This window comes from Vreelandella venusta (assembly GCF_007989605.1).
GTDB lineage: Bacteria > Pseudomonadota > Gammaproteobacteria > Pseudomonadales > Halomonadaceae > Vreelandella > Vreelandella venusta.
The window spans coordinates 57,672-173,014 of the sequence record NZ_BJUL01000001.1 but is presented as its reverse complement, the minus strand read 5'-3'; the positions used below and the strand labels follow the sequence as shown (position 1 = coordinate 173,014).

Sequence of the window (115,343 nt, the reverse complement as noted above, 5' to 3'; positions counted from 1 at the left end):
TATTTGCGCGGTCATTCAGGTGTGTTAGGTTGTTCGGTTAGGCCAGCGCCTGGCGACTGACCCTTTATTTGGTGCCAACGTTAGGGAAATTCAACCCTAGCGCCTCAAACTCTAATCATTGCAAAGCAAACACTGTAAAGCCGACTTAATGTCGTTGAACAAGCTCCATCATTAAGCTGGCCAACCGTTGCCGCTGCGCTTTATCTAGCTTTTGCCCAGAACGCTCTAAATCCAGCAACGCCTGGTACTCTTCCTGAGGTGATCGCTTGCGCTGAACCTCTACTAGATGTTCAACCAACCCTGTCAGCTCAGTCTCCCGGGTTCCCTTGGGAATCAATAACTCTCGTGACGCCAGCTCCGCCAAGACTTGCCCTTCTTGGCTCCCCTGAAAGTGCGCCAACACCACTTGCGGGCTGCGATAACGCCCTGCGCGTAACAACTCAATCAAGTTACGGCATAGCAATGATTCTTCACTCTCCGGCAGCCAATCCAGGGAATCTGGCAGCGATGTTACTAAACCAGGCTCATGCAACAGTAGCTGCGCAATACGCGCAACGGTTGAAAGCACTTGCGGGCGACGCGATTGAGAGCGCCCCTGCTGGGCCTTTTTACTAGCTGGCTGCGCGCTGACCAGTTGCTCCTCATGATGTTCAAACGGCATCATGTCGGGCGACTCAATCGGCTCCCAGTGCACGGCCTCCTGCGAAGACGCTTTCTGTGCCTCTTTTTGCGCACTGGCGGTCGCGCGTTTCTCAAGCAGCGTTTTCAGCTGCGATTGCGCCAACCCACTGCGCTTAGCCAACGCTTCCAACAGTAACGATTTGAGCATGCCCTCAGGCACTTTGTTCAATGCCTCAAGCACCTGACTTGCAAACCGCTCTCGCCCTTCCACGGTATTCAAGTCTCGTCCCTGAGCAGCCTGCTCAAAAAGAAACTCAGATAGCGGCATCGCGCAGGTAACGCGATCTTGAAATGCGTCGCTACCTTCACGGCGCACTAGCGTATCTGGGTCATCGCCTTCCGGCAGAAACAAAAAGCGTGCTTCACGACCGTCAATCATCTGCGGCAAGGCTGTTTCCAATGCCCGGCTGGCCGCTTGGCGTCCTGCTCGGTCACCGTCAAAACAAAACACCACACGGCTGACTAAACGAAATAGTCGGCTTAGGTGATCTTCCGTTGTAGCCGTCCCCAAGGTTGCGACGGCGTTGTTGATGCCGTACTGCGCTAGCGCCACAACATCCATGTATCCTTCAACAATGACGAGCTGCTCAAGCTTGCTTGAAGCTTGGCGAGCCTCGTACAGCCCGTACAGCTCACGTCCTTTGTGAAAGACAGGCGTTTCTGGCGAATTTAGATATTTAGGCTGCTCATCGCCCATTACCCGGCCGCCAAACGCGATGGTCCGCCCTCTTAGATCCCGAATGGGAAACATCACTCGGTCACGAAAGCGGTCATACGTCCGCCCTGTGTCTTCACGGTGAATTAGCAAGCCATACTCTACTTGTACAGGCTCACCAATACCTCGCGCACTCAAGTGCTGCTTCAGGGCTTCCCATCCGCCAGGCGCATAACCAATACCATAAGTACTGACAACATCTGGCGATAATCCACGCCCCTGCAGATAACGCTGCGCTCCCTGCCCTTCCTGCATTTTTAGCCGTTCTCGATAAAAACTGGCAGCAAGTTCAAGAAGATTAACGCCCTCTTTGCGCTTTTTTTCGCGCTGCTGGGCGCGCGGATCGTCGGCACCCTCACGAGGAACATCCAGCCCCAAACGGCTAGCCAACTGCTCGACCGCATCAGGAAAGGGTAGTTTGTCGTATTCCATTAGAAAGCGTAGCGCATTACCGTGGGCACCACACCCAAAGCAGTGATAAAACTGTTTATCACTGCTTACCGTAAACGATGGGGTTTTCTCTTGATGGAAAGGACATAGCCCAGAATAGTTACGCCCGGCCTTTTTAAGCTGCACACGCTCACCAACCACCTCGACCACATCAACGCGGCCTAACAGGTCATCGATAAAACGTTGTGGAATTTGGCCTGCCATGAACTGCGGGCATCCTCGCGCAAAGCGCTAATTCACTTGCCTAGGGTCATCGGGCCTGTTGCCAAATCACCGTAGACAGCGATAAATCAAAGCAAAAACAAACGGCCACCTAGTGGCGGCCGCTTGACATCCCTCTTGAGATGACCAGCTAACTGCTCCGGCCCCCTCGGGTACGGATCAATAGAGCCGTTCGAAACGCTTTTGCTCACGCTGGACTTTCTTGGCGTGGCGTTTTACGGCAGCTGCCGCTTTGCGTTTACGCTCAGCAGTCGGCTTCTCATAGTGCTCGCGGCGGCGTACTTCAGAAAGAACACCGGCTTTTTCGCAAGAACGCTTGAAGCGACGCAGGGCGACGTCAAACGGCTCGTTATCACGTACTTTTACAGAAGGCATTAAGCACTCACCTACCTTAAGGAGTCTTGAGTTCGGATAGTACGTACACTTTTAATAACACAGTGTACGACCCAGTTTTTACAGCGCACAGTAGTCTAGTCGTGGTTGGCTATCTTTGCAAATGCTTACGCGCTATAAGCATGAGAATGCTAAACTAGGCGACTGCTTAGCAGCACTGCTTGCTAACCTGCAACTTTTTAACTTACAACGAGTTCTTCAGCCATGCGCGTACTGGGCATTGAAACGTCTTGCGATGAAACGGGCGTCGCGATTTATGATACTTCATATACTGGAGGCCGCGGCCTGCTCGCCGACGCGCTGTATAGTCAAATTGCCATGCATGCCGAGTATGGCGGCGTGGTGCCTGAACTCGCGTCTCGTGACCATACACGTAAACTGTTGCCGCTGATCGAGCAAGTATTGCACGATGCAGAACTGACGCGTCGCGATCTAGACGGCATTGCCTACACGGCTGGCCCGGGGTTAGTCGGCGCACTCATGGTGGGCGCCAGCACGGCGCATGGTATGGCACGCGCGTTGAATATCCCGGTACTGGGCGTACACCACATGGAAGGCCATTTGTTAGCCCCAATGCTGGAAGATGATGCTCCGGATTTCCCTTTCGTAGCCCTGCTGGTCTCTGGCGGACACACCCAGCTCGTCGAAGTACAGGCCTTAGGAAACTACCAATTGCTCGGTGAGTCCGTTGATGATGCCGCAGGTGAGGCCTTCGACAAAGCGGCCAAAATGCTAGGACTCGCCTACCCCGGCGGCCCTCACGTTGCTAAGCTTGCTGAACAGGGCAACCCAAAACGCTTCCGTTTCCCACGGCCGATGACCGACCGCCCAGGCCTAGACTTCAGTTTTTCTGGCTTGAAAACTCACACGCTGACCGCTATTCGCCAATTAGAAGCTGCTGGAGAGCTAGACACCCAGGCCAAGGCTGATGTGGCGAGGGCATTTGAAGAGGCCGTAGTAGACACCCTGGTTATCAAATGTCGCCGCGCACTGGATCAGACCGGATTGAAGCGCTTAGTGGTAGCAGGTGGCGTCAGTGCCAATCATCGCCTGCGGGAGCGCCTCGCGATTGAAACACAGAAACGCAACGCACAATCCTATTACCCTCGCGGGCGCTTCTGCACCGATAATGGCGCGATGATCGCTTATGTGGGCGCCCAACGCCTGGCAGCAGGCGAGCAGGATGATAACGGCATTATGAGGGCTACGCCACGCTGGCCACTGGACACCTTAACGCCTACTTAACACCTCTAGCTCCTACACCGATAGCCCCTGCTAGCCGCGTAGATGCGGCTCTTCTCCGCGGCGCAGGCGGCGAATATTTAACCCATGGCGAGCTAGCACTAAAAGGCTAAAACCACTAACGACCACCACATAGTCAGGTGCTAGCCACGCGCAGGCCAGCGGTGCGACGAATGCACTAACAAGCGACGCTGCCGCTGCCATGCGTAGCCGCCAAGCAAGCAGCATCCAGCATACCGCACTAAGCAGCGCCACGCTGGGCACCAATATCAGCAACACGCCAAACGCACTGGAAACCGATTTACCGCCGCGAAAGCCATGCCATAAGGGGTAGCTGTGGCCCAACAGAACCGCTAACCCCACAGCTCCCTGTAGCCAAACAGGCAGCCCTAACAATTTGGCTGCCAACACTGCAGGCGCCCCTTTTAAGGCATCTAGCAAAAGCGTGGCGACGGCTAGACGCGGCCCGTATAGGCGCAGCACGTTCGAAAATCCTGGGTTACGCGAGCCGCAATATCGCGGATCAGGTACACCTGCCAGCCGGCATACGCTCAGCGCTGCTAACCAGCTTCCGCTTAAGTAGCCCACCACCATCCATATCACTCCGCCCACCATCTTGGCTCCTACCCAGCGTTAGATCTTACCTAGCTGTCGTTTCGCGCTATCCTCAAGTACAATCCCTCGCTTGTTGACGCTAGAGGAATAGCTGTGGATCGCATTTTGATCGAAGCGCTGGCAGTAGATACCGTGATCGGTGTGTACGACTGGGAGCGCACTATTGTTCAGTCTTTGAGCTTGGACTTATCGCTCGCAACGGATATTCGTCCTGCTGCCGCTGCAGATGACTTAAGCCTGACGCTTGATTATGCAGCCATTTGCCAGCGAATTCAGCGCTTTGCTGACGAGCACCACTTTGCTCTCGTCGAGACATTTGCCGAGCGCCTAGCAGAGTGCCTACAGCAGGAGTTTTCCATTATCTGGTTGCGACTTACCGTACGCAAACCAGGGGCTGTTCCACAAGCCGCTAGCGTCGGTCTTGAAATCATCCGCGGCACGCTTCCATGAACTTGGTTACTCTCAGTTTAGGCAGCAATATCGATCCGGACACTCATATCCGCCTATGCCTAGATGCGCTTGAAGACACATTTGGTCCCCTCCAAATATCGCGTATTTTTGAAAGCGAGCCGGTAGGGTTTAGCGATAATCGCAACTTTTACAACCTTGTGGTTGCCTTTGATAGCGATTGGTCGGTGGGCAAGCTTCAGGCGTGGTCTAAGCAACTCGAAATTGCCCATGGCCGCACTCCCGATATGGTTAAGTGTAGTTCTCGAGCGCTGGATATTGACCTACTCACAGTGGGCGGCATTTGCGGCACCGTTGACGGCGTTACCCTGCCCCGAGGGGAAATCACGCACAATGCCTTCGTTCTGCAACCGCTGGCCGAACTGCTACCCGACCAGTACCACCCCATCTATGGCTTATCTTATGCTGCGCTATGGCAACGCTTTGAGCTGGGTAATCAACGCTTATGGGCCATCGACTTTCATTGGCGTGGGCGCTGGATTTCTCAGGCAGACGCTGTGCCAAAGGCGGTGTCCGCTCGCTAAACAAAGCCCATAACCAACCAGCCCTTAGTGCCTATTAATAAAGCGCACTTGCTACGGCCTGTTGGCGGTGCTCACGGAGCGCCTTACCTAAAGCTGCACCGCGATAGCCCGCTTTCAATAGCACTTGAGGGTCAACGCTTTGTGCAGCTTGCCACGCCCGACTCAACGGTTCGACCGTACTCTCTGCTAAGCGCTTAATCAGCTGTAACTGGGCATCAACCTGCGCAGGCTTACGCCAACCATCCAAACGCTCCAGCCAGTGAAGAACACATTCGTCACTTAATGGCTCGGCCAATATGCCCTTACTTAACGCCACATGACGCGCAAGCTGCGTTACGGCATTAGGCAATCGTAACCTTATCGCCAGCACATCACGCTGTGCATCATTCAGTACCGACACCAACAACGCATAACGCCAGTGAGCCAGCGGAAGCGAGCTGTCGATAGCCAGCTGTGCGATCGTCTCAAGGGTCATCGCTTCAAGCGCATTTGCCAGCACAAGGTCATCGGTTAGCTCTGGCCACCACGCCGCCAGCGCCTCGCACTCATTTAAGGCGGTGAAGTAACGGTCAGGGTTTGGTTCACCCAGGGCTTTTTCGGTTTCTATCCACACTCGCTCCGCAGCAAGGTGGCTAAGCTCACCGCTGCGGCTTACATCGCGCATTAGCTCAAGGGTTTCAGGCGCAATAGCAAACCCTAAATGCGCATAACGGGCAAGAAAGCGTGCCGTACGAAGCACCCGTAAGGGATCTTCACTAAATGCCGAGGACACATGGCGTAATAGACGCTGCTCAATATCCCGCTGACCGTTAAAGGGGTCGGTCAACGCGCCATCAAAGCGCTGTGCAATCGCGTTGATGGTTAAATCACGCCTTGAAAGGTCTTCTTCTAGGGTCACATCAGGACTTGCGTGTACTTCAAAGCCGCTATAACCGTGGCCAGACTTTCTTTCAGTGCGTGCTAGCGCATACTCTTCGGCGGTATCAGGATGCAGAAATACCGGAAAATCACGCCCCACGGGCTTAAACCCCCGCTGCTGCATGACTTCTGGCGTAGCACCAACGACGACCCAATCATTATCCACTACCGGCCAGCCTAACAGCGCATCGCGCACTGCCCCACCAACACGATAAACATCGAGCCCTTTGGTTTTCGCATCCACCTGAAACACGGCTATCGCCCTTTTTTCAATGTCTGGTGTTTAATGTCTCGGCTGACGGCTAGGGACGCTGGTGCGTTCACCCGACTCCAGATTGAGAGCGGTTAACGCCCCACCCCACACGCAACCAGTATCCAGCGCTTCAACCTGTATCTTGGCGTTCGGGGTTTGGCCCTCTAATGCCGCCCAGTGTCCGAATAACAGTTGAAGCGCATCTGCTCTTGGGTATTGAAACCAAGGGGCAAATCCGTCAGGCGCACTTTCCAAGCCTTCTTTGGCAGCGAAGTCTAGCCGACCATTAGCGTCAATAAAGCGCATGCGGGTAAATATATTGACGAGACAGCGTAAACGATCAATCCCTTCTAGATCCTCATGGAACCGGTCGGGTTGATTGCCAAATAACTGCGTTAAAAAATCACCGGCCGTTTCACTAAGCAACGCCGTCTGCACTTCTTGGCTAAACGATACCGCTTGCTCAGCGCACCACGTTGGTAATATACCGGCATGGGTCATTAGCGTACTGTTTTGGTAAACTGCCAATGGCTGGCTTTGCAACCAATCCAGCACCTGTTCGCGCTGCGGAGTCGCCAAAATATCGCTTAGAGTGTCGTTTTTTTTCAGTTTGCCGCCGCCACGAGCTACCACCAATAAATGAAAATCGTGGTTACCCAGTACGCATCGAGCGGCGCTGCCTAGCGCCTGCACTTCCTGCAAACAAGCCAGCGAGCCAGGGCCACGGTTGACTAGGTCGCCAACCAGCCAGAGCGCATCGTTCGTTGCATTGAAGTTAAGCTTTTCCAGCAAACTGATAAACTCGGCATGACAGCCATGCAGATCACCAATGGCATAGGTGCTCATCGCTCTCCCCTTCTAGAGAATGGTCAGTGAAGCTGGCGCGGCACCGCCAGCCTAAAAGGTGCAATGGGCACTTCAAAAGCTCGCTGGGTGTAGGTGTTAAGCAGTGTGTAAGCGCCTTCCATAACGCCCACCGGCGTTTGCAGAATGGCTCGACTGGTGTAGCGGAAACGCTGTCCCGGACCAATTAACGGCTGCTGGCCCACCACCCCTTTGCCACGCACCTCTTGGCTATCACCGTTACCTTGGGTAATTTTCCAGTAGCGTGCCATGAGTTGCACGCTATGAGGGCTTTGGTTATGCACCGTCACGGTGTAACTAAACACGAAGCGCGACTCACTATCATCTGACTCAGCGGCACGGTACTCAGGCACGACGCTAACCTCAATGGCTAGGGCACTCACGCGTCGGCACTCCCATTACCACTAAGCGCTTCATCAACAGCCACTTGATTAGCGATAGCTACGTATTCTGCAACCGTCAAGGTTTGAGGGCGCCGGGCAGGGTCAATACCTAGGGCTTCTAATGTTGCTGCGCTTACCCTACCTTTCAGGTTATTACGCAGTGTTTTGCGTCGTTGACCAAACGCCAACTTGACTAATTCAAATAGCAGCGCGGGGTCATCTGCTGTTTGAGGCAAGCTTTCGTGGGGCGTTAGCCTAACAATGGCGGAGTCAACTTTCGGCCTGGGAACAAAGGCTTCCGGCGGTACGACAAACAGCTGATCAACCTGGCAGTAATATTGCGCCATCACCGACAGGCGGCCCCAATCGGTGCTACCTGGCTCAGCAGCCAAACGCTCAACGACCTCTTTTTGAAGCATAAAGTGCATATCGGCAATCGCCTTGCCCATGGTTAAGAGATGCACTATCAATGGCGTCGAGATGTTGTAAGGCAGATTACCGACGACTCGCAACGCAGGGCCATCCCCTTTAAGCGCGGCGAAATCAAACTTTAGCGCGTCACCTTCATGGATAACAAAGTCAGGGTAGTTAAAAAACTGCACCCTTAAGCCCGGAATAAGGTCTCGGTCTAATTCAATGACTTCAAGCTTTCCTGCCGCCTCTAGCAACGGAGCAGTAAGCGCGCCTTGCCCAGGGCCAATTTCGACGAGTCGGTCGCTTTCGCGAGGCCCAATGGCACGGACAATACGCGAAATGATGCCGAGGTCACGCAGAAAGTTTTGACCAAAGCGTTTACGAGCGCGGTGCTGCTGAGGCACTTGAGACATCTAACAGTGTTCCTTGGAGGGTTGATTCATAAAGCATTTAAGCCATTGGCGCGCTGTGCGGAAAGCCGCTTTGCTAGCGCGAGAGCTACGCCTAAGCTATTGGGGTCAGCAATGCCGCGACCGGCTAAACTGAGCGCGGTGCCGTGGTCTACCGATGTACGCACCAGCGGCAGGCCAAGTGTGATATTCGCCGCCTGACCAAAGCCTGCGTATTTTAACACTGCCAGCCCTTGGTCATGATACATCGCCAGTACCGCATCAACACCTGCCAAATGGCGCGGCGTGAAAAGCGTATCAGCTGGCAGCGGGCCTTGAACATCAAGACCTTCAGCGCACAGCGCTTTCAGCGCGGGAATAATAACATCGAGCTCTTCGCGCCCTAAATGGCCATCTTCTCCGGCATGAGGGTTTAGCCCACACACCGCAATGCACGGAGCAGCAATCCCAAACTGGTTTTTCAGATCGGCCGCAAGCAAACGGCTAATGCGGATAATTTTGTCGTAGGTAACCGCATCGGCCACGTCACGCAGCGGTAGGTGGGTAGTGACAAGCGCGACGCGTAGGTCACTGCTGCCCTGCCAATGACTCGTCTGAGCGTGCAGCGCTTGGTCGGTAGCCAACAGCATCACGACTTCATCCACCCCACAGGCATCGCGCAGCCATTCGGTGTGGCCAGTGAAGCTAGGATAGCCGCCTTCGATAATCACCCCTTTATGCAGCGGCGCAGTCACCATGGCCGCTGCATGCCCCTGCTGACAGGCATCTACAGCGATTTGCAATGTCTCTAGCACGTAGCCTGCATTAGCAGGATTGAGCACGCCAGGGAGCGCAGGTTCGCAAAGTGCTGCGGGCCATACAACCAAACGCCCTGGCGAGGAAGTAACCCCGCTTCCTGGAGCGGCTTCTATCACATCAAGATGAAGCCCCAGAAGCGACGCACGCTGTCTCAACAACTGCGTATCGCCAATGGCCACCGTATTATTCAACTGCCCATTGGCGGCCAGCATCAGCGTGATTTCTGGGCCGATGCCCGCGGGCTCTCCGGTCGTTATCAGCAGTGGCGCGCTATTGCTCATTAGATTGGCTCATTAAAGGCGAATATCGACAAAAGCCTGCTCACGCATTTCACGCTGCCATGTCTGCAGCTCTTCGTTAGCACGACGCTGGAAAATGGCCTGACGAACCTGCTCCCGGCGACTTTCCTCTGTCACATCCTGACGACGGCGCTCTAGTACTTCAATCACGTGGTAGCCAAACTGGGAACGAACGGGTTCAGATAGCTGGTTAGCACTCAGCGATCCCAACGCTTCTTCGAAGGCTGGCACCGTTTGTCCTGGACGCACCCAACCAAGCTCGCCGCCATTCAAGGCGCTACCACGGTCGTCGCTAAACTCACGGGCGACGGATGCAAAGTCGGCTCCCTGCTGTAAACGCTGGCGTACCTGCTCAGCGCGGGCACGGGCCTGATTGTCATTGCGCGTTGGCGTTAACTCTACCAACACGTGACGGGCACGAATCTCTTCAATGAACGCTTGCCCCTGCTGCGCTGGTTGCTGACTCAAAAAGCGCTCAACGTCACGATCAGTTACGGTGACACGTTGGCTAATTTGGCGCTGCTGCACTTGGCGCATCAGCATTTCGCGGCGTATTTCTTCACGTACGCCACCCAGGGTCATGCCGTCCGCTTCCACGGCATCGGCAAACTGGTCTAACGTCATGCCGTTAGACTCAGCAATCGAGCGCAGCTGGCGATTAAGCTCCGTGTCATCCACGCTAAGATTAGCTTGGCGAGCCATTTGCAGTTGGATTTCATCCATCACCATGCGCTCTAGCACCTGCTGAGCTAGTTGGCTACGGGGAGGCAAGTTCCCCCCCTGAGCCTGAGCCTGAGCCTGCTGTTCTACTTGGGCAATGCGGTCATCAAGCTCACTGCGCATAATGACGCCATCATTCACGACAGCCACAACACTATCCAGCATTTGCCGCTGGGTTGATTCGAAATTCTGGGCGTAAACCGTTAGCGGCACAAGCGTAGCACTCGTTCCAAGACAGAGCGCCACCATACCGCCCGCAGAAAGCAGTTTTGCCCGCTTTTTCAAGCCATCGGTCAGCAGGGTCATTCTGGTAGTCATAAAGAATCTCTTTCAGTCAGTCGCCATTTAACAAAATCGTTATAGCGGCGTTGGGCGGTAGCCAGGAATGGCCTGTTCAAAGTAGCCGTCAGCCTGTTGACCAACGCCACCAAGGCCACGGAATACAAAGCGTAAAAATAGCCCGCGATCATTAAAGTCATCACCCACAGGGGCGGTGTCGTTATCGTCTACCCACTCACGCCAAACAAGCTGTAAGCCGTAGCAGCAGTCGTTCCACTGAACGCCTGCCAGCCGTTCAAGCGCGCGCTCATTGGTTTGGTCGTATAGATAGCGACCAATCAAATCAATTCTCGGGCTGGCTTTCCAAGCAAGTGACAGATCCCACTCTTCTCGGCTGTAATCTCTAAAGCCGTCATCACCAGGTACAACGCCTGGATCAAAACCTTCGATCTCCCAACGATAACCAAGGTTCACTACGTGGCCAGCGGGATGGCGATAACGCGCATCAACGCTAGAGCGCTCAGTCTGTTCACGCTGGTCGTCGTATAACCATTCATACCCCGCACTCCACCGATTATTAATCTGCCAATCAAGGCGCGTCACCAGCGGAGAGCGATCGCGAGTAGCTTGATAGCGGCTAAGCGGATTCACACTTGGGTCATCTTCTGGATGAGCAGGCAATGTGTCCGGGTCGCCTTCACTATCAATGCGACGCTCGGATAAATAAACGCTTTGCCCAACGCCAAACGTTAACCGATCCCGCCCAGTGGCGTCTTCAATAAAGCGAGATTGTACGCCAAGCGACACGCGATTGAGATCACCTAAACGATCAGCGCCGGAGAAACGATGAGGCGACCATAGTTGATCCCATGAGAACGCTCGCTCACGGCTGTCAAAATCAGGCAGCTGCGTTTGGTTAGTACGTGGAACGTAGGCGTAGTTCAAACGTGGCTCAAGGGTTTGGCGATAGTCTCGTCCGCTCAGTTCTAATTCACGCTCAAACACAAGGCCACTATCTATCGATGTGACCGCCGCACTACGGCTGGGAGACGTGCCTCGGTCAGTGACGCGATCGCCATAATCCAACTCATAAGCGGTATGCCATAATTCAGTACGCGGTTCGATATAGCCCCAGGGTTGCTCAAAACGCCAACCAATCGCTGGCGTGAGGTGCAGCCGCGTGCCGATGGCGGCTTCTCGCTCAGGCACCTGTCGCTCGTCTACATCACGCCAGAAATAGGTCACGTTAGAGTGCCACTGTGTATAGAGACCACCGCCTAACTGCCAGTCAGAGCTCGCTGTCAAACTGGGCAGACGATAAAACGGCTTATCGGAATCACTCAGCGGGTCTTCCAAGCGCTGAAAACCTTGGGCTCGGGCATCTAACTGCCAACGTTCACCGCGGTAATCTACCTGGGCCATCCGCTCCATACTAACGCGATCACTATTGCCAAACTCACCACCGAAATCATCGAAATAGCGACCATCGCTGGCGGCACCATAGCGCAATTGGTAATCACTGCGTGGCGTCAGCGTTCCTGCATGCGTGGCATCAATATACCAGCGATCATTGCCTTCGAAGCGGTTATCACCATTTTCACTGCCGTCATCGCTATTGATATAGCCGCCTTCTACCGTTCCTCGACTCTCTTCAAGTAGATAGCGGTACTCACCATTGAGTAACAGCCCACGATCAGACATCCAGCGCGGTGTAATGGTGGCATCTTGATTTGGTGCGATGTTCCAGTAAAAGGGCTGCGCATAGTCAAATCCCTCGTTAGAAAAGCTAATAGAGGGTGACAGCAATCCTGTGTGACGACGGTCATCAATGGGAAAACGTAGCCAAGGCCAGTAAAAAATCGGCACGTCTTTTACTTCTAACCGTGCGTGCCGTGCAGTACCAAATCCTGCGGCTTGATTCAGCTTTATATCGCTACTCACGAGTTGCCAGCTGTTGGCCCCTGGATCACACGTCGTAAACGAAGCATTGTGTAGACGATATTGTTCTTCACCAGTTTGCTCTAATTGACTAGCTTGGCCGCGTAAATGCTGTTCGTAAAGCACATAGTGGCTGTTGCGTAACGAGGCTCGGTCATCGTTGAGCATTAACGTGGCTTGCTCGCCGCGCACCAGCGCCTGACCATTTCGTATGGCGAGATTGCCTTCTGCATCGACACGTTGGCGGTCGGCGGGTAAATACATCTGCGCTGCCTGTAGCTCTGTGTTTCCACGACGCAGTACAACATCACCGCGCAACAAGGCTTCACCATCGGCGGCGTAATCGGCTTCCAGGGTCTCCACCGACAACGTCTCGGGGTTATCCACCGCAGGCAAGCGGTAGTCAGGCATCACATATCGCCCTCGACACAGCTGATGCGGTGCTTCCTCTTGGCTCCAGGCCTGCCAGTCAAGCGCCTCGGCAGGCAGCGTCTGGCCTTGTGCCACCGCTGAAAATGAGGCGCTAGCGAGCAAACTGCCCATCAGTGTGTGCGCAACCGGTACGGTACGCGAGATTCGCTTGCCCATGTTCGTTATCCTTGGCATCCAGAATCGGTATTATACAGCCCGCATGATGCCCGACCAGCAAGGAGCTTGCATGTCCTCTTCTAGGATTGACGCCCTCACCCAGTGGGCGGCTGAACAAAATGGCCTAAATAGCGCCGCTATCCGCCTTTCCCCAGCGGGCGGTGACGCAAGTTTCCGGCGCTATTTCCGGCTGACACTACCCTGTGGCGGTACCCGCATAGTAATGGATGCCCCCCCTGCCCAGGAAGACTCAACGCCGTTCGTCGCTATCGGAAAGCGCTGGTACGCGGCAAAACTGCCCGTTCCGCATATTCACGCCGTCGATCTCGACGCGGGTTTTTTGCTGCTTGACGACCTTGGGGATACCCCATTACAGGCGCTATTCACTGATGACGCGCGCATTCAGCAAAGTCATTTCGATGCACTATCATTACTGGCCAAGTTACAAAACCACGCCAACCCTGCCGCGCTGCCTCCCTATGATGCGACGCTGTTGGGCCGCGAGCTCGACCTTTTCACAGAGTGGTGCCTAGACAACTGGCTGTCGCTATCAACGCCAGACAGTTGGCATGCGCTGCGTGGTCACCTCATTGAGCAAGCGCTTGATCAACCCGTCGTCAGCGTACATCGCGATTACGATGCAATGAATATCATGGTGCACGACCAGCAGCTTTACATGATTGACTTTCAAGACGCGGTGGCAGGGCCAATCAGTTACGACGTTATTTCCTTACTGCGCGGGCGCTACTGCCGCTTTTCTCAGACGCAGTTTACGCAGTTCGTCGACTCCTTCTATCGTCAAGCGCGTCAAGATGGGCGCCTCTCTGGCCATCTCAGCAATGATGAATTTCTTGCCCAATGCCAAGCGATGGCGGCTCAGCGCTCACTCAAAGTGCTGGGAATTTTTTGCCGCCTAACACTTCGTGATGCCAAGCAAGGCTATTTATCACGCCTGCCGCATTTTTTAGCCCATTTAGAAGACAGCCTAACTGCGCTACCTCAGCACCGCGAGTTTGCCGAATGGGTAAGTGGCACATTGCGCCCTGCCATCGCCCAACGTTTAGCGGAAAGCACACTATGAGAGCGATGATTTTAGCCGCGGGACTTGGCAAACGGATGCGGCCACTTACCGACCACTGCCCAAAACCCCTGCTCCCCGTAGGCGACAAGCCACTTATTGTGCACCACCTCGAACGGCTTAAGCGTGCAGGCATTGAAGAAGTGGTCATCAACGTGAGCTATCGCGCCGAGCAGATAATGGCAGCACTTGGTGATGGAAACGACGACCAACTACGGATTCTTTGGAGCCATGAAGAGATACCTTTAGAAACCGGCGGTGGCATTCACAAGGCACTCCCCCTGCTTGGTGATGCCCCGTTTCTGCTGGTCAATGGGGATGTCTGGTGCGATTACATTCCGTCAGAATCACTGTTACAGGGAAGTGACGTCGCCCATCTTGTGTTAGTAGATAACCCACCCCACCACCCTAACGGTGATTTTTCCCTTATCAACGGGCGCGCTGGAGTGGAAAGTCACCAGCGCCTCACCTTTGCCGGCATTAGCCTGCTGCACCCGGATCTTTTTGCCGACCAGACACCAGGGGCGTTTGCCCTAGCACCGCTACTTAAACAGGCAATGACAGACAAGCGTGTCAGCGGCGAGCACTTTTCAGGCCACTGGGTCGACGTGGGCACGCCAGAGCGCCTAGAGGCTCTTGAACATCACCTTTTAACGCAGCAGATTAGCAAGCGATGAAAAAGTGCGTCTATCGCTATAAATGTTATGCTTCGCAACTACCTATAGGTGCCTAGATGAGGAGAGCGACGTGAAAGCACGGGTAAAATGGACAGATGGTCGCCAATTTGTAGCAGAGTCCGGTAGTGGGCACAGTGTCGTTATCGACGGCCCCCCTGATCATGGCGGCCGCAACACCGGCCCCCGCCCAATGGAAATGCTATTAATGGGCATGGGTAGCTGCACCGCCTTTGATATTTTGAACATTCTCGATAAAGCCCGCGCCGATGTCACCGACTGTATCGCGGAGCTTGACGCTGAACGCGCCGATGAAGTGCCCTCTGTGTTTACCAAAATCCACGTACACTTTGTGGTGACTGGCCACAACCTAAAAGAGAAGCAGGTACAGCGGGCGGTTGAGCTCTCCGCAGAGAAGTACTGCAGCGCATCTATTATGCTGACACAAGGCGGCGTTGAGATTACCCACTCTTTTGAGATTGTCGACGCTTGAGCTACTCGGAGCGCCATCGTCCCTGTTTATTAAAAAAATTAACGCGGCTGGATGCATACCATGCACTTGGCGGGCATAATACGCTCGCTTGTTTTTACCCCTACTGCGTAGCAAACAGCCGCTTTGCAGAAAGCGACTACAGCATCACGGTGACAAGTTACTACCGGTTCCGGCGCTGGCTCGTCGGGGTGTCTTCATCTGCCATAGGGAGGTTCGGACGTGTCAGATAATCTCCGACTCCACGGGTTTAATAACCTGACTAGCTCGTTGAGCTTTAACATTTACGACATCTGTTATGCCAAAACCGAAGAGCAGCGTGCGGCTTACATTGATTATATCGATGAGCTTTACAACGCCGAACGTTTGACGCAGATTCTAAAAGACGTCACCAATATTATTGGCGCTCATGTGCTCAATATTGCTCGTCAAGACTATGAGCCCCATGGGGCCAGCGTTACGATTCTGATTGCTGAACACGAGCTGGATGAAGCAAACCCAGAGCAAACTGAACCAGGCCCTGGACCGCTACCTGAAACAGTCGTGGCGCATCTTGATAAAAGCCACGTGACCGTGCATAGCTATCCTGAGTCGCATCCTGACAACGGCATCAGCACCTTTCGATTGGATATAGATGTGTCTACCTGTGGCCACATCAGCCCATTGAAAGCACTGAACTACCTAATCCACAGTTTTGACTCTGATATTGTCACTATGGATTATCGGGTTCGCGGCTTTACACGCGATGTCGATGGTAAAAAGCTGTTTATTGATCACGACATTACCTCGATCCAGGACTACTTGGCAGAAGATACCAAGCACGCCTATCAGATGATCGATGTGAATGTATATCAAGAGAACATGTTCCATACCAAAATGCTGCTAAAAGACTTCGAACTTGATAACTACCTGTTCGATACATCGCGCCGCGACATTACCTTCGAAGAAGCACGAGACATTGAAAGCCGTCTGCGTAAAGAGATGCTAGAGATTTTCTACTCTCGAAATCTGGACTAACGTCTGCTTTCAGAGTTAACGAAAAGCCGTTTTGCCTTAGTAGCAAAACGGCTTTTTTTATTAACGGATGTCGCTAGTAAACGCTTGGCTCACCTTCCGGACGCGTTTTAAAGCGCCGATGAAGCCATAAGTACTGTTCAGGATACTTGCGAATCGCTTGTTCGATAAATTCATTTACTCGAGTGGCGTCGGCTATTTCATCACCGCTTGGGAAATTATCAAGCGCAGGCAGGCAGGTGATGGTGTATGTCTGGTTATCAGGATTGCGGTGGAACATCAACGGCACCACTGGCGCGCCCGTCATTCTAGCGATTTTTGCAGTCAGCCTGATCGTAGCGGCCTGTTGACCGAAAAGTGGCGCGAACACGCTGGCATCACGGCCAAAATCTTGATCCGGTGAATACCACACAATATGTCCTGACTTTATTCGCCGCACAACACCACGCAAGTCATGCCGATCAATCGCCTGACCAAAAATCCGTGATCGAGCACGGGTCATAAAGCGTTCGAATAACGGATTGTTGTGCTGACGATAGACCACATCGGCAGGGAAAAATAGCGAATGCAGCGCTCCCCCTAAATCCAACGTGGAGAAGTGAATACCCACCACTAGCACGCCCTTGCCTTGCGCTTTAGCCTGTGCGAGATGCTCTTGGCCGTGATAGGCCACTCGGTGCCGTAATCCCTCTGCGTCACGGCACCAACCCGTGGCTGTTTCCACTAAGCCAATACCGTTGGCGATAAACACTTCTCTCACCAAACGACGCTGCTCATCGGCACTTTTTTCAGGGAAACAGAGCGCAATATTTGTCTCAGTGATATGCCGCCGACGTTTTATAAAGCGCCATGCTGCCAAACCAATTATTTTTCCCACCCATAACTTAAGCCGCCAGGGAAACCAGGCAACAAGATGCATCGCGCCTATCGCAAGCCAGGTTGGCCAATAACGAAGGTGTGCAAACGACTGCGGATAAGAGCTTTTAGACATACTGGTAACCGTTTAAGCCAAGGCCCCATGGTAGCGGCGCGGTGCTCTTGGCAGCACTCCCGTTAACAAGGTGTAGCTGATGGTATCGCAATAGCGTGCTACCTCATCAATTGACAACACAGCGCCATCGCTGGCGGCTCCCCACAGCACTACCTCACTACCGATGACTGCTCCCGGCACGTCGGTGACATCTACGGTTAGCATATCCATAGAAACCTTGCCGGCAATCGCACAGCGCTGGCCATTCACTAATACCGGCGTGCCATCGATGGCGTGGCGATCATAACCATCGCCATAACCTGCTGCGACGACGGCAATTTTAGAACGCCGGGATGCACGCCAACGGCCACCATAGCCAACAGACTCCCCCTCCTCTAGTTCACGAAGGGCAATAATTTCAGAACGCAAGCTCATCACCGGGCGCAGTTGCCGGGTGATATCGTTGGCATCTTCCAGCGGGTCGCTGCCATACAGCATAATACCAGGGCGATTCCAGTCGCCGTGGGCGATTGGCCATGCCAGTGTTGCAGGGGAGTTTGCTAAGCATAGGGGCGCATCAAGCGCTTCTGCCAGTGTCTTTAAAGCGGCCATTTGTCGATTAAAGTAGCTGCCCTCACGTGCATCTGCTGTCGCAAAGTGGCTCATCAAATGCAGCGCTGTCACCTGTGGTGCGCTGGCTAACCGCTGCCAAACACCAGGCGCCTCGTCTATAGAAAAACCTAAACGATGCATGCCGGAATCTACTTTCATCCATACCGGAATAGGCTGACGGGGTGAAAAAGCCAATAAGGCCTCCACCTGCCACTCACTGTGAACGCTGATCCAAAAATTGTATTGATCAACCAGCGCCAGCTCGTCAGCGGTAAAGATACCCTCAAGCAGTACAATAGGCTTTTCAATTCCCCCTTCACGCAGGCTAATCGCTTCTTCGATGCAAGCAACAGCAAATGCGGGCACATCAGCTTCTAGCGCACGCGCGCACTCAAGTGCACCATGACCATAAGCATCCGCTTTAATAACGGCTACCGAGCGACTTTGGGGGGCGCAGCGGCTCGCTAGCTGATAGTTATGACGCAGAGCGTCTAAATCAATATGGGCCACCAAGGGGCGCATCACGTTTCTCACTTACACAGTCAATAGTTAACGGTTGGTCAACCAATGGGCGTCAAAAACAACGCACCGAGCAATGAACTCGGTGCGTTATGGTCGTTGTGGCACAATAGCTTACCGCGGCTAGCTCTCGAAAATAGCGTTGAGGGAAAGGCCCTGTTTTTCCAATGAGCGGCGCAGCTTCTTTAGTGCTTCAACTTGAATTTGTCTAACACGTTCGCGAGTTAAGCCAATTTCTGCACCAACCTCTTCCAACGTAGCGGACTCATGGCCTCGCAAACCAAAGCGGCGTACAACCACCTCTCGCTGCTTATCGCTTAGCTCATCCAGCCAATGGTCTACGTGCTCACGCACATCGCCATCCACTAGACATGCTTCCGGCCCTAGCACCTCATCGTCGGTTAACGTGTCGATTAACGGCTTATCGCTTTCGCCACCCATTGGATAATCTACCGAGGAGACCCGCTCATTAAGCCCAAGCATCTTCTTAACCGTTTCTACGGGCTTGTCGAGATGGTCAGCGATCTCTTCTGCTGTTGCTTCATGATCAAGCTTTTGGGTTAGCTCACGCGCTGCACGCAGGTAAATATTGAGCTCTTTAACCACATGGATCGGCAAGCGAATGGTGCGCGTTTGATTCATTAGCGCCCGCTCAATGGTTTGTCGAATCCACCACGTGGCATAGGTAGAAAAACGGAAGCCTCGCTCAGGATCAAACTTTTCCACAGCCCGAATTAGCCCAAGATTACCCTCCTCAATTAGATCAAGCAGCGTAAGCCCGCGATTAAGATAGCGTCTGGCAATTTTAACAACTAGGCGAAGGTTAGACTCGATCATCCTTGACCGCCCAAGCGGGTCACCTTTGCGTGCTAAACGGCCGTAGTAGACCTCTTCTTCCGGCGTTAATAACGGCGAAAAACCAATTTCATTGAGATAGATTTGTGTCGCGTCCAAGCTTTGAGTCGATTGACGCTCATCACGGCCCAACGCTTTTTCAAAGGCGTCTTCCTCCTCAGAGACATCATCGACACTATCCAGCGCCTCTTCCACAGCGTCCAGGTCAACCTCCTGTAGGTCTTTCTCCAGCATACTCATGGTAGTATCCCCCGTTATTTCGCCTAACCGCCATTTAGAAAAGTAAAGGTGGCCGCACTCCCTGTGCACTTACACCATTGTTGTTATATGACGCCCTAACTCTAGCTATTCGGGTTCCCCAAGCACACCAATTAAAAGGTTCGCTTGGCGATGATTAACGGGACGGCAGATAATCCAAGGGATTTTGAGGCTGCCCATCACGACGTACTTCAAAGTGCAGCTTGACACTGTCCGCATCGCTATCGCCCATCGTGGCGATCACTTCTCCCGCTTCAACGACATCATTTTCTTTAACGCTTAAGCTATCATTATGTGCATAAGCACTCAGATACTGATCGTTGTGTTTGAGTAGTATTAAGTTACCGTAACCTCGTACACCGCTACCCGCATAAACAACGATACCAGGGCCTGCCGCTTTGACAGGTTGCCCCTTTTGACCGTCGATATCAATCCCAGCGGTGATAGAGCCACCCTGGCCAAACTCTCCGGTTACCTGGCCTGTCGTTGGCCACTGCCAGTTAATATTATCAACAGGTGTAAAGGTGCGTGAAGAACGATCAACGCTAGCGGTTTGGCTCGGCTGCTCAGCCTGAGCGGTCACTGCTGGTTCTGGTTCTGGCGTGGGTTCCGGTTTGGGCTCTGGTTTAGGCTCAGGCGTTGGTTCCGGCTCAGGCGTGGGCTCTGGCTGAGGCGTCTCCACAGCAGGCGTCGTCTCGGGGGTAACGGCACTTGCGCTATCAGCCACTTGCTGTGCGGCGGCCACCGACGCTTGCTCAGCACGTTCCGCTCGCTCAGCCGCTAAACGCTGGTTGCGCTCAATCGCACTCTCATCGGGCAGTAACCAATCTAGCTGCTGATCGTTACTTGCCACGGAAGTCGCTTGAGGATTCAGCCCTGTTGCAACGGCGCCTGACGCCGGGCGTTCTGGGGCAGGAGAGCCTGCCGACGGGCGACTTGATGCCACCGCTCCTTCACGCAGCGCAATGGTTTGGCCTGGGTAAATTTGGTAAGGGGCGTCAATATTGTTGATTTGCGCCAGCTGACGATAATCCAGATTATGCTGCCATGCGATGCCATAAAGGGTATCGCCTGCTTTAACAGTATATTGAGGTGAGTCTGCTACCGCGCGGCGTGCTTCACTTAAGTCACGCACTTGTGGGGTGTTTTGCTGCTGATTGGCGCAGCCGCTAACAGCTAACGCCAATACTGACATGATGAAAACCTTACGCATGAAAACCCTACTCCTTTTCAACGTCGCGCGCGTTTCCTGTTGATCTATGTCCGGCATAGTGCACTGCGCGACGGTTTAATAACACCACCAATAGTGCGCCAACCACCATTAGTGCAAGAACGCCTACCGTTTGTGCAGATGCACCAGACAATACCGCATAGTCACTAGGCAACAGATAACGATGAGCCAACGGGATCATTTGCCCATCAGGGCCAAGCTGATAACGTACCAGCTCTTTCCACGGCCATAACACGGGTAACGAGCCAACAATAAACCCGAGCAAAAGCTGTAGCGTAGAATCATGATGGCGACGCAGGAGCCACGACAACAGTCGCGAAAATAACGCCAAGCCAACAACACATCCCAAGCCAAAGAGTATGATAATACCGATATCAAAGCTTCGAATAGCCCCTAAAATGGTGCCATAAAGTCCCATGGTAAGCAGCAAGAAGCTACCAGACACGCCTGGTAACAGCATGGCGCTAATCGCGATGCAGCCAGCGACCATCACTACCAGAGCTTCATTACCAAGAAGTAACACCAGCGGCATCATACCTGGCAGCGACTTGGCTAACAGCAGCCCGCCTACCATTGGCAATAAGTACCAAAACTTCCACCCTTTGCCCGCCTTAGCGACAACAAACCCCGACGCAGCCACCAAGCCGAAGAAAAATCCCTCAATCAGCAGCGGGTGCGCATCCATTAGCCAGAGCGCTAGATGAGCCACACTGAAAAGGCTAACCGCAACGCCCAGTAGTAGCGGCACTAAAAAGGCCAAATTTAAATGTTGAGCCAACGCCAGCCAACCACCACGACGCCAAGCGATGAAGGCGCCGGGGCCAAACTGTTTGATGGTATTAATGAGCTCTTCATAAATACCGGTAATAAATGCGATCGTGCCACCTGAAACACCGGGCACCGCATCGGCTGCCCCCATCCCTGCGCCTTTTAAAAACAGCTCTACAAATCGACGCTTCAATCCACCACTCCTTGCAATAGAGGTACAAAGCGTACGGGCTCGAGCCGACGCTTTTCAAAGGCACTACCAATGCGTTTTATTTGGGTGAGCCATTGGCTACCGTCAGGCTCTTCCAACGGAGCAATGAGTACACCATCATGGTTAAGCTGCTCCAATAGGGCTTCTGGCAGCGTTTGAGCACAAGCGGTTAATAAAATCACATCAAAAGGCGCAGCTTCCTGCCACCCCTCACCACCATCAGCCACTGCCAGCGTCGCTGGAGCACCAAGCCGCCACAGCCGCTCTGCAGCGCGTTGATGTAATGCCTGAATACGTTCAACCGAGTACAGCATCGGCACCAGCCGGGACAGTATCAGCGTTTGATACCCCGAACCGGTCCCCACCTCCAGTACACGCGTTGGGTTAGCCCGCAGTACCAGCTCGGTCATGCGCGCAACTGTCAATGGTTGCGACAAGGTCTGGCCAAAGCCGATAGGCAGCGCGGTGTCTTCATACGCACGGTGCGCCAACGCTTCATCAACAAACAAGTGCCGAGGCTCAGCTGCCATAACATCAAGCACCCGTGCATCTTGAATACCCTGCTGCTCAAGTCGCTCTACCATGCGATCTCGAGTCCGCTGAGAGGTCATGCCTCGTCCGCGCAGTTCGTTGGGCGAAAGCTTAGGCAAAAGCATCCAACCAATCCTGCACGTCGCTACGCGCAGGGTGGCGCGTTAAGTCAGTTTGAAGTGGAGTAATAGATACATAGCCCTCTTCGATAGCCGAGAAATCGGTATCTTCACCATCATCAGCGTTAGCCGCCACCGGGGCTATCCAGAAGCGCGTATGGCCACGCGGATCTTTTACGGGAACAGGCTTCTCTGCTGGTCCGCGATAGCCTAAACGAGTCACTCTAACGCCTTTAATTTCTTCCCATGGAACATCTGGCACGTTGACATTCAAGAGGGTGCGGGGTGGCAGCGATAGCTGATCGGCAGCACCGATTAAGCTAGCCGCCACTTTCGCAGCCGTCGCGAAATAACGCTCGCCACACAGCGACATAGCAATGGCGGTCATGCCCAAGTTGCGCCCTTCCATGGCAGCTGCCACAGTGCCTGAATAGAGCACGTCATCGCCAAGATTGCTGCCGTGATTAATCCCCGAAATAACCAAGTCAGGACGCTCATCCCAGACGCCGTTCACGCCCAGATAAACACAATCAGCAGGCGTACCGTCCACGCTATAAAAGCCATTATCCAGCGCGGTTAAAGAGAGTGGACGGGAAAGGGTCAGCGAGTTACTGGCGCCGCTGCGGTCTCGATCAGGAGCAACCACACGTAAATTCGCATGGGCGACTAGCGCATCATGAAGTGCCCGCAAGCCCGGCGCATGGACACCATCGTCATTGGAAAGCAGCAGTCGCCGCATTAACGTCTCCTTCATGGATGCCTAACAAAGATAAGCGCACGTTAGGCGCATTAAGCAAAATCTGGGTGAGCAATTAATTCACTCACCACCGCCGTGGCAAAACTTCCCCGTGGTAAGGCAAATGAGAGTACCACGGCATTAGGCAATATCTCGATACTAGGCGAAATCAACCTTGCTCGCAGCGCCCGATGGGAGCGTTTCACAGCGCTTTTCAGCAATCCCTCGCACAACACGGGATGCCTCGCTAACAGGCGTTTTTCGTAGTCTGCCACCTGATACTCGGCAAGCTCCCCGACTCCCCACAGGGCACCCGTTGGATGAATATCAAGCGCAGCAGCACGACTAACCAGGTCGTCGTCAACGGTATCAACAGTAAACACACTGTGTGTGCCATCCAGCATCAGCATATCGCCCGCCAGCGGCTGGCACCACGTTCCATCTGCCAGACGCTCGCTCAGTAGCTCGTTAAACAAAAAGCTGCGCGCAGTAGAAAGCATCATGCCTTGGCGATCATCTCGCTTGCGCCAGCCTTTCGCTAAAAGAGCCTCTGCACGCTGTAAATTCCGCCCTTCAGGCCCAAAGCGCTGGGGTCCAAAATAGTTAGGCACACCGTGATGACAAAGCGCCTCCCAGCGGTCAACAAAATGCTGACGTTGAAGCGCTTCGCCACTAAGTCGCAACGTAAAGTGATTGGTACGATGGACACCGCGTTTTAGCTTTCGGGGGTGCCTAGCCTGAGCCAACACCTTAATACCCACGGCTGCTAGTGATTCGCTCAAATCACTTGGCGCTTCGCGCCCGGGTAAATGAACACTTAACCACTGTCGCGTCACTGCGACACGATCCTTCATCCCGGAGTAACCCACATATCGAAGTGTGACACCACACAGGCGGCTGACGCTTTTTACTACATCTAACGTGGTTTGATGGCGCTTTTCAAGACGCAACCACAAGTGCTCACCGTGATTTTCAGGCGTAAAGTCCAGCTGCTCGTCAACGATAAAATCTTCTGGCTGAACGCGATAGCATCCTGGGCTAGGGGCTCCGAACTCGGCATCTAAGCTGCGCTGCCAAGCGGGTAAGTTAAGCATTTAATGCCTCTTGATGCTCAACCAACACCACCGCCTCAGCGGCGATACCCTCACCTCGTCCGGTAAACCCAAGCCGTTCGGTCGTTGTGGCTTTAACATTGACCTGCCCAAGGCTAATACCCAAGTCTTCAGCGATGACAGTGCGCATCGCCTCAATATGCGGCGCCATTTTAGGCGCCTGGGCCATTAACGTGGCATCCAAGTTAACCACCGAAAAACCCTCGGCGTGAACCAAATGAACCACGTGGCGCAATAAATGGCGGCTATCTGCGCCAGCCCATGCAGGGTCAGTGTCGGGGAAATGCCGCCCGATATCACCGAGCGCGCAAGCACCCAGCAGTGCGTCACTGATAGCATGCAGCAACACATCGCCATCCGAGTGGGCAACAAAACCATGTTCGAAAGGCAGCTTAACGCCGCCAATCATCAAATGGTCGCCAACGCCAAATCGGTGCACGTCAAATCCGTGGCCAATTCGCATTAACAACTCCTTTCAGATTCAGAGGACTGGGCCACTTGCGACGCCATGATAGCGGCAGCAAGGGCAAGGTCATCAGGATGGGTGATTTTAAGATTATCACGGCGCCCACTAACCAGCTTGGGTGCTTGGCCAAGCGCTTCAACCGCCGAGGCTTCATCCGTGACCATACAGTGATTAGCGACAGCGTATTCCAAAGCACGCCGCAAAAGCGCATAACGAAAAGCTTGAGGTGTTAACGCGTGCCACAGCCGATCCCGAGGCTCTGTCGCGGCGCTTAATTGTTCGGCATTGGCTCGTTTCATGGTGTCAGCAACCGGCATCGCCAAGAGCGCGCCACTTGGGTGCTGCTGAGCAGCGTCATAAAGCGCCCACAAATCAGACGATGTGATGCAGGGGCGCGCGACATCATGCACCATCACCATCGCGTTTTCTGGCGCTTTTATAGCGTGCAGCGCATTTAAAACGCTATCCATTCGCTCCGCACCACCCGCCACTCGCTGCCACTGGGAAAATGGCACCCATTCCGGCTTGAACCAATGATCATCACTATCCAGGCACAGTACAAGATGCGCAGTGGGGAAAGCTTGGTGTAGTCGGCTAAGTGTATGGGCAAGAATGGGCTTTTCACCCAGCGACAGGTACTGCTTAGGCTTATCTGCGCCCATTCGCTTACCTTGCCCTGCGGCGGGCACGATTAGCCACAACGAATGGCTCATTCGTCTGCGCCCTCGCTAGGCAAGCCTGGCTGAGTCACCAGCCCCGCATTGATGCCCACTAGCTCTGCTTCAATGGCAACACCTGGTACCCAAAAAAACTGCTCATCGCTACGCACCATGCCCATGTCGCTACGAGCACGCTCTTCAATAGCATCCAGGCCGGTTTTCAGGTCGGTAACTTCAGCCGCCAACCGAGCATTGCGCTCTCGCATCGGCACATTGGCAGCCTCTTGAACAGCAACGCGCTCTTCTACTAGCTGCAAATCCTTCCAGCCACCATTACCCAGCCAAAGTTGGTATTGGAGAAGTCCCAATACAGCAAGCAGCGCACCCATTAGCCATTTATGCATCACCGCATTCCCTTGTTTAGGCCTGAACGAGGCGCATTATGCCATCATGGGCTATTTCCAGCGAGTCACGCTTTATTTAGCAGGCTTTATGAAACGCTTTTCATTTAAACGGTAATGCGTCGGCCGCCGCCTCACGATAGGCGCTGATATGGGCTCCCTCTTCTTGACAGAATTGGGCGACGCCGGCCGCTAAGCCCGGATGGACAAGATAGTGCAGCGAGCGTACCCGCTGGGGAGCAAAACCGCGCACTAGTTTATGCTCTCCTTGAGTACCGGGGTCAAACAAAGAGAGCCCCTTTTCCAAGCAGAATTCAATGCCTTGGTAGTAGCAGACTTCGAAATGAAGGCAGTCGGCAACCACTTCACTCCCCCAATAGCGGCCGTACAGCGTGCTATCGCCACGAAAATAGAGCGCCGCGGCAACCGGCTGGTCATTTAACAGCGCCTGCACCAACACAAGCGCCTCAGGCATCGCATGACGTAACCGCTCAAAAAAAACATCATTTAAGTAAGGCGGCCGTCCCCGCTCGTGGTATGTGATCGTGTAGCAGCGAAAGAAATGCGCCATCGCTTCTTGGGTAATTGCCTCGCCCTCTAAACGGCGTAGCGTAAAACCTTGCTCGGCGACCAAGCGACGCTCGCGTTTAATCATTTTGCGACGTTTCGACGTAAGGCTGGCTAGGAAACCTTCAAAATCACCAAAGGCGCGATCTCGCCACTGGAACTGAACGCCTTCTCGCGCAATTAACGCTGGAAATTGGCGCTGCCAGGCATCCACTTCGTCATCTTGAGCAAACAGGAGGTGCCAACTCGATAACGCTTGTTCTTCACAGTGCGTTTGCCACGTCGCTGCTAATAATCCGCGAACCTCTTCGGCGTTAGCATCATCGGCAATTAAGGTGCGCGTACCTGGAACCGGGGTAAACGGAATAGCACTTAATGCCTTGGGATAATAATGGCCACCTGCTCGCTCCAGTGCATCCGCCCACCCCCAATCAAACACATACTCACCGTATGAGTGGTGTTTGCGATACATGGGTAACACGCCCACTAAGCGGCTATCTTGCCATACGCAAAGATGGCAAGGCTCCCATCCGGTCGCTTCACAGACAGAGCCACTACTCTCTAATGCATGCAAAAACGCGTGGCGGAGGAAAGGCTGCTCACCACTCACCAGTGCGTCCCATCGGTCGGCATCCACATCATCGATAGCGGATAGCGTAATGCATGACAGTGAGCGCGACAGCATGATGTCTCCCGAAGCCTATCGTTTAAATAGTGAAAGTGTGACCTTACCACCAACCAAGCTATCTGTGCTTTTGTTGATGCTGTCACTTCTATTTGGAGTGAGGTATTCAAGTAGCCACACAAACGGCTATTGTTATTAAGAAACAACTCAAGGAGCTGCCATGAAACGCGATTTAATGCGCCTGTTGGACACTCAGCGTCATGCGTCTGGCCAAGCGCCCTTTCCCTCATTAAGGTTGCGACGAGAGCGTTTAGCCCGCCTTGCACGAATGACGAAGTATCACCAGCGGGACATTATCCAGGCCATTCAAACTGACTTCGGCAGGCGTAGTGAGACAGAAATACGCTTAGCGGAGATTAACGCGGTGCTGCATGCCATTCGCCATACACGGCGACACCTCTGGCACTGGATGCGTCCATACGCTGCCAACATGCCATGGCGTTTATGGCCTGCCCGCGCCCGTATCGCTCCTCAGCCGCTGGGCGTGGTGGGTATTATGTCGCCCTGGAATTACCCCTGGAGCTTAGCGCTGATGCCCGCCATTGACGCTATCGCAGCGGGCAATAGCGTTATAATCAAGCCCAGCGAGTACGCTCCTAATACCAGCGCTCTCCTGGCTAAGCTGGTGCCGCAGTATTTTACCGATGAAGAAGTAGGCGTTGTTGAGGGCGGCCCAGAGATAGCAAAAGCGTTTAGCGCACTGCCTTTTGATCATCTGGTTTTCACTGGATCGACGGCGGTGGGCCGCCAAGTTGCACGTGCCGCTGCCGAGCAGTTAACCCCAGTGACGCTTGAGCTAGGTGGTAAATCACCCGCTATTGTAGCGAGTGACGCTGACCTGGATCGTGCAGCCGCCTCAATTATATTTGGCAAGGGAATGAATGCTGGCCAGACCTGCATTGCACCAGATTATGTACTGGTAGAAAGCCGCCACCTGGAAGCACTTATTCAGGCGCTCAGTCGAGCTATCGAACAGCAGCGCCCCAGCGCTAAAGAGGTCACGGGCTTTGTCAGCCCTCACCATCAGCAGCGCAGTGAGCGGCTGATAGCACAAGCGAGAGATCACGGCTGCCGCATCATCGACACCGGGCAACACGCACCAGCGCTGGTTATTGATCCAACCCAACACCTTGAGCTGATGCAAGAGGAAATTTTTGGCCGTGCGCTACCGCTTATCAGCGTTAAAAACATCGAAGACGCGATTACCTTTGTGAATACCCGGCCTCACCCACTGGCACTTTATGCCTTTACCGACGACAAAACACTTCAGGCAACTTTACGCCATACCACTCGCTCTGGTGCGCTAGTATTTAACGAAACGCTACTTCATCACGCTGTTCCCTCGCTGCCCTTTGGTGGCGTTGGCGAAAGCGGCATGGGGGCTTATCACGGTCGCCATGGTTTTGAACGATTCAGCCATTTACGAGGTGTTTTTTATCAATCAAAGCGGGCCTCTAGCGCACTGGTAAGGCCGCCTTATAAGCGCTGGCTATTGAAATTACTCAGGATTGGCTAAAGCTGATGAACAACAGCCTACCATCGGTTCCGAAGCCCCTTTATCCGCAGACTAAACGGGGCTAGGCAATCGGTTAGCGACGGAGTTTATTCCCCTAGCCGAAGCGAGTGGTGATATTCTTTTAGCCAACGCTTTTTACTTGGTGCAACGAATTTGGGCACCCAACGTGCAAAAAACATTGCCATGGAGGCTATTGATGGCGCATGACCTGCTTGACCGCTTACGCGAACGCTTAGAAGAATTAAACCGCTCAGAACGCAAAGTTGCCAATGTCATCCTGGAGGACCCAGCAGTTGCCACCAGCTTGAGCATTGCCAGCCTTGCCCAAGCGGCTAGCGTCAGCGAGCCTACGGTCAATCGGTTCTGCCGCAACTTCGGCGCCAAGGGCTACCCCGATTTTAAAATCAAACTTGCTCAAAGCCTCGCAGGCGGAACGCCCTATGTGACGCGCGCTGTCGAGCCTGGCGATACCGCAACGCAGTATACCCATAAGATTTTTGGCGCGACGATTGCCGCCCTGGACGAAGCCCAGCGAGAGGTCGATATGGCCGCCGTTGAGCGCATGGTTGATTATCTTACTCAAGCAAAACAGATTCATTTCTTTGGCTTGGGTGCCTCAGGTGCCGTCGCCCAAGATGCCCAACACAAATTCTTCCGCTTTAACTTGCCCGTCATGGCCTATGTAGATGTGCTGATGCAGCGCATGGTGGCCGCCGCCTGTCATACCGGTGACGTAGTGGTGATTATCTCGTACACAGGCCGCACCAGAGAACTGGTCGATATCGCACGCGTTGCTCGCGAATCAGGCGCCGTGGTACTGGGAATCACCGCCCCCAACTCGCCGCTTTCCTTGGAATGCACCTCGACTCTCGAAGTCGCCACCCCCGAGGACACCGACCACTATATGCCCATGACCTCGCGGATGATTCAACTAACGCTGATTGATGCCTTAGCCACCGGGGTTACCCTAAGGCGCGGCGAAGACTTCCTGCCGCACCTTAAGAAAATCAAAGACAGCCTGCGTGACACCCGCTTTCCCATAGAAAAAGCGGCTAAGTAACCAGTCAGACAACTATCGCTGATACGGATACCTTAACTGCTGACGGCAGTGGTAACGGTAATTTCTACTTTTAACTCATCAGCCGGCAGCGGCGCGCATACACAGGTGCGTGCCGGTGCATAGCCTTCTGGTACCCAGGCATCCCACACTTCGTTCATTGCAGCAAAATCATTACCGTCTTTAAGATAGATAGTCGCACTCAGCAGTTGCTCGCGGCTGGAGCCAATTTCTTTTAACAAGGCATCAACCCGCGCCAGCATACTCTCGGTTTGCTCCTTAATTCCTTCGTGGCGCGCTTCAGGACCGCTTACCTGACCACACAAATAAGCCACACCTTGATGAATAACGGCACGGCTCATACGGGCTTTTGTATCATGGCGTTGAATTGTCATGGTTCAATCTCCTGGGTAGGACAAAAAAAGCAGTGTAAACCGCCACCGTCTTATTGCCTATGCCTTCTTAATTACGCCCGCTCCGTAGGCACAGGACGATGCTCGAAGACACGCCGCAAAACAAAGCTGGTGTGGGCTCCGGTGACCCCTTCAATACGGTTGATCACGTGCAGCAGCAGGTGCTGATAATCGTCCATATCGCGAACCAGTATCTTGAGCTGAAAATCTGCCGCTTGGCCGGTGATAATCAAACACTCAATCACATTGGGGATTTTGCGAATATGGCGTTCGAAGTTATCAAACCGTTCAGGCGTATGTTGATCCATTGAAATGTGCAGCAACACCATCAGTTGATAGCCCAACTGACGCGCATCAACATCGGCTCGGTATTGGGTAATTAAGCCATGCTCCTCTAGCGCACGCACCCGGCGCAAGCAAGGTGAAGGGGAAAGGCCGATGCGTTCGGCTAACTCCTGATTACTAATCCGCCCCTCCTGCTGCAGTACATTCAGGATGTGGCGATCAAAACGATCAAGTTCAAGCGGCACCACAGACATAATAAGCAGCTCCTACCAATAAAAAACAACAATGCGATATTTATTGCCAATTATTGGCAATAAAACCACATTTTCGCAATAAACTTTCGCCTTGTTTCCAGTAAACTGTATTGACTGTCACAAGCAGCCCCGACACGGTGTCTTACCCAGACACCTGCTAACGCGGCTTACGCCACAAGCGGCCGCCCAACTAAACTCATCGCCTTCAGGAAACTCACCATGTCTGCTTTTGATCATCGCAAATACCGCCCTGCTCCGCGTGTTCCCGCTTTCAACCGCCAATGGCCTGACCGCGACTTAACGCAAGCGCCAATTTGGCTAAGTGAAGACCTACGCGATGGCAACCAGGCGCTACTAGAGCCGATGACGGTTGAGCAAAAGCAACGCTTTTGGCAGCAGATTATTAAAGTGGGTATTAAAGAAGTAATGGTGGGCTTTCCCTCGGCTAGCCAGCCAGACTACGACTTTGTCCGCTGGCTAATTGAAGAAGACCAAATTCCAGACGATGTCACTATTGCGGTACTCGTTCAGTGCCGTGAACACTTAATCGAGAAAACTTTTGCATCGTTGGAGGGCGTCAAGCGCGCCATTATCCATCTCTATAACTCCACCTCTACCATCCAGCGCGAGCGGGTGTTTGAGATGGATCGAGATGGCATTACCGATATTGCCGTGCAAGGCGCTACCTGGGTGAAGACCTATGCTGCCCAACACCCTGATGCTGACTGGCGTTTCCAATATTCGCCGGAAAGCTTCTCTAGCACTGAAATCGATTTCTCACTGGCCATCTGCGAGGCGGTGATGGATGTTTGGCAGCCGACGCCAGACAACAAGTGCATCCTCAACTTGCCCACTACGGTAGAAGTCGCGGGGCCGCATCACCACGCTGACCAAATTGAATATTTTTGCCAGCACATTAGCCGTCGCGATAGCGTGATTATTTCAGTACACACCCACAACGACCGCGGTGGTGCCGTTGCTTCAGCAGAATTGGCACTATTGGCAGGAGCTGACCGTGTCGAAGGTACGCTACTGGGTAACGGCGAACGCACTGGCAACATGGATATTGTTACCTTGGCAATGAATCTGTATAGCCAGGGCATAGATCCAAAACTGGATCTCTCCAACCCAGACGAAATCGTCCAGGTGGTGCATGAATGCACCGGTATTACTATGCACCCGCGCCATCCCTGGGTTGGCGAGATGGTGTATACCGCGTTTTCTGGCAGCCACCAGGATGCTATTCGTAAATCTCTCAAGCATCAAAAACCCGACGAGCCTTGGCAAGTGGCTTACTTACCCATTGACCCGCACGATATTGGCCGCGACTACCAAGCCGTTATTCGGGTGAATAGTCAATCTGGTAAAGGCGGCATGGCCTTTTTGTTGGAGCGAGACTACGGCATTAATTTACCGCGCTGGATGATGCTGGCACTTGCTCCTTACGTGCAGCAAGAGAGCGAGCGTCGCAACGGTGAGCTTTCTAGCGAAATTATTCGCCAAGTAATGTTTGATAACTTTACTCAGGATGCGCCGCTGGCATTGGCCGATTACCGGCTATCAAAAGGTCAACACGAAGGCATTGAAATAACCCTTTGGCAAGGCGCCGAGACGCTGCGTTTGTCAGGCACTGGCAACGGTGCCATGTCAGCCTTCACTGATGCCTGGAAGCAGCATTCGGGTAGCAATGTAGCCATTATTGACTATAGTGAGCACTCATTGGGTGGCGACAGCGAAGCCAATGCAATTGCCTTTGTGCAGCTGAATATTGATGGCCAGCGACTTTGCGCCGTGGCGGAAGATAGTGACACCGTTAGCGCATCGCTGAAAGCGTTACTGTCGGGCATTAATATGGCACAAGCTACCAAGCAGCATCAGCAGAAAGACGCTGCTATTGAGGCCTAAGCGCTTACTCAGCACACTCGATACATTTCAGCACTAACGGGTCTCCGGTGAGGCGTTTGGCACCCATCCATTCGCCACACTCGATGCACTCGCCAAAGTCTCTTGCTCAATTCGCTGCAAAGCGCCGCCAATAAACTTAAGCATCATTTGGCGGCGCTGCTCTTCTGCCTTTGCCCTTTGCCATGGCTTGACCTCGCAGCGCATCCATCCGTGACAGCCGCCCTACCAACGTCTGATCAAGCACCACCGTCTCTCTTGAAGAGGCGCTTTTAATACTCTCCTCTCGCAAAGAAACCTCTAGCGCTAACAGCTTCTGGCTTATCGCGGCTGTCTCTACGTCAGGGTGACTCACCTGCGTCTCCTAGAGACCTCAACGCAGAATAAGCACCGGTAAATGGGCATTACGCAGCATGGCGGTCGTCGTGCTGCCCACTAACAAGTGACGAATACGCGAATGGCCGTAGGCCCCCATGACCAGCAGGTCAATACCGTGCTCCTGCTTGTAAGCACGCAAGGTTTCTTCCACTTCACCAGCGCGAATTGCGCCTGCAGCGTGGTGGCCTGTAGATTCAAGGAGATCGATTGCCCACTCAAGCTGCGATCGGTTTTCTGCCGTCTCAGCGCCCACAATCACGACATGGCAGGCAGCACCTTCAAAGAGCGGGCTTTTGGCCAGCATCTCAATGCCTTTGCGAGCTGTTTTGCTGCCATCAAACGCCATCATCACGTTTTTCGGCTGTGTAAACTGCTTAGGCACCATCAATAGTGGGCGATGCAGCTCACGCACGACGCGTTCAAGGTTAGAGCCTAGATGGCCACTGGCTTGATGCGCAGTTTCACCACGCTTGCCTAATACTAGTAGGCGCATCTCCTTTTCATTCTCAACCAGAGTCTCTACCAACGTGCCGTTACGCTGAAGGCAGAGTGGATCCGCAATACCGGCTGCCATTGCACGTGCCTTTGCCGCATCGAGCATATAGCCCCCCTGCTCACGGGCAACTTTCGCGCGCTGCTCTTCAATATCCGAAAGCTTTTCAAGCAGATGCTCTCGGGTTCCTAAACCTAAATTACCGGTTAGGTCAGGCTCCGCCACTTGGGAGTGGTTATCCAGGGTATGAATAAAGCTTAATGGCGCATCAAGCGCTTGGGCGGCCCAGACAGCATAATCACAGATACTTTCTGAATATTGAGACCCATCAATAGCGGCGAACACACGATCAGACATAAAAGCGACTCCTTGAGCGGGTGCGTTAAGGTTTTTATTATTCTCATTCTTTTTTACACGAACTTATTGACCAGCGACACCTTAACGCGTTCTTTCTGATCCCCCTATCGTTATAGCCTGGGTGGTACACTTAGCGGCCTATCAACGCGGCCAGTTAAGGAGTCACGATGGGGAATGGTATCGCGAGCATACTGCTGGTAGCACTTGGCGGCGCATTGGGCGGCATAGGACGCTATGCCGTTTCTAATCTGATCGCCCATCTGCTGGGCAAAGCCTTCCCCTGGGGTACCCTGCTGGTGAATGCCAGCGGTGCGTTTATAGCGGGCGGGCTACTTGGTTATTACGGAGTGCCAACCGTACAGCCAGTGTGGCTCTTTGCTGTTGCAGGCTTGCTAGGTGGCTATACCACCGTTTCGTCATTCAGCTTACAAACTATTGAGCTGTGGCAAAGCGGCCAAGCGCTGCGTGCCGCTTTAAATATTGCCGCAACCATAGTGCTCGGCATGGTGATGGCCATGTTCGGTTGGCTGTTAGCTAAGGAGTTGCTGCTATGAGCTGGCAAGCCTACCTAGCCGTCGGAATAGGTAGCGGGCTTGGCAGCGCCCTTCGTTACGGGGTATCTCTCGTATCTTTGGCAGCATTTGGCGGCCACTTCCCTTGGGCCACGCTCCTGGTTAACGTGTTGGGTTCTGGCATTATCGGCTGGATTGCCGCTACCGCCTCACGCTTTCCTAACGGCAAGCTTGCGCACTGGCAGCCGCTGTTAGTGGCCGGCTTTTGTGGCGGTTTTACCACATTTTCACTTTTTAGCCTGGAAACCTTGCACCTTATTCAGCAAGGGCTTTCTGGGCTAGCGCTGCTTTATGTGCTCATCAGCCTACCGCTTTGGTTACTGGCGGCCTGGCTAGGAGAACGCATAGCGCTTGCTCGTTCGTCTAACCGGTAAAGTCAGTCTTAAGTTCAGCTCGTCAATCTTATTGCTAATTAACTTTATGCTCATTGAAATATAGGTATTTTATGCGCGAGCAGTTAGAGCGACAGCAGTCATGGGTTTACCTGGGATTTATCTGCCTAGGGCTTATGATGGGCCTGATAGCTCCCTTACTAGCGTCATCGCTTGAACAGCTGTTATGGCCGCTACTCGGCATACTGCTATACGCCACTTTTACGCAAATACCGCTATTACATATCAAGCAAAGCGTTACCGATAAACACTTTATGGCAGCGCTGCTAATTGGCAACTTTATAATTATCCCTACGTTACTTGGGTTATTAGTGCTAGAAGTTTCTGTATTGGGGCTCCCGCTTTCCCCACCGGTGATAGCGGGTGTCTTGCTAGTACTACTGATGCCCTGCACCGATTGGTTTATTACCTTCACGCACTTAGGCAAAGGCGATGCCGCCCGGGCTGTTGCGGCAACGCCACTGCTGCTGCTCATCCAAATGGCCGCATTGCCCGTTTATCTGTGGTTATTTTTAGGCGGCGAGTGGTTTCAGCTAACTTTTTCTACCGACCTACTCAGCGCGTTTGCTGGACTGATCCTGCTGCCCTTGAGTTTGGCATGGCTAACAGAGCTTGCTGCCAAGCGATCTTCAGCTATCAAACGCTCTGTGGGCTGCCTCATTTATTTACCAGTGCCGCTGCTAGCACTGGTGGTGTTCATCATTGCCGCTTCGCAGGTGAATAGCGTGCTAGGGCTTAGCCATGTGCTGTGGCAAGTTGTGTTTATCTTTATCGGCTTTTTAGTCATCGCTGGGTTGTTGGGTAAAACGTTAGGCAGTCTATTCAAACTACCGCCTGCCAGCGCCCGAACACTTGCCTTTAGTTTTGGCACGCGCAATTCGTTTGTCATGCTACCCATTGCGCTTACCCTGCCCAATGGATGGCAAGCTGCGGTAGTCGTTATTGTTTTTCAATCGTTAGTGGAGTTATTTGGCATGGTAGCGTTGATACGCTGGGTGCCCAGTAAGCTAATTCCGAGCCAGCTATAAAAAACGCCGGCCCCTTAGCATGGTGACCGGCGTTAAAGCGTACGTATTGATTAACGCAATATCAGTATCGGAATTTGGCTACCGCGTAACTACGCTGCTGTGGTTAATGGCCGCCCATTAGCTTCTCAACCGCTTCGGGGTCGTTGTGCACCGCGTAACGATCTACGACAGTGGCACTGGCTTCACTCAAGCCTACCAGTTCCACCTCAGTACCTTCACGACGGAACTTGATCACCACGCGGTCCAGGGCTTGGACAGCAGTAATATCCCAGAAGTGGGCACGGGAAAGGTTGATGGTGACTTTATCGATGCTCTCTTTAAAATCGAAGGCCGCAATAAACCGCTCAGAAGAGGCAAAGAACACTTGGCCAACCACTTGGTATTCACGCTCTTTACCGGGCTCTACTTCTTGCGAGCCGATATACATGATGTTGCCGACCTTATTAGCAAAGAACATGGCGGCAAGCAGTACACCAACAAAAACACCAATCGCTAAATTGTGCGTCCCAACAGTCACCGCTACGGTGGCTAGCATAACGATATTGGTACTCATCGGATGTTTTTTAAGGTCGCGAATCGACTCCCAGCTAAAGGTGCCAATCGATACCATGATCATTACTGCCACTAGCGCAGCCATGGGTATCTGCGAGACCCAATCAGCTAGAAAGACCACCATCAGCAACAGAACGACACCCGCGATAAGCGTTGAGAGCCGAGTCCTGCCACCGGACTTGATGTTGATGACTGACTGACCAATCATTGCACAGCCTGCCATACCGCCCAATAAGCCCGATCCAATATTAGCGATACCCTGGCCTTTACACTCACGGTTTTTATCGCTGGGTGTATCCGTCAAGTCATCAACAATGGTGGCTGTCATCATAGACTCAAGAAGGCCTACCACCGCCAGCATGATGGCGTAGGGAAAGATGATCGTTAGCGTTTCTAAATTAAGTGGCACGCTAGGCCATAAGAACATTGGCAGTGTATCGGGCAGTTCGCCCATATCACCTACCGTGCGTATATCCATGCCGCTTACCATATACACCCCGGTAAGCACCACAATGCATACCAGAGGAGAAGGAACCGACTTTCCAATCGTCGGTAAGTACGGGAAGAGATAGATAATACCCAAGCCTGCTACCGTCATGGCATACACATGCCACGTCACATTCGTTAGCTCAGGCAGTTGCGCCATGAAGATTAATATCGCTAGCGCATTCACAAACCCGGTGACCACCGAACGGGATACAAAACGCATCAGCTCTGCAAGTTTTAAGTAGCCTGCGATAATCTGTAATACCCCAGTCAATAGCGTGGCCGCCAGTAAGTACTCCAGGCCATGTTCGCGCACTAACGTAACCATCAGTAGCGCCATCGCACCGGTAGCTGCTGAAATCATACCTGGGCGGCCACCAGTAAAGGCGATCACTACCGCGATACAAAACGAGGCGTACAGGCCCACTTTGGGGTCAACGCCCGCAATAATCGAAAACGCAATCGCTTCAGGAATTAGCGCTAGGGCAACAACGATGCCTGAGAGCGTGTCGCCTTTGATGTTAGAGAACCACTCTTGCTTACTGAAAAGTGCCATTCAGGGAGTCCATAGTTGAAGGTGAAACACTACGCACTACCGCCACACCGAGGTGAAACGAGAACGCGCAATTAAGCGAATAGGTTGTCAAAACAGTGCTGCATCACAAAGATACGGGGGCAGCATAAACAGCCAATGAACGGCCATAGGATGCACAAGCGCCGACATAACGCGATAGGCGTCACGCGCTTATATAAAGGAGGGAATTACTTAGGGCGGAGTCATCAGCCCAGAAAAGATGCGAGTAAAAGCAGTCATAAGTAATATTCTGTACGGTTGCAATAAGCAAGGTGCGACAAAGCGCCGTATTCTAACAGCACCACAGCCGCATTGCATCTCACGCCGTTTTCGTAGCCCACACTGTAATACGCGCTGACACGCCCCACCTCTACTTAGGCAGGGTGACCTCGCGACTGATTGTGGCGTACCATTGCGCCACCAGAAACGATGACAATGGCCAACGTTTTATGTTGATGCGGCACACATAGTCACGTGCCGAATATGCCCGCCAAAGAGGAGAAATAGATGATGAGTCAGTCAATTGCGGTGATTAAAGGCGACGGTATCGGCCCAGAAATTATGGATGCCACCCTGCGCGTACTTGATGCGCTGGAGTGCGGCCTGAATTATGAGTTTATCGATGCTGGCCTGGCGGCGCTTGAAAAACACGGTACGCTGATTCCTCAAGAATCGCTTGATGCCATCGAGAAGTACGGTATTGCCCTGAAAGGCCCGCTGACCACCCCTATTGGCAAGGGTTTCTCCTCCATCAACGTGCAGCTGCGTCGTCATTTTGACTTGTACGCCAACGTGCGCCCTGCGATTAGCTTCCCCGGCACACGTTCGCGTTACAACGATATCGATATGATTACCGTGCGCGAAAACACCGAAGGGGCCTATCTCTCTGATGGCCAAGAGATGATTGACGATGGCAATACCGGCATTTCAGTCATCAAGGTTACCCGCCAGGGTTCCGAACGCATTGTGCGCTATGCGTTTGAGTTAGCCAAAAATAACGGTCGTAAAAAAGTCACCGCTGTACATAAAGCTAACATCATTAAAACCAGCTCTGGCCTGTTTTTGGATGTCGCTCGGGAAGTCGCCAAAGAGTATCCCGATATCGAATTCCAGGAAATGATTGTAGATAACGCCTGCATGCAGTTGGTGATGAATCCGCACCAGTTCGATGTCGTTGTCACCACCAACCTGTTTGGCGATATTCTTTCTGATCTCTGTGCTGGACTAGTGGGCGGGTTAGGCCTCGCGCCCGGTGCTAACATTGGCGAAAAGGCTGCTATTTTTGAAGCAGTTCATGGTTCAGCACCGGATATTGCCGGACAAAAAATCGCCAACCCTTGCGCCCTGCTGCTAGCAGCCGCCCAAATGCTTGACCACTTAGGCATGAACGAAAAAGGCGATGCTATTCGTCACGGAATTCGCGCGGTGCTGGAAACACGCCGCGATATGGTGACACCCGACATGGGTGGCACCGGCACAACCGATACATTTGCCCAAGCGCTCGTAGAGCATTTAACGGCTTAACTGTTTAGGTGCTTCTCCCGTCACCGCACCGCATCTTACGCGGTGATGGGATCCTTGAGCTTTAAGTCTAACGTTTCTTAGCTTAGGGAAACTCACATTGCCTATCTCCTCACAGCAAGCTGCCGAGCATTTCAGTCATATACGCCCCCGCCTGCTTGCCTTTGCACGCTTGCAGCTTAGGGAGAGTGCTGCCGCTGAAGATGCCGTTCAGGAAACGTTACTCACCGCGTTTGAAAAAACCAATTCATTTGAAGGACGCTCAGAGTTTGAAACCTGGGTATTCGGCATCTTGAAATTTAAGATACTTGACCATCTACGCCAGCAGAAAAAACAGGGTCGCTGGCAGCCGCTAAATGACCCAATCGACGAGGACACGTTAGACCGGCTATTCAAATCAAATGGGCATTGGCAGCCCAGCGCCCGCCCCCACGACTGGGGAGAACCTGAGCATATTTTAGAGAACCAGCGCTTCTGGCAAGTGTTCGATGCCTGTCTAATAGCACTACCCGACAGTATCGCGCGGGTATTTACCTTACGAGAGCTGATGGGGCTATCGACACAGGATATTTGTAAGGAACTCGACATAACAGAAACTAACTGCTGGGTTATCTTACACCGAGCACGGTTAAGGTTAAGGGCGTGTTTGGATAACGGCTGGATTCAGTAGGAGCCAATAAAGATGCTAATGTGCCGTGAAGCAACGCGTTTGATGTCACTTAAGCAAGATAGAACGCTCACTTTCCGCGAACGTACCGCACTACGCCTACATCTCTCGATGTGTAGCGCCTGCCGCGCCTGTGCCCGCCAATTTGACCTGCTTCACAAAATTGGTGAGTACCACCCCGTTGCACCAAAAAACCCGACAGAAAGCGGTGGTCGCTATGAGCCTCGCTAGCGCTTTCCCCACCAAAGCAACAGCACTAGCGAGCCTATTTTTTAGCTCGTTATTGCTCACAACCGCTAGCGGGCAAGAAATACGCTTTACCCCCAATCAAATCATGACCTGGCCTACCCGTAGCTTCGAAGGCGAAACACACTACTCCATTGTTGAGCAATCAGGCCAGCGAGTGCTTGAAGCCAATGCTCAGGGCCAGGCCTCTGCACGCTACCTGGAACGCGATATTGATTTAAATGCAACGCCCTATCTTCACTGGTGCTGGCAAGTAGACTCAATCTATCCGGGCGTTGATGAAACAACGAAAGCGGGCGATGACTATCCTGCAAGGGTTTACGTAGCTCGCAAAACAGGCATTCTTCCCTGGCAAATCGAATCGGTTAATTACGTATGGGCTTCAACCCAGCCCCAGGGTACGTCATGGCCAAATGCCTTTACTGACCGAGCACAGCTGATGGCGCTGCAAAGTGGCAATAGCGCCGTTGGGGAATGGGTGGCAGAAGTACGCGATGTCCGTGCGGACTACCAAGCTCTTTTTGGCAGCGCTCCTAGCCAAGTCAACGGTATCGCCTTAATGAGCGATGGTGACAATACAGGCGGCAACGCCACCGCGTGGTTTACCCAACTAGGCTTTTCTAGCCTTAGCACTCCCCCGATATGCCCCCAATAGCTAGGCGAGGCTAGCATACTATTTATTTGTACAAAACCATTACAAACAGAGTGCCTTTTATTAAGATCTGATCTACTATCATGCTATTCTCAGATGACAACAGACTAGATTTAAGGGACTACCAATGCTCGCATATTTCGCTTCTGACGCCTTACGTAGCGCCCTAGCCCAACATACTGCTTGTATCTATTTTTCATCGGAAGGCATTATCCAAGAGGCTAGTGAGCCGTTTTTAGCCTCTATGGGTTACTCATTGGCTGACATTAAGGGGCAGCATCACCGTATTTTTTGTTTTCCTGAAGAAACGTCTAACCCGCAATATGATAATTTTTGGAAATCACTTGCAGCAGGTGAAAGCCAGCAGGGGCGTTTTCGGCGCATGAACGCACTTGGCGAAGAGGTATGGCTTGAGGCCACCTATCTACCGATCAAGAACCGTCGTGGCAAGGTTGTACAGATTTTTAAAGTAGCCAATGACGTGACCAAAGAGCACCAAAACGCTGCTAGCGAGCGCTTCATTCTTCAAGCCCTAGATAGCTCAATGGCAGTCATTGAATTCACAACTGACGGCTTCATTCTGGATGCCAACCCTAATTTTGAACAAGTAATGGGGTATCCACTGCACAAGCTTCGTGGCGAACATCATCGACTGTTCTGCAATAATGATTTTTACCGAGAACACCCAGATTTCTGGCAGCGCTTAAGCCAAGGAGAGTATAAGCAGGGTAAGTTCTTACGCCTAAACGCCCAAGGAGGCACCGTTTGGCTGGAAGCTACTTATAATCCTATCTTTGATGACAAGGGTAAGGTGGTAAAGATCGTTAAGTTTGCGACCGATATTACTCAAGCAATGCTGGCAACCGAAGCGGCTAAAGCCACTGTCAGCAACGCCCAAGCGTCATCTAGCCAAACCGAGCGAATTGCTCAAAATGGATTAACCCACTTGCAAACGGTACTTGCTGACTCACAGCATGCCGCCCATACGCTCAACGAAGCACAGCAACTAATCACTGCACTAAACCAACAAGCAGAACAGATTAACAAAATCACTGCATCAATCGCGCAAATTGCCAGCCAAACAAACTTACTTTCATTAAATGCCGCGGTAGAAGCAGCAAGAGCAGGTGAACAGGGCCGTGGATTTGCTGTTGTAGCAAATGAGGTACGCCAATTAGCCAAAGGATCAAGCGCAGCGGTGAGCGAAATCGCTCGGGTTCTAAAAGAAAATAATGCACTTGTTGCCCGCACCACCCAGGCAATGCAGCAAGTGGTCAAACAAGGTGAAAGCAGTCAAACGAGTGTTAAAGAAATAGAGTCAATTGTGAGCGAAATTTTGCAAGGTGCGCAGAATGTTTCTCACTCCATCGAACGACTCTCTCTTTAGCATCTGCATAATAAGAAAACTCGCCATAAGCATGGCGAGTTTTCGGTCTTAAAACGCAGTAGCGTTAACTTATTAGCGCAGTTTCGTTTTACGCAGGTACGGCAGAACAGCGTCAAATTCACCGAATTTCTGCTTGGCATCTTCATCAGACACACTCGGCGGAATAATAACGTCCTGACCAACTGTCCAGTCAGCAGGCGTTGCAACGCCATGTTTTGCCGTGGCTTGCAGTGCATCCAGCGCACGCAGGATTTCTGCGAAATTACGGCCAACCGTCATCGGGTAGGTCATCGATAGTTTCAGCTGCTTATCCGGCCCGATAATGAACACCGAGCGTACCGTTGCACTATCAGCGGGAGTGCGGCCATCTGGCAGATAAGCATCTTCTGGCAGCATATCGAACAGCTTGGAAACCTTTAGGCCTTCATCGGCAATAATGGGAAAGCCTACCGTATTGCCACAAACTTTCTCGATATCGCTTGCCCAGCGTTTGTGGTCTTCAACGCCATCCACAGAAACGCCAATGACTTTGGTGCCGCGCTTTTCCCATTCGGGGCTCAGCGTTGCCACTGCGCCGAATTCAGTGGTGCAGACCGGCGTAAAATCTTTGGGGTGAGAAAAGAGGATCGCCCAGCTATCGCCGATCCAGTCGTGAAAGTGAATCGGGCCTTGGCTGGTTTCTGCTTCGAAATCAGGCACTACCGCATTGATACGTAATGACATCGTTCCTCCTTATTAGGGTCAAGTGACCTTAATACCTTATATGACTTTCAACGCCTTCACTATAGAACGTTTCGCGCTATAGCATTGCAACATCGGCTGTGATCAATCCTGCGATGTGATGTCTTTCTCTTCCCGCTTGATGCGCTTTACCCAGCGCTGTTTCGCATAGTGGCGCAAGTTAGCCACGCTGTCAGTTTCATCGACAATATCTTGACCTAATATCGTCTCAATAATGTCTTCCAGAGTGATAAGCCCCACAAAGGTGCCGTGTTCATCATAGACCACCCGCATATGCAAATGATCCTTCAACATTGATGTAAACACCTGCTCGACATTATTTGACACGTCGACACTACCAATGGGGTGCATCAGCTCACGCATGGTTTTAGCATCATCGGCGTGATACATGTCGGCCTTATGCACATAACCAAATGCCTGCTCACCGTTGTCCATCACAGGAAAACGCGTGAATGGCATTTTGCCATACTGCTCGTCAAACTCCTTAACCGTCATGTTAGGCAATACCGTTTCACAGACAGTACGGGGCGTCATCGCTTTATTAACCACTATTTCATGCAAATTCAGCATGTTAATAATGGTGCGCGACTCATCCGCATCCAATACTTGCTCTTCTAACCCTACCCGCGCCAACACTTTTATTTCATCGCGCAAGTCCACATCATGCTCTGACTTTCCTAAGCGGCGCGTAATCTGTTCGGACATCCAGATAAACGGCAGCAACCCAATGATCATTGGGTTCAGTAACCGCGGCAACACCGGTGAGAGACCTCGCCAATAGGTAGCGCCAATCGTTTTGGGTATGATTTCAGAAAGAATTAAAATCAGCATGGTCATGACGGCAGACACGATGGCAATAGAGGCTTCGCCAAACACGACCGCGGCCTGCGCCCCCACCGCCGTCGCACCAACCGTATGCGCGATGGTGTTAAGGGTTAAAATCGCCGCCAACGGCCGATCGATATTGGTTTTTAGCTTCGTCAGCGCGGCATGAAGCTTGGGGTTATCTTCTTTTTGCTTGGCGATATAGCTTGGCGTAATAGACAGCAACGCTGCTTCAAGGATGGAGCACAGAAAAGAGAACGCGATTGAAAAGGTAGCAATCGTGATGAGAAGGAACATGGGAGCTCATAGTGATGGATGATGAGAGGTATATAAGGCCACGCATGCTTGGTGTCAATGCATAAACACATGTTTATTCTCTTACAGCCAGCAAACAACATTTCTCATGAACATTTCTCACCACTGCCATTCGCTTCTTGCCACTGCATCGTGGGCATGCAAACTTTCTGCGTGCACTACTTTTAGTTGGAACCCTGAAATATCAGCCATCTTTCTAAGCGCTCCGTCCAGACGTTTGGCGGCATCTTCGCAGAACATCAGATTTTGGCCATTGGCGAGCGCAAACGCTTGCTCATCAATACGTTTAACAGCTGTCTGTAACGCTGTCCCCAGGGCGTTCTCAATACGTTCAATAAGATCGGTAAGCGGAATGACGTCGTCTCCTACCAACCGTATTGAGCAGTGGGCAACACTGCGCTGACTATGAGGAGTAGCAAGCACCCCTTCCTCGCTACCCAACCATGCCAGTACGGTCTGCTTGGTTAAGGGAATCTCTTCAAAATCTTCGCTAAACGCTTGCTGAATTAGCTGTCTCGCTAATGCCGCTGAGCAGGGGCATGTTGAGGAGTAACCAACGGATACATCTAGCTCTACCTTGAAACCTGACGGTGTGAGCTGGCTGCGCAGCGTAAACGGATAGCTTTGCCACCCTGACAAAGGGCTGATAAGCGCGTCGCGTTTGAGTAATGCGTCTCCACTAAACGATAGATAAGCGTTTTCTGATAATGCTTGGTGACTCTCTAGAAAGGCCGCAAGAACACGATGAATTAACGTAGTGGTTAGCGGTTGATGCTCTAATGCATCTAATGCGGTATACAGCCGAGACATATGGATACCACGAGCATCGGCTGCTTCAAGGCTAACGCCCGCTGATACATTGGCGTTCACTTGGCACCCTGCCAGTTTTACTGGCAAGGCAATGCCCTCCATACCAACCCAGGAAAGCGTACCCGGTAAACGCGCAGGTTGCCGGGCAATATCGGGTAAAGTAAAAGCCGTCATTAAATCGCCTCGTTAGTTGGTGAGTTAGCTGGTGAGTTAGTTGATAAGTTGGTTGGTGAGTTAGCTGTTGGATCAGTTGATAAGGTCGTCGCAGTGCTAGTGGGTGTGAAAAAACGGTAAAGCTGAGCCACAGTGGCGGGCGCGACATTTTGAGTAATGAAGACAAACCGAGAAACACGGTCGTTAACACACTGCATCGGCAGAGGCGTTGGCGGGTGGAAAATGTGCTGGACGCCGTGCAGCGCGAGTGGCTCATCACGATCGGTAAGGTGCACAATCGCTTTGATACGTAGCATCTTCTCACCCATCAGCGACATCAATAGATCCAGCCAATTTTCTAAAGCATCTGGAGTAATTAGCGCCTCAACGCAAAAACAAAACGCATTGATATTCTCGCCATGACGAGTCAGCGTTGGCTGGCTAGAAGGCGGTACAGCATCAGCGCTACTGCCGCCCTGCTGCTTCTCCTCGTGCTTAACGTCTTCAACATGGATAACGCTATAACGTGCTGATTTAAGCCACTGCTCTACCTGGTATCGTTGAGAATCCCGACGAAAAAGCCCTGCACCTACCAATAGCTCGGGCGAAAGATTACCGTTCACCACCTGCCACTGCTCTGCGGCGGGGTTGATGGACGCGAGCTGGTTAGCCAGTGGTGTTAGACGAACTTCGTCGACTAAGTCAGTTTTGGTGATAAGTAATCGGTCAGCTATCGCTATCTGGCGCTGTGACTCGCGATGCGCCTGCAACGTTGCCTCGCCGTTCGCGGCATCAACACAGCACACTACGCTATCTAATTGAAAACGATGGGCAAGCCAGTGATCGGTCATTAGCAGCTGTAAAATAGGGGCGGGATCAGCCAGTCCTGTGGTTTCAATAACAACACGGGAAGGTGCTGGCTTTCCCTCTGCCAACAGCGAGTCGATAGCCTGCTTTAACGTGCGGCTTAAGTCTCCCCTCAATGTGCAGCACAAACAGCCGCTGCTCATCTCCACCACCGCTTGCTCATCACTCTGGGTAATCAGCTGATGATCAAGTCCAATATCACCAAACTCATTAATTACGATCAGCGTGTTTTGCATTGACGCTTGGCGTACCCAGCGATTGAGCAACGTTGTCTTACCGCTCCCTAAAAAGCCGGTCAGTACGTTAACCGGCGTCAGTGTTGAGAACTGCATCACTCCCCCCGAGCCTTACGGAAATGGTGCTCTTTACGCTCCTGACGCTCTTTCGCTTCAATGCTTAGCTTCGCCGTTGGCCTAAAAAGTAGTCGTTGAAGACCAATTGGCTCACCGGTTTCCTCGCAAAAACCGTAGTCCCCACTTTCAATACGTTTAAGAGCCGCATCAATATTAGTGATCAACCTGCTTTCGCGATCAGCTTGGCGAAGCGCCAACCGCAGTTCCTCCTCAAAAGAAGCTTGGTCAGCCTCGTCACTATCTCGCTCATGGGAGGCGATAGCCATTTTCACTTCGTTTAAATGTGCTTCAAGCTCGGCTCGCTCGTTTAAAAGCCGTTGGCGAAAAAATGCAAGCTGCGCGGCATTCATATACTCGTCTTCTGATGAAGCCAGCAGCAAAGCCTCCTCAGCTTTTTTTACATCTGGGAATTCAGCACCACTGTCTGTTCTGGCAGTTACTAACTGAGTGATATCGGGTTGCAATGTATGGCCTCCTATTGATAAAAACGTTATAACATAACAAATATAGCTCCGCGACCTAACCTTTCTCAATGCGATGCACTGCTACAGCGTAATAGGAGACCTAAATGCCAACCCCACCCTTTCATCAAGCAGCATCTTGGGTGTTACCGCAACACGCCGCACTGGATACCGACATCAGCGTACTGCCACGTATATTTGAAGAGCAGATTAACATCGCTATTCTGCAGCGCTCTCTGCCCGCCGATGTAGCGCTTAGCGCAAACGCACAGAGCCAGACATCGCGAGATTGGCAGTATGCATGGCTTGGCAGCCCGACAGATGACTTCAAAAATGACTTACGGCGCAAGCTCCCAGAGCCCTCAGCGGGAGAGGCGCTGGTTAACGATGTCGCAACCGTTGCTGAAGCCATCGCGTTCCTGTTTGATACCGATACCGTGGGCATTCGCCTACGCTTATTAACAGCAGCGATGTGCCCACGTTTTCACTGCGACAACTTGCCGGTACGTTTAGTGACCACCTACGTCGGCCCAGGTAGTGAATGGTTACCTGAAAATGCGATTAATCGCGCGGGGCTAGGTGCGCCAACGCCTGATCGCCCAGACATTATCAACGACCCAGCCGCCATTCAGCGTTTGCAGCCCGGTGATATCGCGTTACTAAAAGGCAGCGGTTGGGAAGGCTGCGAAAAGCATGGCTTAGTGCACCGCAGTCCCTCTTTGGAGGCAGGTCAAAAGCGGCTACTGCTAACGATAGACCCCGCTTGATCATCAATTCCCTGTCACTAATTCGTCACTCCCCCCTGATAAAGTTGACTGAATTAAATTGCTTACGGGAATGGTCATGCATAACAAACTACTGCTTGCAGGTGTGATAAGCATCTCGATGTTAACGTCTACGGCGCATGCTGAGTCATTAGGCAATCTAGCCTTTTCTGAAACAACGCCCTATACCTCAGCCATGACCCTAAAAGATGATTTCACCATTGTCGGTGATGTCGATTTAATGGCGATGGATGCCATTAATAGCAATGGTTATGCCAACGCCATTATCGAAATACCCACAGGCACATCTGCCAAATGGGAAGTTAGCAAAGAAGACCCGAACGCGGTTTATTGGGAATATAAAGACGGCGAGCCGCGCGTTGTAAATTACCTGGGTTATCCCGGCAATTATGGCGCTATCCCTGGTACTGCCCTGCCTAAAGAACTAGGCGGTGACGGCGACCCACTCGATGTCATCGTCTTAGGCCAAGCGTTACCGCGTGGTGAAGTCGTAGATGTACGTGTTATTGGCGTTTTAAAAATGTTAGATGACGGTGAGCAAGACGACAAACTGGTGGCGGTACTTACCCAGGATTCTCCGTTTGCCCATATTGAAAGCATGCAGCAACTCGATAGTGAGTTTCCTGGTGTTAGCCAGATTGTTGATATCTGGTTCGCGAATTACAAAGGCCTTGATGGTGGTATGGAAGGTCTTGGGTTTGAAGACGCCGAGTCTGCATTAGCCGTACTAGAAGCAGCTGCCGAGAATTTTTCGGCCACGCAATAATCTGATTGAATCAAACCGTCGTATTTTAAACTGCTTGAACATCACTGCTCGATTGATAGCGCAGTGATGTTCTATGTCTTTCCCATGCTTAACGTTATCAAGCGTTTTCCATTGTGGTTACTGGCCCAACACTAAAACGCCCCCAGTAAGGAGGCGTATTGCTGATATTGCGCTCTTTCATTTACCGTTTAAGCAAATACGTCGGTCCACTCACTGCGCTTAGCCAACAAGCCTTTAGCTAGCGCTTGGGCACCTTCCAGGCTATGGCTGGCAGCCCAGCCGCACTGCATTTCATTACAGGCAGGTACTTCCGTGGCCGTCAGTACATCGTTGAGCGTTTGCTCGATAATGCTTAGCACGCCGTTATAATCGTCGTGGTTAATCATCGCGATATAAAAACCGGTTTGGCAACCCATCGGGCTGATATCAACCACCTTATCGGTGTGGTTACGCGACATTTCAGCCATCAGATGCTCAAGGGAGTGCAGTGCAGGCATCTCCATGTGCTCTTTGTTGGGCTGACAAATACGCAGATCATACTTGTGAATACGGTCGCCATTTTGGCCTTCTTTAATATCGGCCAAACGCACGTAAGGTGCTTTAACCTTGGTATGATCCAGGTTAAAGCTTTCGACGTTCATTTTCTTTTCGGTCATGTTGGCTCCGCCATCTAGGTACAACGCTTACTCATGCTACACCGTTACCGCTTTTACACCTTGGGAGCGTCGAAGTTCCACGGTTCGTCGGTATAAACACACACATTGGCGTCTTCAATATCGCCGTCGGGAGACTCAACGTGCTTAGCAAAAAAGTCTTGTATCTCTTTGCGCTGACAATGAGCTTCAAACTCTTCTCGGCTGGCCCAAATTTCATGAAACACAATCGGGTAGCTGGTGCCCTGGGCAAACGGATTGTCGATTTGCCGAGTCACAGTGTAGTGAATACACGCATCTTCGCGATGGGTGTTCGGCTCTAAAGACTGCAGTGCTTTAAATACCGCTTCTTCTTTGCCAGCTTTGGGCTTAAAGCTGGCGATACAGTATATTTTTTCCGACATGCTGACTTCCTAACCGGTTAAAAGGCCATCATTATGCGGCTTGTCGATGTGGGTTAACAACCTAACGACTCATCCGTTCAGCCAACACTTCCAAATCAGGCACTGTCATATCCGGCTCGCCTCCCCAGGGGTCGAAGGGCGCATCAGAGTGGCGGCGCACCCAGGCACTATGTAAACCTGCATGCGTTGCTCCAATCACATCAAAAGGATTGCTGGAAATCAGCCAGGTATGCTCTGGGCGTGCTTCTAAGCGTGTTCGTAAGTAAGCGTATACCGCAGGATCAGGTTTAAAGCGCTTAACGTCATCAACACTTACCACCGTATCCATGTGGTTTTCCACACCTGCGCGGGCCAGTAGCTTAGTGACGGCTTCTTGAGTGCCGTTAGAAAATGCCACGCAGCGAATTCCGGCATCGCGAAGTTGATCTAGGGCAGGCAGCACATCTGGGAATGCAGGCAACTCCGCATAAACCGCCATTAAGTGGTCATGGTCGTTATCAGAAAGACCGCTTTGCATCGCACGATCAGTGAACACTAATGCCTCCCGGATACACTCCGAAAACGGCACGTAGGCCCCCATCAAACCATGGCGAAAGCTGTATTCAAGCTGTTTTTCCCGCCAGCGCTTAGCAAAATCCCCAGCTTTGGCGGCATCACTTAGGCGGTGTTCTAGCTCAACCGTTACCCCTTGGGTATCAATGAGCGTTCCGTATACATCAAAAGCAAGTACCGTTTGCATGATAACTCCTAGCCTGATGGACCGGATAAGGGTGGGAGATAATTGATCTCCTGCATTTAGCATAGCCGCCCTGCTCAAAAACAAAAACGCCGCTGCGATATAGGCAGCGGCGTTTGGACAGCTTTAAGCGCTATTAAATCGTAAAGGCCGCTTCTTGCTCACCAGTTTTAAGATCACCGGAACGTACAAGCTCATCAGTCACGCGATCAATGGCACGCTTGGCGCGACCAATCATTTCGTCAACTTCACCACGGTTAATAGTCAGTGGCGGCGCAAAGCCCAGAATATCACCTTGTGGCATCGCACGAGCGATCAGGTTTTCTTCCATTGCCGCTGCGGCAACACGCGGGCCAACTTTCAACGCCGGGTCGAAATGCAGGCGCTGTTTGGCGTCTGGTGAGAACTCTAGAGCGGCCATTAGACCAACGCCGCGCACGTCGCCAAGTAACGGGTGGCCCTCAAAAGTGGCCTTCAGCTGCTGCTGGAAGTAGCCGCCAGTTTCAGCAGCGTTACCAACTAGATTTTCGCGCTCGATAATATCCAAGTTGGCAAGGCCAGCGGCACAGCCTAGTGCATGACCTGAATAGGTCCAGCCATGGCCGATGGGACCAAACTCACCTGTCCCCTGCTCAAGCACTTTCCATACTTTGTCGCCAACAATCACGCCAGAAAGCGGCTGGTAAGCACTGGTAAGCCCTTTCGCGATGGTAACCAAATCAGGCTTCATGTTGTAATGGTGGCTACCGAAGTCTGAGCCGGTACGGCCAAAGCCACACACGACCTCGTCAGCTATCAATAACACGTCATACTTGTTCAGCACTGCTTGAATCGCATCCCAATAGCCTTCTGGCGGCGGTACGATACCACCGGTACCCAGCACTGGCTCACCGATAAATGCTGCGACGGTGTCAGGGCCTTCTTCCAGAATCATTGCCTCTAGTTTCTCGGCACAGTAGGCAGAAAACTCAAGCTCTGTCATACCGTGCTGCTCTGCCGCGCGCAGATAGTAGTGCGGTGCTTCAGTGTGGCGAATGGTTTCGATTGGCAGGTCAAAATGGTCGTGGAATGCTTTAAGACCGGTTAGCGAACCAGAGGCGATACCAGAACCGTGGTAACCACGCATACGCGAGATCACTTTTTTCTTCTGCGGACGCCCCAGCACGTTGTTGTAGTAACGCACAATTTTGAGCTGTGTTTCATTCGCATCAGAGCCTGACATGCCGTAATACACCTTGGACATGTTCATGCCTGCGATTTTCAGTACACGCTCAGAAAGTTCAATCTGCGGCTCGTTCGAGTGGCCTACATAAGTGTGGTAATAAGAAAGTTCTAGCGCTTGCTTATAAATTGCTTCAGCTACTTCGGTGCGGCCATAACCGATATTGACGCAGTAAAGGCCCGCAAAGCCGTCGATAAACTCACGGCCATCTTTATCTACGATATTAATACCTTTACCACCCGTGATAACGCGACCGGGCAAATCGCCGTGTGCAAAGTCGCGCAGGTGGGTAGAAGCGTGAAAAGTGACTTTACGGTCGCGTTCGATCAGATCCTGATGCAAGCTCATAACGTTCTCTCTATACAGTCCCTCCCCACCGTGTGGGGAGGATGCTTAAATTAATAAAGCCGATTGATATCAACTTCCTGACACTGAACCTAATGCCCCAAGGCAGTAGTACTTCGTTTCTAAATACTCATCGATACCGGTAGCGCCGCCTTCACGTCCAAGGCCGGACTGTTTGACGCCACCAAAAGGTACCGGTGGACCTGTCATTTTCACCGAGTTGACGCTAACCATACCGTACTCCAACGCCCGCATTAGCTTCCAGATGCGGCGAATATCATGGGTGTAGATATAAGCCGCTAAGCCGTATTCGGTGTCATTGGCCATTTCAATAACTTCGTCATCGGTACTATAAGCGGTAATGCCGGCCACCGGGGCAAAGTTCTCTTCACGCCAGACTTTCATTTGTGCGGTTACGTTGGTCAACAGCACTGGCATAAAGAAGTTATCGCCCGGTGCTTGGCTCTGGTCACCAGCAATCATCGTGGCACCTTTGGAAATCGCATCATCAACAATCGACGCTGCTTTTTCGACCGCCTGGCGATGAATCAGCGGGCCCAAGTCAACTTCCCCATGCAAACCGTTACCCACGGTAAGTGCCGCCATGCGCTCGGTAAATTGCTCAACAAACGCATCATGGATAGATTCGTGAACCAAGATGCGGTTAGCGGCTAGGCAATCTTGCCCGGCCGTTTGAAACTTGGCCGAGACTGCAGCATAAGCTGCCTCTTTGGGATCCATATCCGGACCAACGATAAACGGCGCGTTGCCACCTAATTCCAGCGATAGCCGTTTAACCGTATTTGCGCTTTGCTCAATCAACAAGCGGCCAACACGGGTGGAGCCAGTGAAAGAGAGCGCGCGGATACGCGGCTCGCTGCACAAAATGTTAGAAACTTCTGCAGGATCCCCCAGTACGACGTTAAAAATACCTTCTGGAATACCTGCGCGCTCGGCAAGCTCCGCCAGTGCCAGCGCAGAAAACGGCGTTTCATTGGCAGGCTTGATGATCACCGGACATCCAGCGGCCAACGCCGCTGCGGCCTTGCGGGTAATCATAGCCAGCGGAAAGTTCCACGGCGTAATCATCGCCGCAATGCCTACCGGCTCTTTAATGGTGCCCAGCGATGCATTGGGAATATGGCTGGGAATGGTTTCACCGTAGGTGCGTTTGCCCTCTTCAGCGAACCAACGCACGAAACTGGCACCGTACTCTACTTCGCCACGGGCATCCGGCAGCGGCTTGCCCTGCTCCAGCGTCATGATGGTGGCTAGGTCTTCACGATTGGCTTGAATCAAATCGTACCATGCCAACAAACGCTCGCAGCGCTCGTCGGCGCGTAGAGCACGCCACTGCACAAAAGCAGTTTCAGCAGCATCTACGGCAGCGGTAATTTGCTCAGCTTCCAGCAAGGGGATGTGGCCAATGGCTTCATTGGTCGCTGGGTCAAACACCGTTTCTTCTCGGCCGCCATCACCGTGGGTCCATTTACCGTTTACGTAGGCGTACTGCCGGAACAGACGCGGATCTTCCAAGCGCTTAGTGAGCGTGGTCGATAATGTGGTCATGGGCACCTCCCCAGGTTGCAGCCAGTTACGGTGAAGCCAATCTCAGGCGACAAACCGTTGCACAGAAAAATGTTGCTAAAAAATCGCTCTACAGCCCAACGTCTCGATGGGCTGTTTCAGTGTGTCTAGCGTAAGGGAGATACCGCACGAAGTGTTTTTGAAAGCGCCGGATAATTCCGGCGCTTTTTTTGTGAAAGCTTGCTTTATAGTGATTTTTTTTGGCAGCGCCTCTATTTAATCTGCTGCATTTAACCTGCTGCGGGGTTAATCAAAGCCTCCTCAGTAAACACCACTAGCCCTAACTCCGGCCGATAGCCATGGATCTCAGTGACATCCAATGCTTGCAGAAAGGCTAAAATTTCTTCGCTGATGACCTGCCCTGGCACTAATACCGGAAATCCTGGCGGATAAGGGATGACAAAACTTGCCGATACAACATCGCGTCCAGCACGCATTTGCGACTGCAACTTGCCATTATCGAAGCGTAAGTACTCAGTATTCTCTTCGTCGTAACTCAGAAAGTAAGCACAACGAATATCACCCTGGGGCGTATCGGGATTCGGCCGGAAGGCGTCGTGAAAACGACTGAAGTCAGGTAGTGGCGGCAAATCATGATTCAGAGAATGCACCTGATTTTCGATGATTTTTCGCTCAGGGCGGCTACTGTCTTCCAAGCGATATTCGAACTCTTTAGCCAACTTGATCAGCACATCCAGCAAGTAGGCAATAGAGCCCCGTGTTGTGCCGATATTGGTCATAAACAGGACGGTGTTGCGGGAAGTCTTGTTGATCTGAATCCCGTACTTATTCATCAGGTATTCATTTTTAAAGGTATCGCCATCAACGCCCGTATTACCAATGGCAATCGTGACCCGGGTAGGGTCAACCACAAACTCGTCTCGTGCCCAGGCTTCCTCCATTTTATTCCACCCCGTCACCGGGTCGTAATAGGACTCTACCCCCGACTCACGGTAGGCTTCGGGCACCATATCGCTATTTTTTAATACACGGAAATATTTCTGCAGTAATGGGTGGGTGTAGAGCTGCTCGCGCAGCGAAAGCGCCGTCTCAACCTGGGCATGTACCAGTTCGAAACCTTCCATTTCTGCCTGCATTCTTCCCACATCCAGCGATGCCACAATCTGATAATTGGGCGAGGTAGAAGTGTGGGTCATATAGGCTTCGTGGAAAGAAGCCTCCACTTTCTGGCGAAAATCTTGATCCCACACGTGAATCATTGAGCCTTGGCGTAACGAGGTCAGTGTTTTGTGGGTTGAATGGGTGGCATAGGCGCGAATGCGTACCTCGTCTGGATCGGGCATCAGTCGCTGGTCCAGCCATGTAGCGTCATCTTCCGGATCAAGCTTATCAAACTCGGCTTTCCAAGCCGCATACTCCTCCCGATAGCTATCACTGCGGTAACGATCTCGCAACGTGCGTGCCGCATTCATAGCGGTGCGTGGCCGATACGTCGGGTTAAAACCAGCGAAGGCAAACCATGCTTCATCCCAAAGAAAAACCAGATCTGGTTTAATCGCTAAACACTCTTCCATCACCCGGCGCACGTTATAGACGATGCCATCGAAGGTGCAATTGGTCAGCAACAACATCTTAACTTTATGCAACTGCCCGGAACGCTTGTAGGACAGCAGCGTTTTCTTGATTTCATGCAGCGGCACCGCGCCATACATGGAATAATCGTCAAGCGGATAGGAGTCTAAATAACTGACATGTGCACCGGCTAACACCATGCCGTAATGATGCGACTTGTGACAGTCACGATCAATCAACACAATGTCTCGCGGCTTAATCAGCGCCTGCACCACAATCTTATTGGCAGTGGACGTACCATTAGTCACAAAGAAGCTACGACGAGCTCCAAAGGCGCGGGCTGCGTACTCTTGTGCCTTTTTGATTGGCCCAAACGGTTGCAACAGCGAGTCTAATCCCCCCGATGTTGCGGATGTTTCTGCCAGAAAAATATTAATGCCGTAGAAGTCGATCATGTGCCCTGCCCAGTGAGATCGAGTCACTGACTTGCCCCTGGAAATGGGCATGGCATGAAACACCCCAGTGGGTTTTCTACTGTATTCACGCAGAGCATCAAAGAACGGTGTGCGATAGCGATTATCAATGGCGCGTAGAATCGTATGATGCTGTTCTATGTAATCCGTTTCACGGTAGAAAATACGATTAAAGTGCTTAATATCGCGACTTGCCGTGGCTTCAACATCACCGCTCGTCACCAGGAATTGATCAATTTCTGGGCGCAACTCATGAATCATCGAACTCAGTAGGATACTGCGATCAGCTTCGCTATGGTGCTCCAGCTCATTTTCTGAGAGACCTTCCAGATAATTACGCAAAGCACTGAGGTTATACTTTGACTTATATGGGAATTCATAGCGAATCAGACAGGCTTGTATATTTGGATTAACCAGTATGGCAATCAACGCATCTTCAAAGCTTTTTACCGTTACAACATCGTAAACAAAGCGATCTTCAGGACGGCGCATATTGTGAAATGCTTCACGCACCACGTCTTCTTCTTGGTTAGAAAGATTGTCTACGATCAGCAGTTCAAAGTAAGGTTGCGCCGAACTATTGGAAGCCGGGTGCCCGCGGCGAAGTTGATTAAGGGCGTCCAGTGCTTCCATGTCTTCAGCGCCCGCATCCGTCTCAGAGAGATCCACATGCCGTCGACGATAAGACTCACTGATCAATGCCCTCACCAAACGCTTAACGACTTTATCCAACAGCGCATATTCAGCGCGATTAAATAGCGTCCAAAGATGGCGAAAATCCTCTTTAGATGGAAATGCGTGGTAGTCCTCAATAATCTCTAAGCGCGTTAGCTTGATGTCGATAGCTTTAATCAAGTTTTTGGCGCGATCTTCTTCTTTAAGGCGCGTCAGAATACCTAAATCACGTTTAAGTTCATTCCAGGTATCAGCACGAAGTTGGGAGATTTTGTGATAAAAACCCAGGGCGGTGTAGGAAGTTTCGGTTGAATTATTCTCTTGCATAACGACACCCATCCTTTTTAGGTATTTATCTGGCAACGACACTTGCCTCAGCAACAGTACTCATCAGCCATACAGTCCGCGGGAGCCATAACGCACGGTAATCTGCTCCTCTGGAAACTCATCAAAGTTCAAATTTAATACCCTGCCGGGCCAACGGAACTGGGTAAGTTTTTCCTTGGTGCGATATACCGCGGTATACACTGTCCCCAGGCCACGCCGATAGTCATGGCGAAACAAAGGGGGAGCGGAGAAAGCCGAAATTAGCCGCTCTGCAGTGGTAGCGTCATCGTCCACCAGAATTGAGAGCTGACGCTCACGAATCAAGGTTTCAGAGGCCAGCGCATGGGCATACCATTCGATTTTCTTTTGATGATTGGTAGCCACTGGCACTCGCCGAATGCTGGCACGGCTATCCGGCGCAATCATCGCCGTAACATAACGCCCTGAGGCGTCTGCCACGGTGATATTGTAGGCCATATGGGTAGGCACTCGGGCAAGTACCGCGGCGGCTTCGGGCACGGTATCGCAGAATTCGAGGATGTAACGAAGAATAATCGGTGCACCAAAGCCATCCCCCACCACCTTGCGCCCACCGAAGGCTAGCGAAACAGCAAGCCCGGAATCGTTCATTCCGTCCAGCACGCCCCAAAGGCAATCAGACATGGCAATAACACGACGCTGATTCCAGCGGGTGTAGAGAATAGTGCCCTCACATAGCTCCGGCGGATAATCATAGTTGCGTGCCAGCAACGTTGACGTCGGCCTTGTTAATACCGCCTGCGAGCAACCAGTAATATACGGCGGCGGACGATACAAACTCAGTAGCCGTGACGAGAGATCCCCGCCACCGGCGACTTCACACAACGTCCGATAAGTCACTAGCAGCTCAGGCATGTGCTTGCGTAAGGCGTTATGACACTCCAGATAAGAGGGACGCTCACGCTCACCTTCAGCCAGGTACCAGGGCTCATAGGCAGGCCAGTGATAATGGAACAACGATTGCCATTTTGGCCCCGCCACCTCTTCATGCACGGTGCGAAACGTCAAGGCTTTGTCCAGCTCCACACCAGGCGCCCGGCCTGCAGCAAAGTTGCTGTCCATGATTAAAGAATTTTGAAGTTGCCACCGCCGATAGCGTGGCTGACGGCAACTTCCTCCACCACTGGATCTTGCAAGGCTTGTCCGGTGTACTGGCGACGAATGCCATCTATCCAAGCCTTGGCACGCTCATTAAGCTGGAAGTCATCATCCATTAACCGCCCTCGGGTGATCAAAATACCCAGGTCGGCTCCTTCATAACGGAAGTCTCCTGCACCACTAATGCGCAGAAAAAAGGCTTCATGCTCGCTCTCTGCCGCGTGGGGGTGATAGCTGTAATGATCATAAGCAATCTCGCCTTGAGCATTCATACGCCATACACCGGTAGTAGGCGCCTCCGTTAATAGGTCAACGCTTTCATCGGTATGCTTGATAACCAGCTGGCTCCAGCTGTCGACACTTTCAGGATGCGCCCAGCGCTCATTGATATCATTGATGTCCAGATCAAAATCGGCATCCGAAAACTCAAGCAGGTGAAACAGAAACAGTGGAATATCAGAATGCGCAAAAGCCGCCACGTTCGTCAGTGAGCTTGCGCCTGTCACACGGGGGTTAAGCTCACCCAGATACACTTCATTGGTATCCATATCAATCAGGAAATCGAGCTCAAAATAGCCTCGATAGCCCTCTTCACGCAGTGCTTCACCAAACTTAAAGGTGTACTCACGCGCTAAATCACGCACTTCCTGACTAAAGGCGCCAGCGAACATTTCGTTGCCACACCAACCGCCCTTATAAGGAGTCAATGATTTGAAGCCTACCAGCTCTGTCATCAACGGGCCGACAACCGTACCGCAACGCGTGGCACAAGCTTCTATCGCTGAGCCGCGACAGTTGATGCGCTTCATGATCTTGACTTCGGGTTCGGCCTCGATCTCTTCGGCATGTTTGTAATAGTCTTCTTCACTGGCAATAAAGAAGGTGGTGTGACCAGAATCGCCAAACGCGGTCTGCACCACTAAATCGTTACCAAGCGACTCGCTGACCTTTAGAAGCTCCTGATAACTGCCTACTCTGGCCAACACGTTGGGCACGCTGGGCACACCCGCTTTATTACCAATACGTACCGTCTCAATTTTATTATCCATCCGCTTGCGCAGTTCAGCAGGGGGGAAGGCAACCCGCAGGCCCAGCTGCTCACAAACGTCTTCGGTGTGTTCATCGAACATTAAAAATGATGCCACCCCAGCGCTTTCACCATTGGCGCGTGATTGAATGAAATCAATAACTTCTTTGTGCTCAAGCAGATAGTTATTAATATCCTCAATGCTCTCGAAGTCGCGGGGAAACTTCTGCTTAGGCACAAAGACATTACGCTGTTTGCCTTCAAAGCAGTCAATATAGTTAATATGGCGGAAGCTACCTACCCAATCACCGATACCCAGAAGATTGAAGTTCGTCGCAGAAATAAAGTAAACCGGCTCTTTATTGTTTAAAAAATATCTACGGACATCTGCAATGGACGTTATTTTATTCATTGTTTTCGCTCCTTGTATGACACGTACTGAAGGCCGTGTTGAACTAGTGCTGCCTAGGAGTTTCGCTAAATATCGCGATAATCGCCTAAATTAATCATCCAACTGGCGCGAAATCCATTCTTCTCGTGATGATTGGGTAAGCCAAATAGACTCCTAAAAAATGTCTTGGTCAGTACGTACAGGTTTAGCAAGTGGTCCTAAGGTGTCAAGGAAAGGAGAGGATCCGTTTTCGCTACGGTACAGCGAAAAATCGACTTCACGGTCACGGAAACTTTTCAGTGGCTGCCCCAAACCGCGCAACCCTGTTTCGCGCTCGCGGCGGACACGGTTGAGGTCAATTTCGATGGGGATGACTTCTTCACCAATACCCGCTTGATGGATCACATCGCCAGAGGGGCCAACAACGATAGAACGGCCATTCCCCAACGCGCCAGCGCCATTGATATCGAAGAAGTAACACTGGTTGATCGCCGCATTAGTGCGGGCAATTGACAGCTCAATATCTCGGTCAATGGTATCGGTCATCGTGGGGTGAAGAATGACTTCGGCCCCCATTGAAGCCAGGGTACGAGTCGTCTCGGGAAACCACATGTCATAACAGATAGAAACGCCAAAGCGACCTATGGTTGGCACATCGAAGACCACGAATTCACTGCCACTTTCTACGCCAGCTTCGTAAGGCCGGAACGGAAACATCTTACGATAACGCGTTACAACTTGGCCCAGAGGGTTAATCACTACCAAGGTATTGTAAGTATGCTCGCCGACTTGCTCGAACATTGATCCCGGAATTAACCAAATGCGGTGTTGCGCCGCCAATTGGCAAAAAAATGCTTCGGTATCGCTGGGCAACGCCTGGGCGTGGAGCGGTGAGGCTCCCATTGGCATTAATTCGCTGAACAGCACCATTTGAACCTGAGGAAAACGATTCATTAGCGCATCGATCCGATGGCGCATAGCCTCGGTATTGTCGCCATGGTGCAGGGCATGCATTTGAACACCGGCAATGGTGAAATATGACATTAGTTTCTCTCTGCGTTAGGCGATCTGACTGTTTCTGCTTAGCCAATTCATTGATGGATGGCTTTCACTAAGCGAATGGTGAGTGGCATTAAATTTCATGTTAAGCCAACGAAACGCTGAAATAGCGTTGATCATGCACTGGGAAAAGATTGTTAAATTCGATTTATGCAGATCGATTTACACAAACCAGCATTACAAGAAGTCATTTGATCCAATGCTTGGTTCGGTCCGCTTGACCGACTTGGTCACGATATAGGTAAAGTAACGCTCTATTCCTACGTCCGAGACCAACCAACTATCGATCAAGCGTTGATAACTGTCGATGGAAAATACTTCAAACTTCACCAAATAATCCACACCGCCACCTACCGCCACGCACTCTGTGGCGTCTGGCGTTTGCATGACTAATGCTTCAAAGCGAGAAAAGCTTTCGGCATTGTGCTGTTTAAGCTCAATCTGCACCCATACGGCGTTGCGCGGCACTAATACATCAGCATTAATGCGCGCGCTATATCCTTCGATAACGCCCGCATTTTCCAGACGTTTAACTCGCTCCCAGCAGGGACTCACCGAGAGGTTGATGGCTTCTGCCAGCTTCGACTTAGTGATTCGTCCATCCCGAGAGAGAATATCGAGAATTTTTAAATCATAACGGTCCAATTTCATCATGCGAGTTGTCACGCCTCCAGGCGTTCAACAACATCGGCAATCACCGCCAGGGTGTCCCCCATATTGATTAACGATGGCGCACGACGAGCCATTAAGATGCCGTCACGTTCCGCTTTGTAAGCCACAGGAGCGGTACCGCTGCGGGTCATATCGTAAACATAGGCAATGGTTTGGCCTTTTTTCACTTCATCACCTAACGCCACTAACAGCTCTAACACCCCAGAATGCTGGCTTTGCACGTAGCAGCTGGCATCAGGCATATCGAGATACATTTGCCCACCTTCGGGCATTTCCACTGTGCCTTGCACCAAACCGTAATGGATCAAAAAATTGCGTACACCACGCTCAGCAATCGCAATGCTTTGCGGCGTGGACGTGCCACCGCCGCCAAGTTCAGTGGCCACAAATACTTTGCCCTGGCGCTCACAGGCCGTATCGAACAGCTTTTCTGCATCTAGCTCAAACATCACCATCGCGTAGGGAGCACCGAACGCCTTAGCGCCTTCCAACGCTGCCTGCTGTTGAGACTTATCGTCTAAAACATGAGAAGCACCGAACGGCAAAATATCCAGCGTACGGCCACCAGAGTGCAAGTCGAGCACTACATCGCTAAGAGGAACCAGCACGCGAGTAAAGTAATCAGCGATTTGCGACGTTACGGTGCCGTTTGGGTCCCCTGGAAAACTACGATTCAAGTTGCCTTTATCCATCGGCGAGGTGCGCTTTCCGGCCATGACTGCAGGCGTGTTCATACACGGTACAATAATGACTCGCCCAATTACCTCTTCCGCTTTCAACGTGGAAGAGAGCTTCAACAGCGACGTTATGCCTTCGTATTCATCACCATGATTTCCGCCCGTTAATAGCGCAGTGGGGCCTTCGCCATTTTTAACCACGGTAATAGGTATCATTACCGCGCCCCAGGCAGACTCATCGGTGGAAATCGGCAGCTTTAAAAAGCCGTGCTGTACGCCATCGGCGTCGAAATCAACGGTGGCGGAAATAGGACTAGGCCGCAGTTGGTTCGGTTGAAGCGTCATTTTATATCCCTTGTATTGTATAGACAGCTACTTAACAAACAGCTGGCGCGGAAAATTAGCCAGGGTTTCACAACCATCTTCAGTAATCAGAATGCTTTCGGTAATTTCCAGCCCCCAGTCTTCTACCCATAGACCAGGCATGAAGTGAAACGTCATCCCGGGCTGAAGAATAGTTTCGTCTGAGGGGCGTAAGCTCATCGTGCGTTCGCCCCAATCCGGCGGGTACGAGATGCCAATCGGATAACCACAGCGAGCGCCACCACGGTCAAAACCGTACTTATCCATCGCCGCACCCAGTGCCATGGCAATATCCGCCGTACGATTGCCCGGCTTAGCCACAGCCAAGCCACCCTCAATGCCTTCCAGCAAAGCGGATTCAGCACGAATAAAGTCGGTTGGCGGCGTACCTAAAAATACGGTGCGCGACATCGGCGCGTGGTAACGCTTGAAGACACCAGCAATTTCAAAAAACGTGCCTTCACCTTTGCGAAATGGCGTGTCGTCCCAGGTAAGGTGCGGCGCAGCAGCGTCTTTACCGGTTGGCAACATCGGCACAATAGCGGGGTAATCGCCGCCAAATACCTTACCATTCTCGTCGACAAATCCCTCGATGCCGACGCGGTAAATTTCCGACACCAGCTTACTCTTTGGCAGCCCGGGCTCAATAACCTCCAAAATACGCGTGTGCATCCCCTCAACAATTTTTGCTGCCACACGCATATAAGCGATTTCTTGCGGCGACTTAATCGCCCGGCACCAATTCACGAGTGCGTTGGCATCCATAAAGCGCGCATGGGGAAGCTCACGCAAAAGGCTTTGGTAGGCTTTAGCAGAGAAGTAGTAGTTATCCATCTCCATGCCCACCACACCGGTATGCCAGCCGCGGTCAGGCATGATCGATTGGGCAAGATACTCCATTGGATGCATATCCGGATTTTGAACATAGTAATCCGGATAGTAGGTAATATTATCGGGGTCTATCCAGCAGGTGCGCAGCGCGCCGTTGGCATCCATACGGCGGCCAAACCATACAGGTTCGCCTTCAAGGCCCACCAATACGCATTGATGAACATAAAATGACCAGCCGTCGTAGCCGGTCAACCACGCCATGTTGGAAGGATCACTGACGATCAGAACGTCAATACCACGGCCCGCCATCTCTGCGCGCACTTTCCAAAGCCGATTAGCGTACTCTTCACGTGTGAAGGGCAGGGAAACCTCAGTCATCGGGCAACTCGCCATCAAAGATCACTAAGAACCAGCGCTATCTATTGTAAGTTAGCTGCGCTGGGCCACAGGATCGACCTGGCCACCCCCGCAGTAGGCCTGCCAATGTCGTCTTAGGGCGATACTAGCACCGACCCTTGGTTGCTGGTCAAAGCCTTTATGACAAAAATTGTGGTAAGCCGTGGTAGCGTAACCATAGTTAACATGCAGTCAGGAGGAAAAATGAAACTAGTCATCCATATTGATGATTCAGCCCAGTGGCAAGCCGCACTTGAGAAAGCGTTTCCCCAAGCCACTGTATTGACAAGTAACGCACCTGAAGATGAGCGCAAAAACGCCGACTACCTTGCCGTTTGGAAAGCCCCAGAGCATTTACTGCAGGAACAAAGCCAACTCAAAGGCATTATTAATCTGGGAGCGGGTGTTGATTACTTACTGAAAACACCCGGCCTTCCAAGCGATGTTCCTATCGTGAAATTACGTGATGCTGGCATGGGCGAACTCATGGCAGATTACGTGCTATATGGCGTACTGCACTTCTACCGCAGCATGGACCGCTACGCCACTCAACAGCAGAGCGCTACTTGGCAGCCCCAAGCCGTGCCTGACAAAACACAGTGGCCAGTTGGCATATTAGGCCTTGGCGCAATCGGCAGTTACGTAGCCACTCACTTGTCGCAAGCAGGATTTCCGGTACTTGGCTGGAGCCGCTCAGCTAAACAGATTAGCGGCGTACGCTGCCTGCATGGTGACGAGGGTCTTGATGAGCTACTGGGCCAAGCGCAGAGCTTAGTCACCATTTTGCCAGATACTCCTGCTACTGAAGGTATTCTTAACGCCGAGCAGCTAGCGAAACTGCCCGAAGGCGCCAGTGTTATTAATCCCGGTCGCGGCAGCCTAATTGATGAGCAGGCGTTGCTCGATGCGCTCGGTGAAGCCAATAAGCCAGGACATCTGCGTGGTGCCCTGCTAGACGTTTTCTGTGAAGAGCCTTTGCCTACCAACCACCCCCTTTGGCAACATCCAAACGTCGTAGTAACGCCCCATATGGCAGCGCCTACACCACTCAATGACGCCATTGATCAAGTTATTGCGTATATTAAGGCATTTGAAGCGGGTGAAACGTTAGCAACAATTAGCCCAGCATCAGGCTACTGACGCTTAGCCATACGCACGCTATACTGCGCTGGGAACCAAGCGCCCGCTAAAGGCTCTTAGGAAAACACACGAGAAGGAGGAAGGGCCTTTGCGTTATGTTACAAAGAGCATCAGACACCCTAAGTCTGTGAGCACAGTGTTGGGCGCTTGTCTGTTTTCCCTGTGTGGGTTAGCAGCAGCAAATACTACTCAAGATGAGCAAACTCTGCAGGCTCCACACCCCTTCCAGGCCCAATACCGTTTAGAAATACGCGGCTGGCCCGGTGCAACCATCACCCATACGCTCAGCAATGAGGGGCTTCACTGGTTAAGCAATATGCATTTTGCTGTCGCGATTGCCCGAGGTGAGGAGCGTAGTCGCTTTTCGATAGACGATACCTCGACTCGCTCTTTGCTCTATAACAGCAGTTATTCGTTACTGGGTGTCGGCGACAGTTACCAGCTCAACGAAAGTGATATTAGCTCGCTTGATCGCCAGGCCGCGCTATTTGATCTTTCCCGACGAGCGGGTCATGAAGGCTGCATGGTAAGCACTCCCTGTGATATCGAGTTTGTTGATCATCGTGGACGTGATGAACACTTTCAGTACTATGTCGATCAGCAGAATATCAACGGGCCCAGCACCATTACCGTTCCCGCCGGTGAGTTCGAAGCCACCCGCGTCACGCTGATTGATAAAGAAAAACCCGACCGATATTTACACATTAATTTTCATCCAGATTGGCCAGGTCTGATCCTCTCGGCAGAATATCGAAAAGAGGGGCGTCGTCAGACTTACCTCGCCATGACTCAATTCAACCCCGCGGGGGGTAACGCACCTTAAATGCTTTCTGGATTACTGATTGTTTTATTGCCTCTCTTGTTAGGCTACTTAGTACGTGTTCGTGCTGCCCGTTTACTGAATCTCATCAACCGAGCCGTTAATGGCTCGGTTTATTTGATTCTATTATTTATGGGGATAAGTCTTGCAGGCCTTGAAAACCTGGGTAGCCAACTTTCAAGGTTAGGCGGCAACGCGCTGCTGCTGTTTAGCATTACGACGGTGTTCAACCTAGCTGCTCTATGGTGGTTATCGCGCCAAGTGGCGTTGAAAGCCGGTAATTCACCGGTAGTCAAGAACGCTCCTACTAGCAAGCTGGCTGCTATGCAGGGGTCACTCATGTTGGTAGGTGTGGTGGCCGCTGGCGTGGCATTTGGTTTGCTAATTGGCCCGATGATTGGTGAAACGCTGTTTACCGCCGCCGACTGGCTTGCCGAATGGGTGCTATACGCACTATTGGTACTGATTGGCTGCCAACTACGCAATTCTGGCATGCCACTTAAACAAATATTGTTGAATCGCCTGGGACTTGCCATCGCGGTTACCCTTGCGCTGAGTTCGCTGCTGGCTGGCTTATTAGCCGCCCCGCTTCTCTCGCTTAGCTGGAATGAAGGCTTAGCCATGGCATCTGGCTTTGGCTGGTATTCGCTTTCGGCTATTTTGATTGGCGATCAACTTGGCCCATTAATGGGCGGCGTGGCGTTTTTCAACGATCTAACGCGCGAACTGCTGGCATTTATTCTGATTCCGCTCGTTATCCACCGCCACACCGCGCTAGCCATTGGCTATGGCGGCGCAACGTCGATGGACTTTACCTTGCCGGTGATCCAGCAGCACGGCGGTGTGGCCTGTGTCCCGATTGCCGTGGTCAGCGGCTTTATCCTGTCACTACTCTCTCCTCCACTGATTCTGTTTTTTCTTTCGCTATCAGGTTAGCGATTGCAGGCAATCATTGGGTAGGATAAGCAGCGTTATAAAAATACAACTGCTTCACTGCCCAGGATGCCTACCCACTATGCTAAACGGAATTTGGTTAAGCTTTTTCATTGCTGCGTTTGCAGCCTCTTTGTGGCAGTGGTTAGTCGGTGGCGATAGCGAGATTTTTGCTCGCTTAGTGCAGTCGCTGTTCGATATGGCAAGCGTCAGCGTAGATATTATTTTAGTGCTGCTAGGCACGATGACGCTTTGGTTAGGCTTTCTTTCAATTGCCGAAAAGGCCGGCATGATTCGCTTACTAGGCCGCGTGCTTGACCCACTGTTTTCCCGCCTAATGCCAGAAGTGCCCCGGGGCCACCCTGCCATGGGGCTAATTAGCATGAACTTTGCGGCTAATATTCTAGGCTTAGATAACGCTGCGACACCGATTGGCATTAAAGCCATGCAATCGCTGCAAAGTCTCAACCCGAGCCGCGATACCGCCAGCAACGCACAAATCCTGTTTTTAGTACTCAATACCTCATCACTGACGCTGCTACCTGTCACGATCTTCATTTATCGTGCTCAGCAAGGCGCGGCCGAGCCAACCTTGGTCTTTCTGCCGATTCTGCTGGCTACCAGCGCCTCCAGCCTGGCAGGGCTACTTGCGGTTGCACTTGTGCAACGCTTAAAGCTCTGGCAACCCGTGGTGCTGGCCTATTTGGTCGCCGCAGCGCTTGCCTTGGGATTATTAATTACTACGCTGGCGGGCATGTCGGCCCAGGCATTGGCGGCTGCTTCAACACTGGTGGGTAACCTCACGTTATTCACTATTGTCATGATGTTTTTAGTGGTCGGCGCACTGCGTGGTGTCAGGGTGTATGACGCCTTTATTGAAGGAGCAAAAGAAGGTGTCAGTTTTACCGTCACCCTGCTGCCGTATCTTATTGCCATGCTGGTGGCGGTTGGCGTACTGCGTGCCAGCGGCGTTCTGGACGCAGGGCTCAGTGGCATTCGCTGGTTAGTGGAAGGGATTGGTTGGGACACTCGCTTTGTAGATGCGCTGCCTACCGCCTTTGTAAAACCGCTTTCTGGTAGCGGCTCGCGGGCCATGATGATTGAGACAATGAACAACTTTGGCGTCGATAGCTTTCCTGGCCTGCTGGCCGCCACCCTGCAAGGCAGCACCGAGACGACCTTCTACGTGCTAGCGGTCTATTTTGGCGCGGTCGGCGTTACCCGTATTCGCCATGGTCTGGGCTGTGCACTCATCGCTGACGCTGCGGGCATTATTACTGCCATCACTGTCTGCTATTGGTTCTTTGGCTAACGCCGCTTGGCAACTCGGTTAGCCAACAAACTGGTTATTCATAACAACATTCGTCACAACGCTCTTAACGACACTCTTTACAACACTTGTAACAACAATAGATCAGGTAATTTGTTTCATGCATGCTCAACACACGGCATTACATAACGAGCTTCACGCGCGGCCTCCCATCTATTTTGAAGGGCCTGCTTGTCTTCATCACTACGCTTTTACGCTTGAAGGCGATGACGTTACGACGTTGCTTAATCGCCTAGCAGAGCTGACAGAGGTCACTGTCACGCCCGACCAGGTGCAGCAAATAGTCAGTTGCCAGGGTTGCTTAGTAAAGTGGGAGCGGCACACCGAGTTTTTTACGCTGACCATTAAGCACGACAACAACAGCAACCCTCGCATTTGGCCAACACCACCTACTTTTTTAGCCCGTTTGCTCGCGGATGTTGCCGATAAAATAATCAGCGCCAGCGTATTACGCGTGGAAACGGCTAATCGATGGGCAGGTAGCGTGGAGGCCTATGGATTAGATCAGCCAGCGGGTTCACAGGTAGGCGGCGGAGATGCCACGGTTTGGAGCGACTTCAACCTGGATGATCAGCAAAGAAACCGATTGCTAATGGTTAACGATAATCTGGATAGCTATCGACTAGGCAGGATGGCAAGACGCTTATTTGATATTGAGACTTACCGCATAATGGCAATGCTGGCGCTACCGGAAGCCAAAGCACTCAGCCGTGAGCTACAACACTATGAAACGGAGCTGTCTGCGCTCTCTCACCAACACGCCGAACAGCACACCTCTCCAGCCGAACCGCTGCTCAACGCCTTAACACTGCTCTCGGCAAAACTCGAACGCTGCGGTGTACAAACACGCCAACGCTTTAGCGCGACCGATGCCTATGCCAGCATCGTGTTGGCACGCATCAATGAGCTGCGCGAGGAGCGTATCGGTAATTATCCTCGGCTGGGCATGTTTATTTTGCGGCGGTTTGAACCGGCCGTGCGCTACTGCGATGCCATGAATCGCCGCGTAGAAACGCTGGCCACCAGCGCCACACGCTTAAACGACTTGTTGCGTACCCGCACCCAGGTCGAAATCGAGAGGCAAAACTACAAAATTTTGCAGAGCTTAGATGCCCGCGCAAGCAGCCAGCTCAAAATCCAAAAGGCCGTTGAAGGCCTCTCGATCATCGTCATCAGCTACTACATTTTCAGCTTAATGAAACTAGGGCTGGAAAGCTTAAGAGCGCTAGGTGTCGATATCGAACCCAACCTTGCCGCTTCCGTCATAGCGCCACTGAGTACGCTGATTATCGCGATCCTAACCTGGCGGATTTGGAAGGTTAAAAAGCACTAGAGGGCAAGATACTAGCTGCACTCACCTCGTAATGAGCCGCTAAGCGCCCTGCGCAGCGCAGAGCCGCTCATCCCACGACCTAGCAGCACTGTGAGCTTTGCAACGGCGGCTTCTAACGTGATGTCGCCTCCCGCAATCACACCGGCTTGGTTCAGCGCCGCGCCGGTGGCATAAGCTCCCTGTACGACTTCCCCTTGGGCGCACTGAGTCACGTTAAGCAGTGCGACCCCTCGTTCATTTGCCGCCGTTAACGCCGTTAACAGCTGGCCTTCAAAACTAGGCGGGTTGCCCACGCCGTAGCTATGCAGAATCAAGCCTTTTAAGCGCTCATCGGCCAGCAGCTCCTTGGCGCGGCGCAGCGACATACCAGGATAGAGAGGCAATATTGCGACTGCATCATCATCCATCTCAATGGGGGCAAAGTCAGGCCGCCCACTCAGCAATGCAGAGGGCTGTGGGTAAGATATGGCAATGCCCAGCTCGGCAAGCCAGGGAAAATTAGGAGAGTCAAAGGCATCTAACCCCTGAGTGCGTACCTTGCGAGCGCGATTACCGCGCAGCAGTCGATCATGAAAGGCCAGACTTACCTCACAAGGTGTTGCAGGGTGAGCCACCAGTTGCAGTGCACTGACAAGATTATTCAGTGCATCGCTACGGGGCTCCCCCAAAGGAATTTGGGCGCCGGTGAAAATCACCGGCTTGTCTAGCGCGCCAAGCATAAACGACAGCGCAGCGGCGCTATACGCCATGGTGTCGGTTCCGTGTAGCACTACAAACCCATCGTATGTTTGCCAGTGGCTTGCTAACAGTGCCACTAAACGGTTCCAGGCATCGGGCATTAGCTCAGCGCTATCAATCAGCGGCTGCATTTCCAGTACATCAAACGCTGGCAACCTGTCGTCGGCCAGCGCCATGCATGCGCTTAAACGTTCGGCCAGCCCCGCGCAAGGCACATACCCATGTGGTGATGGCTGCATACCGATGGTACCGCCGGTGTAGAGCATGAGTACGCGGGACATAGTCTCTCCTTATCGAATAGCGTTAGTACATGTGCAGGCTTACTTAGCAGGCGCGCTTGCCAAGCGCTGCTTTAACGCCTCAGCCTCTTTAGGCTCTAGCTCCCACGCCTTCGGGTCCAGCTCAAGATCCGGATGTTGACTGGCATCGAAGATCGGCCGCTTGATACCTTGGCGACGCTGGTTATCGTAATCATTAAGGATGCGCAGGCCGCACTTGAACAACAGAATCAGCGCCACTAAGTTGACCACGGCCAATAGCCCCATAGTGACATCGGCAAAGCCGAACACAGTGCCAAGATCTGTGGTCGCGCCCCAGCACACCAGCAATACAATGGCGACCCGGAAAGCGTTAAACAGATTCTGGTTGTCGCGGCTAAAGAAGTTGAGGCTGTTCTCACCCAGGTAGTAGTTGTACAAAATAGTACTGAACGCAAACAGCAGCAGCGCGAGGCTAACAAAGGTGCGCCCCCATTCGCCTACATGGTCGGCTAGCGCCGCCTGGGTAAGAGCGATACCTTCAACGCCAGCGCCTGCCGCTGGGTCATATACACCGCTGAGTAGAATCAAAAATGCCGTGGCAGAGCAGATAATCACGGTATCGATAAACACCGAAAATGCCTGCACAATGCCTTGGTTGGCCGGGTGCGGCACGTAAGCAACTGCCGCTACATTAGGCGCACTGCCCAGACCCGCTTCGTTAGAAAACAGGCCACGCTTCAACCCCATCATAATGGCCGCACCAATACCGCCACCAATTAGCGGTTCAAGGCCGAAAGCACTTTTTATGATTAGCGTAATAACACCGGGAATTTCATTAATGTTCATGGCGATGACCAGCAGCGCAATGGCGATATAGCTGACCGCCATAAAAGGCACCAGAAACTCTGAGATGCGCGCAATACGTTTGATGCCACCAAAAATAATCAGCCCGACCAGCATCGCCAGGGCAATGCCACTGTAAAGCACCGGTACACCGAAGGCGTCGCCAAATGAAGTCGCTACCGCATAAGACTGCAGCGCGGTAAAGGCAAAACCAAAGGTTAGCAGCAATAGCACCGAGTAAAACGCTGCCAGCCAGCGCCACTGCTTGCCTAGCCCTTTAACAATGTAATACGCCGGGCCACCGCGATAAGTGCCATCACCTTCCGCTTCTTTGTAGGTTTGCGCCAAAGTACATTCTAAAAAGCTAGTCGCCATTCCCATCAGGCCCACCAGCCACATCCAGAAAATAGCCCCCGGGCCACCTAGCGTGATCGCGACCGCTACACCGGCAATATTACCGCCGCCGACGCGCCCCGCCACGGACAGGACAAGTGCCTGAAACGAACTTAAGTGGCCGTGTTTATTACGCTTAAAAGCCTGACCCGACCCCAAAATACGAAACATTTGGCCGAAATAACGAAACTGCACAAAGCGAGAAGCAACGGTAAAACCGATACCAACGCCTACCAGCAGCACTAGCAGTATCTTTCCCCAGAGGAGCTCATTGAGCATATCAAGCATGTGATGTTCTCCGCGTTCTTGTATTAGCGTTATGTTGGAATTCGCGTCGTTTTAGGTCGCGCTTCTTAAAACCGCGCCGCGGAGAACGTTTTACCAAGCATGGGGAAGAATTAAATTTGGCGCAGCGGTGCAGTTGTGTGCACTGACTGCACCAACCACTGCACCAGAGTGCATCAGTGAACTTATTAAATTTTCTCGGCAATACGGTGGGCTAATTTATGCATAAAGGGGCCGCAGATAAACGCGATAATCCCAGCGGCTGGCCAAGCAAGCAGCCAAGCGTGCATCCAGATGCCCACAAAATCAGCACGCGTTCCAATATTCACGTACGTCACCCAAGCGGACATAATCAGCGATAGCGTAAACGACATGAGAATAGCGAAGATAATTCTGTGTTTCATGGCAGTACCTAAGGGTGATGTTTGAGTGCAAACAGACTAACAAACACCTATAACGGTAATATATGCCAATATATGAGAATCAATTTTACAGAATTGCAAAATGCAAAAACCCTCTCTTGATGACCTAAATATCTTTATCGTGGCCGCTAACCAACGCAGCCTCACGGCTACGGCAGCAACGTTAAAGATGACCATTGCCACTGTGTCGCGGCGCATAAGCGCACTAGAAGCCACACTCGGCGTAGAGTTGCTCTATCGTTCAACCAAGGGGTTAACGTTGACGCCTCAGGGTGAGTCCTACTTCCGCGAATGTGAGGAGTTAGTACTCGCACTGGATCAGCGAATTTCAGACCTAGATCAAACACTGCATAGCCTGAGTGGGCCATTGAAGGTTATGGCGCCCGTCAATCTGGGCAGCGGGCCACTAGATGCGTTTTGGCGTCACTTTATTGACCGCTACCCTGAGATTGCGCTGACAATCGAACTCGATAACAATGTGGTGGATATTCGCGACCATCAGGCGGATATTGCGCTTCGCTCTGGACCACAAAAAGACTCGACGCTGATTCAAAAACACCTGGGCTATATAGAGCCGATTTTGGTGGCTTCATCATCGATGAAGCATCCTCTTCCGAGCACCATTAAAGAACTACAGGCATGTCCCAGCGTGGCGGCAAAGATGTTTAGCGACTGGCAGTTGTTCCATCAAGACGGCAGCCAGTGCGCTTGCCACAAGAGCCATTTTCATATCAGTAACGATATGAATATTGTGCTGAACCTCACAATATCGGGAGCAGGCGTCTCCTTGATGCCCGCCAGTATGGTGGCGAACAGCTTACAAGCGGGCGAGCTAATACGAGTGCTTCCTGAGTGGCGGGGACGCCACCGTGAGATCTTCTTAGTATGGCCTTACCGGCGTAGCCTTTCAGCAAGGGCCAAGCTGTTTCGCCACGAGTTAATCGAATTCCTCAGCCACCAATCTTGGTTCCACTCTGCTGATTAGACCGTCTGTTCGGGCAAAATAGCGACCTGCTCTGCTGGCGCCGTAACACCAGCAAAACAGTTAACTAGCAGCGCGTTTGGGGAATGTTTAAACCCCTGCTTTCGCCGCTCGTGCCGCATGAAGCTTCTTATAGCTTTCGATCAAGCGCTGGTGGCGCTCCAGACCTTCTAACTGCATGTTAGTCGGCGTTAAGCCATGGAAGCGTACTTCGCCACTCACCGACCCCACAACAGCCGCCATGGTCGCTTCACCAAACATGCGCTGGAAATTGGGTAGGTAATCGTCGAGCTCTAGCTCATCATCCAGGGTAATCTCTAACACCGCGTTTACCGCCTGATAGAACAGGCCGCGCTCAACGGTATTATCATTGTACTGCAGGAACATCTGCACGCAGTCCAGTGCCTCTTCATGGCGTTGCAGCGCAAGGTAAACCAGCAGCTTCAGCTCTAGGATCGTTAGCTGCCCCCACACCGTGTTCTCATCAAACTCGATACCGATCAGCGTGATGATATCGGCGTGGTCATCCATCTGGCTCTCTTCCAGCCGCTCAACCAGATCGGTAAGCTGAGCGTCATCCAAGCGATGCAGATTGAGAATATCTTCGCGGTAATCCAACGCTTTATTAGTGTTATCCCAGATTAAGTCTTCAATGGGATACACCTCTGAGTAACCCGGCACCAGAATGCGACAGACGGGTGCGCCCAGGTCTTCGTGGACCGCCATATACACTTCCGCGCCCAGCTCCTCAAAAATGCCAAACAGCGTCGCGGCCTCTTCCTCATTACTGCCAGAGAAATCCCATTCGCTGAATTCAAAATCGGGCTTGGCACTAAAGAAGCGCCAGGAAACGACGCCCACCGAATCGATAAAGTGCTCAACGAAGTTGTTGGGTTCAGATACGGTTTGCGAGTTAAACGTCGGCAGCGGCAGATCATTCAAGCCCTCAAAGCTACGGCCCTGGAGCAACTCGGTCAGGCTACGCTCCAGCGCCACTTCAAAGCTCGGGTGCGCACCAAACGAAGCAAATACACCGCCGGTACGCGGGTTCATTAAGGTAACGCACATCACCGGGAACTGCCCGCCCATAGAGGCATCTTTGACCAACACCGGAAACCCTTGGGCTTCCAGGGCGTTAATACCTTCTACGATACTTGGATACTTGGCTAACACGTCCTGCGGTACATCCGGCAGAGCTAATTCTTGCTCGAGGATCTCACGCTTCACCGCCCGCTCGAAAATTTCCGACAGGCACTGCACCTGGGCTTCTACCAAGGTATTACCCGCGCTCATGCCGTTACTCAGGAACAGGTTTTCGATCAGATTGGAGGGAAAGTAGACCGTTTCACCGTCGGACTGACGCACAAACGGAAGCGATACAATCCCCCTATCTTCGCGACCAGAATTGGTATCGATCAGATGTGAGCCACACAGCTCGCCTTCAGGGTTGTAAATATCGCGACAATGGTCGTCGAGAATTTCGGCGGGAAGTTCATCGTTTGGCCCCGGCTGAAACCACTTCTCATTGGGGTAGTGAACAAAATCGCTGTTGGCAATCTCTTCACCAAAGTACTGATCGTTATAGAAGAAGTTACAGCTTAAGCGCTCAATAAATTCGCCCAGCGCCGAGCATAGTGCGCTCTCTTTGGTAGCTCCTTTGCCGTTGGTAAAACACATTGGCGAAGCCGCATCGCGAATATGCAACGACCAAACATGGGGCACGATATTGCGCCAGGAGGCGATCTCGATCTTCATGCCCAGGTCAGCCAGCATCGCGCTCATATTGGCAATGGTTTGCTCTAACGGCAGATCTTTACCTGGAATATAAGTAGCACTGCCCTCCGGCGCTCCCATCAGCAGTGCCTGGGCGTCTTCATCGATGTTTTCTACCGTTTCGATCTGGAAATCAGGGCCGGTTTGAACCACCTTCTTAACCGTGCAGCGATCGATGGAGCGCAGAATACCTTGGCGATCTTTTTCAGAAATATCTTCCGGCAACTCGACCTGGATTTTGAAAATCTGCTTATAGCGGTCTTCTGGGTCGACGATATTGTTCTGTGACAGGCGAATATTTTCGGTAGGAATATCGCGGGCGTTGCAGTAAACCTTTACAAAGTAGGCCGCACACATGGCAGACGACGCCAGGAAGTAGTCAAACGGCCCCGGTGCCGAGCCGTCGCCTTTGTAGCGAATCGGCTGGTCGGAGATAACCGTAAAATCGTCGAACTTGGCCTCTAAGCGGAGGTTGTCGAGATAGTTAACTTTGATTTCCATGAGCGGGCATCCGGATAGATAAATGTGCTGAAGGTCTTGGGGCCATAGGCTGATGGCGGCCATTATCCAGTTTTTTACCCGCTTCGTCTTGGGCAGTCTGCCGAATCACTCATTCAACGCCGATTAAGAACACTAACGCGTCAAACAACATATCGAGACTCTCTTCAGTCGACGGCCGAACTACTGTGCTTGCATCATACGCTCCGCCTCAGCTTCGCTGACCCCGAGCATTAGTAAAATTTGACGTTGCGTGGCTAACAACACCTGCTTACGTTCCATCTCCTCCGGCAAGCTTTTGGCAATCGCGACAGCCCCTACCAGAGAGGCCAATATGACCCTGGATTTATCAGCAATTAACTTGCGGTCATTGGCAAGGGGGAGTTGTTTCAGCTTACTCAACGCTATCAGCCGTGTTTCAAGCATCTTTTTCATGCTCATATATGACGCTTCAAACATAGTGCGAATTTCTGCTTTTTCACTACCTATTTCATTGAACAGTACCGCTTCAGGCCCGGGCCTATGCTTAGCTTCCAGCTCTTGAAGATTGCAGTAGTTCGCAACTAATTCGGTTAAGTGCTGCAACGAAAGCGGGCCTTTTACCAGCCTAGCCGCCCGACTGTTATCAAGGGTCAAGCGAATAGACTCATGGTACAGGGCCTCTTTCGACGCAAAATGCGCATAAAAGGCACCATGCGTCATCTTAGCGAGTTTCATGATCTGGCCAATCGACACCTTATGAAAGCCATTACGGCTAAATAGCTCCGTCGCCGAAGCCAAAATGCGCTCTTTGGTTTTCGATTTATGGCTCTTGGGATAAGGCATACCTACCTCGTCATACGTCAGCTAGGGTTTGTACGAAAAGTCGGCGAGCGAAGACTAGACAAGGCAAAAATCAACGAGAAAGCGGAATTTACGCGGTGTAAATGAGCATTTCGAGGTGATTTTTAACGCAGTATTGTCAAGCACAGGCAGTTTTCGAACAAAGCTTAAATATTATCTTGATCATATATTGGCCGTTGCTAGGGTGACCCTATCAATAACTCAGGAGTCACTATGCACTCAACTATCGTGATTACCGGCATGGGTATGGTCAGCCCACTGGGCAACAGCGTCAATACAACTTGGCAGCGTCTGATTAATGGACAGTCAGGCATCAGCACCATTGACCGCTTTGACACAAGCAGTATCCCGATCAAAATTGCCGGGGTGGTGCCGAGCATTGACCAAGACCCCAGCGGCGGTATTGACCTGAATGAGATAGCCGACCCCAAAGAGCAGCGCAAAATGGACTTGTTCAGCCTCTACGCATTGGCGGCAGCCAAAGAGGCGCTGTCACAGGCCAACTGGTTCCCCGTTGAGCAAGCCCAACAACGCCGAACGGCCACCATTATTGGCTCTGGCATTGGCGGCTTCCCGACCATTACACAAGCTCACAGAACCCTTGTTGAGCGCGGCTATCGCAAACTTTCCCCCTTCACGGTGCCCGCCTTTCTGGCCAATTTGGCTGCTGGTAACCTGTCCATCCGTTATGGCTTTCAAGGCCCTCTTGGTTGCCCGGTGACGGCTTGCGCGGCTGGCCTACAGGCGATTGGTGATGGTATGCGCATAATACGCAGCGGAGAAGCCGATGTTGCCCTCGTCGGCGGCGCAGAGGCGTGTATTGACCCGCTATCACTTGCCAGCTTTAACGCCCTAAAGGCCCTTTCCACAGAAGCAGACAACCCTGAACACGCGTCCAGACCCTTTGATAAAGCCCGTAACGGTTTTGTGATGGGAGAAGGCGCTGGCGTTATGGTGATCGAAACACTTGAGCATGCGATCGCGCGGGGCGCAACGCCGTTAGCGATCATTAGCGGCTACGGCACCAGCGCAGACGCCTACCACCTGACGGCAGGCCCAAAGGATGGGGCCGGCGCAGCAGCCGCGATTCAAGCGGCGCTGGGCATGGCGAACCTTTCTACTGATGCTATTGATCATATCAATGCCCACGCCACATCGACGCCCGTTGGCGACCGAGCTGAAGTTGCCTCATTGCGTAACGTATTCGGTGAGCGTTTGCCTGCCATCCCTATTTCGGCAACGAAAGCCGCCACCGGGCATCTATTAGGCGCAGCAGGGGGCATTGAGAGTATTTTTTCTGTATTGGCAGTCAATAACCAGCAGCTTCCGCCCACCATCAATCTTGAGCACTGCGATGATGATATGCAGGATTTAACCTTCGTCACGGCACCCCATCAAAATCACGCCACTAAGCATGTATTGTGCAACGGGTTCGGTTTCGGTGGCGTCAATGCAGCGCTAATTATCAGCACTGTCTAGACGGTTTTAAGAGCCATCATTAGTACCGAGCGAAGCTGTATATTTTAGCTTTCGCTGGAGTGGGAGCGGCGCTGCGGGTGTCCATCACTTGGCCTCGCAAGATGCTAATTAAAATCGCACCTGATTGACGCAACGGCGCTGTTAGGTAGCTATTGCACTATGCAGAGCGAAGCGTCACATTAGCCGCACCGACGCTTACTGAGAACGCTGAAACCGCTCCCATGCATGATAATTTTGTGGCCAACCTACGCTTGCTGTGCAGCTACTACCCGTCTATTGCGGACGTTTGCCGCCGCTTATCCATTAACCGTGCTCAATTCAACCGCTACCTCAGCGGTCGCTATTACCCAAGCCATGCCGCGCTGCAGCGTATTTGCCACTTTTTTGGGGTAACGCCAGAAGATATTGCGCTGCCTCACCACGACTTCCGTGCGCTGGTGCAAACCGGCCAGCTTAATGCGGATACTTCACCGAATACCCTGCCCTGGCCTAATGCGTTGATTCAGCGGGGAAGCGAAGGTATGGAGCGTTATCTAGGTCGCTACTTCGAGCTTTACCACTCAATGTCGCGCCCTGGGCATTTGATGCGCACATTGGTGTGCCTAGAAGCCAGAGAAGGAGGTGTGGTGTACCAGCGCACCGAGCGTATGCAAGTCGCTCTGGGAAGGCGACCCTGTCATAACCGGTACGTAGGAACCGCCGTTAAACTTGCAGACCGGCTATTTTTGGTTGACCACGAGACCCTCAATGGCCATGAAATCACTCAAACTATTCTGTTTCCCAGCTTCCAAAGCCAAGTCACACGCTTAACTGGATTGAAAATGGGGGTGGCTGATAACAGTGAGCGCATGCCCTGTTGTGTGCGAGTGGTTTATCAGCGCTTAGATGAACAGATAAGTTTGCGGTCTGCGTTGGCTCAGTGCGGCCTGCTGTCACCGGACGACCCATCGCTAGATGAGTCACTACTGGCAGCCGTGCGCAATGACGTGGCTAGTGGAGAGCACCATTTTCGTGCACGTCACTAGCGGCTTGCTTCGCAAAGCGACGCTGATGGCACCAGCACATGGGCAAATAGAATCGACTCAAAGTGCTCCATGGGTGCGACTGACTTAAGCGTTTTGGCGCGCAATATAGCACCTTCCCATCCCGACAATATAAAACTAGCAAGGGCTTCAGGAACCATCGCCTTATCAATATCATTTTGATTTTGCGCTTCTTCCAGGCAGACGGCTAAACGCTTTTCCCAGCGCTGAAACACCAAGTTAAGTGCATCCCGGAAGGTGTCGCTCTGCCCCGAAAGCTCCTGACCCAGGTTACCAATCAAGCAGCCAGTGGTGTGGTCACAGTCCAACATATGCTCACGCCCTGTGGCAAAGTAACGCCGTATGCGCTCTAACGGCGGTAATGCAACGTCATCAAACAGTATTGCTAGGCGTTCATCATACTGATTGGCAAAGCGCTCGATTACCGCCAGCCCAAAATCTTCCTTGCTGGAAAAGTAGTGGTAAAACGATCCTTTAGGCACACCACAGGTTTTTAAAACGGCATTAATACCCGTCGCATTGTAGCCCTGCTGGGCAATCAGCTCGGCACCGGTTTCAATTAACTTATCGCGAGTGGCGGTGTTTTTCATGACGTCACATTAACCAGTGAATTTAGTGCTTTGCAAAATAATAATGACAGGTATTGTAGGCCCGTCAGCAGTTAAACCGCACGATGCAGTGATGCTTAACGGGTTGCACACTATTTGCACATTACTTACCTAATCATTGCTTGCGTATCGGTGATGCTAGCATCATACGCCATTTTCTCTGGAATTTTCGCCCTTAGCCAACGGATGCCGCGCGGTAATGACCTCCCCTCACTTTCACGCCCCCTCTCAACAAGGCCGTATCGGTTTCGGCGCATTGGCAGCGCTATTGGTTTTCGTTGGCGGCTTAACCTTAGCTTGGTGGATTATCAGCCAGCCGCCTCGTGTTGAGCGCCGCCCGCCACCACCCGCAGCGCCCCCATTAGTGGATGTCATGACGGCTGAAGAGCGCCTGCAAGCGCCGATGCTTAACGGTTTTGGTCGAGTTGAAGCAGAAAAATCCACCATGTTAGCCAGTCGGGTGGCTGGTCAGCTAGAGCGCTTTGGCGAAGGCGTTCTTCCAGGTCAGGTCGTCGAACAAGGAGCGCCAGTTGCTTATATCGATCAGGCCGATTTACGTCTGATTCTAGAAGATGCCGAAGCGCAGTTGGCCAACGCGCAGGCACAGTTAGCACTAGAACAAGCGGAGCAACAGCGCGCCCGAAGTGAGTATGAATCGTTTGGCCGCCAACTCAGTGCTGAACGCCGTGCATTGGTGCTCCGTGAACCACAGCTACGCCAAGCTCAAGCGCAATTAACGCAAGCACGCGTGGTGCGAGACCAAGCGGCGCTTAATCTTGAGCGTGCCACGTTAGCTGCCCCTTGGCGAGCGATGGTGCAAGATCGTTTGGTTGGTGCAGGGACCCTGTTAAGCCAGGGTACTGAAGTACTCAGCTTGGTCGGCGTCGAACAGTTTTGGGTTCGCGCTTCGTTGCCGGGGGACATGTTGGGTTGGCTAACGCCAGGCAGTCGCGTCACGCTTACCAGCCAAGGCTGGCCGGAAGGCGCAAGCAGAGAAGGTAAGTTAATTTCTATTCTGCCAAACCTGGAAGAGAACGGCTTACAGGCGCAGCTTTTGATCGCCGTTAATGACCCGCTGTCGCTTGAGCAAGATGGCCCTGCGCTGCGTCTTGGCGATGTGCTTCGTGTTGCCTTTCATAGCACAACCCAGGAGCCGCTCATCGCCCTGCCCTCTGCCGCACTGCGTCCCGGCGAGCAGGTGTGGTGGGTAGACGATGAAGATCGCCTACGCAGCACCCATGTCACCCTAGCCTACCGCGGGCAGGAAACGGCGCTGGTACGCAGCGGTTTAGCCCCCGGACAACGGGTGGTTATTGCCGGTTTGGCGCAACCCCGCGAAGGCCAACAAGTCCGCATTCGCCAGCGTGGAGATACCCCAGCTAGCGATGAGGAAAGCCCATGATTCGCCGTGGCCCACTCGCCTGGATGGTCGACCATGGCGTTGCCCCTAACCTGATGATGGTGCTGTTTATCGTCGGCGGTTTAATGGCATCCTTGGCCATCAAGAAAGAGGTTTTCCCGGAATTTGAAACGGAAATCATCCAAGTTAGCATCAGCTATCCCGGTGCCACACCGGAAGATGTTGAGCAAAGTTTGCTGCTCCCGGTTGAAGCTGCCATTGCCGACGTAGAAGGCATCGATGAATTAACCGCCAGCGCTGGCGAAGGTAGCGGCGTGGTTAGCGCCACGCTGATCGATGGCGTTGACGTGATGCGAGCCTATCAGGATATCCAGCAAGCCGTGAATGCCATCACCACCTTGCCTAACGCTGCGGATCCACCACGTTTTACCCTCTCTGGCCGCTCTCGTAGCGTGGTGAGCCTACAAGTGTATGGCTCGGTTGGCTTAGCTGCACTCCATGACGCCGCGGAGGATGTCCGCGCAGAACTGCAGGCCACTAGCGGTATTTCCCGAGCAGAACTCTCCGGCAACCGGGAACGTGAAATCCAGGTGCTGTTGGATGAAGAAGCTATTGAGCGCTTTGGCTTAGACCATCAACAGCTTGCTAGCCGTATTGCTGAAGAAGCGCTCGACCTCGCCAGTGGCCAGCTCACTACCGCCGAAGGCGAGTGGTTGATTCGCTACCAGGGACGCCGCAACAGTGCGGATGAGTTTGCCGCACTGCCCATTCTCACCACCGCCCAAGGTTCACCCGTTGTGTTAGGCGATATTGCTCGCGTAAGCGAAGGATTTGCTGAGACCGACCGCGAGGAGTTCTACAACGGCGAACAGGGCTTATCGGTGGATATCTATCAGATTGGCGATCAAACGCCGACGAGTATCTCAAAAGCCGTATACGGAGAGCTGGAGCGGCTGCGCGAAAATCTGCCCAACGGAATACGCCTGGATGTTTCCAGAGATAGCTCAGAAATCTATGAAGACCGCCTAAATCTGCTGCTAAAGAACGCCTGGATGGGCTTGGCACTGGTGCTAATTCTTATGGCACTGTTTCTTGAGGCACGACTGGCCTTCTGGGTAACGCTAGGTATTCCGACGGCATTTTTGGGTGCGATGCTATTTCTGCCCTGGATTGGCGTCTCACTCAATATGATGTCAATGTTCGCCTTTATTATCGCCCTTGGTATCGTCGTGGACGATGCCATTATGGTCGGTGAAAATATTTACAGCTACCGGGAACAGGGCTATTCATTACGCGATGCCGCGGTGAAAGGTGCTCAAGAAATCGCTACCCCGCTAACCTTTGCGATTCTGTCTAATATTGTTGCGTTCCTGCCACTCCTGTTTTTACCCGGCTTTTTAGGGCTTATTTTTGCTACCGTGCCTGTGGTTGTTATCACGGTATTTCTTATTTCCCTGGTGGAAGCTCTATTTATACTGCCTGCCCACCTCGCCCACGCCAGCAAACCTCGCAAAACACCGGCCTGGCAGCGCCCTATAGAAGCCATTCGGCTACGTATGCAAAAGGGCTTACACCACTTTACTTACCAGCAGTTTGAACCATTTTTACAGCGGGCGCTTACCCAACGCTTGCTAACGGTATCCCTAGGCGTCGCTTTACTATGCGTTGCGCTTGCCTGGGCAATGAGCGGTAGGCTTGGCTTTTCACTTATGCCCAGGGTGGAATCGGACCAAGTTCAGGCCAGCGTTACCCTGCCGATTGGCAGCAACATAAGCGTTAGCCGCGAGCTAAGCCAACAATTGCTCAATGCCGCCGAGCAACTTAGCGAGCGCGAGGCAACCCTCAGCTTTAGCAGTACCCGCAGCAGCCTGGATGGTGAGAGCCTGCAAGTGCGCCTGGATATCGCCAGAGAAAGTTTAGATGCTTGGCCTCCATCTCGAATTGCTCAGGAGTGGCGTGACTTAACCGGCGACTTAGTCGGCGCGCAATCAGTGCGCTTTGAGTCCGACTTCGGAGGCCCCGGTAGCGGCGCAGCGCTAAGCCTGCGTTTATCCCACCCAAATACCCAAGTGTTGGAAGCGGCTGCTGCGCAGTTGGCTGAACAACTGGCTGAATATGGGTTAACCGATATCGACAGCGGATTGGGAGACGGCAAACCGCAGCTCGAAATGCGCCTATCTGCCGAAGGACGCGCGTTAGGGCTAACAGGCAGCGACCTAGCCCAGGCGCTACGCGGCCCGCTTCAGGGTGCTACTGCCGTAGAGCAGTTTATTGGCCGTCGAGAAGTCAGCGTTGAGGTACGCCTGCCAGAGCAAGATCGCGATAGCCTTAATGAGCTTTATCGGCTGCCGATCCGGACCCCCGACGGCCTGAGCGTTCCGCTGTCACGCGTGGCAGACATTACGTTAAGCCAAGCTTCCAGCAGTCTTCAGCGTATCGATGGTCGGCGAATCATTACAGTGACCGCAGACTCGGAAGGCGACCAAGCAATTAACCAGGTGCTCGCCACGCTACAAGAGGATGTTTTCCCCACGCTTAGCAATACCTGGGCAGGGCTTGAAGTCAGCATGGGCGGTCGGCAACAAGATACTGCTGACAATTTAGCCACGTTACGCAACGCCATGTGGTTAATGCTGGCCGCGCTATATGCATTGTTGGCGATTCCTTTCCGTAGTTACTTTCAGCCACTGCTGGTACTAGCCGCTATTCCGTTTGGTATTGTCGGGGCCGTCGCGGGCCATATGCTAATGGGGTTCGGATTATCGATTATTAGCCTACTCGGTATGCTGGCTCTTTCAGGCGTGGTAATTAACGATGCCCTGGTACTGATTGATTATGCTAACCGTAAGCGTCGTGAGGGCATGGATGCTCGTGAAGCGATTGTCGCCGCGGCGACCCGCCGTCTACGGCCAATTATGATGACCACGCTCACCACGTTTTTAGGCTTGGCACCCATGATTCTAGAAACCTCTCGCCAAGCGCGCTTTATGATACCCATGGCTATTTCGCTAGGGTTTGGCATGCTATTCGCCACGGTTATCTTGTTACTGGTAGTGCCCTGCCTCTATTTGGGTTTAGAAAACCTGCGCGAACGACTCAGCAAACCACCCCAACCAAGCCATGAGGGCGCCAGCTAATGAAATTGTTCGCTTCGCTACGCCAGTGGCGCCCTTCTCGGCTGGGTCTAAAGCTTTTTGTGGCGATTTTAAGCGTCAACGTAGCCATTGCAGCGAGCGTTTTTTTAGCAGTCACTTACAGCATTGATCGCGGCTTTTTAGAATATCTCAATCAAGCCCAAGAACGGCGCGCTAGGCTGCTGGCGGATGGGCTAATTACTCGCTGGGAAACCCAGCGCAGCTGGAAGTGGTTGGAGCAATCACCGGAACGTTGGCCCTATATTGTGCGCTTTGAGCTGGGCCAGGAGCACCGTGACCGCCCTTCCCCCTTGGGCGAAGCTCAGGACTTCGCTTTACGCAATAGCGACGGCCACTTCGTCGTTCCACCTGCTGAGCGCGCACGCGGCTCAAACGGTTGGCGGTGGCTCACCCTGTATAGCAACGTGGCCTCAAGCGGAAACAATGAGGCGATTGGCGAACTGGGGTTTCGTCCTCCACAAGACATGATGGAGCGCATGGAAAGTCGCTTTCTGGAGCGCCAGCAGCGCAACCTGGGGCTTATTGTTGTTTCTCTTGGGTTGGCATCGCTGTTACTGGCAGGAGGGCTTTCCTGGTGGCTAGGCCGACGCACCCGAGCTTTGGCAGGCGCAACGCTGCGCTTAACCGAAGGTGATTATCACACTCGGTTACCAGAACGCGGCAAAGATGAACTTTCCAGTTTGGCACGCGATTTCAACGTATTGGCGGCCACCCTAGAAGCTAGCCGTGACGCCAGAGCAAGATGGGTATCAGACACAGCGCACGAGCTACGTACCCCCTTGGCAGTGCTGCGTGGTGAAATCGAAGCGATGCAGGATGGGATTCGTCCGCTAAACCAGGAAAATCTTAGCTCACTTGCTCAGGAAGTGGCTCAACTGGAACGGTTGGTCACTGACTTAAGGCTGCTTTCGCAAAGTGATGCAGGCGCATTAGATATTCAGCTAGCGCCAATGAACCTTAGCGAAAGCTTGAAAGGCCGTTTATCCGATGCCGACCGCTGGCTAGAAGAGAGTGGCTTGGCACTGTCCAGCCAGCTTACCCCCGATATCATGATACAAGGGGATGCCCAACGCCTACGCCAGCTCTGGAATAACCTGCTGGATAACAGCTGCGCCTATACACAACCACCAGGAGAGCTACGGGTTTCATTAACCTGCGAGACTAACCATGCTGTGATTACTTGGGAAGACAGTTCCCCAGGCGTGCCTGAAAACGAGCTTTCACGCTTAACTGAACGCCTATACCGCGTGGAAGGCTCACGTAATCGCGCAAGTGGCGGCAGCGGGCTGGGGCTTTCCATTGCTAGCGCGTTAGTTAACGCCCATGGCGGAACACTGTCGCCTGGCACGTCTGAGCTAGGCGGCCTGAAATGGACGCTGCGCTTTCCGCTATTTATTGCCTGTTAATCTAAGCGAGCTGACTATGTCTGAGAATAGTTTCCCCCAAGACGCCTCACTGCTCATTGTTGAGGACGAACCTAAAATTGCCCGCCTAATGGCGGACTATCTGGAAAACAATAATTTTGCCCCGACAGTCATTGCCAACGGCAACGACGTTATGCCCTGGCTAACCCAGCACGACCCTGCATTAGTGCTGCTAGATGTCATGCTTCCTGGTAAAGATGGACTAACGCTGTGTCGAGAAATCCGTCAAAACTGGCCTAACTTACCCATTATTATGGTGACCGCGAAAGTCGAGGAAGTTGATCGTTTACTGGGCTTGGAGCTAGGAGCAGACGACTATATTTGTAAACCCTTTAGCCCCCGCGAAGTGGTTGCCCGCGTAAAAGCCGTATTACGCCGTAGCCAAGCCGCGACGCAAGACGATGACGCCTCTATCACCACTCCACAAGCGCCGGTGACACTCGATGAAGAGGGCTGGCAAGCACTTGCCAATGGGCACGACCTTGGCCTCACTGCCGTAGAATTCCAACTATTGCGCGTTATGATGCAGTCCCCGGGACGTATCTTCAGTCGCGAGCAGCTAATGGATCACATGTATAGGGACAACCGCATTGTCTCGGAGCGCACTGTGGACAGCCACATTAAGAAGCTACGCAAAAAAATCCATGAAGCACTGCCCGAGCTAGAGATTATTCGCTCCGTTTACGGGGTTGGATATAAATATCAGCCAGAGGGGTAGTCGTCGCTCTTCGTTAGTTGCAGCTATTCCAGAAGTCGTTTAGCGAGCTTTAAACCCACGGATGCGTCCTTGATCCTGTTTTAGGTCGCTGCGTGTCCTGGTGTTCCCCATAGTGATGACGTTGGTAATGACTATGAGGAACGGTGCGATGAAAATACTGCTGGGTTTGATGTTATTGATGCTTTGTATGACGGATCAAGCATCTGCGCAGTCGGCGGTGGGCTTTGATCAAACTATCTTATACGCAGACAGTGATCGCCCTTTAGAAACCAGTGTTTGGTACCCATCCCACACGACTTCTCCAACTGAAAAGGTGGCTGACACTCCCGCGTTTTTGGGTACGGATGCCATACGGGGCGGCACCCCGTTAGCGGGCACCTTTCCGCTGGTTGTGGTCTCACATGGTTATCGTGGCAACTGGCGTAATCAAAACTGGTTAGCCACCAAGCTGGCGCAAGAGGGGTTTATCGTTGCGTCACTTGATCACCCTGGCACCACGAGTTTTGATCATTCCCCGCTAGCTGCCGCTCAATGGTGGCAACGACCTCACGACCTGTCTCGCTTATTGGACTGGCTGTTAAAAGAGTCTTACCTGCTGCCATATATCGATACGCATAACATTTCAGCCATCGGCCATTCATTGGGCGGCTGGACGGTAATGTTGTTAGCAGGCGCGCAGTTTGATCGTGGCCAATTAACATCAGCATGCTCAACCCAAGCGAACCCGCGAGTCTGTGACCTCATGCCGGAATTGGGTTTAAATACACCCCAAGCAGGCGAACCTACGGGCAGCCTGAAAGATGATCGAATCAAGCGTGTTGTCTCTTTAGATCTGGGGTTGGCACACAGCTTTTCTCGTCAGAGTTTGCAATCCCTCACGACGCCGACACTCATCATGGCTGCCGGCGTCGATATAGGTGACACACCGCAAGAGGAGGAGTCGGGCTTTCTGGCGCAGTACATTCCAGCGAGTCAGCAAACGTATATTGTTTATCCCTATGCGACCCATTTCAGCTTTATGCAACGATGCAAACCGGGGGCGATTGAGTTAATCGAAGAGCAAACGCCGGGCGATGGCGTTATCTGCCTAGACGGTGATGGCCACTCACGGCAGGAACTTCACCAGATCATCTACCAAGATATTCTAGCCTTCATCGGCGCCCATTAGGTCGTATCTTTACCCGCCGCTTCGCGCCGAAACGCGCTGGGCGTTTGACCGGTGACTCTGGAAAATTCCCGATTAAAATTAGATTTGGTCTGAAAACCCGAGTCTAGGTAGATCTGGGTGATGCTGCTATCGGTGGTGGTTAATAATATTTTTGCTCGCTCAATGCGGTATTCGTTAACCACTTGGGAGACATTACGCCCATAAACCTGATTAATCGCAGCGGATATCTGCCGCGCGGGTATACAAGCTTTACGTGCGAGCCGATCCAAGTTCAGATCAGGATCGAGAAATACTTCTTGGGTAGAGAGTAACACGTCTATCTTGTTCACTATGTTGCTGACATTCAGGTTTGTGGCATTCAGGTTTGCTGCATTCAGCCCCTCTTCCCCATCGTCATTGAGTTGGTTGTGAGATTTATCTTTTGGGACTGCTGCAGGTGCTTCTTTATCGTCTTGAGAGGGTGTTTCGTTAATCCTCGGCGCGATGCTCAAGCTCACCATAATCACTGCAATAGCGAGTATCGGCAGTAATACGGCATGGCCGATAGTGAGAATCGTCAGTGCATGAGCACCCGCAAAAAACTCAAAATCAACGACTAGAGCGCCATCAATACACGCCGACATCAAAAGCATCACACCCGCCATGCGTTCTGCTTTTAACGCCTTGTCGATATCGGAAAAGCGTACTTGCTCGGGAGGGAGCGACGTTTTAAACGAGGCATGAATTAGCGCGATACCGTATCCCACATAAAGCAGCGTCAACGCAGGATCTAGAGGCGGACGCCAGAATGGGTACGTCAGGGAGCCTAAGGTCACCAATACGGGGGGTATTACATGCCAGATTGGCAGCCTATAGCGTTGGTGTGCACTGGAAAAGCAGTACCAAGCGGTAACGGGAATACAGGACGCCAAGATAGGCTGGAATAAGCGCAACAGCGGCCAATCAAATGTCCAACGTAGGCCAACCACCGTCGTTGTTAACGCACATAGGGCGATAAAAACAAACGCCGATGGCGTGGATTCTTCACGGCGCATAAACAATAACACCGCCAATATAGACAACAGCAGGGCCACCACAAAAGGCAATGGAATAGCGATCATTTCCGTTCCGTTGGGTTTATTGATCTTTGCTTAACGCTCGTCATTTTGTCCTACATCCCTTTCCTGGACGTCCTCGAACCTGATCGAGGACGCAGACACGCTAACTAAGACGTACTTTTTACGCATCAACAGCCGCTGGATAGGAGAAAAGTATGCACTGGTATTTTGATGCTTGGCAGCGTTACGCACAATTTTCAGGAAGGGCATCACGAGCAGCTTTTTGGATGTTCTTCCTAGTGAACAGCCTTGTATCGATGGCGTTTGCTTTAGCGGAAACCTTCTATCAATCGACATGGAAAATAGAAGCGATTTACAGCCTAGCGATTTTTCTGCCCTTGTTGTCTTTAACCGTGCGAAGACTGCACGACACTCAGCGTTCTGCTTGGTGGTTGTCAGTGATCTTGATTCCCGTCATCGGCATGGTGATGTTGCTCATCTTACTAACTTTACCGAGCGAGCCACCTCTCACCGATATGGATTCCCCACAGCATGGTAATACGCTTTAAGTTGGAGAAGACAATGAAAGATGTTGATAACCAGCCCCATTTATTTACCCTCTTGTGCACACTGCTAGTCTTTTTAACATTGCCAGCTTACAGCCATGCTACTAATAGCCCAGGCTCGACGGTGCAAGATGAGCAAGTGATGCCAGGTGACATAAAAGGCGTGGTGATCATTGAATCACCAAAAACAGGCGCTTTATTACAGCTGCGAGGTATTGCCGGAAGAGGCATGCTCATTAGCAGAGAAACGCCTACCCAACAGCAGGATGAAGCCCACTGTGTATCTGTACCGATGCGTTTCGCCGCGGGTGACTTTGGCGGTTCTAGCATCGGAATTCGCTCAGTAGAGCCGATTCAGCTAGTGATTTATGACGACGAAGTCATGCAAAAACTCACCGCAGGAGACGAAGTTGTCAGTGAAGACTACGACATCACAGGTCAAAATGAAGCCAGGCTGGGTGATGTCAAAATCATATCTGGCTTAACACTCAGCTACGGCTTCGTGCTCAACCCAGGCGAATGGTCTTGGCTGTCAGTGTTCGGACAGGCTCAAAATGAAGTGAGCTGTGAGCGTCTCAATATCAATGGTACAGACCCCATTGATAGCGCACTGGGTAACAACAGGATTGCTTATGAAAGTGCTAGTAGTAGAAGACAATGTTAATTTAGCTAACTCTATTGCAGCCACTCTACTTGAGGCTGCCTTTAGCATTGATGTCGCCGACGATGGAAGAAAAGCACTCCATATTCTTGAGCAAGGTGGGTACGATCTGTTGGTGTTGGATCTCGGTCTACCTGAACTGGACGGCATCTCCCTACTGCGCAAGCTACGTCATCAGCAGAATACAATTCCTGTCTTGATCATCTCAGCACGAGACAGTCTTGATCAGCGCATACATGGCCTAGAAGTAGGTGCAGACGACTACTTATGTAAGCCTTTTTCACTGGAAGAGGTCGCAGCGCGGGCGCGGGCACTGGTACGACGCGCCAAACACTTTGGTGGAGAAACACTACAATGTGGGCGCTTAGAGTTTCTTCCCGATGCCATGGAGCTGCGCCTAGATGGAAAACCTTTGCTATTGCACCGCCGAGAGTTAGAAGTTATGGAATACCTGCTGATAAACCAAAATCGCCTCGTTAATAAGGATCAAATTATCGACCGCCTATCTACCTCCGATGAGTCGGTTAGCTACGCTGCAGTAGAAACTTACATCTCTCGGATTCGTAAAAAAATTGGCTACGATTTCGGCTTAAAAACGGTACGCGGCCTGGGCTATTACCTGGAAGCTAAAGACTGCAAACCCAAAGACGTGAAAGCTCCTGGCGATGAGTAAACGCCAATCAATCCGCAGCCGGCTGCTTTTATGGATTGGACTGCCTTTCACTGCCCTTGCGATCTTGGCATTGATCTCTAGTCATCTGCTGTTATCTCGGCAAATTAATGCCACCTTTGATGACCTGCTACTTAACGCAGCCCAGCGGCTGGAGCGCCGAATTTACACGGTGGATGGTGAACTGCGCATCAATATGCACTACTTCAGCATTAGTACACTTGGCAGTAGAGGCGATGGGAAAATATTTTATCGCATTAAAGAGTCTGAAGGAGGCATGATCGCAGGCTTTAGCGGTTTATCAGATCCGCCCAAAACATCTCAAGAACCCATTTTTTATGACGTAGACTATGCAGGTAATGCATTACGCGCCGTGGCGCTTACACTGCCCTTTTACCGAGGCGATGAATCGGTAGACATTGAAATAGTGGTAGCCGAATCAAAAGAAGCGCGCCACACGCTCACTAATGACTTTATGGTAACGCTTTCAGGGTTAATGGCCGTAACAGGACTGCTGGCAATTTCCATTGCCCTATTCGCCATTCATCTAGGTCTAGCGCCTCTGAGTATGGCAAGCCAAGCGTTACGACAACGTTCGCCCAATGACTTACACCCCTTGGATGATGCCGCTCCCAAAGAAATTTTGCCACTCATCCAGAGCATTAACCATTTGATGCAGCGAATGCGGCGCAGCATTGAAAGCACCCAACAGCTCAATGCCGATGTTTCGCATCAGCTTAGAACACCCATTTCAGAGATTCGCGCGTTAACCGAGGTATCGCTTAAAACCCCCCTTCCCTCACCGGCGCAGACTAATCTAAAAGAGATTCAACGCATCACCGAACATGCCAGCCACACCGTGAAGCAACTGCTGAAATATGCCAAAACACGCAGCGAGTTGGTTGATATATCTCATTTGGAGAATGTCGATTTAGTAGCGATTTGTCAGGAAGCCTGCGCTCAAACGGCCCCTACTATCTATAAGCAAGGCCAAGAGCTCGCATTTGAAAAACATCAAGCAATACCTAATGTCATTGGCGACCCTATTTTGTTGCGCTGGTTAGTCACCAATTTAATTGAGAATGCCAGCTTGCATGCAGGTGGAGAGCATGTTTACCAGGGCGTCATCACCGTTGCCCTAACAGCTGACGTAGGCCAAGTAATATTAACGGTGAGCGATGAAGGCACTGGCGTAGATGAAGCACAAATCTACAAATTGACAGAGCGCTTTTTCCGCCACAACAAACACTCCCCTGGTAGCGGGCTGGGGCTGGCTATTGTAGAGCAGATTGCGATTACTCATTCGGCACAACTGTCTCTAGGCAACCGACCACAGGGCGGTTTTACAGTCTCTGTAGCATTCCCTTCATAGCAGAGGCATTGGCAACTCGCACCCTACATTGTGGGTGCGAGGTAGCAGTTCAACGTCGGACAGTTGGTTGCAGCATGTCAAATCAATGCTGAATAGCTGCTTGGCGTGCTTTGAGACGCCTCATAAGCGGTTGGCTGAACAGCGAGATTAGCAACAGTGCAAAAATTGCTAACGTGACTGGGCGCTCAAAAACGTAGGTAATATCACCACCGCTGATTTGATAGGAGTGAAGTAATGATTTTTCAGCTAGCGAGCCCAGTAACATGCCAATCACGGCGGCGGGTACAGAGTAGCCATAGTGACGGAATATCCAACCGATCACCGCAAATACCAACACCGTCGCAGGCCCTGTCATATTGCCGGTTAGCCCGAAAGATCCCATTATCGCAAGCACCAATACAGAAGGGATCAAGTAGCGCATGGGCACTTTGACAATATTGGCCAATAGCGGAATAAACAATAAGCCAATAATTACCAATAAAAATACTTGGGCAAAGTTAGCGAAGATGATCGCGTAAACCACATCGGTTTGTTGGCGAATAAATTGCGGGCCGCCAGTGATATTATGCATAGCAAACGCCGCTAACATTACCGCTGTAGCGCCACCACCGGGAATCCCAAGTGCCAGCAGTGTTGCCATCGAGCCCCCTTCGGAGCTGCTGTTAGCCGCCTCAGACGCCACGACCCCTTTCGGATTGCCCTTCCCAAAGGAATCGGGGTTCTGATCACGGCGCTTAGTTTCTATGTAAGAGAGCAGATTAGACACGGATGAGCCCACACCAGGCACAGCTCCTACTAACACCCCGATCAAACCACCTCGAATCATCACAACGGGATAACGCATCGCCATCCTACAACCTTCGAAGATCTCACTTACCTTAACCTTACGAGCATCGGCAGATTCAACGATGAAGCCTTTATTTGCTAGCTTAAATAGCTCTGAGGCGGCAAACATTCCCATCATGGCAGGTATAACAGGAACGCCGTCCAAAAGGTAAGTCTGTCCCATCGTCCCACGTGCTAAACCAATTTCGCTAAACCCAATCGTCCCCACTAGCAGCCCGACAAATCCTGCAATCAAGCCTTTAAGCACCTGTTCGCCTTTTAAGCTCGCAATCAGCGTCATTCCCCAGAGAATCACCACAAACATCTCTGCTGGCCCCAATCTCAGCACTAGGTAGGAAAGCGGCTGTATCATAAAAAACAACACAATGTAGCCCATCAGTGCACCGACTACCGATGATGCTAACGCAACCCCCAGCGCCTGATTATGCTGCCCTTTACGTGCCATCGGATAACCATCAAACGCAGTGGCAATCGCCGAAGACGTACCGGGTATATTCATCAAAATTGCTGGTATACCAGCACCAAATGAGCCACCGGTAAAAATAGCGGTGAGAAACAACATGGCTTGGATGAAGTCCATATACATGGTCATCGGCAGAAAAATGGCCATCGCCATTGATATCTGCAGGCCTGGTGTTGCACCAAAAATAAGTCCCAGTACGATACCCGGCACTACCACCAGCCAAGGGCCAAAACTAGAAAAAAGCAGATCCAAACTCTGCCCTACTGCGCCAAAATCAATCATGGTATCTCCTCAGTTTGGAAGCAGCAGTAGCGTCATCGGATACGGCAGCATCTGCGAGAAAAAGAACGCGACACTCAGCCCAAAAGCAACACTATAGCCACCGACCAACAGCCAGTTGCGCTCACCCTTAAGGATCAGAAAAAACGCCAGAAATGCTACGGTGGCAATATCAAAGCCTATCGTTTCAAGCGACAATACATAGCCGGCGAAGAGGCCCACAACAGGTAATGTTTTATGCAGTGGTTCTTCTTCAGAGGAGCGAAACAGCGAGCCGTGTTTGATACGCAGGATCAATTCAAGTGCAATAATCCCTAGCACGATAACGGCAAGTGGCAATATAAGCAGCAGGTTTTGCGGTTTGGCAGATACGCTTATGGCGTCTAATAAATACCATAGTGTAAAGCCAGCCAACCCCATGAGAACGATAAAGTCCCCATAGTCACGTTTACATTCAGACATGGTAAAACCCCATACTGGCCCCTCATTAATGTGAGGGGCCAGCCATCATGGAAGGATTAGTTCGGAGAAGTTGTTCGAAAAACTTATTTATGAAAAATCTGGTCGTGAAAGTTAGTTAAGCAGGTGCGCATACTTTTCAAACACCTGATAGTTTTCACTCATCAGCTCGTTGGAGCGCTCTGGGCCTACCCAAACGCCGCCCATTTCATTGCGCTCAAGCTGCTCTTGAACATCTTTGCGAGCAAGCGCACTTTGAATGGCAGAGGAGAGCTTCTCAAAACGCTCAGGATGCTGCCGCTCCATTTCACTGGTCACTGCAAACCCACGCATTGAGCCCTGAAGAATGGGTACCTCAAGGTTCATCGGCGCCAGCGCTTCATTGATAGGCAGCGCATCCCACTGCTCAATGCGCTCATCATTGACAATCGCCAACGGGGTTAAAAACTCACGAATACCCTCGCTGCCTTGGGCACTAATCGAGACGAAATCCACTTGCCCACCTGCTACCGCTGAACGAGCTTCGCCACCGCTGTTATAGGTCACCAAGTTGAGGTTATCTTGGGGAATACCTGCTTCATCAAGTAGCAAGCGCACCATTAAGTGACCAGCAGAGCCTTGAACCACTGCACCGCGTACTTGCCCCTCTTCTTCGCGGATCGCTTCTAGCAGGCTGGGCAGGTCTTCATAGCCACTGTCTTTATTTGCAGCAATCAGGTCTAAATCGAACCACTGGAAATTGATATAAGAAAAATCATCGACACTAAACTCTGCACCACCGGTCAAGATTGAATTTGTCAGGTAAGGTGCAAACGTTGAAGCGTAAACCGTATAACCGTCATCGGGGACGTTCAATACATAATTAGAGGCTACTTGAGTGCCTGCACCAGGACGGTTGGTCACTTGGATAGGGACGCCAACTTCTTCTGCAATATAGCCAGACATGAGGCGTGCAAGGCGATCGGCGCTACCACCGGTACCGAACCCCACAACCATATTAAGCGGACGTTCAGGATAACTATCGGCCATAGCGGGCGACACCACGGCCAGCGAAGCAATAGCGGCAGTGGCTCCTACCAACAAGGATTTAATCTTAAGCATAGCGAGGCTCTCTTTTTTATAAGTTTGTGTGGTTTTTGACACAGGTCCTACTCTGTCAGCCTAAAACGCTACCCCACGAAACTGTCACCAACCTTGCATGACACAAAAATACAACCAAAGTCTAATTATCACTCAATATCAGACAACTCAAAAACACAATGCCCGCATTTATCGCTGTTACACACAACAGAAAGCTTGTGACACTTGAGCCGTAGCAAACGAATGGCATCTGCACATAAGGCCTTGGTTGTTGCACACTTTATGCAAACGGCTTGCACTTGGCACGACGATACTGACACCGTCAATCAAACAATCGTTAACTAAAAAGAGAGATGTTATGAACATGTCACTTCGCCAATTATTTGCTCCTGCACTGCTTGCCGTGGCCCTTATGCCTTTAGCCTTCAGCGCCAATGCCAGCCACCATAGCAATGCAGCTATTGACCGAGAAGCAATGCAAGAACGCATGGAAGAGTACCGCCAAGAAGCTTATCAACGCGCCGGTTTAAGCGAAGAGCAGCAAACGGCGTTAAACGCAGCACACGCTGAACACCGTGATGCCATGCTGTCGCTACGCGAAGAGCACCAAGCTCAAGTGGCCGAGATCCTAACCGAAGACGAGCAACAAGCGCTGCGCGATGCTATGCGCGAGATGCATGACGAGCGCCGCCAAAGTGACGGCGCTCACGGCAAGCGTGATCATGAGCGTCGTGGACACCACAGTGAATCTACAGCGGAAAGCACACCAGAGTAATCGTTTATAAAACGTTAAACCTCACTCTAACGCCCGGCCTAGCCGGGCATTTTTGTTTTTACACGGCTGAAAAGCGCTTTATCCGCAGGTCTTAAAGCTCCCCGTCGACTTGAAGTGAGTACTTAAACCGCGTATTTTATTTGAACGTTCATTCAAAAATAATGCTGTTTTTAATTCTTGTCTTAACAACAGGAGTCCGCCTCCATGGCGAAAGACAACCCCAACCTCCCCTCACGCGACCGCCTCAACCCCGTGGTTTTCCACGGAAGCGTGGCGGGAATTCTGCTTTTCTTGATTCTTACCATGCTGTTTACCGAACAGGCCGGCGCTTTCTTCGATGCTGGGCTTGCCTGGGTAAGTAAAACATTCGGCTGGTACTACATGCTGGCGATTGTGGCTTATCTGGTATTTGTGGTGATGATTGGCATGTCGCGCTTTGGCAGCATTCGCCTAGGCCCGGATCACTCACGGCCTGAGTTTTCGTTGCTATCGTGGTCAGCCATGCTGTTTGCTGCAGGTATCGGTATCGATCTGCTGTTTTTCAGCGTTGCTGAACCGGTCGCCCACTATCTGGCACCACCTGATCTAGCGCCTGAAAGCCAAGAGGCCATGCGTCAGGCCGTCGTTCAAACCTATCTGCACTGGGGGCTTTCCGGCTGGGGGCTGTACGTGTTGATGGGTATGGCGCTGGCCTACTTTAGTTACCGCCATCGTTTGCCACTGGCGATCCGTAGCGCTCTCTATCCAATTTTAGGCAAGCGTATTCATGGGCCAATCGGTAACGCCGTAGACATTACCGCGGTTGTCTCCACTGTATTCGGTATCGCCACTAGTCTGGGTATTGGGGTGATGCAGCTCAATTACGGCCTCACCTATATGTTTGGCGTGCCTGAAACCCTCACCGTGCAGGTAATTCTGATCGTTCTGGTCGTGGTGTTGGCAACCATTTCCGTGGTGACTGGCGTCGAGAAAGGCATTCGCCGTCTTTCTGAGTTCAACATGCTGCTCGCGCTAGGGCTAATGCTATTTGTACTCTTTTCAGGCGACACCCTGGTCCTATTAGATAAAGTGGTCAATAACGCCGGTGACTACCTTTCTGGATTTGTGGGTGCCAGCTTTGACACCTACGCGTTTGCCGATGAAGGTGCCCAAGAGTGGAAAATGTGGTGGACGATCTTCTTCTGGGGCTGGTGGATTGCCTGGACACCATTTGTCGGCCTGTTCTTGGCACGTATTTCACGTGGCCGTACCATCCGCGAATTTGTCGCTGGAGCGTTGTTTATTCCGCTGGCCTTTATGATGGTATGGATGTCGGTGTTCGGTAACAGCGGCATTGAGTTGGTGGCCAATCAAGGTGTAGTCGAACTGGGTGAACAGGCACTTAACACGCCACAAACGACCCTTTATACACTGCTTGAGTACTACCCTTACGCAGGTCTTACTGCCGCCATCGTAACAGTACTAGGCATTGTATTCTTTATTACCTCTGCCGACTCCGGTGCACTGGTACTGGCCAACTTTACGTCTATTTTGAGTGACGTTAACCACGATGCGCCGATCCGTCTGCGTATTTTCTGGTCGGCAGTAATTGGCTTGATCACCATTGCCCTGTTAATGGCTGGCGGCTTAAACGCTCTGCAAAGTGCGGTGGTAATTACTGCCCTGCCTTTTTCCTTGGTGATTTTTGCGGTCATGGTGGGAATGTATAAAGCCCTGAAGCTGGAGGGCAGCAAGGCCGATGCACGCCGCATGATTGCCGGTGGAGCGCCCGGCGGCGACTGGCGTGAGCGTTTGGACCGTGCGCTGGATACCTCTAACCGTGCAGGTGCCGCGGCAACCATTCAGCACTCTATTCGCCCAGCGATGACGCAATTTGCCCAAGAACTGGAAAGCCGTGGCCAAACCGCCAACGTTACCGAAGAGCATCTTGATGGCGAGTCACTTCCCAACCTGACACTGCAGGTTGACCTGGGCGATGCCACTAGCTTTGTCTACCAAGTATGTCCGCACCGTATGCGTACACCCAGCTTTATCCCTGCGGATGATGACTTCTATGTGCGCTTAGACGTGTACTTAGCTGAAGGCGGTCAAGATAAAGACCTGAACGGCTATACCCGTGGTCAAGTGATTGGTGATCTCGTGGCAGAGTACGAACGCCATCTACACTTCCTTACTCTGGCAGGTCAACAGATGGGCCATGTGCAAGCAATGCCAGGCACCATCGGTGAACCGCCGGAAGACTCGCAGATATAAGCAAACATCTGCCCTTAGCTTAAAAAAATCCCAGCCAAGCGGCTGGGATTTTTGTGCGCGAACGACACGACGACGAACGGCTTGTTGTGCAAATTTCATCGCAGGCGTAGCGTAATGGCTTGTTTTCGCTATTTTTAGGAGGCTCCCCCATGTCCCGCGCCAAACGTTCTTCGGGTTACGTTGTGCCACTGCCCGGTAGCGCGCTGGTCAGCGCTTGGCGTCAAGGGTATACACTGGCCAGATTGAAGCGCGATGTGATGGCGGGGCTGACGATTGGTGTGGTAGCCGTCCCACTTTCTATGGCGTTAGCGATTGCTACCGGCGTGCCGCCCCAACATGGGCTTTACACCGCGATTGTCGCCGGCGCGGTGATTGCCTTAACCGGTGGTTCACGATTTAACATCTCCGGCCCCACCGCCGCCTTTGTGGTGATTCTGTTTCCCATCGTGGCCAACCATGGCCTGGGCGGACTGCTGATCGCCACACTGATGGCCGGTGCCATTCTAGTGGCGCTGGGGCTTTCTCGGTTAGGCAGCCTAATTCAGTACGTGCCCTACCCGGTCATTCTTGGCTTTACCGCAGGTATTGGGGTAGTCATTGCCCTCCTCCAGTTACCTGACTTTCTGGGCCTCGCGGACGTAGCGCTAGGCGATAGCACCCTGAATAACCTCATGCTCATTGGGCGAGCGCTGCCCAGCCTTTCACCGGCCGAGCTCAGCGTGGGAGTGGTGACCTTGGCAACGCTGCTGATCTGGCCCCGCCTGAAGACGCCCATTCCTGCCCCGCTGATAGGCTTGGCAGTGGGCACTCTGGCCGCCGCTTTATTGACGATGAGTGGCGTTGAAATCGACACGATCGCCTCACGGTTTAGTTGGGAGTTTCAAGGTGAAAGCGGTAGCGGCATTCCCCCATTCCCTCCAAGCGTTGCGGCACCGTGGCACTTTCCTGGCGCGGATGGCACACCACTCGAGGTCGATTTCGCGCTGATTCAGGCGCTGCTTGGCCCAGCACTGGCCATCGCCCTACTGGCCGCCATCGAGTCGCTACTGTGCGCCGTGGTGGCGGATGGCCTGACCCGCACCCGCCACGACCCTAACGCCGAACTGATTGGCCAGGGCCTGGGCAATATGGTGGTGCCCTTCTTCGGCGGCATTACCGCCACAGCTGCGCTTGCCCGCACGGCGACCAATATCAAAAGCGGAGCGTTTTCACCGCTGGCGGCGGTCGTTCACTCCCTGGTGGTACTGCTTGCCGTGGTGGCGCTGGCGGGTGTGTTGGGGTTCGTGCCCATGGCGGCGCTAGCCGCCCTGCTGCTGATCATCGCCTGGAATATGAGCGAGGCGCGCCACTTCGTGCATACGCTGAAAAGTGCCCCCGCCAGCGATGTGTGGGTGCTGGTTATCTGCTTTGGGCTAACGGTGCTTTTTGACATGGTGATTGCAGTAGCTGTCGGTATTGGCTTGGCCGCCGCGTTGTTTATTCGCCGCATGGCACAGTTGACCCATACTCAACGCTTAGACACACCCGACAAAGAGGCGCGCTTCCCGCCGGAAGTCGCCCTTTACAAAATTCACGGCCCACTATTTTTCGGTGCCGCAGAAAAGGCGATTGCCACGCTACGCGTGATTGATCACAGCGTGCGAATTATCGTTCTGGATATGCGTGAAGTTCCCAGTCTGGATACCACGGCCATGGTGGCGTTAGATACGCTGCGTCGTGAGCTAAGCGAACAAGGCGTGGGAGTGATGTTCGTTGGACTGCAGCCGCGCCTGGCACTCAAAATTAAACGCGCGGGCATTAAGCGTGAAGTGAGAAAGTTAGCGGTCGTGAGCAATCTTGCCCATGCCGAGCGTATGGTACAACGCTGGCTGGAAAAGCAAGGTACAGTAAGTATTGGATAGACGGCAGAGAATAAAAGGGGGAGCTATCGTCTCCCCCTCGCGGTCACTCAACTCGCCATATCCAGCACAATACGACCTTCGATCTTGCCGTCGATCATACGTTGGAAGACGTTGTTGATATTGTCTAGCGTGTCGGTCGCCACAGTCGCTTTGACTTTGCCTTCAGCAGCGAAATCCAACGCTTCCTGCAGGTCGCTGCGGGTTCCGACGATCGAACCGCGAATGGTAATACCGTTAAGCACTGTGCTAAAGATTGGCAGCGGGAAGTCACCCGGTGGCAAGCCATTGAGCACCAGTGTGCCACCACGGCGTAACATGTTTTGCGCTTGATCAAACGCCTTTGGCGATACCGCTGTGACCAATGCCCCGTGGGCACCACCAATGGCTTTTTTCAGATACGCTGCTGGGTCGGTTTTCATCGCATTAACCGTCACCGTGGCACCTAGCCGTTCGGCCAAAGCGAGCTTTCCGTCGTCAACATCAACAGCAGCGACGTTTAGCCCCATCGCTTTCGCATACTGCACCGCCATATGTCCCAGGCCGCCGACGCCTGAAATAACCACCCACTGACCTGGGCGAGTATCGGTCATTTTCAAGCCTTTATAAACCGTTACTCCGGCACACAGAACCGGGGCTATTTCGATGAAATCAACGGCGTCCGGCAGACGCCCCACATAGCCTGCATCCGCCAAGGTGTAGTCGGCAAACCCACCGTTGACCGAGTAACCGGTATTTTGCTGGGATTCACACAGGGTTTCCCAGCCGCCTAAACAGTGTTCACAGTAACCACAGGCTGAGTACAGCCAGGGCACGCCGATACGATCGCCCTCTTTGACATGAGTAACGCCGTCACCCACCGCCACAATATGCCCAACACCTTCGTGCCCAGGAATGAACGGTGGCGAGGGTTTCACCGGCCAATCTCCGTGTGCTGCATGTAGATCGGTGTGGCAAACGCCAGAGGCCGCCACCTTCATCAGCACCTCTCCCCGCTTGGGACGAGGCACGTTTACTTCTTCTATCGCTAGTGGCTGACCGAACTCACGTACGACTGCCGCTCGCATTGTGTTATCCATGATGCAACTCCTGATGGTTGTCGATGTGGCAACTTGTGATTGCTCTTATCGTTACAGTAAGCGTCAGAGGAGTAGCAAAACGCCCGGCAATAGCCGGGCGGTATCACTTCAGAATAGCCTATTAGAAGAAACCTAGCGGGTTAATATCGTAACTCACTAGCAGGTTCTTAGTTTGCTGATAGTGCTCAAGCGCCACTTTATGGGTTTCGCGACCTACGCCTGATTTCTTATAACCACCAAACGCAGCATGGGCAGGGTACTGGTGGTAGCAGTTGGTCCAAACGCGACCTGCTTGAATGCCACGTCCCATACGGAAGGCGACGTTGATGTCACGGCTCCAGACACCGGCCCCCAGGCCGAACTCGGTATCGTTGGCAATGGCGAGCGCTTCTTCTTCATCTTTGAAAGTGGTCACAGCGACCACAGGACCAAAGATCTCTTCCTGGAAGACGCGCATCTTGTTGTTGCCTTTGAGCAGTGTCGGCTGGATGTAGTAGCCGCTATTGATGCTGTCATCCAGGCTCTCTTTATCGCCACCGGCAAGGAACTCGGCGCCTTCGTCGCGGGCGATGTCCATGTACGACATAATCTTATCGAACTGCTCTTGGGAGGCTTGTGCACCAACTTGAACGTCGGTATCTAGCGGGTTGCCACGCTTGATGGTTTTAGTTCTTTCGACCACCTTGGCCATAAACTCGTCGTACATGCTCTCTTGAATCAGTGCACGAGAAGGACAGGTACATACTTCGCCTTGGTTGAAGAATGCCAGCACTAAGCCTTCAACAGCTTTATCAATAAACGTCGGCTCGGCGTTCATGATGTCTGCAAAATAGATATTGGGCGATTTACCCCCCAGCTCCACTGTCGAAGGGATAATATTTTCTGCGGCACATTTAAGAATGTGCGAACCAACCGGTGTTGAACCGGTAAAGGCAATTTTGGCAATCCGCTTGCTGGTGGCGAGAGCTTGACCAGCTTCGGCGCCAAATCCATTAACGACGTTAAGTACACCAGGGGGTAGCAGGTCGCCAATCACCTCCATCACTTTCAATATCGAGGCAGGAGTTTGCTCAGCTGGCTTCAGTACGACGCAGTTACCCGCGGCAAGAGCAGGGCCCAGTTTCCAAGCGGCCATTAGAATCGGGAAGTTCCAGGGAATAATTTGACCAACAACGCCTAGCGGCTCATGGAAGTGGTAAGCAACGGTGTTAGCATCGATATCCGCAGCCGTACCCTCCTGCGAACGCAAGCAGCCAGCAAAGTAACGGAAGTGGTCAACAGCAAGCGGAATATCCGCATTCAAGGTTTCACGAACGGCTTTTCCGTTATCCCACGTTTCTGCGACCGCTAACATTTCAAGGTTTTGCTCGAGGCGGTCGGCAATCTTAAGTAGGATATTACTGCGCTCTTGAACGGAGGTTTTGCCCCAGGCAGGCGCGGCTTTGTGGGCTGCATCCAGCGCTTTCTCAATATCTTCAGCGCCAGAGCGGGGAATCTCGCAGAATACTTGACCGTTAACAGGACTGATATTATCAAAGTACTGGCCGTTGACCGGGGGAACAAACTCACCGCCGATATAGTTGCCAAAACGTTTTTCAAAGGACACAACGGAACCAGCATCACCCGGGTTGGCGTAGATCATGGTAAAGCTCCTGAGTATTATGATTATAAAATAAGGTGCCTACCCAGTGTTGGCCACACGCGCCATTTACGATATAGCCCGATGGCAGGACGCACCCTCATCCCTTGGTAGGAGACGCCATGTACTCGTTGCTAGTGGCAGACGACCATCCGCTGTTTCGCGATGCACTTCACGCGGTAATTAGCGCTGGTTTAACAGATACTCAACTGTTGGAGTCGGACAGTTTGGCGGCGGCTATTCACACAATCGGCATCCATGATGAACTTGATTTGCTATTACTCGATTTAAGCCTGCCCGATGCCGATGGACTAGAAGGTCTGACAATACTTCGAGAAAGATTTCCATGGCTGCCTGTCGCCATTGTCTCGGCACACCAGGAGCGCCAGTTGGTGTTAGACGCCATTACCCAAGGTGCCGTGGGCTATATTCCGAAATCAACTCCCCGAGAACAGCTGTTAGCAGCACTCAACCAAATTCTTCAGGGGCAACTTTATCTGCCTGCAGATATTATGCGCCAGCCGCCCCCGCGCATGGAGCCATCGACGTTGGCACCTTCGTCGGAGGTATCCCGTGAACGGCTAATACGCTTAACCGACAAGCAGTTAGATGTGTTGGGTTGCATGGCGCAGGGGATGTCCAATAAGCAAATCGCACGAGAGCTGTTTATCGCTGAAACCACAGTGAAAACACATGTTTCAGCTATTTTACGCAAGCTCGGTGCAACAAGCAGAGTGCACGCCATCGTCATCGCAGGTGAAGAGGAACTAGGCGCTTATCTTGCCAAACGAACTTCCTCCACCTAGCCGCCGACTTCCCGTTAAGCAGAAGTCTCTAAGAGCGTCCCCAGTAGCATCTTTAAGCGAAGAGGCTTTAGCGGTTTTAACAAACAGTGCATACCTGCTTCCCGGGTGGCTCGTTTCAAAGTTGCCTCATGGTTGGCAGTGATGACTACGGTGGCTAACCCTGGATAGCGTCGACGCAGTCTTGCAGCCAAGTCGATCCCATTTTCGCGGTGATCCCCCAGATGGTAATCCACTAACAGCACAGCCGGGCACTCACCGTCACTCGCTGCTTCCAGCGCGCTCACCGTAGCGGCTGCCCTCACCCGACACCCCCAACTGCCCAGCAACGCCTGCATTCCTTCTACAATCGCGGGATCATCATCGATCACCCAAATGACACAGCCTTGTAGCGGATCGTGCTGCCAACGATCAGATCCAGGCAATGCTTTTGGCGCATAAGCAACGGGCGATGCCCCCTCGCTTGGGGCTGTATTAGGTTCTGACGCAGAGAAAGGGACCAGCACAGAAAACAGCGAGCCACGCCCAAGTTGTGAAGTAAGCGATACAGGGTGCTCTAACATAGTACTGATGCGATCTACGATCGCTAGCCCCAACCCAAGCCCCCGGCTGTGGCTACTTTGAGACTGGCTGGCGCGGCGAAATTCTAGAAAAATCGCCTGACGCTGTGGCTCTGGTATCCCCGGCCCAGTATCGCCCACCATAATTTCAAGACCATTGGCGCGTCGCCGACAGCCAAGCAGTAAGTGTCCATGTTCGGTGTAGCGCACGGCATTGCTGAGAAAGTTGCGCACAACACGTGCCAGTAGCGCCAAATCTGATTCGACCATCACACTCGACGGCACATAGTGAAGCGTCAGCCCACGCACGGCGGCTACTTGCCGATACTCTTCTGCCAAGGCATCTAACAGCGTACTTACCGCAAACGGTGCTTTATCCGCGTGGAGCACACCGGCATCCAAACGGGAAATATCTACCAATGTACCTAAAAGCCCTTCAACATCCTTTAACGAACGCCCTATGTGCCCTACTAAAGCCTGGGAGGCCTCGGGTAGCGCGTGGGTTTCTAAGGCGCTGGCGAATAAACGGGCGGCGTTTAACGGCTGAAGCAGGTCATGACTGACCGCCGCTAAAAATTTCGTTTTAGAAAGATTGGCCGCCTCCGCTTCGGCATTCGCCGCCAACAGCCGCGCATTTACTTGGCTAAGTTCATCTAGTGTGCGGTGAAGTGCATCGGTGCGTTCGCGCACTTGCTCGGCTAGCAGCACCGAACGCTCAAACGCGGCATAGGGAGCGCTATTGGGGCTTGCGCCGGACTCCACACGCTCCATTAGGGCTTGGCAAACCTTACGCAAACGACGGTTTTCTTCGCTTAGCGTGGCATTATCCGCCGTAGAATCACTATCTGCCGCTAGTTGGAAGAGCGCCAAAAGCCACCCCCGTAAAGGTTTGGTTTACGTGCATGCCATGATGATGTTCGCCGTAGGTATTAAACCCCACCACTCGTGCCTGACGAAGCAGCGCTGACGCCTGATCCAGCTGTTGCAAAGACTCAAGCGCCATACGCCTTAAGAAACAATCACAGCCTATAATCGAAGGTGTTGCTCCCAGGCGTTGTTGCACGCGCTGTAGCATCCCCTCTAGATCTAAGAGTAACGGCGCAGGCCGCATCGCAGTGAGCACAATGCCCGCTTCTACTGCGCAGTAAAACGTTAGGCTAGCATCTTCATTGACGCGTTGTATTGAGCGAATATAGTGCTGTCCACCGATATAAACTGCCAGTGGGTGCTGGGCAAAAATGGAGGGTGATAGCGCATCAACAGGACAGCCGACTAATGCTGCATAAACGTCAGCAGCAGGTAACCCATTAAGCTCTAGCACTCGGCGCTGCTCTCGGTCAGCCTCTGTTACCACTAACTTATGGGCTAGCGGTTCAAGGTGATGGGTAGAAAACACCTCAAATGGTAGCCGCGTGTTAAGCATTACCACGACGGCGGCGCGAGTATGAAAATGCCCATTGGCATACACATGCGTATGGGTAAGGTGGTTATCATCACCGGCCGAGCCGCCAAAGCTGGGAATACGGCCAAGAGCCGCATCTAAGGTTGCTAATACCTGTTCTTCACGGCTGGATAAACCATCTAGCAATGTGAGCGCAAAGCTATGCTCATTCACCGGTGCAACCGCCTGCTGTCGACAACGCTCCAGTAAGGTATCCACGAGCGGTTGTGCGCGGCTGAGGTCGAAGTTATCAAGGTCGTCTACCAGTGCAGTTTCAACCGCAAACACGCGACGATCAAAACCGATCGCTACCACAGAGCCCCGATCATAGCCCTGTGGTGTAATCTCGCCCGCCGTCGTGCAGCCACTCATTGACACCTTATCAAACACACCGCTAAGGGCCGTTGCTAGTTCCTCTAACGGATACTCAGCACTGCAAAAAAACAGCACAAAACCTAAGTGTTCATGACCAAGCTGTTGAGCCAATTCATCGGCGGCTTGAAAGGGATTAAGTTGGTTGCTGGCTGCGGCCTGAATGCCGCTATTCTTCGGTGCTATCGTCACGACGCCATTTCTCCAACGCTGCATGAGTTCGCGAAGCGGTTTGTCTCAATAGATTCATGGTGTCAGTAAAGTCTTGCGGTGAGGACGTGCTGTTACTGGCGATTATCTCAAGCCGTTTAGCCTCAGCGGCCAAACGCTCGGCTCCAACACCGAGCGATTCGCCGCGCAGCTGATGTGCTAAGCGTGCCACTTGCTTGGCTTGCTCCGCTGTCAGCAACGCCGTGTTGCTTAGATAAGCCGCCAACTGCGCAGAGTAATCACTCACTTGCTGATGATAAAGCATGATGAGCTGATCGACACTTTCAGCTCCCAGTGACTCCACCAGGGACTCTAGCGTTGTACGATTAAGTAGTGGCTGTAACTCTTGCTGCTCCTGATCTAAAGGCAATGTCGACAAAGTACATGGGCGCGAAACCGCAAACAGCTGTAGCGACAGCACATGACTAAGGGAAATTAAGGATAGCGGTTTAGTAATGTAATCGTTCATTCCCGCTGCTAGGCAGCGTTGACGAACATCTTCCACGCCGCCGGCCGTCATGGCCACAATCGGCACGTTGGCCAACCAACCGCCTTGAGAGCGAAGCTGTTTGGTCACGGTGATGCCATCGATATCCGGTAGCTGAATATCCATAAAGATGAGGTGCACCTGCTGAGCCTGCACCATGTCTAGAGCATCTTGGCCATTTTCGGCACAGACGACATCGCATCCAAGGCGCGACAGTAGCCCAGTGGCAACCTTACGATTGATGGCATTGTCTTCCACAAGTAGTAAGGATGTGCCAGCAAAATCCTGCGTTGGTTCGGGCGGCAATGAAGCGGTAACGGGGCTAGCTTCTACAAGGGGCAACTCGCACCAAAATGTGCTGCCCTGTCCAGGGGTGCTACGAACCCCTAACCGCCCTTGCATAGCCTCGCTTAAGCGTTTACAAATCGCCAGCCCTAGCCCAGTACCGCCAAACCGACGAGCAACTGACTCATCCGCTTGTTGAAATGGCTCAAACAGGGATGCCTGTTGCTCCTCACTCAAGCCACAACCGGTATCACAAACTTCAAATAACAGGCTATTTACCGTGGAATAAATACGTATATTGACTTTACCATGGTCAGTAAACTTAATAGCGTTTGTGATGAGGTTAAGCAAAATCTGACGCAATCGGCTGGCATCGATCATTACCCATGCCGGGACGAGAGGATCAACATACAACGTTAACTGCAGGCCTTTTTCCTTAGCGCGAGGCTCGAAAAGCGATATAACGCTGTCGACTAGTGGTTTAAGGGCGGTGGGTGAAGTGTCAAGCGTTAGGTGCCCCGCTTCAATCTTTGAAAAATCAAGAATTTCATTGATCATCGCTAGCAACTGGTTAGCGCTGTCATGAATCGTACGAGCATAGTCTTCTACTTGCGCAAGGCTAGATGGTTCACGCAGCAACTCGCTCATACCAATGACGCCGTTGAGCGGCGTGCGAATTTCATGGCTAACCATCGCTAAAAAGTCAGATTTAGCGTGATTTGCGGCCTGTGCCTGCGTGGCAGTGATTTCTAGTTGGTGGCTAAGTTGCTCTTGCTCACGGCGAGCGGAGGCACTTTCTCGCATCTCTCGCACGAGAAACACAATGACCAGCAAGACAGCGAGACTCATTCCCACCAACAGTGATATTAAAAGCTTATATAAAATATTTAATAACACGCGCTCTTCAGTAGCAGACTCCGCTAGATAACCATTAATAGCGATAACAAATCGCTCTGTAAATCGAGTGAGCACCAACAGCCCTTCCTCTAGCTCAGCAATCGGTAACTGAGGTAAAGAGGCATGAGGTTCAAACATAGGATCTAGCGTATCTAGCTGCTGCTGAATTTGAGCTAATAACGCTTTTGCTACACTGATATTGTCTAACAGCTGGCTCACTTCGCCCTCCTGCAACAGCGTCATGCGGCTGTAGAGTAACTCGAAGTGCAGGTTCAAAGTGTCCTGATCAGAAGGTGAAATCGGGCCACGGGTGACCGCAAGCAAGTGGTTGAATAGCTGAATCGCATCGCGATCAAGCTTATATACCACCCAGGCCGTATCTTCTCTCAAACTTTGGGTCAAATTATCCTGACGCCAAGCCGCTAAGGCTGCCACTACCAGCGCGGCCGCGAACAGCAGGACGGTAATCATAGCAACCACTTTAAAGCGTCGCGGATAACGCAGCAGGCGGGGAGCTCGAGAAACAGGCCGACTAACGGACATTTATCTGCATAACTTGCCAAACAGCTCTAAAACGCATTTTTTCACTTAAAAGAGCCTCATCTTGGCTGAAAGGATAAAGCACCCACAACGGGCCGTACTCACGGATGGGAATGCTTTGCCCGTCCCGCTCTAATGCTAGGATCACATCATACTTATAAAAATCACTAATCGGTATTTCCGCTTCGAAGCCGTTTAAAGCGGAGACATAAACGCTATTTCCAGGACCATTTCCAGAGCCATTTCCAGAGCTGTTTCTAGAACTATTTCTAGAGCTGCCCCCAAGGCGGTTGTCAGCATTTGGTAGCCCAACATGCTCTAATAATGTGCGCATCAGCGGTCCGCTATAAGTACTACTACCTTCGGTCCACGGCGTGCCTGTTTCAAAGGAGTGCTGCGGCAACGCTTGCAACATAGCACGATCAAAGCGTGCGCCTTGGGTGGTATTGAAATGTGTTATATCACCGTTGATTGTGAGTATAACGGGCCCTTCAGGCATCTCTAGGGGAGCCTCTGTATGCACAAGCCCCATCGCAGGAATGCTAAGCGCCAGCATAATCCCTCCCAGTAAAAATGCTTTCACAACGCTTACCTCACGACACAATATTTTGAAAGTAGGACCATTTCTGTCAACTATCAAGACAGGCAGGACCCTAGATAAAAAAGAGATAGCGCAAAGGTTACGCTATCTCTTTTACATAGTCAGGTTAAGTATGTTTTTACTTAACAACACGTTTGAGGCTCAGCATTCTAAGGCTTTCAGAGCGTTAGGTCTCAAGCTTCTCGACTGGTTCAAAACGCACCAACTCTTCATAAGCATGCCATGTTGCGTGGCCTAAAACGGGCAAAATGAGTGCCAAGCCAATGTAAAAAGTAAGTACGCCAATTAAAACGCAGCCCGTTAAAATAGCAGCCCACAACAGCATAGGACGGAAGTTTTTGGCAACACAGCGTACGCTAGCTTCGATACCCTCCATAAAAGTAAGGTCCTGATCCATGAGCGTTGGGATAGCCACTGAACTAATGGCAAAGGCACCAAAAGCGAGAATACCGCCCGCCACTGAACCTACTGCAATCATGCCCAAGCCTTCTGGCGTGGTAAGGAGTGATGTGTAAAGAGTCGCTGGACTCGGCACCTCAAAGCCAAAGAATAACGCGAACAGCAGCGTTGCAAGACGAATCCAGGCGAGGAAGAAAATCATCATCATCACGCCCATCATCGCCAACTGGCCTGCATGAGGACGCCAACTGCCGAAGGCATCACCAAGGTTCGGAACCCTTCCCCGTTCAAGAGCAAGACTAATGCCGTAAGAGCCTACCGCCACCAGTGGTCCAACAAACATAAACCCGGCGATCATAGGTAATAACCAGTACCAATAGCCCAGTGTTATTGCGCCTGCTGTAATGGCTATGCTTAATCCCACCCAAAACATGCCGTAGGTTAAACTGATAGCAGTTGCACGACGGAAGTCCTCGAACCCCGCGGCAAGCCATGCACGCGGCCGATCCATCCCCACCTTATTAATAGTGATTTTCACGTTAGGCATATCTGCTCGGCCGTGCGTTTTTGTTGTAGCTGCATTCATAGCCTGACTCCTTAGTTTTGCCCCAATGCAGCGGTGGCCTTTAAACCCACTCAGGTTGAGATCGAACTTACCCAACACCCTGAAAAGTCGCCACATGCATGAGTTCGTTAACCATGGGTTAATGGCTTAACGTACCTTTAATGTAGCTGAGCAATGGCAAGGTAGAGCTGTCTCACGGCATTACGTACAAAAAATCCTGCTTTCATGCTATTAACGCCAATTTATTCGATGCGTTAGTCAGCGTTAATATAACCCCACAAACAAAAACTCCAGGCCAAATGGCCTGGAGTTCTCTTACTAGTCAACGAGTATCGACATCAGCGCACGATCATCACCGAAATCTTGGCATGGTGAACCACGTGTTCCGCATTGGGGCCCAGAACGTAGTCGACAAATTTACGTTTGGTGTGAGATGCCATGACAATCAGGTCGGCATCTAGCTTTTTACCTACCTTAATGATGGCCTCCCATGGCGAGCCGTCAGCAATCACACTCTGAGTCTTAATCTCCTCAGGCACATTTTCCTTAATAAACTTATGCTGCGCCTCTTTCAACGCAGCATGTGCTTTTTCAGCAAAGTTCTTTGGAAAATAGGCTCCTACCATGGGCATCGTGAACTCAGGGAGCACTGTTACCACATGCAGTGAAGCCCCAAAAGTCTGACACAGCGCAATGGCCGTAGGCAGAGCCTTTGACCAAGAGGCCTCCTCGTTCAGATCCACCGGCAATACGATTTTGCTGTACATGGCATCCTCCTTTATGCAGCAGCCGTGGCTGACGTATTGTTACGACGACGACGCTGCATAACTACGATCAAACCAAACACCAGGAACGCCGGAATCCACATCAATTCCTTAATCCAACGATCCACAGGTGCCAGCACCTCGATGATTTCCTGGTCGAAATCCAAGCCAAGATCGGCCGCGGTGCTACCGAAGGCTACCATGTCGATGACCGCCCGCTCGTCTTCGATCAGTAGCTCAAGCCCTAGGTTCTCCAAGCGCTCTTCCCCTGTCTCCCCTTCAGGCACGGGCAGAACCATATAGGTAGTAAGCGGGTCACCAAAGTCATCTTCACCACGGATCTGCAGTCGTAGCGTGCTCTCCTCATCCACATCACCCAATGTCTGGACGAACTGTGACGGCGGCACCGACTCATAGGGGTCATGGATCATATCCATCCAGAACCCCGGGCGGAACAGCGTAAAGGCGACCAGCAGCATTAGAATGGATTCGTACCAGCGGTTACGCACGATCATGAAGCCCTGCGAGCCAGCAGCAAAGATCAGCATCGCTATCGTCGATATGATGAAGATCACGATACCCTGCAGGAAGCTCACGTCGATCAGCAGCAGGTCGGTGTTAAAGATGAACAGGAACGGTAGCGCCGCGGTCCGCAAGCTATAATAGAAAGCCTGAAAACCGGTTCGTATCGGGTCTCCTCCCGATACAGCTGCTGCCGCGAAAGAGGCAAGCCCCACCGGTGGTGTCACATCGGCCATAATGCCGAAATAGAACACGAACAGGTGAACGGCAATCAGCGGTACCAACAGACCGTTCTGTTCACCGAGTTGCACGATCACCGGGGCAAGTAGCGCCGACACCACGATGTAGTTGGCGGTAGTGGGCAGACCCATGCCGAGGATCAAGCTGAGCACCGCAGTGAGCAGCAGGATCAGCATCAGGTTCCCCATAGAGAGGATTTCCACCACATCGGCCAGCACCAAGCCCACGCCGGTCTGGGAAACCGCACCAACGATAATGCCAGCTGTCGCGGTGGCGATGCCGATGCCGATCATGTTGCGGGCACCCGTCACTAAGCCACTCCACAGATCCAGGACACCCGCACGGATATCCTCGCCCATGTCACTCTGCCCGCGGAAGATTGCCGTAATGGGACGCTGAGTCAGAATGATGAAGACCATGAGCACCGTGGCCCAGAATGCCGACAGTCCCGGAGACAAGCGCTCTACCATCAGGCACCACACCAGCACGATCACCGGCAGAATGAACTGCAGCCCAACCATCACCGTTGGCCGGGTCTGGGGCAGCTTGAAGATCGGTTCATTCGGATCGTCAAGCTCGAGCTCCGGATAGCCTGAAGCCACCTTGAGCAGTGCGATGTAGATCACCACCAGGGCTACACTTACCACCCAAGGCGTGGCGGAGCCCAAAACAGGCTTTAACCACCCCAGGCCGTAGTAGACCACCAGCGCCGTTACCATCATCAATAATAAACCGCCCAAGAAGCCGATCACCTTGCGCACCAGTGGCTTAGGAGGATTGCTGGTTGGCAGGCCCTGCAGGTTAGCCTTCATGGCCTCAAGATGGACGATGTAAATCAAGGCGATGTAGGAAATTAGCGCAGGTAAGAATGCATGCTTGATGACTTCCACATAGGAGATGCCGACATACTCGACCATCAGGAAGGCCGCAGCGCCCATCACGGGCGGCATAATCTGACCGTTGACAGAGGAGGCTACTTCAACAGCACCCGCCTTTTCGGAGGAAAAACCGACGCGCTTCATCATCGGTACGGTGAAGGTACCTGTAGTTACCACGTTGGCAATTGAGGAGCCCGAGATCAGGCCAGTCATGCCCGATGCCACTACCGCAGCCTTGGCCGGCCCCCCCTTGTAGTGACCCAACAGCGAGAACGCCACTTTGATGAAATAATTGCCAGCACCCGCCTTATCGAGTAAGGCTCCGAACAGCACGAATAGGAATACGAAACTAGTAGAAACCCCAAGGGCGATACCGAATACCCCCTGGGTAGTCAGCCACTGGTGGTTGACCAGACCGAAGAGACTTACCCCCCGGTGTGAAAGAATGCCTGGCATGTAGGGCCCGGCAAGAGAATAAATAATGAAGATCGAGGCAATGATCATCAGTGGTGGGCCAAGCGCTCGACGCGTTGCTTCAAGCAGCAACAGAAGCCCCGTCACCCCAATGATCACATCTTGCAGAATCGGCGCCCCCGGTCGTTGTGACAACTGTTCATAAAACATGAACATATAGGCACCACAGAATGCCGCTGCCGCGGCTAGCACCCAATCCTGAATGGGTATGCGGTCGCGTGGTGAGCGTTTTAGTGCCGGATAGGCCATATAGGCTAAAAACAGCGCGAATGCCAAGTGTATGGAACGAGCCTCAGTGGCATTGAAGACACCAAAGCCGACCACGAAAGGCAGTGGGGAGGCGACCCACAGTTGAAACAGCGACCATGCCGCGGCGATGCTAACCAATAGTTTTCCCGGCATGCCCGCAGGCTTGCGAGCCCCAGTATCACTCGAAGCCACCATATCCTCGAGGTCAACCGCGGATTCCGCGCTCCTGTTCTTGTCCTCAGTCATAAGCTAACCCTGCCTGGTATGTAGTGACGAAAGATTCCATTGGCATTACGCCATACAGCATCTCAAACAGAATACGCGGCCACTCGACGTGGCCGCGTAATCACTCATTGAGGCGAAATCACCTCAGGTTGGCCAAGTTACTCGATCCAGCCCTGCTCTCGGTAGTAACGAGCGGCACCTTCATGCAGTGGTGCTGATAGACCAGAGGTCACCATGTCTTGGGGATCGAGGTTCTCGAAGGCCGGGTGCAGACGCTTAAAGCGATCGAAGTTATCGAATACCGCTTTAACGGTCTGGTAGATGATGTCGTCGTCGGTCTCTGCGGTAGTCACGAAGGTCGCTGCGACACCGAAGGTTTCGACGTCTTCGTCGTTACCTTTGTACAATCCACCTGGAATGACCGACATGGAATAGTACGGGAACTCATCAACAATGCCCTGAACTGTCTCATCGTTGAGAGGCACCAGACGCGAATCGACGGTGGTAGTCGCTTCCTGGATGGCTCCATTGGGGTGCCCCACGACATAGGCCATCGCGTCGATGTTGTTGTCAGCAAGCGCGGCAGCCATTTCGGCGGCATCGAGTTGAGACGCTAACGAGAAAGAATCTTCAGTCCAGCCTTTGGCACCCATCACCACTTCCATGGTGTTGCGCTGCCCAGAGCCTGGGTTGCCGATATTGACGCGCTTACCTTCCAAGTCATCAAGGGAATTAATGTTGGCATCAGCACGAGCCAGGATAGTCAGCGGCTCACCGTGAACGCGGAACACCGCGCGCAGGTCTTCATAGGCCTCACCTTCAAAGTTCCCAGTACCGTTATAAGCTTGGTACTGAACATCCGACTGAGCGACACCCATGTCCAATTCGCCGGACTTGATACCGTTGATGTTGGCCACGGAGCCACCAGTAGAAGGTGCATTACATTTGATGTCAGCGTCTTCCAGACGGTTCACCAATCGACAGATCGACTGACCGACTACGTAGTACACACCTGTTTGGCCACCGGTACCGATAGTGATGAAGCGTTCTTGCGCAACCGCCGGAGATGCAAACGTAGCGGCCGCAATCAGCGCGCCTGAGAAGGCGGCAGTGGAAAATACATGGCGTTTCATGGACACACCTCTTTATCTTGATGTTGTGAGCGTTATACGCTTTAACCCCACCTGCTGAACGATTCCCTCAGGTGTTTTTCTGCCAAAACGTTTTCAAGACAATCTGTTATCAACGTCGACTAGTACAGCCAACACTTACTACTTTAGCGAAAAAAAACATACTTGGCGAAATACGCAGTAAGTCATTACTGCTATAACGCCCATACACATCCTAGTGCTTGCAATTAAGTCCTGCTGTTTAACAGATAAACTTAATGCTTAGAGACAATGTACTGTAGATGACATTGCCTACCACAAGCAGCTCAGACAACAAATTCAGATTACCGATGAATTACGTTTAGTTACCGTTAACAGCCATGCCGTATTCGCATAGCGTATAGCGGATTAAGCATCTTATGACGAACTACGCCAGCCATGGGATTGCTAGATGTTGTAACCAAGTACTGATGGCAACCACAGCGCAATACTTGGAAAAATAGCCACAAGAGCGAGTGCACACCCCATCGCCACAACAAACAGCAACGCCCACCCCAAAGTCTCTTCCAAACGGATTTTGGCAACCTCTGTGGTTACCATTAAATTCACCGCAACCGGCGGGGTAAATTGACCAATAGCAATGTTCATCGCTAGCAGAATGCCGAACCAAACGGGGTTCCATTCAAAGTGCTGCATGACGGGGATAAGCACTGGCATCATGATGAGATAGATAGAAATAGCATCAAGCAGCATGCCTGCGACTAATACCGCCAGCATGACCAGCACCAGCAGCAAAACACCGTTGTCTGTTAAGCCAATAATCCACTCTGCCAAATGGCGGAAAGTCCCCAGCATTGTTCCGGCCCAAGCAAAAATACCCGCTAGAGCGATAATCAGCATCACCACTCCAGAAATAATCGCGGCCTCTCCTAACAATTCCCATAGGTCACGTAACGAAAGCTCTTTCGTCAAAAACAGTCCCACGATGGTGCCATAGGCAACTGCTACGACGGCAGCTTCTGTCGGCGTAAATAGACCTGAGCGCAGCCCCCCTAAAATGAGCACTGGAGCAAATAAAGCGGGCAATGCTTGCCTAAACGTCGTACGCACGGTCAAGGTTTCAGCGCCTGCTACCGGTGTTCCTTCCCAGCCGTAACGCTTAGCAACGATCATCGCAGGCAGCAGCAGCGCTAGCCCTGCCAAAATGCCGGGAAAAAGCCCTGCGGCAAATAACGCGCGCAGATCAACACCGGGCACCACAATCGAGTAAAGAATTAGCGCCACGGAAGGAGGGATTAGGATAGCGGTGGAGGCTGATGCTGCAATAAGCGTTGCGGAAAATGGCTTTGGGTAGCCCGCCTTCGTCATGCTCGGCAGCATTACCATAGCCACTGCCGCCGCATCCGCCGGGCCCGAACCGCTCATACCGCCCATAATCATACACACCAGCACCGCGACCAACGCTAGGCCGCCATGACGAGGCCCAATAAGAGCCTGAGCAAAGCGTACCAAGCGTAACGCCACACCTGAGCGCTCAAAAATCAGTCCCGTCAGTATGAATAGCGGTATCGCGATTAAAGGATATTTAGCAATGCTGTTATAGGTATTGGTGCCCAGCGTCGCTAACATATCTGGCGAAAGCCCAGCCACAATTCCCACCGAGCCAGCCAAGGCGAGCGAAAATGCCACGGGCACACCTGCTATCAAAAATCCAGCAAAGGCAAGAATCATCCAAATATCAGGCGTCATTATTCAGCCCTCCATTTAATCGATCTCGGGTTTGCTGAACAAGACGCCACACCATGGCAAAGGACAATATCGGCAGCCATACTAAGTACCACCACTGGGGCAACCCTAACCCCGGCGATAGCGATTCCCATTGGTACTCTTGCCAAGCTAGCTTTCCACCATACCACGTAATCAAGCCCAGAACGGTTACCCCGCATAGCGCTTGAAATAGAATAAGGGCACTGCGCCAGCGCCCAGGTAGCGCCCGCTCCAAAAAACCAATACGAATATGACGGTTTCGCCTAAGCGCCACCGATGCCCCTGCAAAGGTAAGCACCACTAGTAAGAATACGGAAAATTCTTCGGTAAACGAGAATGAGCCACCTGTCAGGTAACGTGTGACCACATTTCCCAAACTAATCAACGAAATAATAATAAGTGACAGCGCACCCAGCCAACGTTCAGGGCGTGCATCGGGAAAGCCTTTCATGGCAGCCTCACAACAGAAAAAGCTACCGGCCCTGTAGGCCGGTAGTTAAAACACCAAAGGATTCATTAACGTGCGTCGATAGCCGACCGAGCCGCGTTAACCACATCTTCACCAATGCGCGGTGCCCATTTTTCGTAAACGGACTGGGTGGCTTCAACAAAGGCTTGGTACTGTTCATCGGTTAACTCCGTAACCGTCACACCACGCTCTTGAATAGCCGCCAGGCGCTCGCTTTCCTCCTCGCGCGTCATGGCGATTTCCCACTCCCCAGCCTCAATTGCCGTTTCACGCAACAGCGTTTGCTGCTCTTCATCAAGCGACTGCCATACCTGCTGGTTAACTGCAAAAACCAGCGGGTCATTCATGTAGTTCCAGAGCGTTAAGTGCTCCTGGCCCACCTGATCAATACGCGCAACATCAAAGACTGAAAGCG

The 115,343-nt window shown here is 52.2% G+C and carries 108 protein-coding genes (1 of these 108 only partly in view); 41 read left to right on the top strand and 67 right to left on the bottom strand.

All coding sequences use genetic code 11. From position 1 onward, the window contains the following. Positions 1–145: 145 nt before the first annotated feature. Entirely contained in the window at positions 146–2,050 is a 1,905-nt protein-coding gene (gene dnaG / locus HVE01_RS00830; RefSeq protein ID WP_146941860.1) for a DNA primase, read from the bottom strand. Between the two features lie 177 nt (positions 2,051–2,227). After that, a complete protein-coding gene (gene rpsU, locus HVE01_RS00825) occupies positions 2,228–2,443 on the bottom strand; it encodes a 30S ribosomal protein S21 (protein ID WP_008956349.1) in 216 nt (71 codons plus the stop codon). 222 nt (positions 2,444–2,665) lie between these two features. Here rpsU and tsaD point away from each other — a divergent pair, with 222 nt between their 5' ends. Further along, positions 2,666–3,706 (top strand): tRNA (adenosine(37)-N6)-threonylcarbamoyltransferase complex transferase subunit TsaD, encoded by a 1,041-nt coding sequence (gene tsaD / locus HVE01_RS00820; RefSeq protein WP_146941858.1) that lies wholly within the window; start codon positions 2,666–2,668, stop codon positions 3,704–3,706. A 30-nt stretch (positions 3,707–3,736) separates the two neighbouring features. On the opposite strand, the gene plsY is transcribed toward tsaD, so the two are convergent. After that, the gene (gene plsY / locus HVE01_RS00815; RefSeq protein ID WP_146942135.1) at positions 3,737–4,306 is read right to left on the bottom strand and encodes a glycerol-3-phosphate 1-O-acyltransferase PlsY; all 570 of its coding nucleotides are present in this window, start codon (positions 4,304–4,306) and stop codon (positions 3,737–3,739) included. Between the two features lie 105 nt (positions 4,307–4,411). On the opposite strand from plsY, the gene folB reads away from it, so the two are divergent. Together folB and folK are read left to right on the top strand one after the other, a co-directional pair. Continuing rightward, the gene (gene folB / locus HVE01_RS00810; protein ID WP_125750842.1) at positions 4,412–4,768 is read left to right on the top strand and encodes a dihydroneopterin aldolase; all 357 of its coding nucleotides are present in this window, start codon (positions 4,412–4,414) and stop codon (positions 4,766–4,768) included. Beyond that, positions 4,765–5,310: a 2-amino-4-hydroxy-6-hydroxymethyldihydropteridine diphosphokinase gene (folK, locus tag HVE01_RS00805; RefSeq protein ID WP_146941856.1), complete on the top strand. Its 546-nt coding sequence runs from the start codon at positions 4,765–4,767 to the stop codon at positions 5,308–5,310. Before folB ends, folK begins: the two co-directional genes overlap by 4 nt. 34 nt (positions 5,311–5,344) lie before the next feature. Here folK and HVE01_RS00800 read toward each other — a convergent pair whose 3' ends face one another. Genes HVE01_RS00800 through HVE01_RS00770 form a run of 7 tightly spaced genes read right to left on the bottom strand, consistent with a single transcriptional unit; the run spans position 5,345 to position 13,174 of the window. Beyond that, entirely contained in the window at positions 5,345–6,481 is a 1,137-nt protein-coding gene (locus HVE01_RS00800) for a tRNA nucleotidyltransferase/poly(A) polymerase-related protein (protein ID WP_146941854.1), read from the bottom strand. 30 nt (positions 6,482–6,511) lie between these two features. Then, a complete protein-coding gene (locus tag HVE01_RS00795; protein WP_146941852.1) occupies positions 6,512–7,327 on the bottom strand; it encodes a symmetrical bis(5'-nucleosyl)-tetraphosphatase in 816 nt (271 codons plus the stop codon). A 23-nt stretch (positions 7,328–7,350) separates the two neighbouring features. Beyond that, positions 7,351–7,728 (bottom strand): Co2+/Mg2+ efflux protein ApaG, encoded by a 378-nt coding sequence (gene apaG, locus HVE01_RS00790; protein ID WP_125750855.1) that lies wholly within the window; start codon positions 7,726–7,728, stop codon positions 7,351–7,353. Continuing rightward, on the bottom strand, positions 7,725–8,555 hold the full coding sequence (gene rsmA, locus HVE01_RS00785) for a 16S rRNA (adenine(1518)-N(6)/adenine(1519)-N(6))-dimethyltransferase RsmA (RefSeq protein WP_146941850.1): 831 nt from the start codon (positions 8,553–8,555) through the stop codon (positions 7,725–7,727). The genes apaG and rsmA overlap by 4 nt, the downstream gene beginning before the upstream one ends. Before the next feature lie 26 nt (positions 8,556–8,581). Then, positions 8,582–9,631 carry a 4-hydroxythreonine-4-phosphate dehydrogenase PdxA gene (gene pdxA, locus HVE01_RS00780; RefSeq protein ID WP_146941848.1) on the bottom strand — a complete coding sequence of 350 codons (1,050 nt, stop codon included), beginning with the start codon at positions 9,629–9,631 and terminating at the stop codon, positions 8,582–8,584. Positions 9,632–9,643: 12 nt separating this feature from the next. Then, positions 9,644–10,687 carry a peptidylprolyl isomerase gene (locus tag HVE01_RS00775; protein ID WP_146941846.1) on the bottom strand — a complete coding sequence of 348 codons (1,044 nt, stop codon included), beginning with the start codon at positions 10,685–10,687 and terminating at the stop codon, positions 9,644–9,646. A gap of 39 nt (positions 10,688–10,726) precedes the next feature. Beyond that, the gene (locus HVE01_RS00770) at positions 10,727–13,174 is read right to left on the bottom strand and encodes an LPS-assembly protein LptD (protein WP_146941844.1); all 2,448 of its coding nucleotides are present in this window, start codon (positions 13,172–13,174) and stop codon (positions 10,727–10,729) included. 70 nt (positions 13,175–13,244) lie between these two features. Here HVE01_RS00770 and HVE01_RS00765 point away from each other — a divergent pair, with 70 nt between their 5' ends. The 4 genes from HVE01_RS00765 to speD all read left to right on the top strand — a co-directional run bounded on the left by HVE01_RS00765 (position 13,245) and on the right by speD (position 16,433). After that, positions 13,245–14,255, top strand: coding sequence for an aminoglycoside phosphotransferase family protein (locus HVE01_RS00765; RefSeq protein WP_146941842.1), 1,011 nt, complete (start codon positions 13,245–13,247; stop codon positions 14,253–14,255). Continuing rightward, positions 14,252–14,929, top strand: a complete 678-nt coding sequence (gene murU / locus HVE01_RS00760; RefSeq protein ID WP_146941840.1) for an N-acetylmuramate alpha-1-phosphate uridylyltransferase MurU — start codon at positions 14,252–14,254, stop codon at positions 14,927–14,929. Before HVE01_RS00765 ends, murU begins: the two co-directional genes overlap by 4 nt. A 70-nt stretch (positions 14,930–14,999) precedes the next feature. Next, positions 15,000–15,419 carry an OsmC family protein gene (locus tag HVE01_RS00755; RefSeq protein ID WP_146941838.1) on the top strand — a complete coding sequence of 140 codons (420 nt, stop codon included), beginning with the start codon at positions 15,000–15,002 and terminating at the stop codon, positions 15,417–15,419. 219 nt (positions 15,420–15,638) lie between these two features. Next, the gene (gene speD / locus HVE01_RS00750) at positions 15,639–16,433 is read left to right on the top strand and encodes an adenosylmethionine decarboxylase (protein WP_125750880.1); all 795 of its coding nucleotides are present in this window, start codon (positions 15,639–15,641) and stop codon (positions 16,431–16,433) included. Between the two features lie 73 nt (positions 16,434–16,506). On the opposite strand, the gene lpxL is transcribed toward speD, so the two are convergent. The 12 genes from lpxL to HVE01_RS00690 form a co-directional block, all read right to left on the bottom strand. Next, complete coding sequence (lpxL, locus tag HVE01_RS00745; RefSeq protein ID WP_146941836.1) at positions 16,507–17,421, bottom strand: LpxL/LpxP family Kdo(2)-lipid IV(A) lauroyl/palmitoleoyl acyltransferase; 915 nt, start codon at positions 17,419–17,421, stop codon at positions 16,507–16,509. Between the two features lie 12 nt (positions 17,422–17,433). Beyond that, a complete protein-coding gene (alr, locus tag HVE01_RS00740; RefSeq protein WP_146941834.1) occupies positions 17,434–18,534 on the bottom strand; it encodes an alanine racemase in 1,101 nt (366 codons plus the stop codon). Between the two features lie 120 nt (positions 18,535–18,654). Then, positions 18,655–19,626: an RNA polymerase sigma factor RpoS gene (gene rpoS / locus HVE01_RS00735; protein WP_125750889.1), complete on the bottom strand. Its 972-nt coding sequence runs from the start codon at positions 19,624–19,626 to the stop codon at positions 18,655–18,657. Between the two features lie 154 nt (positions 19,627–19,780). Next, on the bottom strand, positions 19,781–20,857 hold the full coding sequence (locus HVE01_RS00730; RefSeq protein ID WP_125750892.1) for a peptidoglycan DD-metalloendopeptidase family protein: 1,077 nt from the start codon (positions 20,855–20,857) through the stop codon (positions 19,781–19,783). Positions 20,858–20,864: 7 nt separating this feature from the next. Beyond that, positions 20,865–21,836 (bottom strand): DUF368 domain-containing protein, encoded by a 972-nt coding sequence (locus HVE01_RS00725; RefSeq protein WP_125750895.1) that lies wholly within the window; start codon positions 21,834–21,836, stop codon positions 20,865–20,867. Beyond that, positions 21,833–22,510 carry a protein-L-isoaspartate(D-aspartate) O-methyltransferase gene (locus HVE01_RS00720; RefSeq protein ID WP_125750898.1) on the bottom strand — a complete coding sequence of 226 codons (678 nt, stop codon included), beginning with the start codon at positions 22,508–22,510 and terminating at the stop codon, positions 21,833–21,835. The genes HVE01_RS00725 and HVE01_RS00720 overlap by 4 nt, the downstream gene beginning before the upstream one ends. Next, the gene (gene surE, locus HVE01_RS00715) at positions 22,497–23,243 is read right to left on the bottom strand and encodes a 5'/3'-nucleotidase SurE (protein ID WP_125750901.1); all 747 of its coding nucleotides are present in this window, start codon (positions 23,241–23,243) and stop codon (positions 22,497–22,499) included. Before surE ends, HVE01_RS00720 begins: the two co-directional genes overlap by 14 nt. 50 nt (positions 23,244–23,293) lie before the next feature. Next, the gene (truD, locus tag HVE01_RS00710; protein WP_146941832.1) at positions 23,294–24,334 is read right to left on the bottom strand and encodes a tRNA pseudouridine(13) synthase TruD; all 1,041 of its coding nucleotides are present in this window, start codon (positions 24,332–24,334) and stop codon (positions 23,294–23,296) included. Beyond that, positions 24,327–24,815, bottom strand: coding sequence for a 2-C-methyl-D-erythritol 2,4-cyclodiphosphate synthase (ispF, locus tag HVE01_RS00705; protein WP_146941830.1), 489 nt, complete (start codon positions 24,813–24,815; stop codon positions 24,327–24,329). Before ispF ends, truD begins: the two co-directional genes overlap by 8 nt. Beyond that, on the bottom strand, positions 24,815–25,531 hold the full coding sequence (gene ispD / locus HVE01_RS00700; RefSeq protein ID WP_146941828.1) for a 2-C-methyl-D-erythritol 4-phosphate cytidylyltransferase: 717 nt from the start codon (positions 25,529–25,531) through the stop codon (positions 24,815–24,817). The genes ispF and ispD overlap by 1 nt, the downstream gene beginning before the upstream one ends. Then, entirely contained in the window at positions 25,528–25,881 is a 354-nt protein-coding gene (ftsB, locus tag HVE01_RS00695; protein ID WP_125750913.1) for a cell division protein FtsB, read from the bottom strand. Before ftsB ends, ispD begins: the two co-directional genes overlap by 4 nt. 100 nt (positions 25,882–25,981) lie before the next feature. Then, positions 25,982–27,130 (bottom strand): GNAT family N-acetyltransferase, encoded by a 1,149-nt coding sequence (locus tag HVE01_RS00690; RefSeq protein ID WP_146941826.1) that lies wholly within the window; start codon positions 27,128–27,130, stop codon positions 25,982–25,984. Positions 27,131–27,290: 160 nt separating this feature from the next. Here HVE01_RS00690 and HVE01_RS00685 point away from each other — a divergent pair, with 160 nt between their 5' ends. Next, positions 27,291–28,646, top strand: coding sequence for an aldehyde dehydrogenase family protein (locus HVE01_RS00685; RefSeq protein WP_146941824.1), 1,356 nt, complete (start codon positions 27,291–27,293; stop codon positions 28,644–28,646). 196 nt (positions 28,647–28,842) lie between these two features. Next, the gene (locus tag HVE01_RS00680) at positions 28,843–29,706 is read left to right on the top strand and encodes a MurR/RpiR family transcriptional regulator (RefSeq protein WP_125753758.1); all 864 of its coding nucleotides are present in this window, start codon (positions 28,843–28,845) and stop codon (positions 29,704–29,706) included. 32 nt (positions 29,707–29,738) lie between these two features. Here the strand turns inward: HVE01_RS00680 and HVE01_RS00675 are convergent, their stop codons facing one another. Then, the gene (locus tag HVE01_RS00675; protein ID WP_038477690.1) at positions 29,739–30,098 is read right to left on the bottom strand and encodes a RidA family protein; all 360 of its coding nucleotides are present in this window, start codon (positions 30,096–30,098) and stop codon (positions 29,739–29,741) included. A 71-nt stretch (positions 30,099–30,169) separates the two neighbouring features. Further along, positions 30,170–30,655 carry an Lrp/AsnC family transcriptional regulator gene (locus tag HVE01_RS00670; protein WP_125750923.1) on the bottom strand — a complete coding sequence of 162 codons (486 nt, stop codon included), beginning with the start codon at positions 30,653–30,655 and terminating at the stop codon, positions 30,170–30,172. Between the two features lie 219 nt (positions 30,656–30,874). Between HVE01_RS00670 and HVE01_RS00665 the strand changes: the two genes are divergently transcribed. Next, a complete protein-coding gene (locus HVE01_RS00665; RefSeq protein ID WP_125750926.1) occupies positions 30,875–32,560 on the top strand; it encodes a 2-isopropylmalate synthase in 1,686 nt (561 codons plus the stop codon). A gap of 136 nt (positions 32,561–32,696) precedes the next feature. Here the strand turns inward: HVE01_RS00665 and HVE01_RS19990 are convergent, their stop codons facing one another. Together HVE01_RS19990 and HVE01_RS00655 are read right to left on the bottom strand one after the other, a co-directional pair. Beyond that, a complete protein-coding gene (locus tag HVE01_RS19990) occupies positions 32,697–32,912 on the bottom strand; it encodes a hypothetical protein (RefSeq protein WP_244973748.1) in 216 nt (71 codons plus the stop codon). An 18-nt stretch (positions 32,913–32,930) separates the two neighbouring features. Continuing rightward, positions 32,931–33,785: a universal stress protein gene (locus HVE01_RS00655; RefSeq protein ID WP_146941823.1), complete on the bottom strand. Its 855-nt coding sequence runs from the start codon at positions 33,783–33,785 to the stop codon at positions 32,931–32,933. A gap of 167 nt (positions 33,786–33,952) precedes the next feature. Between HVE01_RS00655 and crcB (HVE01_RS00650) the strand changes: the two genes are divergently transcribed. The 3 genes from crcB (HVE01_RS00650) to HVE01_RS00640 all read left to right on the top strand — a co-directional run bounded on the left by crcB (HVE01_RS00650) (position 33,953) and on the right by HVE01_RS00640 (position 35,777). Then, on the top strand, positions 33,953–34,339 hold the full coding sequence (crcB, locus tag HVE01_RS00650; protein ID WP_146941821.1) for a fluoride efflux transporter CrcB: 387 nt from the start codon (positions 33,953–33,955) through the stop codon (positions 34,337–34,339). Beyond that, a complete protein-coding gene (gene crcB / locus HVE01_RS00645; protein ID WP_125750936.1) occupies positions 34,336–34,731 on the top strand; it encodes a fluoride efflux transporter CrcB in 396 nt (131 codons plus the stop codon). The genes crcB (HVE01_RS00650) and crcB (HVE01_RS00645) overlap by 4 nt, the downstream gene beginning before the upstream one ends. 71 nt (positions 34,732–34,802) lie before the next feature. Next, on the top strand, positions 34,803–35,777 hold the full coding sequence (locus HVE01_RS00640; protein WP_146941819.1) for an arsenic resistance protein: 975 nt from the start codon (positions 34,803–34,805) through the stop codon (positions 35,775–35,777). 103 nt (positions 35,778–35,880) lie between these two features. Here the strand turns inward: HVE01_RS00640 and HVE01_RS00635 are convergent, their stop codons facing one another. After that, positions 35,881–37,371 carry a SulP family inorganic anion transporter gene (locus HVE01_RS00635; RefSeq protein ID WP_125750943.1) on the bottom strand — a complete coding sequence of 497 codons (1,491 nt, stop codon included), beginning with the start codon at positions 37,369–37,371 and terminating at the stop codon, positions 35,881–35,883. A 528-nt stretch (positions 37,372–37,899) separates the two neighbouring features. Here HVE01_RS00635 and HVE01_RS00630 point away from each other — a divergent pair. The 5 genes from HVE01_RS00630 to HVE01_RS00610 all read left to right on the top strand — a co-directional run bounded on the left by HVE01_RS00630 (position 37,900) and on the right by HVE01_RS00610 (position 41,862). Beyond that, entirely contained in the window at positions 37,900–38,913 is a 1,014-nt protein-coding gene (locus tag HVE01_RS00630) for an isocitrate dehydrogenase (protein WP_146941817.1), read from the top strand. A gap of 97 nt (positions 38,914–39,010) precedes the next feature. Further along, positions 39,011–39,580, top strand: a complete 570-nt coding sequence (locus HVE01_RS00625; RefSeq protein ID WP_125750949.1) for a sigma-70 family RNA polymerase sigma factor — start codon at positions 39,011–39,013, stop codon at positions 39,578–39,580. A gap of 12 nt (positions 39,581–39,592) precedes the next feature. After that, positions 39,593–39,808, top strand: a complete 216-nt coding sequence (locus HVE01_RS00620) for a zf-HC2 domain-containing protein (protein ID WP_146941816.1) — start codon at positions 39,593–39,595, stop codon at positions 39,806–39,808. Continuing rightward, positions 39,795–40,478, top strand: coding sequence for a DUF3047 domain-containing protein (locus tag HVE01_RS00615; RefSeq protein WP_146941814.1), 684 nt, complete (start codon positions 39,795–39,797; stop codon positions 40,476–40,478). Before HVE01_RS00620 ends, HVE01_RS00615 begins: the two co-directional genes overlap by 14 nt. Before the next feature lie 124 nt (positions 40,479–40,602). Further along, on the top strand, positions 40,603–41,862 hold the full coding sequence (locus HVE01_RS00610; protein WP_125750957.1) for a methyl-accepting chemotaxis protein: 1,260 nt from the start codon (positions 40,603–40,605) through the stop codon (positions 41,860–41,862). A gap of 72 nt (positions 41,863–41,934) precedes the next feature. Here HVE01_RS00610 and HVE01_RS00605 read toward each other — a convergent pair whose 3' ends face one another. The 5 genes from HVE01_RS00605 to dksA all read right to left on the bottom strand — a co-directional run bounded on the left by HVE01_RS00605 (position 41,935) and on the right by dksA (position 46,390). Beyond that, a complete protein-coding gene (locus HVE01_RS00605; RefSeq protein WP_038477728.1) occupies positions 41,935–42,585 on the bottom strand; it encodes a peroxiredoxin in 651 nt (216 codons plus the stop codon). A 102-nt stretch (positions 42,586–42,687) separates the two neighbouring features. Next, positions 42,688–43,725 (bottom strand): CNNM domain-containing protein, encoded by a 1,038-nt coding sequence (locus HVE01_RS00600; protein ID WP_146941812.1) that lies wholly within the window; start codon positions 43,723–43,725, stop codon positions 42,688–42,690. 117 nt (positions 43,726–43,842) lie between these two features. Continuing rightward, positions 43,843–44,727 (bottom strand): GTP cyclohydrolase FolE2, encoded by an 885-nt coding sequence (folE2, locus tag HVE01_RS00595; RefSeq protein WP_146941810.1) that lies wholly within the window; start codon positions 44,725–44,727, stop codon positions 43,843–43,845. Beyond that, the gene (locus HVE01_RS00590; RefSeq protein WP_244973749.1) at positions 44,727–45,905 is read right to left on the bottom strand and encodes a CobW family GTP-binding protein; all 1,179 of its coding nucleotides are present in this window, start codon (positions 45,903–45,905) and stop codon (positions 44,727–44,729) included. Before HVE01_RS00590 ends, folE2 begins: the two co-directional genes overlap by 1 nt. Next, entirely contained in the window at positions 45,905–46,390 is a 486-nt protein-coding gene (gene dksA / locus HVE01_RS00585) for an RNA polymerase-binding protein DksA (RefSeq protein ID WP_186808790.1), read from the bottom strand. Before dksA ends, HVE01_RS00590 begins: the two co-directional genes overlap by 1 nt. Positions 46,391–46,494: 104 nt before the next feature. Here dksA and HVE01_RS00580 point away from each other — a divergent pair, with 104 nt between their 5' ends. Next, positions 46,495–47,154, top strand: a complete 660-nt coding sequence (locus tag HVE01_RS00580) for a DUF1826 domain-containing protein (RefSeq protein ID WP_125750971.1) — start codon at positions 46,495–46,497, stop codon at positions 47,152–47,154. Positions 47,155–47,230: 76 nt separating this feature from the next. Further along, positions 47,231–47,938: an inorganic diphosphatase gene (locus HVE01_RS00575; protein WP_125750974.1), complete on the top strand. Its 708-nt coding sequence runs from the start codon at positions 47,231–47,233 to the stop codon at positions 47,936–47,938. A 188-nt stretch (positions 47,939–48,126) separates the two neighbouring features. Here the strand turns inward: HVE01_RS00575 and HVE01_RS00570 are convergent, their stop codons facing one another. The 12 genes from HVE01_RS00570 to doeA all read right to left on the bottom strand — a co-directional run bounded on the left by HVE01_RS00570 (position 48,127) and on the right by doeA (position 62,428). Beyond that, the gene (locus HVE01_RS00570; protein WP_146941808.1) at positions 48,127–48,594 is read right to left on the bottom strand and encodes an S-ribosylhomocysteine lyase; all 468 of its coding nucleotides are present in this window, start codon (positions 48,592–48,594) and stop codon (positions 48,127–48,129) included. A gap of 53 nt (positions 48,595–48,647) precedes the next feature. After that, positions 48,648–48,995 carry a putative quinol monooxygenase gene (locus HVE01_RS00565; protein ID WP_009721375.1) on the bottom strand — a complete coding sequence of 116 codons (348 nt, stop codon included), beginning with the start codon at positions 48,993–48,995 and terminating at the stop codon, positions 48,648–48,650. 61 nt (positions 48,996–49,056) lie between these two features. Then, on the bottom strand, positions 49,057–49,734 hold the full coding sequence (locus tag HVE01_RS00560; protein WP_125750980.1) for a haloacid dehalogenase type II: 678 nt from the start codon (positions 49,732–49,734) through the stop codon (positions 49,057–49,059). Positions 49,735–49,867: 133 nt separating this feature from the next. Further along, complete coding sequence (locus tag HVE01_RS00555; RefSeq protein WP_125750983.1) at positions 49,868–51,301, bottom strand: aspartate aminotransferase family protein; 1,434 nt, start codon at positions 51,299–51,301, stop codon at positions 49,868–49,870. Between the two features lie 69 nt (positions 51,302–51,370). Then, positions 51,371–52,867, bottom strand: a complete 1,497-nt coding sequence (locus HVE01_RS00550; protein ID WP_125750986.1) for an NAD-dependent succinate-semialdehyde dehydrogenase — start codon at positions 52,865–52,867, stop codon at positions 51,371–51,373. 248 nt (positions 52,868–53,115) lie between these two features. Continuing rightward, positions 53,116–55,893 carry an aminotransferase class I/II-fold pyridoxal phosphate-dependent enzyme gene (locus HVE01_RS00545; RefSeq protein WP_146941806.1) on the bottom strand — a complete coding sequence of 926 codons (2,778 nt, stop codon included), beginning with the start codon at positions 55,891–55,893 and terminating at the stop codon, positions 53,116–53,118. Positions 55,894–55,956: 63 nt separating this feature from the next. Beyond that, positions 55,957–56,940, bottom strand: coding sequence for a C45 family autoproteolytic acyltransferase/hydrolase (locus HVE01_RS00540; RefSeq protein ID WP_240645101.1), 984 nt, complete (start codon positions 56,938–56,940; stop codon positions 55,957–55,959). A gap of 56 nt (positions 56,941–56,996) precedes the next feature. After that, the gene (locus HVE01_RS00535) at positions 56,997–58,469 is read right to left on the bottom strand and encodes a biotin carboxylase (RefSeq protein WP_125750992.1); all 1,473 of its coding nucleotides are present in this window, start codon (positions 58,467–58,469) and stop codon (positions 56,997–56,999) included. 153 nt (positions 58,470–58,622) lie between these two features. Beyond that, positions 58,623–59,492, bottom strand: coding sequence for a carbon-nitrogen hydrolase family protein (locus HVE01_RS00530; RefSeq protein WP_125750995.1), 870 nt, complete (start codon positions 59,490–59,492; stop codon positions 58,623–58,625). 192 nt (positions 59,493–59,684) lie between these two features. Further along, positions 59,685–60,161, bottom strand: coding sequence for an Lrp/AsnC family transcriptional regulator (locus HVE01_RS00525; protein WP_125750998.1), 477 nt, complete (start codon positions 60,159–60,161; stop codon positions 59,685–59,687). An 8-nt stretch (positions 60,162–60,169) separates the two neighbouring features. After that, positions 60,170–61,201 carry a N(2)-acetyl-L-2,4-diaminobutanoate deacetylase DoeB gene (doeB, locus tag HVE01_RS00520; RefSeq protein WP_146941804.1) on the bottom strand — a complete coding sequence of 344 codons (1,032 nt, stop codon included), beginning with the start codon at positions 61,199–61,201 and terminating at the stop codon, positions 60,170–60,172. A gap of 27 nt (positions 61,202–61,228) precedes the next feature. Then, a complete protein-coding gene (gene doeA / locus HVE01_RS00515; RefSeq protein WP_125751004.1) occupies positions 61,229–62,428 on the bottom strand; it encodes an ectoine hydrolase DoeA in 1,200 nt (399 codons plus the stop codon). A 222-nt stretch (positions 62,429–62,650) separates the two neighbouring features. Here doeA and HVE01_RS00510 point away from each other — a divergent pair, with 222 nt between their 5' ends. From HVE01_RS00510 to HVE01_RS00490, 5 genes are all read left to right on the top strand, one after another. After that, on the top strand, positions 62,651–63,586 hold the full coding sequence (locus HVE01_RS00510; protein ID WP_146941802.1) for a 2-hydroxyacid dehydrogenase: 936 nt from the start codon (positions 62,651–62,653) through the stop codon (positions 63,584–63,586). Positions 63,587–63,722: 136 nt separating this feature from the next. After that, entirely contained in the window at positions 63,723–64,409 is a 687-nt protein-coding gene (locus HVE01_RS00505; RefSeq protein ID WP_417863355.1) for a hypothetical protein, read from the top strand. Continuing rightward, positions 64,410–65,342, top strand: a complete 933-nt coding sequence (locus tag HVE01_RS00500) for a LysO family transporter (RefSeq protein WP_146941800.1) — start codon at positions 64,410–64,412, stop codon at positions 65,340–65,342. Between the two features lie 79 nt (positions 65,343–65,421). Then, entirely contained in the window at positions 65,422–66,651 is a 1,230-nt protein-coding gene (locus HVE01_RS00495; protein WP_146941798.1) for a nucleoside recognition domain-containing protein, read from the top strand. A gap of 118 nt (positions 66,652–66,769) precedes the next feature. Continuing rightward, positions 66,770–68,002, top strand: coding sequence for a DUF3422 domain-containing protein (locus HVE01_RS00490; RefSeq protein ID WP_146941796.1), 1,233 nt, complete (start codon positions 66,770–66,772; stop codon positions 68,000–68,002). 11 nt (positions 68,003–68,013) lie between these two features. On the opposite strand, the gene HVE01_RS00485 is transcribed toward HVE01_RS00490, so the two are convergent. The 3 genes from HVE01_RS00485 to HVE01_RS00475 all read right to left on the bottom strand — a co-directional run bounded on the left by HVE01_RS00485 (position 68,014) and on the right by HVE01_RS00475 (position 70,925). Next, positions 68,014–69,021 (bottom strand): asparaginase domain-containing protein, encoded by a 1,008-nt coding sequence (locus HVE01_RS00485; protein ID WP_146941794.1) that lies wholly within the window; start codon positions 69,019–69,021, stop codon positions 68,014–68,016. Positions 69,022–69,060: 39 nt separating this feature from the next. After that, a complete protein-coding gene (locus HVE01_RS00480) occupies positions 69,061–70,524 on the bottom strand; it encodes an alanine/glycine:cation symporter family protein (protein ID WP_125751027.1) in 1,464 nt (487 codons plus the stop codon). Between the two features lie 185 nt (positions 70,525–70,709). Further along, on the bottom strand, positions 70,710–70,925 hold the full coding sequence (locus HVE01_RS00475) for a DUF2798 domain-containing protein (RefSeq protein ID WP_125751030.1): 216 nt from the start codon (positions 70,923–70,925) through the stop codon (positions 70,710–70,712). 100 nt (positions 70,926–71,025) lie between these two features. Here HVE01_RS00475 and HVE01_RS00470 point away from each other — a divergent pair, with 100 nt between their 5' ends. Continuing rightward, a complete protein-coding gene (locus HVE01_RS00470) occupies positions 71,026–71,928 on the top strand; it encodes a LysR family transcriptional regulator (RefSeq protein ID WP_146941792.1) in 903 nt (300 codons plus the stop codon). Between the two features lie 87 nt (positions 71,929–72,015). Here HVE01_RS00470 and HVE01_RS00465 read toward each other — a convergent pair whose 3' ends face one another. Both HVE01_RS00465 and HVE01_RS00460 read right to left on the bottom strand, forming a co-directional pair. Beyond that, a complete protein-coding gene (locus HVE01_RS00465) occupies positions 72,016–74,199 on the bottom strand; it encodes an OsmC domain/YcaO domain-containing protein (RefSeq protein WP_146941790.1) in 2,184 nt (727 codons plus the stop codon). A gap of 180 nt (positions 74,200–74,379) precedes the next feature. After that, positions 74,380–75,021: a TetR/AcrR family transcriptional regulator gene (locus HVE01_RS00460; RefSeq protein WP_125751040.1), complete on the bottom strand. Its 642-nt coding sequence runs from the start codon at positions 75,019–75,021 to the stop codon at positions 74,380–74,382. Between the two features lie 231 nt (positions 75,022–75,252). Between HVE01_RS00460 and fabF the strand changes: the two genes are divergently transcribed. Together fabF and HVE01_RS00450 are read left to right on the top strand one after the other, a co-directional pair. Then, entirely contained in the window at positions 75,253–76,518 is a 1,266-nt protein-coding gene (fabF, locus tag HVE01_RS00455) for a beta-ketoacyl-ACP synthase II (RefSeq protein WP_125751043.1), read from the top strand. 221 nt (positions 76,519–76,739) lie between these two features. Beyond that, on the top strand, positions 76,740–77,543 hold the full coding sequence (locus tag HVE01_RS00450; RefSeq protein WP_125751046.1) for a helix-turn-helix domain-containing protein: 804 nt from the start codon (positions 76,740–76,742) through the stop codon (positions 77,541–77,543). Here the strand turns inward: HVE01_RS00450 and HVE01_RS00445 are convergent. Beyond that, positions 77,540–78,151 (bottom strand): TetR/AcrR family transcriptional regulator, encoded by a 612-nt coding sequence (locus HVE01_RS00445; RefSeq protein ID WP_125751049.1) that lies wholly within the window; start codon positions 78,149–78,151, stop codon positions 77,540–77,542. The two genes, HVE01_RS00450 and HVE01_RS00445, sit on opposite strands and share 4 nt — an antisense overlap. A 217-nt stretch (positions 78,152–78,368) precedes the next feature. On the opposite strand from HVE01_RS00445, the gene HVE01_RS00440 reads away from it, so the two are divergent. From HVE01_RS00440 to HVE01_RS00420, 5 genes are all read left to right on the top strand, one after another. Beyond that, on the top strand, positions 78,369–79,571 hold the full coding sequence (locus HVE01_RS00440; RefSeq protein ID WP_146941788.1) for an efflux RND transporter periplasmic adaptor subunit: 1,203 nt from the start codon (positions 78,369–78,371) through the stop codon (positions 79,569–79,571). Then, a complete protein-coding gene (locus HVE01_RS00435) occupies positions 79,568–82,666 on the top strand; it encodes an efflux RND transporter permease subunit (protein ID WP_125751055.1) in 3,099 nt (1,032 codons plus the stop codon). Before HVE01_RS00440 ends, HVE01_RS00435 begins: the two co-directional genes overlap by 4 nt. Further along, on the top strand, positions 82,666–84,090 hold the full coding sequence (locus tag HVE01_RS00430) for an ATP-binding protein (protein WP_125751058.1): 1,425 nt from the start codon (positions 82,666–82,668) through the stop codon (positions 84,088–84,090). Before HVE01_RS00435 ends, HVE01_RS00430 begins: the two co-directional genes overlap by 1 nt. Before the next feature lie 16 nt (positions 84,091–84,106). Continuing rightward, a complete protein-coding gene (locus tag HVE01_RS00425; protein WP_125751061.1) occupies positions 84,107–84,826 on the top strand; it encodes a response regulator in 720 nt (239 codons plus the stop codon). A 148-nt stretch (positions 84,827–84,974) separates the two neighbouring features. After that, the gene (locus HVE01_RS00420; RefSeq protein ID WP_146941787.1) at positions 84,975–85,994 is read left to right on the top strand and encodes an alpha/beta hydrolase family protein; all 1,020 of its coding nucleotides are present in this window, start codon (positions 84,975–84,977) and stop codon (positions 85,992–85,994) included. Here the strand turns inward: HVE01_RS00420 and HVE01_RS00415 are convergent. Further along, positions 85,991–87,094, bottom strand: coding sequence for a helix-turn-helix domain-containing protein (locus HVE01_RS00415; protein ID WP_125751067.1), 1,104 nt, complete (start codon positions 87,092–87,094; stop codon positions 85,991–85,993). The two genes, HVE01_RS00420 and HVE01_RS00415, sit on opposite strands and share 4 nt — an antisense overlap. 152 nt (positions 87,095–87,246) lie before the next feature. On the opposite strand from HVE01_RS00415, the gene HVE01_RS00410 reads away from it, so the two are divergent. From HVE01_RS00410 to HVE01_RS00395, 4 genes are read left to right on the top strand one after another with little or no spacing between them, the layout of a single operon-like run. After that, positions 87,247–87,600, top strand: a complete 354-nt coding sequence (locus HVE01_RS00410; RefSeq protein ID WP_125751070.1) for a DUF805 domain-containing protein — start codon at positions 87,247–87,249, stop codon at positions 87,598–87,600. Between the two features lie 13 nt (positions 87,601–87,613). Beyond that, positions 87,614–88,261, top strand: a complete 648-nt coding sequence (locus HVE01_RS00405; RefSeq protein WP_186808789.1) for a hypothetical protein — start codon at positions 87,614–87,616, stop codon at positions 88,259–88,261. Next, positions 88,230–88,931: a response regulator transcription factor gene (locus tag HVE01_RS00400; RefSeq protein WP_125751073.1), complete on the top strand. Its 702-nt coding sequence runs from the start codon at positions 88,230–88,232 to the stop codon at positions 88,929–88,931. Before HVE01_RS00405 ends, HVE01_RS00400 begins: the two co-directional genes overlap by 32 nt. After that, on the top strand, positions 88,924–90,300 hold the full coding sequence (locus HVE01_RS00395) for a sensor histidine kinase N-terminal domain-containing protein (RefSeq protein ID WP_146941785.1): 1,377 nt from the start codon (positions 88,924–88,926) through the stop codon (positions 90,298–90,300). The genes HVE01_RS00400 and HVE01_RS00395 overlap by 8 nt, the downstream gene beginning before the upstream one ends. Positions 90,301–90,382: 82 nt before the next feature. Here the strand turns inward: HVE01_RS00395 and HVE01_RS00390 are convergent, their stop codons facing one another. The 3 genes from HVE01_RS00390 to HVE01_RS00380 all read right to left on the bottom strand — a co-directional run bounded on the left by HVE01_RS00390 (position 90,383) and on the right by HVE01_RS00380 (position 93,448). After that, positions 90,383–91,891 (bottom strand): tripartite tricarboxylate transporter permease, encoded by a 1,509-nt coding sequence (locus tag HVE01_RS00390; protein ID WP_146941783.1) that lies wholly within the window; start codon positions 91,889–91,891, stop codon positions 90,383–90,385. Between the two features lie 9 nt (positions 91,892–91,900). Then, positions 91,901–92,350: a tripartite tricarboxylate transporter TctB family protein gene (locus tag HVE01_RS00385; protein WP_146941781.1), complete on the bottom strand. Its 450-nt coding sequence runs from the start codon at positions 92,348–92,350 to the stop codon at positions 91,901–91,903. Positions 92,351–92,461: 111 nt separating this feature from the next. Beyond that, the gene (locus tag HVE01_RS00380; protein ID WP_125751085.1) at positions 92,462–93,448 is read right to left on the bottom strand and encodes a Bug family tripartite tricarboxylate transporter substrate binding protein; all 987 of its coding nucleotides are present in this window, start codon (positions 93,446–93,448) and stop codon (positions 92,462–92,464) included. 337 nt (positions 93,449–93,785) lie between these two features. Between HVE01_RS00380 and HVE01_RS00375 the strand changes: the two genes are divergently transcribed. From HVE01_RS00375 to dauA, 3 genes are all read left to right on the top strand, one after another. Next, a complete protein-coding gene (locus HVE01_RS00375) occupies positions 93,786–94,202 on the top strand; it encodes a type 2 periplasmic-binding domain-containing protein (protein WP_307725257.1) in 417 nt (138 codons plus the stop codon). A 204-nt stretch (positions 94,203–94,406) separates the two neighbouring features. Continuing rightward, positions 94,407–96,455, top strand: a complete 2,049-nt coding sequence (betT, locus tag HVE01_RS00370; RefSeq protein WP_125751088.1) for a choline BCCT transporter BetT — start codon at positions 94,407–94,409, stop codon at positions 96,453–96,455. A 149-nt stretch (positions 96,456–96,604) separates the two neighbouring features. Next, the gene (gene dauA, locus HVE01_RS00365) at positions 96,605–98,356 is read left to right on the top strand and encodes a C4-dicarboxylic acid transporter DauA (RefSeq protein ID WP_146941779.1); all 1,752 of its coding nucleotides are present in this window, start codon (positions 96,605–96,607) and stop codon (positions 98,354–98,356) included. Between the two features lie 47 nt (positions 98,357–98,403). Here dauA and adhP read toward each other — a convergent pair whose 3' ends face one another. Together adhP and exaC are read right to left on the bottom strand one after the other, a co-directional pair. Continuing rightward, a complete protein-coding gene (gene adhP, locus HVE01_RS00360; protein WP_146941777.1) occupies positions 98,404–99,432 on the bottom strand; it encodes an alcohol dehydrogenase AdhP in 1,029 nt (342 codons plus the stop codon). A gap of 121 nt (positions 99,433–99,553) precedes the next feature. Beyond that, positions 99,554–101,074: an acetaldehyde dehydrogenase ExaC gene (gene exaC, locus HVE01_RS00355; protein WP_125751097.1), complete on the bottom strand. Its 1,521-nt coding sequence runs from the start codon at positions 101,072–101,074 to the stop codon at positions 99,554–99,556. 119 nt (positions 101,075–101,193) lie between these two features. Here exaC and HVE01_RS00350 point away from each other — a divergent pair, with 119 nt between their 5' ends. Then, a complete protein-coding gene (locus HVE01_RS00350; protein ID WP_146941775.1) occupies positions 101,194–101,877 on the top strand; it encodes a LuxR C-terminal-related transcriptional regulator in 684 nt (227 codons plus the stop codon). A gap of 14 nt (positions 101,878–101,891) precedes the next feature. Here the strand turns inward: HVE01_RS00350 and HVE01_RS00345 are convergent, their stop codons facing one another. From HVE01_RS00345 to HVE01_RS00295, 11 genes are all read right to left on the bottom strand, one after another. Beyond that, positions 101,892–103,304: a hybrid sensor histidine kinase/response regulator gene (locus tag HVE01_RS00345; RefSeq protein WP_146941773.1), complete on the bottom strand. Its 1,413-nt coding sequence runs from the start codon at positions 103,302–103,304 to the stop codon at positions 101,892–101,894. After that, a complete protein-coding gene (gene nosP, locus HVE01_RS00340; protein WP_198350369.1) occupies positions 103,276–104,439 on the bottom strand; it encodes a nitric oxide-sensing protein NosP in 1,164 nt (387 codons plus the stop codon). The genes HVE01_RS00345 and nosP overlap by 29 nt, the downstream gene beginning before the upstream one ends. Beyond that, complete coding sequence (locus HVE01_RS00335) at positions 104,417–106,669, bottom strand: ATP-binding protein (protein ID WP_146941770.1); 2,253 nt, start codon at positions 106,667–106,669, stop codon at positions 104,417–104,419. The genes nosP and HVE01_RS00335 overlap by 23 nt, the downstream gene beginning before the upstream one ends. Further along, positions 106,659–107,249 carry a putative pterin-binding protein gene (locus tag HVE01_RS00330; protein WP_422822475.1) on the bottom strand — a complete coding sequence of 197 codons (591 nt, stop codon included), beginning with the start codon at positions 107,247–107,249 and terminating at the stop codon, positions 106,659–106,661. Before HVE01_RS00330 ends, HVE01_RS00335 begins: the two co-directional genes overlap by 11 nt. A gap of 184 nt (positions 107,250–107,433) precedes the next feature. Continuing rightward, positions 107,434–108,252, bottom strand: coding sequence for a DUF2189 domain-containing protein (locus tag HVE01_RS00325; protein WP_125751113.1), 819 nt, complete (start codon positions 108,250–108,252; stop codon positions 107,434–107,436). A 317-nt stretch (positions 108,253–108,569) separates the two neighbouring features. Then, positions 108,570–108,998, bottom strand: a complete 429-nt coding sequence (locus HVE01_RS00320) for a universal stress protein (RefSeq protein WP_125751116.1) — start codon at positions 108,996–108,998, stop codon at positions 108,570–108,572. Between the two features lie 11 nt (positions 108,999–109,009). Continuing rightward, positions 109,010–111,604, bottom strand: a complete 2,595-nt coding sequence (locus HVE01_RS00315) for a TRAP transporter permease (protein ID WP_125751119.1) — start codon at positions 111,602–111,604, stop codon at positions 109,010–109,012. A gap of 137 nt (positions 111,605–111,741) precedes the next feature. After that, positions 111,742–112,716, bottom strand: a complete 975-nt coding sequence (locus HVE01_RS00310) for a TAXI family TRAP transporter solute-binding subunit (RefSeq protein ID WP_125751122.1) — start codon at positions 112,714–112,716, stop codon at positions 111,742–111,744. 423 nt (positions 112,717–113,139) lie between these two features. Then, positions 113,140–114,441 carry a TRAP transporter large permease gene (locus tag HVE01_RS00305; protein WP_146941767.1) on the bottom strand — a complete coding sequence of 434 codons (1,302 nt, stop codon included), beginning with the start codon at positions 114,439–114,441 and terminating at the stop codon, positions 113,140–113,142. Next, positions 114,431–114,910: a TRAP transporter small permease gene (locus HVE01_RS00300; RefSeq protein WP_125751129.1), complete on the bottom strand. Its 480-nt coding sequence runs from the start codon at positions 114,908–114,910 to the stop codon at positions 114,431–114,433. Before HVE01_RS00300 ends, HVE01_RS00305 begins: the two co-directional genes overlap by 11 nt. A 65-nt stretch (positions 114,911–114,975) precedes the next feature. Then, positions 114,976–115,343, bottom strand: partial view of a DctP family TRAP transporter solute-binding subunit gene (locus tag HVE01_RS00295; protein WP_125751132.1) — the final stretch only. The gene runs 643 nt beyond the window's last position; the window shows 368 of its 1,011 coding nt (coding positions 644–1,011); its start codon lies off the right edge, out of view; its stop codon occupies positions 114,976–114,978.

Bases quoted from the DNA above. Each gene is read 5' to 3' on its own strand.
- dnaG (WP_146941860.1), bottom strand. From the start codon at position 2,050: ATGGCAGGCCAAATTCCACAACGTTTTATCGATGACCTGTTAGGCCGC.
- rpsU (WP_008956349.1), bottom strand. From the start codon at position 2,443: ATGCCTTCTGTAAAAGTACGTGATAACGAGCCGTTTGACGTCGCCCTG.
- tsaD (WP_146941858.1), top strand. From the start codon at position 2,666: ATGCGCGTACTGGGCATTGAAACGTCTTGCGATGAAACGGGCGTCGCG.
- folK (WP_146941856.1), top strand. From the start codon at position 4,765: ATGAACTTGGTTACTCTCAGTTTAGGCAGCAATATCGATCCGGACACT.
- HVE01_RS00795 (WP_146941852.1), bottom strand. From the start codon at position 7,327: ATGAGCACCTATGCCATTGGTGATCTGCATGGCTGTCATGCCGAGTTT.
- rsmA (WP_146941850.1), bottom strand. From the start codon at position 8,555: ATGTCTCAAGTGCCTCAGCAGCACCGCGCTCGTAAACGCTTTGGTCAA.
- pdxA (WP_146941848.1), bottom strand. From the start codon at position 9,631: ATGAGCAATAGCGCGCCACTGCTGATAACGACCGGAGAGCCCGCGGGC.
- HVE01_RS00775 (WP_146941846.1), bottom strand. From the start codon at position 10,687: ATGACTACCAGAATGACCCTGCTGACCGATGGCTTGAAAAAGCGGGCA.
- HVE01_RS00770 (WP_146941844.1), bottom strand. From the start codon at position 13,174: ATGGGCAAGCGAATCTCGCGTACCGTACCGGTTGCGCACACACTGATG.
- HVE01_RS00765 (WP_146941842.1), top strand. From the start codon at position 13,245: ATGTCCTCTTCTAGGATTGACGCCCTCACCCAGTGGGCGGCTGAACAA.
- murU (WP_146941840.1), top strand. From the start codon at position 14,252: ATGAGAGCGATGATTTTAGCCGCGGGACTTGGCAAACGGATGCGGCCA.
- lpxL (WP_146941836.1), bottom strand. From the start codon at position 17,421: ATGTCTAAAAGCTCTTATCCGCAGTCGTTTGCACACCTTCGTTATTGG.
- alr (WP_146941834.1), bottom strand. From the start codon at position 18,534: ATGCGCCCCTTGGTGGCCCATATTGATTTAGACGCTCTGCGTCATAAC.
- rpoS (WP_125750889.1), bottom strand. From the start codon at position 19,626: ATGAGTATGCTGGAGAAAGACCTACAGGAGGTTGACCTGGACGCTGTG.
- HVE01_RS00730 (WP_125750892.1), bottom strand. From the start codon at position 20,857: ATGCGTAAGGTTTTCATCATGTCAGTATTGGCGTTAGCTGTTAGCGGC.
- HVE01_RS00720 (WP_125750898.1), bottom strand. From the start codon at position 22,510: ATGCTTTTGCCTAAGCTTTCGCCCAACGAACTGCGCGGACGAGGCATG.
- surE (WP_125750901.1), bottom strand. From the start codon at position 23,243: ATGCGGCGACTGCTGCTTTCCAATGACGATGGTGTCCATGCGCCGGGC.
- truD (WP_146941832.1), bottom strand. From the start codon at position 24,334: ATGCTTAACTTACCCGCTTGGCAGCGCAGCTTAGATGCCGAGTTCGGA.
- ispF (WP_146941830.1), bottom strand. From the start codon at position 24,815: ATGCGAATTGGCCACGGATTTGACGTGCACCGATTTGGCGTTGGCGAC.
- ispD (WP_146941828.1), bottom strand. From the start codon at position 25,531: ATGAGCCATTCGTTGTGGCTAATCGTGCCCGCCGCAGGGCAAGGTAAG.
- ftsB (WP_125750913.1), bottom strand. From the start codon at position 25,881: ATGCATAAATGGCTAATGGGTGCGCTGCTTGCTGTATTGGGACTTCTC.
- HVE01_RS00690 (WP_146941826.1), bottom strand. From the start codon at position 27,130: ATGCTGTCGCGCTCACTGTCATGCATTACGCTATCCGCTATCGATGAT.
- HVE01_RS00685 (WP_146941824.1), top strand. From the start codon at position 27,291: ATGAAACGCGATTTAATGCGCCTGTTGGACACTCAGCGTCATGCGTCT.
- HVE01_RS00680 (WP_125753758.1), top strand. From the start codon at position 28,843: ATGGCGCATGACCTGCTTGACCGCTTACGCGAACGCTTAGAAGAATTA.
- HVE01_RS00675 (WP_038477690.1), bottom strand. From the start codon at position 30,098: ATGACAATTCAACGCCATGATACAAAAGCCCGTATGAGCCGTGCCGTT.
- HVE01_RS00670 (WP_125750923.1), bottom strand. From the start codon at position 30,655: ATGTCTGTGGTGCCGCTTGAACTTGATCGTTTTGATCGCCACATCCTG.
- HVE01_RS00665 (WP_125750926.1), top strand. From the start codon at position 30,875: ATGTCTGCTTTTGATCATCGCAAATACCGCCCTGCTCCGCGTGTTCCC.
- HVE01_RS00655 (WP_146941823.1), bottom strand. From the start codon at position 33,785: ATGTCTGATCGTGTGTTCGCCGCTATTGATGGGTCTCAATATTCAGAA.
- crcB (WP_146941821.1), top strand. From the start codon at position 33,953: ATGGGGAATGGTATCGCGAGCATACTGCTGGTAGCACTTGGCGGCGCA.
- crcB (WP_125750936.1), top strand. From the start codon at position 34,336: ATGAGCTGGCAAGCCTACCTAGCCGTCGGAATAGGTAGCGGGCTTGGC.
- HVE01_RS00640 (WP_146941819.1), top strand. From the start codon at position 34,803: ATGCGCGAGCAGTTAGAGCGACAGCAGTCATGGGTTTACCTGGGATTT.
- HVE01_RS00635 (WP_125750943.1), bottom strand. From the start codon at position 37,371: ATGGCACTTTTCAGTAAGCAAGAGTGGTTCTCTAACATCAAAGGCGAC.
- HVE01_RS00630 (WP_146941817.1), top strand. From the start codon at position 37,900: ATGAGTCAGTCAATTGCGGTGATTAAAGGCGACGGTATCGGCCCAGAA.
- HVE01_RS00620 (WP_146941816.1), top strand. From the start codon at position 39,593: ATGCTAATGTGCCGTGAAGCAACGCGTTTGATGTCACTTAAGCAAGAT.
- HVE01_RS00615 (WP_146941814.1), top strand. From the start codon at position 39,795: ATGAGCCTCGCTAGCGCTTTCCCCACCAAAGCAACAGCACTAGCGAGC.
- HVE01_RS00610 (WP_125750957.1), top strand. From the start codon at position 40,603: ATGCTCGCATATTTCGCTTCTGACGCCTTACGTAGCGCCCTAGCCCAA.
- HVE01_RS00605 (WP_038477728.1), bottom strand. From the start codon at position 42,585: ATGTCATTACGTATCAATGCGGTAGTGCCTGATTTCGAAGCAGAAACC.
- HVE01_RS00600 (WP_146941812.1), bottom strand. From the start codon at position 43,725: ATGTTCCTTCTCATCACGATTGCTACCTTTTCAATCGCGTTCTCTTTT.
- folE2 (WP_146941810.1), bottom strand. From the start codon at position 44,727: ATGACGGCTTTTACTTTACCCGATATTGCCCGGCAACCTGCGCGTTTA.
- HVE01_RS00590 (WP_244973749.1), bottom strand. From the start codon at position 45,905: ATGCAGTTCTCAACACTGACGCCGGTTAACGTACTGACCGGCTTTTTA.
- HVE01_RS00580 (WP_125750971.1), top strand. From the start codon at position 46,495: ATGCCAACCCCACCCTTTCATCAAGCAGCATCTTGGGTGTTACCGCAA.
- HVE01_RS00575 (WP_125750974.1), top strand. From the start codon at position 47,231: ATGCATAACAAACTACTGCTTGCAGGTGTGATAAGCATCTCGATGTTA.
- HVE01_RS00570 (WP_146941808.1), bottom strand. From the start codon at position 48,594: ATGACCGAAAAGAAAATGAACGTCGAAAGCTTTAACCTGGATCATACC.
- HVE01_RS00565 (WP_009721375.1), bottom strand. From the start codon at position 48,995: ATGTCGGAAAAAATATACTGTATCGCCAGCTTTAAGCCCAAAGCTGGC.
- HVE01_RS00560 (WP_125750980.1), bottom strand. From the start codon at position 49,734: ATGCAAACGGTACTTGCTTTTGATGTATACGGAACGCTCATTGATACC.
- HVE01_RS00555 (WP_125750983.1), bottom strand. From the start codon at position 51,301: ATGAGCTTGCATCAGGATCTGATCGAACGCGACCGTAAAGTCACTTTT.
- HVE01_RS00550 (WP_125750986.1), bottom strand. From the start codon at position 52,867: ATGACCACATTATCGACCACGCTCACTAAGCGCTTGGAAGATCCGCGT.
- HVE01_RS00545 (WP_146941806.1), bottom strand. From the start codon at position 55,893: ATGCAAGAGAATAATTCAACCGAAACTTCCTACACCGCCCTGGGTTTT.
- HVE01_RS00535 (WP_125750992.1), bottom strand. From the start codon at position 58,469: ATGAATAAAATAACGTCCATTGCAGATGTCCGTAGATATTTTTTAAAC.
- HVE01_RS00530 (WP_125750995.1), bottom strand. From the start codon at position 59,492: ATGTCATATTTCACCATTGCCGGTGTTCAAATGCATGCCCTGCACCAT.
- HVE01_RS00525 (WP_125750998.1), bottom strand. From the start codon at position 60,161: ATGATGAAATTGGACCGTTATGATTTAAAAATTCTCGATATTCTCTCT.
- doeB (WP_146941804.1), bottom strand. From the start codon at position 61,201: ATGACGCTTCAACCGAACCAACTGCGGCCTAGTCCTATTTCCGCCACC.
- doeA (WP_125751004.1), bottom strand. From the start codon at position 62,428: ATGACTGAGGTTTCCCTGCCCTTCACACGTGAAGAGTACGCTAATCGG.
- HVE01_RS00510 (WP_146941802.1), top strand. From the start codon at position 62,651: ATGAAACTAGTCATCCATATTGATGATTCAGCCCAGTGGCAAGCCGCA.
- HVE01_RS00500 (WP_146941800.1), top strand. From the start codon at position 64,410: ATGCTTTCTGGATTACTGATTGTTTTATTGCCTCTCTTGTTAGGCTAC.
- HVE01_RS00495 (WP_146941798.1), top strand. From the start codon at position 65,422: ATGCTAAACGGAATTTGGTTAAGCTTTTTCATTGCTGCGTTTGCAGCC.
- HVE01_RS00490 (WP_146941796.1), top strand. From the start codon at position 66,770: ATGCATGCTCAACACACGGCATTACATAACGAGCTTCACGCGCGGCCT.
- HVE01_RS00485 (WP_146941794.1), bottom strand. From the start codon at position 69,021: ATGTCCCGCGTACTCATGCTCTACACCGGCGGTACCATCGGTATGCAG.
- HVE01_RS00480 (WP_125751027.1), bottom strand. From the start codon at position 70,524: ATGCTTGATATGCTCAATGAGCTCCTCTGGGGAAAGATACTGCTAGTG.
- HVE01_RS00475 (WP_125751030.1), bottom strand. From the start codon at position 70,925: ATGAAACACAGAATTATCTTCGCTATTCTCATGTCGTTTACGCTATCG.
- HVE01_RS00470 (WP_146941792.1), top strand. From the start codon at position 71,026: ATGCAAAAACCCTCTCTTGATGACCTAAATATCTTTATCGTGGCCGCT.
- HVE01_RS00465 (WP_146941790.1), bottom strand. From the start codon at position 74,199: ATGGAAATCAAAGTTAACTATCTCGACAACCTCCGCTTAGAGGCCAAG.
- HVE01_RS00460 (WP_125751040.1), bottom strand. From the start codon at position 75,021: ATGCCTTATCCCAAGAGCCATAAATCGAAAACCAAAGAGCGCATTTTG.
- fabF (WP_125751043.1), top strand. From the start codon at position 75,253: ATGCACTCAACTATCGTGATTACCGGCATGGGTATGGTCAGCCCACTG.
- HVE01_RS00450 (WP_125751046.1), top strand. From the start codon at position 76,740: ATGCATGATAATTTTGTGGCCAACCTACGCTTGCTGTGCAGCTACTAC.
- HVE01_RS00445 (WP_125751049.1), bottom strand. From the start codon at position 78,151: ATGAAAAACACCGCCACTCGCGATAAGTTAATTGAAACCGGTGCCGAG.
- HVE01_RS00440 (WP_146941788.1), top strand. From the start codon at position 78,369: ATGACCTCCCCTCACTTTCACGCCCCCTCTCAACAAGGCCGTATCGGT.
- HVE01_RS00435 (WP_125751055.1), top strand. From the start codon at position 79,568: ATGATTCGCCGTGGCCCACTCGCCTGGATGGTCGACCATGGCGTTGCC.
- HVE01_RS00430 (WP_125751058.1), top strand. From the start codon at position 82,666: ATGAAATTGTTCGCTTCGCTACGCCAGTGGCGCCCTTCTCGGCTGGGT.
- HVE01_RS00425 (WP_125751061.1), top strand. From the start codon at position 84,107: ATGTCTGAGAATAGTTTCCCCCAAGACGCCTCACTGCTCATTGTTGAG.
- HVE01_RS00420 (WP_146941787.1), top strand. From the start codon at position 84,975: ATGAAAATACTGCTGGGTTTGATGTTATTGATGCTTTGTATGACGGAT.
- HVE01_RS00415 (WP_125751067.1), bottom strand. From the start codon at position 87,094: ATGATCGCTATTCCATTGCCTTTTGTGGTGGCCCTGCTGTTGTCTATA.
- HVE01_RS00410 (WP_125751070.1), top strand. From the start codon at position 87,247: ATGCACTGGTATTTTGATGCTTGGCAGCGTTACGCACAATTTTCAGGA.
- HVE01_RS00405 (WP_186808789.1), top strand. From the start codon at position 87,614: ATGAAAGATGTTGATAACCAGCCCCATTTATTTACCCTCTTGTGCACA.
- HVE01_RS00400 (WP_125751073.1), top strand. From the start codon at position 88,230: ATGAAAGTGCTAGTAGTAGAAGACAATGTTAATTTAGCTAACTCTATT.
- HVE01_RS00395 (WP_146941785.1), top strand. From the start codon at position 88,924: ATGAGTAAACGCCAATCAATCCGCAGCCGGCTGCTTTTATGGATTGGA.
- HVE01_RS00390 (WP_146941783.1), bottom strand. From the start codon at position 91,891: ATGATTGATTTTGGCGCAGTAGGGCAGAGTTTGGATCTGCTTTTTTCT.
- HVE01_RS00385 (WP_146941781.1), bottom strand. From the start codon at position 92,350: ATGTCTGAATGTAAACGTGACTATGGGGACTTTATCGTTCTCATGGGG.
- HVE01_RS00380 (WP_125751085.1), bottom strand. From the start codon at position 93,448: ATGCTTAAGATTAAATCCTTGTTGGTAGGAGCCACTGCCGCTATTGCT.
- HVE01_RS00375 (WP_307725257.1), top strand. From the start codon at position 93,786: ATGAACATGTCACTTCGCCAATTATTTGCTCCTGCACTGCTTGCCGTG.
- betT (WP_125751088.1), top strand. From the start codon at position 94,407: ATGGCGAAAGACAACCCCAACCTCCCCTCACGCGACCGCCTCAACCCC.
- dauA (WP_146941779.1), top strand. From the start codon at position 96,605: ATGTCCCGCGCCAAACGTTCTTCGGGTTACGTTGTGCCACTGCCCGGT.
- adhP (WP_146941777.1), bottom strand. From the start codon at position 99,432: ATGGATAACACAATGCGAGCGGCAGTCGTACGTGAGTTCGGTCAGCCA.
- exaC (WP_125751097.1), bottom strand. From the start codon at position 101,074: ATGATCTACGCCAACCCGGGTGATGCTGGTTCCGTTGTGTCCTTTGAA.
- HVE01_RS00350 (WP_146941775.1), top strand. From the start codon at position 101,194: ATGTACTCGTTGCTAGTGGCAGACGACCATCCGCTGTTTCGCGATGCA.
- HVE01_RS00335 (WP_146941770.1), bottom strand. From the start codon at position 106,669: ATGTCCGTTAGTCGGCCTGTTTCTCGAGCTCCCCGCCTGCTGCGTTAT.
- HVE01_RS00325 (WP_125751113.1), bottom strand. From the start codon at position 108,252: ATGAATGCAGCTACAACAAAAACGCACGGCCGAGCAGATATGCCTAAC.
- HVE01_RS00320 (WP_125751116.1), bottom strand. From the start codon at position 108,998: ATGTACAGCAAAATCGTATTGCCGGTGGATCTGAACGAGGAGGCCTCT.
- HVE01_RS00315 (WP_125751119.1), bottom strand. From the start codon at position 111,604: ATGACTGAGGACAAGAACAGGAGCGCGGAATCCGCGGTTGACCTCGAG.
- HVE01_RS00310 (WP_125751122.1), bottom strand. From the start codon at position 112,716: ATGAAACGCCATGTATTTTCCACTGCCGCCTTCTCAGGCGCGCTGATT.
- HVE01_RS00305 (WP_146941767.1), bottom strand. From the start codon at position 114,441: ATGACGCCTGATATTTGGATGATTCTTGCCTTTGCTGGATTTTTGATA.
- HVE01_RS00300 (WP_125751129.1), bottom strand. From the start codon at position 114,910: ATGAAAGGCTTTCCCGATGCACGCCCTGAACGTTGGCTGGGTGCGCTG.